At 55.4% G+C, this 114833-nt stretch carries 112 protein-coding genes, 1 rRNA gene and 1 riboswitch (1 of these 114 running past the window's edge); of the genes, 91 read left to right on the top strand and 22 right to left on the bottom strand.

What is annotated here, in order from left to right; all coding sequences use genetic code 11:
- Positions 1 to 1272: the 3' portion of a nicotinate phosphoribosyltransferase gene (locus RB620_RS15790; protein ID WP_308095853.1), read on the top strand. 192 nt of this gene lie to the left of the window's left edge; 1272 of the gene's 1464 nt are visible here — the last part of the coding sequence; its start codon lies off the left edge, out of view; it ends in the stop codon at positions 1270 to 1272.
- 39 nt (positions 1273 to 1311) lie between these two features.
- Positions 1312 to 1545, top strand: coding sequence for a hypothetical protein (locus RB620_RS15785; protein WP_308095852.1), 234 nt, complete (start codon positions 1312 to 1314; stop codon positions 1543 to 1545).
- 43 nt (positions 1546 to 1588) lie between these two features.
- Here RB620_RS15785 and RB620_RS15780 read toward each other — a convergent pair whose 3' ends face one another.
- Positions 1589 to 1777, bottom strand: coding sequence for a DUF2524 domain-containing protein (locus tag RB620_RS15780; RefSeq protein WP_308095851.1), 189 nt, complete (start codon positions 1775 to 1777; stop codon positions 1589 to 1591).
- Between the two features lie 149 nt (positions 1778 to 1926).
- On the opposite strand from RB620_RS15780, the gene RB620_RS15775 reads away from it, so the two are divergent.
- Positions 1927 to 2076: a hypothetical protein gene (locus tag RB620_RS15775; RefSeq protein WP_308095849.1), complete on the top strand. Its 150-nt coding sequence runs from the start codon at positions 1927 to 1929 to the stop codon at positions 2074 to 2076.
- Between the two features lie 66 nt (positions 2077 to 2142).
- On the top strand, positions 2143 to 2394 hold the full coding sequence (locus RB620_RS15770; RefSeq protein WP_308095847.1) for a DUF3892 domain-containing protein: 252 nt from the start codon (positions 2143 to 2145) through the stop codon (positions 2392 to 2394).
- A 134-nt stretch (positions 2395 to 2528) separates the two neighbouring features.
- Here RB620_RS15770 and RB620_RS15765 read toward each other — a convergent pair whose 3' ends face one another.
- Positions 2529 to 3254, bottom strand: a complete 726-nt coding sequence (locus RB620_RS15765) for an MBL fold metallo-hydrolase (protein ID WP_308095845.1) — start codon at positions 3252 to 3254, stop codon at positions 2529 to 2531.
- A 152-nt stretch (positions 3255 to 3406) separates the two neighbouring features.
- On the opposite strand from RB620_RS15765, the gene RB620_RS15760 reads away from it, so the two are divergent.
- The 3 genes from RB620_RS15760 (at position 3407) to RB620_RS15750 (ending at position 4780) form a co-directional block, all read left to right on the top strand.
- Positions 3407 to 3625 (top strand): hypothetical protein, encoded by a 219-nt coding sequence (locus tag RB620_RS15760; RefSeq protein WP_308095844.1) that lies wholly within the window; start codon positions 3407 to 3409, stop codon positions 3623 to 3625.
- Positions 3626 to 3788: 163 nt separating this feature from the next.
- Complete coding sequence (locus RB620_RS15755; RefSeq protein WP_308095843.1) at positions 3789 to 4358, top strand: stalk domain-containing protein; 570 nt, start codon at positions 3789 to 3791, stop codon at positions 4356 to 4358.
- Positions 4359 to 4465: 107 nt separating this feature from the next.
- Positions 4466 to 4780 carry a DUF1292 domain-containing protein gene (locus RB620_RS15750; RefSeq protein WP_308095841.1) on the top strand — a complete coding sequence of 105 codons (315 nt, stop codon included), beginning with the start codon at positions 4466 to 4468 and terminating at the stop codon, positions 4778 to 4780.
- 104 nt (positions 4781 to 4884) lie between these two features.
- On the opposite strand, the gene RB620_RS15745 is transcribed toward RB620_RS15750, so the two are convergent.
- Positions 4885 to 5301 carry a DUF1885 family protein gene (locus RB620_RS15745; protein WP_308095840.1) on the bottom strand — a complete coding sequence of 139 codons (417 nt, stop codon included), beginning with the start codon at positions 5299 to 5301 and terminating at the stop codon, positions 4885 to 4887.
- A gap of 63 nt (positions 5302 to 5364) precedes the next feature.
- On the bottom strand, positions 5365 to 6834 hold the full coding sequence (locus RB620_RS15740) for an aminotransferase class I/II-fold pyridoxal phosphate-dependent enzyme (protein ID WP_308095838.1): 1470 nt from the start codon (positions 6832 to 6834) through the stop codon (positions 5365 to 5367).
- A 187-nt stretch (positions 6835 to 7021) separates the two neighbouring features.
- On the opposite strand from RB620_RS15740, the gene RB620_RS15735 reads away from it, so the two are divergent.
- On the top strand, positions 7022 to 8215 hold the full coding sequence (locus RB620_RS15735) for an MFS transporter (RefSeq protein ID WP_308095837.1): 1194 nt from the start codon (positions 7022 to 7024) through the stop codon (positions 8213 to 8215).
- 219 nt (positions 8216 to 8434) lie between these two features.
- The gene (locus RB620_RS15730) at positions 8435 to 11461 is read left to right on the top strand and encodes an efflux RND transporter permease subunit (protein WP_308095835.1); all 3027 of its coding nucleotides are present in this window, start codon (positions 8435 to 8437) and stop codon (positions 11459 to 11461) included.
- A gap of 110 nt (positions 11462 to 11571) precedes the next feature.
- Here the strand turns inward: RB620_RS15730 and RB620_RS15725 are convergent, their stop codons facing one another.
- Positions 11572 to 12234 (bottom strand): DUF1054 domain-containing protein, encoded by a 663-nt coding sequence (locus tag RB620_RS15725; RefSeq protein WP_308095833.1) that lies wholly within the window; start codon positions 12232 to 12234, stop codon positions 11572 to 11574.
- A gap of 316 nt (positions 12235 to 12550) precedes the next feature.
- On the opposite strand from RB620_RS15725, the gene RB620_RS15720 reads away from it, so the two are divergent.
- A complete protein-coding gene (locus RB620_RS15720) occupies positions 12551 to 13147 on the top strand; it encodes a hypothetical protein (RefSeq protein WP_308095832.1) in 597 nt (198 codons plus the stop codon).
- Between the two features lie 214 nt (positions 13148 to 13361).
- A complete protein-coding gene (gene gndA, locus RB620_RS15715; protein ID WP_308095831.1) occupies positions 13362 to 14774 on the top strand; it encodes an NADP-dependent phosphogluconate dehydrogenase in 1413 nt (470 codons plus the stop codon).
- A 3-nt stretch (positions 14775 to 14777) separates the two neighbouring features.
- Here the strand turns inward: gndA and RB620_RS15710 are convergent, their stop codons facing one another.
- Entirely contained in the window at positions 14778 to 15077 is a 300-nt protein-coding gene (locus RB620_RS15710; RefSeq protein ID WP_308095829.1) for a hypothetical protein, read from the bottom strand.
- Between the two features lie 144 nt (positions 15078 to 15221).
- Here RB620_RS15710 and RB620_RS15705 point away from each other — a divergent pair, with 144 nt between their 5' ends.
- The 5 genes from RB620_RS15705 (at position 15222) to ptsP (ending at position 21505) form a co-directional block, all read left to right on the top strand.
- Positions 15222 to 15767 carry a shikimate kinase gene (locus RB620_RS15705; RefSeq protein WP_308095828.1) on the top strand — a complete coding sequence of 182 codons (546 nt, stop codon included), beginning with the start codon at positions 15222 to 15224 and terminating at the stop codon, positions 15765 to 15767.
- A 27-nt stretch (positions 15768 to 15794) separates the two neighbouring features.
- Positions 15795 to 17084: a 3-phosphoshikimate 1-carboxyvinyltransferase gene (gene aroA / locus RB620_RS15700; RefSeq protein WP_308095826.1), complete on the top strand. Its 1290-nt coding sequence runs from the start codon at positions 15795 to 15797 to the stop codon at positions 17082 to 17084.
- Between the two features lie 58 nt (positions 17085 to 17142).
- Positions 17143 to 17580, top strand: coding sequence for a CoA-binding protein (locus tag RB620_RS15695; RefSeq protein WP_308095825.1), 438 nt, complete (start codon positions 17143 to 17145; stop codon positions 17578 to 17580).
- A 299-nt stretch (positions 17581 to 17879) separates the two neighbouring features.
- Complete coding sequence (locus RB620_RS15690; RefSeq protein WP_308095824.1) at positions 17880 to 19766, top strand: glucose PTS transporter subunit IIA; 1887 nt, start codon at positions 17880 to 17882, stop codon at positions 19764 to 19766.
- On the top strand, positions 19763 to 21505 hold the full coding sequence (ptsP, locus tag RB620_RS15685) for a phosphoenolpyruvate--protein phosphotransferase (protein ID WP_308095823.1): 1743 nt from the start codon (positions 19763 to 19765) through the stop codon (positions 21503 to 21505). The genes RB620_RS15690 and ptsP overlap by 4 nt, the downstream gene beginning before the upstream one ends.
- Here the strand turns inward: ptsP and RB620_RS15680 are convergent.
- Positions 21502 to 22032 (bottom strand): type 1 glutamine amidotransferase domain-containing protein, encoded by a 531-nt coding sequence (locus RB620_RS15680; RefSeq protein WP_308095822.1) that lies wholly within the window; start codon positions 22030 to 22032, stop codon positions 21502 to 21504. The two genes, ptsP and RB620_RS15680, sit on opposite strands and share 4 nt — an antisense overlap.
- Before the next feature lie 66 nt (positions 22033 to 22098).
- Here RB620_RS15680 and RB620_RS15675 point away from each other — a divergent pair, with 66 nt between their 5' ends.
- The 4 genes from RB620_RS15675 (at position 22099) to RB620_RS15660 (ending at position 25013) form a co-directional block, all read left to right on the top strand.
- A complete protein-coding gene (locus RB620_RS15675) occupies positions 22099 to 22536 on the top strand; it encodes a VanZ family protein (RefSeq protein ID WP_308095821.1) in 438 nt (145 codons plus the stop codon).
- Between the two features lie 126 nt (positions 22537 to 22662).
- Complete coding sequence (locus RB620_RS15670; RefSeq protein ID WP_308095819.1) at positions 22663 to 23076, top strand: hypothetical protein; 414 nt, start codon at positions 22663 to 22665, stop codon at positions 23074 to 23076.
- Between the two features lie 228 nt (positions 23077 to 23304).
- The gene (ccpA, locus tag RB620_RS15665) at positions 23305 to 24309 is read left to right on the top strand and encodes a catabolite control protein A (RefSeq protein ID WP_308095818.1); all 1005 of its coding nucleotides are present in this window, start codon (positions 23305 to 23307) and stop codon (positions 24307 to 24309) included.
- Between the two features lie 5 nt (positions 24310 to 24314).
- Positions 24315 to 25013, top strand: coding sequence for a 5'-methylthioadenosine/adenosylhomocysteine nucleosidase (locus tag RB620_RS15660; protein ID WP_308095817.1), 699 nt, complete (start codon positions 24315 to 24317; stop codon positions 25011 to 25013).
- A gap of 73 nt (positions 25014 to 25086) precedes the next feature.
- Here RB620_RS15660 and RB620_RS15655 read toward each other — a convergent pair whose 3' ends face one another.
- Together RB620_RS15655 and RB620_RS15650 are read right to left on the bottom strand one after the other, a co-directional pair.
- Complete coding sequence (locus tag RB620_RS15655) at positions 25087 to 26265, bottom strand: acetoin utilization protein AcuC (protein WP_308095816.1); 1179 nt, start codon at positions 26263 to 26265, stop codon at positions 25087 to 25089.
- Positions 26266 to 26319: 54 nt separating this feature from the next.
- The gene (locus RB620_RS15650) at positions 26320 to 26955 is read right to left on the bottom strand and encodes a GNAT family N-acetyltransferase (protein WP_308095814.1); all 636 of its coding nucleotides are present in this window, start codon (positions 26953 to 26955) and stop codon (positions 26320 to 26322) included.
- Between the two features lie 203 nt (positions 26956 to 27158).
- On the opposite strand from RB620_RS15650, the gene acsA reads away from it, so the two are divergent.
- Entirely contained in the window at positions 27159 to 28883 is a 1725-nt protein-coding gene (gene acsA, locus RB620_RS15645) for an acetate--CoA ligase (protein ID WP_308095813.1), read from the top strand.
- Between the two features lie 127 nt (positions 28884 to 29010).
- On the opposite strand, the gene RB620_RS15640 is transcribed toward acsA, so the two are convergent.
- Positions 29011 to 32088, bottom strand: a complete 3078-nt coding sequence (locus RB620_RS15640) for a transglycosylase domain-containing protein (RefSeq protein ID WP_308095812.1) — start codon at positions 32086 to 32088, stop codon at positions 29011 to 29013.
- Positions 32089 to 32413: 325 nt separating this feature from the next.
- Between RB620_RS15640 and RB620_RS15635 the strand changes: the two genes are divergently transcribed.
- Together RB620_RS15635 and RB620_RS15630 are read left to right on the top strand one after the other, a co-directional pair.
- Positions 32414 to 32947 carry an NfeD family membrane protein gene (locus RB620_RS15635; RefSeq protein WP_308095810.1) on the top strand — a complete coding sequence of 178 codons (534 nt, stop codon included), beginning with the start codon at positions 32414 to 32416 and terminating at the stop codon, positions 32945 to 32947.
- Between the two features lie 24 nt (positions 32948 to 32971).
- Positions 32972 to 34540 (top strand): flotillin lipid rafts scaffold protein FloT, encoded by a 1569-nt coding sequence (locus tag RB620_RS15630; protein ID WP_308095809.1) that lies wholly within the window; start codon positions 32972 to 32974, stop codon positions 34538 to 34540.
- A 57-nt stretch (positions 34541 to 34597) separates the two neighbouring features.
- Here RB620_RS15630 and rpsD read toward each other — a convergent pair whose 3' ends face one another.
- Positions 34598 to 35197, bottom strand: coding sequence for a 30S ribosomal protein S4 (rpsD, locus tag RB620_RS15625; RefSeq protein ID WP_308095807.1), 600 nt, complete (start codon positions 35195 to 35197; stop codon positions 34598 to 34600).
- A 369-nt stretch (positions 35198 to 35566) separates the two neighbouring features.
- Here rpsD and RB620_RS15620 point away from each other — a divergent pair, with 369 nt between their 5' ends.
- The 6 genes from RB620_RS15620 (at position 35567) to RB620_RS15595 (ending at position 40832) form a co-directional block, all read left to right on the top strand.
- Complete coding sequence (locus RB620_RS15620) at positions 35567 to 37468, top strand: sensor domain-containing diguanylate cyclase (protein ID WP_308095805.1); 1902 nt, start codon at positions 35567 to 35569, stop codon at positions 37466 to 37468.
- Between the two features lie 133 nt (positions 37469 to 37601).
- On the top strand, positions 37602 to 38339 hold the full coding sequence (locus RB620_RS15615) for a hypothetical protein (protein WP_308095804.1): 738 nt from the start codon (positions 37602 to 37604) through the stop codon (positions 38337 to 38339).
- An 82-nt stretch (positions 38340 to 38421) separates the two neighbouring features.
- A complete protein-coding gene (locus RB620_RS15610; protein ID WP_308095802.1) occupies positions 38422 to 39537 on the top strand; it encodes an aminopeptidase in 1116 nt (371 codons plus the stop codon).
- Positions 39538 to 39642: 105 nt separating this feature from the next.
- Positions 39643 to 39885, top strand: a complete 243-nt coding sequence (locus RB620_RS15605; protein WP_308095800.1) for an HPr family phosphocarrier protein — start codon at positions 39643 to 39645, stop codon at positions 39883 to 39885.
- 135 nt (positions 39886 to 40020) lie between these two features.
- The gene (locus tag RB620_RS15600) at positions 40021 to 40314 is read left to right on the top strand and encodes an Fpa/YlaN family protein (protein ID WP_308095798.1); all 294 of its coding nucleotides are present in this window, start codon (positions 40021 to 40023) and stop codon (positions 40312 to 40314) included.
- Between the two features lie 137 nt (positions 40315 to 40451).
- The gene (locus RB620_RS15595; RefSeq protein WP_308095796.1) at positions 40452 to 40832 is read left to right on the top strand and encodes an Asp23/Gls24 family envelope stress response protein; all 381 of its coding nucleotides are present in this window, start codon (positions 40452 to 40454) and stop codon (positions 40830 to 40832) included.
- Between the two features lie 94 nt (positions 40833 to 40926).
- On the opposite strand, the gene ftsW is transcribed toward RB620_RS15595, so the two are convergent.
- Together ftsW and RB620_RS15585 are read right to left on the bottom strand one after the other, a co-directional pair.
- Positions 40927 to 42096, bottom strand: coding sequence for a putative lipid II flippase FtsW (gene ftsW / locus RB620_RS15590; protein WP_308095795.1), 1170 nt, complete (start codon positions 42094 to 42096; stop codon positions 40927 to 40929).
- Between the two features lie 14 nt (positions 42097 to 42110).
- On the bottom strand, positions 42111 to 42455 hold the full coding sequence (locus RB620_RS15585; RefSeq protein WP_308095794.1) for a YugN family protein: 345 nt from the start codon (positions 42453 to 42455) through the stop codon (positions 42111 to 42113).
- Between the two features lie 223 nt (positions 42456 to 42678).
- Between RB620_RS15585 and RB620_RS15580 the strand changes: the two genes are divergently transcribed.
- Positions 42679 to 43875 carry a M20 family metallopeptidase gene (locus tag RB620_RS15580; protein ID WP_308095793.1) on the top strand — a complete coding sequence of 399 codons (1197 nt, stop codon included), beginning with the start codon at positions 42679 to 42681 and terminating at the stop codon, positions 43873 to 43875.
- A 24-nt stretch (positions 43876 to 43899) separates the two neighbouring features.
- Here the strand turns inward: RB620_RS15580 and RB620_RS15575 are convergent, their stop codons facing one another.
- Positions 43900 to 44751, bottom strand: a complete 852-nt coding sequence (locus RB620_RS15575) for a thermonuclease family protein (protein WP_308095790.1) — start codon at positions 44749 to 44751, stop codon at positions 43900 to 43902.
- A 164-nt stretch (positions 44752 to 44915) separates the two neighbouring features.
- On the opposite strand from RB620_RS15575, the gene RB620_RS15570 reads away from it, so the two are divergent.
- The 7 genes from RB620_RS15570 to RB620_RS15540 all read left to right on the top strand — a co-directional run bounded on the left by RB620_RS15570 (position 44916) and on the right by RB620_RS15540 (position 52108).
- Complete coding sequence (locus tag RB620_RS15570; RefSeq protein ID WP_308095789.1) at positions 44916 to 46619, top strand: DNA repair helicase XPB; 1704 nt, start codon at positions 44916 to 44918, stop codon at positions 46617 to 46619.
- On the top strand, positions 46613 to 48673 hold the full coding sequence (locus RB620_RS15565) for a helicase-associated domain-containing protein (protein WP_308095787.1): 2061 nt from the start codon (positions 46613 to 46615) through the stop codon (positions 48671 to 48673). Before RB620_RS15570 ends, RB620_RS15565 begins: the two co-directional genes overlap by 7 nt.
- Before the next feature lie 104 nt (positions 48674 to 48777).
- Positions 48778 to 49239 (top strand): YlbF/YmcA family competence regulator, encoded by a 462-nt coding sequence (locus tag RB620_RS15560; RefSeq protein WP_374121414.1) that lies wholly within the window; start codon positions 48778 to 48780, stop codon positions 49237 to 49239.
- A gap of 45 nt (positions 49240 to 49284) precedes the next feature.
- Positions 49285 to 49548 (top strand): YlbG family protein, encoded by a 264-nt coding sequence (locus RB620_RS15555; protein ID WP_308095785.1) that lies wholly within the window; start codon positions 49285 to 49287, stop codon positions 49546 to 49548.
- 191 nt (positions 49549 to 49739) lie between these two features.
- On the top strand, positions 49740 to 50177 hold the full coding sequence (locus RB620_RS15550; protein WP_308095783.1) for a hypothetical protein: 438 nt from the start codon (positions 49740 to 49742) through the stop codon (positions 50175 to 50177).
- 156 nt (positions 50178 to 50333) lie between these two features.
- Entirely contained in the window at positions 50334 to 51245 is a 912-nt protein-coding gene (locus RB620_RS15545; RefSeq protein WP_308095781.1) for a selenium metabolism-associated LysR family transcriptional regulator, read from the top strand.
- Positions 51236 to 52108 (top strand): PHP domain-containing protein, encoded by an 873-nt coding sequence (locus RB620_RS15540; RefSeq protein ID WP_308095779.1) that lies wholly within the window; start codon positions 51236 to 51238, stop codon positions 52106 to 52108. Before RB620_RS15545 ends, RB620_RS15540 begins: the two co-directional genes overlap by 10 nt.
- A gap of 12 nt (positions 52109 to 52120) precedes the next feature.
- Here RB620_RS15540 and RB620_RS15535 read toward each other — a convergent pair whose 3' ends face one another.
- Positions 52121 to 53887, bottom strand: coding sequence for an Rqc2 family fibronectin-binding protein (locus RB620_RS15535; protein ID WP_308095777.1), 1767 nt, complete (start codon positions 53885 to 53887; stop codon positions 52121 to 52123).
- Positions 53888 to 54079: 192 nt separating this feature from the next.
- Here RB620_RS15535 and RB620_RS15530 point away from each other — a divergent pair, with 192 nt between their 5' ends.
- The 20 genes from RB620_RS15530 (at position 54080) to spoVM (ending at position 75469) form a co-directional block, all read left to right on the top strand.
- Positions 54080 to 56860, top strand: a complete 2781-nt coding sequence (locus RB620_RS15530; RefSeq protein WP_308095776.1) for a calcium-translocating P-type ATPase, SERCA-type — start codon at positions 54080 to 54082, stop codon at positions 56858 to 56860.
- Positions 56861 to 56981: 121 nt separating this feature from the next.
- Positions 56982 to 57815 carry a diaminopimelate epimerase gene (dapF, locus tag RB620_RS15525; protein ID WP_308095774.1) on the top strand — a complete coding sequence of 278 codons (834 nt, stop codon included), beginning with the start codon at positions 56982 to 56984 and terminating at the stop codon, positions 57813 to 57815.
- A 10-nt stretch (positions 57816 to 57825) separates the two neighbouring features.
- Positions 57826 to 59739 carry a bifunctional homocysteine S-methyltransferase/methylenetetrahydrofolate reductase gene (locus tag RB620_RS15520; RefSeq protein WP_308095772.1) on the top strand — a complete coding sequence of 638 codons (1914 nt, stop codon included), beginning with the start codon at positions 57826 to 57828 and terminating at the stop codon, positions 59737 to 59739.
- A 290-nt stretch (positions 59740 to 60029) separates the two neighbouring features.
- The gene (gene remA / locus RB620_RS15515; RefSeq protein ID WP_005548256.1) at positions 60030 to 60290 is read left to right on the top strand and encodes an extracellular matrix/biofilm regulator RemA; all 261 of its coding nucleotides are present in this window, start codon (positions 60030 to 60032) and stop codon (positions 60288 to 60290) included.
- Positions 60291 to 60310: 20 nt separating this feature from the next.
- Complete coding sequence (gene gmk / locus RB620_RS15510; RefSeq protein WP_308095735.1) at positions 60311 to 60922, top strand: guanylate kinase; 612 nt, start codon at positions 60311 to 60313, stop codon at positions 60920 to 60922.
- A 16-nt stretch (positions 60923 to 60938) separates the two neighbouring features.
- Positions 60939 to 61148: a DNA-directed RNA polymerase subunit omega gene (gene rpoZ / locus RB620_RS15505; protein ID WP_308095733.1), complete on the top strand. Its 210-nt coding sequence runs from the start codon at positions 60939 to 60941 to the stop codon at positions 61146 to 61148.
- Between the two features lie 101 nt (positions 61149 to 61249).
- The gene (locus RB620_RS15500; protein WP_308095731.1) at positions 61250 to 61708 is read left to right on the top strand and encodes a DUF6157 family protein; all 459 of its coding nucleotides are present in this window, start codon (positions 61250 to 61252) and stop codon (positions 61706 to 61708) included.
- Between the two features lie 134 nt (positions 61709 to 61842).
- A complete protein-coding gene (locus RB620_RS15495; RefSeq protein ID WP_308095729.1) occupies positions 61843 to 62367 on the top strand; it encodes a YfiT family bacillithiol transferase in 525 nt (174 codons plus the stop codon).
- Between the two features lie 57 nt (positions 62368 to 62424).
- The gene (gene coaBC / locus RB620_RS15490; protein WP_308095727.1) at positions 62425 to 63636 is read left to right on the top strand and encodes a bifunctional phosphopantothenoylcysteine decarboxylase/phosphopantothenate--cysteine ligase CoaBC; all 1212 of its coding nucleotides are present in this window, start codon (positions 62425 to 62427) and stop codon (positions 63634 to 63636) included.
- Complete coding sequence (gene priA, locus RB620_RS15485) at positions 63636 to 66143, top strand: primosomal protein N' (RefSeq protein WP_308095726.1); 2508 nt, start codon at positions 63636 to 63638, stop codon at positions 66141 to 66143. The genes coaBC and priA overlap by 1 nt, the downstream gene beginning before the upstream one ends.
- A gap of 53 nt (positions 66144 to 66196) precedes the next feature.
- Positions 66197 to 66682 (top strand): peptide deformylase, encoded by a 486-nt coding sequence (def, locus tag RB620_RS15480; RefSeq protein ID WP_308095725.1) that lies wholly within the window; start codon positions 66197 to 66199, stop codon positions 66680 to 66682.
- A 3-nt stretch (positions 66683 to 66685) separates the two neighbouring features.
- Positions 66686 to 67648 carry a methionyl-tRNA formyltransferase gene (fmt, locus tag RB620_RS15475; protein WP_308095724.1) on the top strand — a complete coding sequence of 321 codons (963 nt, stop codon included), beginning with the start codon at positions 66686 to 66688 and terminating at the stop codon, positions 67646 to 67648.
- Positions 67645 to 69189 carry a 16S rRNA (cytosine(967)-C(5))-methyltransferase RsmB gene (gene rsmB / locus RB620_RS15470; RefSeq protein WP_308095723.1) on the top strand — a complete coding sequence of 515 codons (1545 nt, stop codon included), beginning with the start codon at positions 67645 to 67647 and terminating at the stop codon, positions 69187 to 69189. Before fmt ends, rsmB begins: the two co-directional genes overlap by 4 nt.
- Positions 69190 to 69312: 123 nt before the next feature.
- The gene (gene rlmN, locus RB620_RS15465) at positions 69313 to 70359 is read left to right on the top strand and encodes a dual-specificity RNA methyltransferase RlmN (protein ID WP_308095721.1); all 1047 of its coding nucleotides are present in this window, start codon (positions 69313 to 69315) and stop codon (positions 70357 to 70359) included.
- 6 nt (positions 70360 to 70365) lie between these two features.
- The gene (locus RB620_RS15460; RefSeq protein ID WP_308095719.1) at positions 70366 to 71136 is read left to right on the top strand and encodes a Stp1/IreP family PP2C-type Ser/Thr phosphatase; all 771 of its coding nucleotides are present in this window, start codon (positions 70366 to 70368) and stop codon (positions 71134 to 71136) included.
- Positions 71133 to 73262 carry a Stk1 family PASTA domain-containing Ser/Thr kinase gene (gene pknB, locus RB620_RS15455; protein WP_308095717.1) on the top strand — a complete coding sequence of 710 codons (2130 nt, stop codon included), beginning with the start codon at positions 71133 to 71135 and terminating at the stop codon, positions 73260 to 73262. Before RB620_RS15460 ends, pknB begins: the two co-directional genes overlap by 4 nt.
- A gap of 37 nt (positions 73263 to 73299) precedes the next feature.
- Positions 73300 to 74196 (top strand): ribosome small subunit-dependent GTPase A, encoded by an 897-nt coding sequence (gene rsgA / locus RB620_RS15450; RefSeq protein WP_308095885.1) that lies wholly within the window; start codon positions 73300 to 73302, stop codon positions 74194 to 74196.
- A 5-nt stretch (positions 74197 to 74201) separates the two neighbouring features.
- Positions 74202 to 74846 (top strand): ribulose-phosphate 3-epimerase, encoded by a 645-nt coding sequence (gene rpe, locus RB620_RS15445; RefSeq protein WP_308095715.1) that lies wholly within the window; start codon positions 74202 to 74204, stop codon positions 74844 to 74846.
- Positions 74847 to 74859: 13 nt separating this feature from the next.
- Positions 74860 to 75126 (top strand): hypothetical protein, encoded by a 267-nt coding sequence (locus RB620_RS15440; protein WP_308095714.1) that lies wholly within the window; start codon positions 74860 to 74862, stop codon positions 75124 to 75126.
- A gap of 262 nt (positions 75127 to 75388) precedes the next feature.
- Positions 75389 to 75469 (top strand): stage V sporulation protein SpoVM, encoded by an 81-nt coding sequence (gene spoVM / locus RB620_RS15435; RefSeq protein WP_010345573.1) that lies wholly within the window; start codon positions 75389 to 75391, stop codon positions 75467 to 75469.
- 122 nt (positions 75470 to 75591) lie between these two features.
- Here spoVM and rpmB read toward each other — a convergent pair whose 3' ends face one another.
- Entirely contained in the window at positions 75592 to 75780 is a 189-nt protein-coding gene (gene rpmB / locus RB620_RS15430; RefSeq protein ID WP_068683988.1) for a 50S ribosomal protein L28, read from the bottom strand.
- A 224-nt stretch (positions 75781 to 76004) separates the two neighbouring features.
- Here rpmB and RB620_RS15425 point away from each other — a divergent pair, with 224 nt between their 5' ends.
- From RB620_RS15425 to RB620_RS15400, 6 genes are all read left to right on the top strand, one after another.
- Positions 76005 to 76364, top strand: a complete 360-nt coding sequence (locus tag RB620_RS15425; protein WP_308095709.1) for an Asp23/Gls24 family envelope stress response protein — start codon at positions 76005 to 76007, stop codon at positions 76362 to 76364.
- 57 nt (positions 76365 to 76421) lie between these two features.
- Entirely contained in the window at positions 76422 to 78155 is a 1734-nt protein-coding gene (locus RB620_RS15420) for a DAK2 domain-containing protein (protein WP_308095875.1), read from the top strand.
- 31 nt (positions 78156 to 78186) lie between these two features.
- Positions 78187 to 79041, top strand: coding sequence for a DegV family protein (locus tag RB620_RS15415; RefSeq protein ID WP_308095707.1), 855 nt, complete (start codon positions 78187 to 78189; stop codon positions 79039 to 79041).
- A gap of 7 nt (positions 79042 to 79048) precedes the next feature.
- Positions 79049 to 81103, top strand: a complete 2055-nt coding sequence (gene recG / locus RB620_RS15410; protein WP_308095705.1) for an ATP-dependent DNA helicase RecG — start codon at positions 79049 to 79051, stop codon at positions 81101 to 81103.
- Between the two features lie 71 nt (positions 81104 to 81174).
- On the top strand, positions 81175 to 81462 hold the full coding sequence (locus RB620_RS15405; RefSeq protein WP_308095703.1) for a stage VI sporulation protein F: 288 nt from the start codon (positions 81175 to 81177) through the stop codon (positions 81460 to 81462).
- Positions 81463 to 81977: 515 nt separating this feature from the next.
- Positions 81978 to 83393 carry a stalk domain-containing protein gene (locus RB620_RS15400; protein ID WP_308095701.1) on the top strand — a complete coding sequence of 472 codons (1416 nt, stop codon included), beginning with the start codon at positions 81978 to 81980 and terminating at the stop codon, positions 83391 to 83393.
- Positions 83394 to 83442: 49 nt separating this feature from the next.
- On the opposite strand, the gene RB620_RS15395 is transcribed toward RB620_RS15400, so the two are convergent.
- A complete protein-coding gene (locus RB620_RS15395; RefSeq protein ID WP_308095699.1) occupies positions 83443 to 84144 on the bottom strand; it encodes an SOS response-associated peptidase in 702 nt (233 codons plus the stop codon).
- Between the two features lie 230 nt (positions 84145 to 84374).
- On the opposite strand from RB620_RS15395, the gene RB620_RS15390 reads away from it, so the two are divergent.
- On the top strand, positions 84375 to 85676 hold the full coding sequence (locus tag RB620_RS15390; RefSeq protein WP_308095697.1) for a DUF2515 domain-containing protein: 1302 nt from the start codon (positions 84375 to 84377) through the stop codon (positions 85674 to 85676).
- A gap of 158 nt (positions 85677 to 85834) precedes the next feature.
- Here RB620_RS15390 and RB620_RS15385 read toward each other — a convergent pair whose 3' ends face one another.
- Positions 85835 to 86164, bottom strand: coding sequence for a YolD-like family protein (locus RB620_RS15385; RefSeq protein ID WP_308095695.1), 330 nt, complete (start codon positions 86162 to 86164; stop codon positions 85835 to 85837).
- Positions 86161 to 87426, bottom strand: coding sequence for a DNA polymerase IV (locus RB620_RS15380; protein WP_308095693.1), 1266 nt, complete (start codon positions 87424 to 87426; stop codon positions 86161 to 86163). The genes RB620_RS15385 and RB620_RS15380 overlap by 4 nt, the downstream gene beginning before the upstream one ends.
- Before the next feature lie 273 nt (positions 87427 to 87699).
- On the opposite strand from RB620_RS15380, the gene RB620_RS15375 reads away from it, so the two are divergent.
- Positions 87700 to 88452: an endonuclease/exonuclease/phosphatase family protein gene (locus RB620_RS15375; RefSeq protein WP_308095691.1), complete on the top strand. Its 753-nt coding sequence runs from the start codon at positions 87700 to 87702 to the stop codon at positions 88450 to 88452.
- Between the two features lie 4 nt (positions 88453 to 88456).
- Positions 88457 to 90070, top strand: coding sequence for an alkaline phosphatase family protein (locus RB620_RS15370; RefSeq protein WP_308095689.1), 1614 nt, complete (start codon positions 88457 to 88459; stop codon positions 90068 to 90070).
- Between the two features lie 75 nt (positions 90071 to 90145).
- Here RB620_RS15370 and RB620_RS15365 read toward each other — a convergent pair whose 3' ends face one another.
- Positions 90146 to 91222 (bottom strand): glycosyltransferase, encoded by a 1077-nt coding sequence (locus tag RB620_RS15365; RefSeq protein WP_308095687.1) that lies wholly within the window; start codon positions 91220 to 91222, stop codon positions 90146 to 90148.
- A 130-nt stretch (positions 91223 to 91352) separates the two neighbouring features.
- Between RB620_RS15365 and RB620_RS15360 the strand changes: the two genes are divergently transcribed.
- The 12 genes from RB620_RS15360 (at position 91353) to RB620_RS15305 (ending at position 102543) form a co-directional block, all read left to right on the top strand.
- Positions 91353 to 92903 carry a spore germination protein gene (locus RB620_RS15360; RefSeq protein ID WP_308095685.1) on the top strand — a complete coding sequence of 517 codons (1551 nt, stop codon included), beginning with the start codon at positions 91353 to 91355 and terminating at the stop codon, positions 92901 to 92903.
- A 17-nt stretch (positions 92904 to 92920) separates the two neighbouring features.
- The gene (locus tag RB620_RS15355) at positions 92921 to 94132 is read left to right on the top strand and encodes a Ger(x)C family spore germination protein (RefSeq protein WP_308095683.1); all 1212 of its coding nucleotides are present in this window, start codon (positions 92921 to 92923) and stop codon (positions 94130 to 94132) included.
- Positions 94133 to 94179: 47 nt separating this feature from the next.
- Positions 94180 to 95295, top strand: a complete 1116-nt coding sequence (locus RB620_RS15350; protein ID WP_308095682.1) for a GerAB/ArcD/ProY family transporter — start codon at positions 94180 to 94182, stop codon at positions 95293 to 95295.
- 53 nt (positions 95296 to 95348) lie between these two features.
- A riboswitch (TPP riboswitch) is annotated at positions 95349 to 95456 on the top strand.
- A gap of 230 nt (positions 95457 to 95686) precedes the next feature.
- Positions 95687 to 96676: an ABC transporter substrate-binding protein gene (locus RB620_RS15345; protein ID WP_374121413.1), complete on the top strand. Its 990-nt coding sequence runs from the start codon at positions 95687 to 95689 to the stop codon at positions 96674 to 96676.
- A 30-nt stretch (positions 96677 to 96706) separates the two neighbouring features.
- The gene (locus RB620_RS15340) at positions 96707 to 97009 is read left to right on the top strand and encodes a thiamine-binding protein (RefSeq protein ID WP_308095678.1); all 303 of its coding nucleotides are present in this window, start codon (positions 96707 to 96709) and stop codon (positions 97007 to 97009) included.
- Positions 96999 to 97790: an ABC transporter permease gene (locus tag RB620_RS15335; protein ID WP_308095677.1), complete on the top strand. Its 792-nt coding sequence runs from the start codon at positions 96999 to 97001 to the stop codon at positions 97788 to 97790. The genes RB620_RS15340 and RB620_RS15335 overlap by 11 nt, the downstream gene beginning before the upstream one ends.
- Complete coding sequence (locus RB620_RS15330; RefSeq protein ID WP_308095675.1) at positions 97780 to 98556, top strand: ABC transporter ATP-binding protein; 777 nt, start codon at positions 97780 to 97782, stop codon at positions 98554 to 98556. Before RB620_RS15335 ends, RB620_RS15330 begins: the two co-directional genes overlap by 11 nt.
- Complete coding sequence (locus RB620_RS15325) at positions 98537 to 99439, top strand: TatD family hydrolase (protein ID WP_308095673.1); 903 nt, start codon at positions 98537 to 98539, stop codon at positions 99437 to 99439. Before RB620_RS15330 ends, RB620_RS15325 begins: the two co-directional genes overlap by 20 nt.
- Positions 99440 to 99549: 110 nt before the next feature.
- Positions 99550 to 100320: a glucosaminidase domain-containing protein gene (locus RB620_RS15320; RefSeq protein ID WP_308095671.1), complete on the top strand. Its 771-nt coding sequence runs from the start codon at positions 99550 to 99552 to the stop codon at positions 100318 to 100320.
- A 70-nt stretch (positions 100321 to 100390) separates the two neighbouring features.
- A complete protein-coding gene (locus tag RB620_RS15315; RefSeq protein ID WP_308095669.1) occupies positions 100391 to 101047 on the top strand; it encodes a peptidoglycan recognition protein family protein in 657 nt (218 codons plus the stop codon).
- Between the two features lie 443 nt (positions 101048 to 101490).
- Positions 101491 to 101898, top strand: coding sequence for a zinc ribbon domain-containing protein (locus RB620_RS15310; protein ID WP_308095668.1), 408 nt, complete (start codon positions 101491 to 101493; stop codon positions 101896 to 101898).
- An 84-nt stretch (positions 101899 to 101982) separates the two neighbouring features.
- Entirely contained in the window at positions 101983 to 102543 is a 561-nt protein-coding gene (locus RB620_RS15305; RefSeq protein WP_308095666.1) for a hypothetical protein, read from the top strand.
- 20 nt (positions 102544 to 102563) lie between these two features.
- Here the strand turns inward: RB620_RS15305 and RB620_RS15300 are convergent, their stop codons facing one another.
- Complete coding sequence (locus RB620_RS15300) at positions 102564 to 102974, bottom strand: hypothetical protein (protein ID WP_308095664.1); 411 nt, start codon at positions 102972 to 102974, stop codon at positions 102564 to 102566.
- Between the two features lie 174 nt (positions 102975 to 103148).
- On the opposite strand from RB620_RS15300, the gene RB620_RS15295 reads away from it, so the two are divergent.
- The 12 genes from RB620_RS15295 to RB620_RS15235 all read left to right on the top strand — a co-directional run bounded on the left by RB620_RS15295 (position 103149) and on the right by RB620_RS15235 (position 113755).
- On the top strand, positions 103149 to 103628 hold the full coding sequence (locus RB620_RS15295; RefSeq protein WP_308095662.1) for a hypothetical protein: 480 nt from the start codon (positions 103149 to 103151) through the stop codon (positions 103626 to 103628).
- A 404-nt stretch (positions 103629 to 104032) separates the two neighbouring features.
- Positions 104033 to 105187, top strand: a complete 1155-nt coding sequence (locus RB620_RS15290) for a serine hydrolase domain-containing protein (protein WP_308095661.1) — start codon at positions 104033 to 104035, stop codon at positions 105185 to 105187.
- Between the two features lie 49 nt (positions 105188 to 105236).
- Positions 105237 to 106427, top strand: coding sequence for a serine hydrolase domain-containing protein (locus tag RB620_RS15285; RefSeq protein ID WP_308095659.1), 1191 nt, complete (start codon positions 105237 to 105239; stop codon positions 106425 to 106427).
- Complete coding sequence (locus RB620_RS15280) at positions 106418 to 107233, top strand: ABC transporter permease (RefSeq protein ID WP_308095658.1); 816 nt, start codon at positions 106418 to 106420, stop codon at positions 107231 to 107233. The genes RB620_RS15285 and RB620_RS15280 overlap by 10 nt, the downstream gene beginning before the upstream one ends.
- Positions 107230 to 108012 (top strand): ABC transporter permease, encoded by a 783-nt coding sequence (locus tag RB620_RS15275; protein WP_308095656.1) that lies wholly within the window; start codon positions 107230 to 107232, stop codon positions 108010 to 108012. Before RB620_RS15280 ends, RB620_RS15275 begins: the two co-directional genes overlap by 4 nt.
- A 17-nt stretch (positions 108013 to 108029) precedes the next feature.
- A complete protein-coding gene (locus RB620_RS15270; protein ID WP_308095654.1) occupies positions 108030 to 109049 on the top strand; it encodes an ABC transporter ATP-binding protein in 1020 nt (339 codons plus the stop codon).
- Positions 109050 to 109261: 212 nt separating this feature from the next.
- Positions 109262 to 109834, top strand: coding sequence for a hypothetical protein (locus tag RB620_RS15265; RefSeq protein ID WP_308095653.1), 573 nt, complete (start codon positions 109262 to 109264; stop codon positions 109832 to 109834).
- 152 nt (positions 109835 to 109986) lie between these two features.
- The gene (locus tag RB620_RS15260; protein ID WP_308095651.1) at positions 109987 to 110376 is read left to right on the top strand and encodes a VOC family protein; all 390 of its coding nucleotides are present in this window, start codon (positions 109987 to 109989) and stop codon (positions 110374 to 110376) included.
- Positions 110377 to 110509: 133 nt separating this feature from the next.
- A complete protein-coding gene (locus RB620_RS15255; protein ID WP_308095650.1) occupies positions 110510 to 111037 on the top strand; it encodes a DinB family protein in 528 nt (175 codons plus the stop codon).
- 220 nt (positions 111038 to 111257) lie between these two features.
- Positions 111258 to 112109: a nucleotidyltransferase domain-containing protein gene (locus RB620_RS15245; RefSeq protein ID WP_308095648.1), complete on the top strand. Its 852-nt coding sequence runs from the start codon at positions 111258 to 111260 to the stop codon at positions 112107 to 112109.
- A 14-nt stretch (positions 112110 to 112123) separates the two neighbouring features.
- Entirely contained in the window at positions 112124 to 112594 is a 471-nt protein-coding gene (locus RB620_RS15240; RefSeq protein ID WP_308095647.1) for a DinB family protein, read from the top strand.
- A gap of 228 nt (positions 112595 to 112822) precedes the next feature.
- Positions 112823 to 113755 (top strand): acetamidase/formamidase family protein, encoded by a 933-nt coding sequence (locus RB620_RS15235; protein WP_308095646.1) that lies wholly within the window; start codon positions 112823 to 112825, stop codon positions 113753 to 113755.
- Between the two features lie 103 nt (positions 113756 to 113858).
- On the opposite strand, the gene RB620_RS15230 is transcribed toward RB620_RS15235, so the two are convergent.
- Entirely contained in the window at positions 113859 to 114152 is a 294-nt protein-coding gene (locus RB620_RS15230) for a Dabb family protein (RefSeq protein WP_308095644.1), read from the bottom strand.
- Between the two features lie 466 nt (positions 114153 to 114618).
- Here RB620_RS15230 and RB620_RS15225 point away from each other — a divergent pair.
- Positions 114619 to 114833, top strand: a 16S ribosomal RNA gene (locus tag RB620_RS15225); the annotation flags it as partial.

Raw genomic sequence — 114833 nt, 5'->3', positions numbered from 1 at the left:
GGCGACGAGGAGCTTGCCTATTTGGCGCAGCAGGAGGAAGGTTACGAGCAATCATTCCTGGACGAGCTCCGGCAATTCCGCTTCACCGGGAATCTCTATGCGATGCCGGAAGGGACGCTGGCGTTCGGAGGCGAGCCGTTGCTGCGCGTAGAAGCCGCGATATTCGAAGCGCAATTCATCGAGACGGCAATGCTTAACTTCATTAATTATCAGACGCTAATCGCGACGAAAGCGGCCAGAATCAAAGCGGTCGCGCCGGAGGACGGCCTTCTTGAGTTCGGCACGAGGCGCGCTCAAGAGGCGGATGCCGCGGTATGGGGCGCGAGGGCCGCATACGTTGCGGGCTTCGACGCGACATCGAACATGCGGGCAGGAATGTTGTTCGGCATTCCGACGAAAGGCACGCATGCACACGCTTGGGTGCAATTCCACGACACCGAAGCGCAGGCGTTCGAGCGGTTCGCGGATGCGCTTCCCGACTTCGTGACGTTGCTCGTGGATACTTATGATACGCTTAGAAGCGGCTTGCCGAACGCGATTCGGATAGCGAAGCGGCTCGAACAACGCGGGAAGACGCTAAGAGGCATCCGGTTGGACAGCGGAGATCTTGCTTACCTGTCGAAGGAAGCGCGGCGAATGCTGGACGAAGCGGGATTTCCGCATGTGAAAATAACCGCTTCGAACGACTTGGACGAACATCTCATTTTTAATTTGAAGGCTCAGGGCGCTCGGATCGATATTTGGGGAGTTGGGACTCAGCTTATCACGGCTGCCGATCAACCGGCGCTCGGCGGAGTTTATAAGCTGGCGGCGCGCGAGAAGGACGGCATGATGGAGCCCGTCATCAAGCTCTCCGGCAATCCCGAGAAGGTGACGACGCCAGGCGTGAAGGCTGTTTATCGGATCGTGAATGACGAGACGGGCAAAGCGGAAGCCGATTACATCGCGCTCGCTGAAGAGGATGATGTGACGAGGAAGCAGCCCATCAAGCTGTTCGATCCGCTCCATCCCTATTTGCAGAAGACGGTGAGCCGCTATACGGCGATCCCGTTGCTTCGCCCTATTTTCGAGCATGGTGAACTGGTCTATACGCTTCCGGACTTGGAGGCGATCCGGCATTATCATCAAGAGCAGCTGAGGCAGTTCTGGCCGGAATACCTGCGCAAGCTGAACCCCGAGAAGTACCCCGTGGACTTGAGCGTGAAGCTGTGGGAGCTGAAGAAAACGATGATGGAGAAATTCCGCCCATACCATATCGGCCCAGCTGAATAGACTGCTATCATAACCACGCGATGGGCGGGATCGAATGGCATGTCCAATCCAAAAAAGGGAAGGGAAGTCTCCAAGGATGCCAAAAGCTCAAAAAGCTCCTCAACGCTGTCATCGGATGATGTGGCGATCATTGCGGCCGTAGTCACTGTCATAGGCGATTTGCTTACGTTATGGGCACTAATTTTGGCCAAACAAGAGGACGACGATGAAGCGGTAGAAGAAGGACTTCTGGCTTTAATTTCGGGCAGAAAAAAACCGAGGAAGAGATCGTAACGCTCTCCATCCTCGGCTTTTTGTCGTGCATGATTCGGTTTGGCTATGATCCTTTTGGAATATCGCATTTGTTTTGGATGAACCGGATTTGATTTTCCAAATGGTTCATTTGCTCTTGCCAATCCGCTTGGCGATCATCCGTGTTCTCCAGCTGCCGAAGCTGCTCCATGAGCTGGGGTAGGTCGGAAGAGGCATTGGCGCAGTCGTAGTTGCTGTCGATAGATCCCGTCATCGCATTGTCCCCTTTGTTAGGCGTCAGAAGCCTTTGTTTGCTAAGCCGACCATTAGTTTACGCCTATCCTTGCCGAATATGCGTGGACAAACATACTATTCCCGGTCCGCTCCGCATAGGGTAATAAAAAGGCGCAGGGAGGGACGGCGATGGCTTCGGGATATGCGATTTTGTCTATATGGCTCATTGGCATGTTCGGCATCATAGGAACGTTGATCGCATTATTGGTCAATTTCATGAAGCAGGATTCGTGGTCGTACGATGAACGATTCATCTGGTTTCGGAAAATAAGGGAATAATCGGCAGCGCGCCGAGGCATGCTAGTTCCGTAACGGATTCCAACCATTCGGGAGGAGCGAGCAGCTATGGATCAAAGCAATGGAACCCAAGCATCAAGCGAGACGATCGTTGCAGTTCAGAAAAACGGCGACGGCGATTTGACCGCCTTCAGAACATCTTCCGGCAGAGACTTGGACTACGCGACGGCGCTTCAAGAAGTACAAGCCGGCCGTATAGCCGGCGTGAACGCGTTCAAAGGCAGGGACGGAGAGACTTATATCCGGGGCGATGCCGACGGCGATCCATCCAACAACCTGGATCAGCTCCCGCTGTTCTAAGCCGCAAACCCAATCGTCGTGCACGGAAAAACCCCCGGTTAATCGATAAGGACGCCTGATAGGAATCCGATTCCTAGGCCGACCCTATGGCGATTCTTCGGGGGTTTTCTTGTTTGTTTCGCATGCCGAAAGGTTTATACTTCGTATCTCTTGCCTTGCTGAACGATCCGCATCGCTCCCGTACGCCCCAGGTAATCCTCGATCGCATCGCCATAATGCATAAGCCAAACCTTCTCTTGCAGTTCTTGCGGAAGCGTCAGCAGCTCATCCAGGCAAGCGTGTACCGCGCCCGGTGCTTCCAGCTGGCAATCGTGGTAGATCGTCTCCACGCCAACATGAACCAGCGAACGCAACAGCTCGCCGTTAAACCTCATGTCCGCCGAATAGAAGAACCGTTCGTTGAAGAGGAAGGAGAAGCTGTCCTTGCCCGGAATATGATCAGTTTGGATCAGCTCGGCCGTAATGCCCGGCAGCAGCTCGTGCCGTTTGCCGGCTGTCAATGGTCTCACCTCGAAGAAGTCCTCCAATCGGTTCAACTCCCCTTGGATGAGCCCGCCTTTCAGCGTATGCTCCCATAACGGCGTCACCAGCTGTTCGGCGATATAGAGCACGGGTTTGCGCCCAAACTTAAACATCATTTGGAACGCCAGTTCCTCCAGCCCGCCGACATGATCCCCGTGGATATGGCTTATCAATACGGCATCCAGCTCCGAGAAGGAAATATTCTGGTCATGCAGCGCCTTCGGCAGCGTGATGCCGCAATCGACGAGAAGCCTGCTCTCGCCCGACTCGATCAAAGCATTGTTATTATTAAACCGTTTGGCGAACGCGCTTCCTGTTCCAAGCATGATGATGAACATGGCAGATCCCACTCCTTTGACGAAAATACGGCAGTTCGCCGCTCTATCCCCACTGTAACAAAATTTGCGGAGGCTTGCCATTTCTGGGCGCACATTACGTTCCGGCGACATACGATGTGGAAGCTGGATCACGAGCGAAGGGGATGGGCAGGATGAGCAAAGGCGGCAGCAAAAGCGGCAAAGGGAAAAACGCGAAGAAAAAACAAACGGTCAGCGACCGCAAGCAAGTCAACTACAAGCTGGTGCTCTCGGAAACCTGCAGGGTATGCAAGACGCCTTGCGCCAGAGGGATGAACTACTTGGCGCGCATGCAAGAGCCGGGTGCCGTCGGGAAAGGCGTGCCCTGCATCCTGACCAAAACCTACGGGTAATAAGGATTTTGATATTTCCCAGGCAAGCGCAGGTTTCAACAGCATTTGACAAATCGATCTATTTATGATTTATATTAAAAAATGATATAAAAGAGCGCAACTTTGCCGATTAACCGGAGTATAACCTTACATCCAGAATATGCGGATGGAGGTTTAGGCATCGATGAAATTCAGGAAAATCGCGATTATGCTGCTGCTGCTTTCCTTATGGGGCGGTTCGATGATTTTCGCGGACGCCGCTTCACAGAAGGTACGCGTCATGATTAACGGCATTGAACAGGACGAAGGGGGCGTGCTGCTCGACGGCAAAACTTATTTGCCGCTGCGCCAGCTTGCCGAAGCGATGGGGGCCGTCATTCGTTGGGATGACAACAATAAGAGGGCCGTTATTTACAAACCCAATGTCCATATGTTCCTTTACAAGGGCAATACGCCTTTCGGCGTCGTCGACAAGGGCTACCAGGGCAAGATCAAGGTGTTCTCCCAAATCGATAATTTGAAAACGGATATATCCGGCGTGAAGGTAACGATCTCCGATCCCTACGGGAAAGAACGGTTCATTCAAAGCGAATCCGTCACGAACAACAGCGATACGTTCTGGTTCGTGACCGACGAGTTCGACTACAAGTTTGACGCGAGCGGCAAATATACGGTGCGGTTCTACTTGCGCCTCGCAGGCTCAGACGAGTGGGTGCCCGTGTCGGAGAAGCTCATTACATCTCGCAACGCATGAGTCGCCAAAACCCCTCTACGGAGGGGTTTTCTTGCGTTTGACCCGACATGGCATGTCATGATACGATGGGCAGGTATGACTAAAATCATTGAAATGGGGTAACAATCATGAGCGAGCATCAGCATGGGCCAGATTGCGGCTGCGGACATGATCACGATCACGAACACGAAGAGCATGTGTTTATCGTGACCAACGACGAAGGCGAAGAGCGCGAGATGGTCATGGTATATACGTTCGAATCCGAGAACAACGCCTATGCGGTATTGCTGGATCGTCAAGATCCGGAACAAGACGGAGTCATCTTCCGCATCGAAGAAGAGAACGAAGAAGCATACCTGGTCGGCATCGAAGACGATGCGGAGTGGGAGCGCGTAACGGCGATCTACGAAGAAATCGCGCGTACAGAGAACGAAGAGCAATAATAACCGCGCGAGCATGATAACGGGCTGCGCGGCCGGGTGAAGAACCCTGGCTGCGCAGCCCGTTATCGTTTTACTGCAATAGAAATGACTTCAATTGAAGTTTCTCATTTGCGCGGGTTGTAATAGATCGTTCGTCCGTTGAACATCGTCAGTTCCGCCTTCAGCTTCTTAGCTAAGTACTTGCACAGCTCGTTGCCCTTAGACTTGTCGCCATGGGTCGATTCGTCCGGCAAGACGACCTGTATGCACTTCACGGACTGTCCGGCGACGCTCTTCGATTCCGAAGGTCCCACGATAATGTGCTTATAATGGCCGGTGATGCCTTTCAAGTAGAACCACCGGTCGTCTCCCGCCGATTCCACCGTGTAGGGGAAGGCGGCGCTCGCGTAATCCCAGCCGAGCTGCTCGCCGGTCAAGGCGGTCTGACTACGGTATTGCAATAACGTGTCTTGTATCTCTTGAAGCGTTATTTCCTGAGCGGTAGAGCCTTCCACCAGCTTAATGTAAGCACTCTGACTCATCGACAATCACCTCTACGCCCATCATAGCATGGGCTGGAAACCTTTACAAGAAGCCGGCATCCCCTAAGAGATGGCGGTTTCTTCGACGATGACTTTCACAAACTCGATGCTTCTGTCCTCCGGTCCTTTGACGGGCAATCCGACCTCGACATGCTCAACGATATAATCGATGTTCGTCTGCGAGATGACTTCGCCAGGCAGCAGGATCGGAATGCCGGGCGGGTAAACGTAGATAAACTCGGCAATAATCCGTCCGGCGGATTCCTTGAACGGAATGACTTCCGTCTCGGCGTAGAATGCGTCGCGAGGCGTTAGAGAAAGCTGCGGGATATCCGGAATTTTTACGACAAGCTCTCGCGCTTCCGCACCTTCGTGGAAGGCATTCGAAAGGCCTTGGAGCGCCTCGATTAATTTCGCTACGGTCTCGGAGGTATCTCCCGGCGTAACTAAGCAAAGAATGTTATACATATCGCTTAGCTCGATCTCGAGATTATAGTTATCGCGCAGCCAGTTCTCGACATCGTAGCCCGTAATGCCAAGATGGCGGACATGAACCGAAACTTTGGTCGGATCGTAGTCGTAAGTTGCTTCGCCGCCGAGAATTTCTTCGCCGAAACAATACAATCCCGGAATTTCGTTAATTTGCTTACGTGCGTCCTGCGCAAGCGCGATCGCGCGTTCCGCGATGCCGCGGCCGTTCAGCGCGAGATTGCGTCTCGACGTGTCCAGCGATGCCAGCAGGATGTAGGACGTCGACGTCGTCGTCAGCATGCTGATGATCGTTTGGACGCGCTGCGGGTTGACCCGGCCCTTCCTGATGTTGAGCACGGAGCTTTGCGTCATCGATCCGCCAAGCTTATGCACGCTCGTCGCCGCCATATCGGCGCCGGCTTGCATCGCGGACATCGGCAGCTTGTCGTGGAAGTGGATGAGCACGCCATGCGCTTCGTCCACGAGCACCGGAATATCGTAACTATGTACGAGATCGACGATCTCCTTCAAGTTCGCGCAGATGCCGAAGTACGTCGGGTTGATAACCAGCACGGCCTTCGCGTCGGGATGGCGCTCAAGCGCGCGACGGACGGAGCGGGTCGTGATGCCGTGATCGATGCCGAGGTTATTGTCGCGAGCCGGCGAGATGAAGACCGGCCTTGCGCCCGCGAAGATGATCGCGGCCATGATCGACTTGTGGACGTTGCGCGGCACGATGATTTTGTCGCCGGGCGCGCAGACGGACAGGATCATCGTGATGATGGCTCCGCTCGTGCCCTGCACGGAGAAATACGTATAATCGGAGCCGAAGGCGTCCGCGGCGAGTTTCTGCGCTTCTTCGATGACGCCGGTCGGTTGGTGCAGGTCGTCCAGCGGCGCTATATTGATAAGATCAATCGACAACGCGTTGTCGCCGATGAATTCGCGAAATTCCGAGTCGCTTCCGACGCCTTTCTTGTGCCCGGGAATATGAAACTGAACGGGATTATGCTCCGCATGCTCGCGAAGCGCAGTGAAGAGCGGGGTTTTATTATGATCCATCGCCGTATCCCTGCCTTTCATCAGATGTGCAAACAAAATAGAGTATAACAAAAACAAGAGGTTTTGCAACCTGCAAGTTGGACTTGTGTCCGCTCCCAGAGCGGCATTCGCGACATTTGTTCCTTAATTGTTCATACTTACCCCGTTCATAGTTATGGTACGATAGTTTAGTGGAGGGATTAACGGCATGAAAGATAAACGTCTTATCATCGTAATGGCAATACTAATGATCACATTTATCGGCTTCGGCATTATCATCCCGGTTATGCCGGAAATTATACAGGAAGCGGATCCGGAAGGGGCAGAGCTGCATACCGGGAGAATGCTGGCGCTTTATTCAGCCGTATCGTTTCTTTTGTCGCCGTTGTGGGGCAACTGGTCGGATCGGATCGGACGCAGGCCGATCATTCTGACGGGTCTCGTCGGCTTCGCGGCGAGCTTCCTGCTGTTCGGGCTTGCTTCCGGCAATCTGGCGCTTATGTACGCTTCTCGCGCGCTCGGCGGCCTGTTCTCGGGCGCCGTCGCGTCCGTCATCGTCGCGTACGTGGCGGATATTACGCCGCCGGAGCAGCGGACCAAAGGGATGGGTCTCGTCGGGATGTCCATCGGTCTCGGCTTCACGATCGGTCCGGGCTTCGGCGGCCTGCTCAGCACCGTCTCGCTCGAGACGCCGTTCTACGCGGCGGCCGCTTTGTCTTTGATCACGTTTGTGCTCGCTCTGCTGAAGCTGAACGAATCGCTTTCGCCGGAGCAGCGCAAGAATCCCGCAGAGAAACGTGCTTCCCGCTGGTCGGCTTTCCAAGGCCCGCTCAAGCATCTGTACATATTGGCCTTCTTCGTGACGTTCACGCTCGCGGGGATGGAAGCGACGCTGCAGTTTTTCGGGATGAGCCGGTTCGACGTTACGCCGCTCGAGGTCGGGCTGCTGTTCTTCGTCTGCGGCATCGTCGGCGCGCTCGTGCAGGGAGGCATCGTGCGGCGAAGAATCAAGAAAGGCGAGGAGCCGAAATACATCGTGATCGGCTTAATCGTATCCGCGATCGGATTTTTCCTGCTTCTGTTCGCGCATTCGCTCGCTTGGGCCATCTTGTCGCTGGCGGTATTCGGCGTCGGCAACGCCTTGATCCGCCCATGCGTGACTTCGCTCATCACGCAGAAGACCCAAGTCGGACAAGGCGTAGCGTCTGGCCTCAGCTCGTCCATGGACAGCCTGGGACGCATTGCCGGCCCGTTGCTGGGATCGCTGCTGTTCACGATGGGCGAAGGCTTGCCGTATTTGTTTGGCGGCATCCTGTGCATTGCGGCGCTGGTATTCGTATTCCGGTTCCGCCAGCTTGACAGCCGGATCACGCGACCGAACATCTCCGCGGAACAAGCTTAATTTCATCGGTATCAAACGCGTCGGGTTTCCTCGAAGAGGGGAGCCCGGTTTTTTTGTGTCCGGAGGACCGTTCCCCCGACTTAGGTCTTGGATTCCGTCAGACCTTTGGAGTGGTTTGAATACCGCCTCCAGACGTTTTTTTGCTTTTTTCCTTCCCGTTATGATGGTAATGACAAAATAAACATTTCCGAGCACGGAGAAGGAGTAGGAACAAAAAGGATGAATAGAATCACGGGTTGGTCATTCCGCAATAAAGCGGCAATCGGATTGCTGGTGGTCATGGCGCTGGCGATGGGGATCATCAGCTATTTCAGATTGCCGATGGAGTTTCTGCCTGCGGCGGATAATCCGCAGGTCATGATTACATCGATCGGGCAAGGCATTAATGCGAAAACCATGGAACAGAACGTCACGAAGCCGCTCGAGGAAGCGGTGTTGTACACGAAAGGCAAAACTTCGGCGTTCTCAACATCGGGGGACGGGTATTCGCAGATTAACCTAAACTTCGATGCGTCTACCGATATGAAGGAAGCGAAGGCAGAAGTGGAGCGGGCGGTCGCAAGCGTTCAGCTGCCCGAGAACGTCATGAAGCCGTTCGTCGTCCAGTTTCATACGTCAATGATTCCGATCGCCTGGGTCACGTTCACGTTCGACGACAGTCTGAGCGACCATGAACGCGAAGAGCGGTTGACGGAGCTGAAGAACGAGCTCCAGGGCATCGAAGGAACGGGCCAAATTTCGGTATCCGGCGGAGCGCAGCCGGCCATTCACATCATCCCTTCGGCCGAGAAGCTTGCCGACGCGGGAATCCCCGTTCAATCTTTGATGGGCGTTTTGCAGGGCAGAGGCGTTCATTCCTCCATCGGCGACCGGAGCATTGACGGCCAGGCGGCAAGCCTGAACGTTTATGACGAAATTTCGTCACTGGATTCGTTGAAAAAGCTGCCGGTCGCGCCGGGCAAGACACTTGCCGATGTCGCAACCGTTGAGCTGGCGAAGGAGCAAGAGAGCATCAGCCGGATGAACGGCCGGGATGCGGTCATGATGACGATCTCGAAAGCCGCCGACGCGAACGCCGTTACGGTTGGAAAACAGATCGAGAAGACAATTGAGGAAATGAACGATGCGGATAACGGCGTCAATGCTTCCATGTTGCTAAGCAGCGCTGAGTCCGTCGAGCATTCCGTGAACAGCATGCTTCGTGAAGTGCTGCTAGGCGCCTTGTTCGCCACGATCGTCATCCTGCTGTTCATGCGGAATTTCAAGGCGACGATCGTCACGATCGTGTCCATTCCGCTGTCGCTAGGCATTACGCTTTATTTGCTGCAATTGTCCGGCGTTACGCTGAATATTATTACGCTCGGCGGCGTCGCGGTCGCCGTCGGCCGGCTTGTTGACGACAGCATCGTCGTCATCGAAAATATTTATCGCAGGCTGCAGAAGGAAACGTTCTCCGTCTCCTTGATTACGGATGCGACTAAAGAAGTCGCTTCGGCGATCACTTCGTCTACGATTGTGACGGTCGCCGTGTTCTTGCCGATGGGCTTGCTGCGCGGTTCACTGCAGGCATTCCTGCTGCCGTTCGCGCTGACGGTGACATATTCGCTGCTTGCTTCGCTAATCGTCGCGCTGACCGTCGTGCCGCTTCTGAGCGCTTGGCTTCTTCGCGGCACCAAGGAGAAAGAGCATGCCGGTTCGCCTCGGTTCGCGTCGTTCCTGGCCTGGAACCTTCGCCATAAGTGGATCGCGTTGACATTGTCGGTGATCTTGCTTGCCGGTTCGGTCAGCGCATACGTGTTGATGCCGAAAGCCGCGCTCGACTCTTCAAGTGCAGAGAACCTGAACGTAACGCTGGAATACCCTAGCGATACGCCGGAAGCCGATGTGCTCACAGGCGGAACGAAGCTGGAGAGTTACTTGATCGGGCATGAAGGCGTCGAATGGACGTTAATGTCGCTTGGCAACAGCTCGGATGCCGCGCAATACGGCGGCGTGTCGTCGCCGACGCTAGTCAGTTTTATCGTCGATATGAAGGAAGGCGCGGACGCAGAGGCAGTTATGGAAGAAGTGCGCGCTCAGTCGGGGCAGTACCCGGAAGCGGAATTGCTCGCCAGCGCTTCGGATCTCATGATGGGCGGCGGTTCCACGACCGTGTTCATCGACGTAACGGGAGAAGAGTCTAAGCTCGCCGATGCCGCAGGCGAACTGGAGAAGAGCATTGCCGGCATCGACGGCGTGCTGAAGGTAGAGAGCAGCCAGGAAGAGTTAAAGCCTGTCTATGCATTCCGCGTTAATCCGGAGCTGGCGAAAGGCGGAGAGATTGCCCAGCAGCTTCAAGGCACGCTCAATCCGCTGCCGATCGGTACCGTCGGGCTGTCGGATGGCGAGACGCCCGTCTGGCTTCAGCCGGTCGTGAATCCCGCATCGGAGAACGAACTTAACGCGCTTACCGTTATGACGGAAGCGGGTCCTGTCCCGATCTCGACGGTCGCCGAGCTGGTTCGTACGGAAGAACCGACATTGTATTATCACAAGGAAGGCAAACCTTACTTGCGGGTAACCGCAAGCGTCGCTCCCGACAAGCTGTCGGTCGTCGGCAAAGAAATCCAAACGAAGACGGGAGAGCTTGTCCTGCCGGAAGGCGTGGAAGCGACCGTGGGCGGCGCATCCACCGAACAATCCAGCGACTTCGCGGATCTCGGCATTACGGCGTTAATCTCGATCGGCCTGGTATACTTGATCATGGTGTTAACATTCAAGACGCTAAGAGCTCCGCTGGCGATCATGATCTCCTTGCCGCTTGCCGCGATCGGAGCGGTCACGGGCTTGCTCGTATCTGGCGTAACGCCTGATTTCACGGCGATGTTCGGTGCGCTGATGCTGATCGGCATCGTCGTCACGAACGCGATCGTCCTGATTGACCGCGTGAAGCAGAACGAAGAAACGATGACAATTCGCGATTCGCTCATCGAAGCGGCTACGACGCGAATGAGGCCGATCATCATGACGGCGCTCGCGACGATCTGCGCGATGCTGCCGCTCGTGTTCGGATCGCATGAATCCGGAAGCATCGTCTCCCAGAGTTTGGCGATCGTCGTCATCGGCGGTCTGGCCGCAGCTACGCTGCTTACGCTCGTCATCGTACCTTGCGTCTACGAGCTTCTATTCTTCCGCAAATCGCGGAAGCAGCGTAAGGCGGCAAGCGGCGCACTTCGGACGGAAGCAGCAGCGGGCGCGGAAGCCTAGATCGGCGCTGTATCGAGTACGTGATCGCTAGCGTATCACGCAAAGCGCAATAAAGCCGGTAAAGGAAGCAAATTCGCTCCTTTACCGGCTTTTTGTTTTCTATCGCGGAACTAGGAACGGGAGCAGGCCAGCTTGTAGAGCGGCATCAACGCATCATACGTCTCAAGCGCGAAGTCCAGCAGCCGCTCGCCGTCCCGCAGCATCAGATCGTCCGCAGCAATATGCCGTCCGATCAGCAGCTCGGCTTTCTGTACATCCCTGAACCGGATAAGCGCCGTCTTCCAAGCTTCGTCGTCCATCAACCCGGTATCGGCGGCGTCTTTCTTCATATGATCGAGCGACAGCTTGTAGCCGGTCGGAACGGCTCCGATCACTTCGTCCATCTGGTCAAGGTAAGCTGCGGCGATAGCCTTCTTATTCGGCACTTCATAAATAAGCGCAAGCCAGATGAAGACGTGATCGTCGAACAGTCCGAGCTGGAAGTGGGGGTGGGCCTTGTAGCCGCGTTTGTTCCCGCAAATCGACAACCAGGTATCCTTCGGCGCGTTCACTGTTCTTCTGGCGTGTTTGGCGATATGGAGAAACATCTCGTGTCCGGAACGTTCGGCGAGCTCCTCCGCCAGCTTTTCTCCTATCATGCGGAATTTGGGTTGAATCAGCGACTGTATGCCTTTCATTCGTTCGTCGAGTCCTTCCAATCGGAAAACGCCGAAGTCGGCGTGCGTAAATCCATCGAGATGGGACCTCTGAAGTTCGGTTTGTGTCGTAGTCATGGGCAAGCTCCTTTGATGGCATGGATAATAGTGTGAGAAGGTTTATTAATTTAGAATGATTATAACATAACGCGGGAGACATGCCTATCGAATGCCACGAATTGTTGACGGACCTCAGAGTCTAAAAGAAGGAGGGCCTCTTTACTGCCGCCCCTGTTTTTTTGCGCCGGACTCCAAAACGCAGATTAGGCTCCGGAACCTTAAAAATTAGTCAATAATCCAAGTTGCCAGAACATAAGATGAAGTATAAGATAGTGGTAAGAACAAATTGTCAGAACATTTCGTCAACTACTACTTGGTTAAGGGAGGGATTGCCGTGAATAAGAGCTACGAAGTCGAATACTGTAATCTGGAGCTGCGATTCGAACGCCGGCAAATCCAAAATCTCATCCGCGATCTCATTCAGGAAGGATATTCCTTATACTGGAGCGAGACGGAGGGGCAGTTCCTCGTATCCATCCGGACCGGTCGCAAGCTTGTGAAGCTTCAATTCCATCGGATGAACACCCGGTACAAAATTGTAGGCGATTATGTAATCAAGGACGAGAAGCTGTCGGAGCTATTGGAAAAGCTTATTAATGACACACGTGGACATGCGGTCGTCAAGCGGATTAAAGATCGGCAAATCGTGATCGAGAGCATCATGTTCGGCGAAATTATACGACTTGTGGAGGTGTCTGGCATGGAACATCGGATTATTTATCAGAAGAAACCATTCGTTACGATAGAAGAAATGATCAAGGCATTCCAATCGAAGAGAGCGGAAGAGCGGGCTGCTGTCCTTCGGTATGAGCTTGATTACGAATTGTCGGTGCTTCACGAAGCGCTACAAGCCCAAAATGAGGAAGCGGTTACAGAATCGAAGGAAAGGTTAGTTGCGCTCCGTTCGGAGATGCTGCAGCTGGAGTTGTGAACGAATGGCGAAGCCCTTGAATAGCGAGTTTTAGAAAAACGATCAAGCAACTGCGCTTGTAGGCGCGGCTTGCGGGGTCGTTTTTTTGCGCTCAATAAATCTGATGCGGCGGGAGCGACATTTTTCGCGGCAAACGGTTTTCATCTGGTTGCAAAAAGAGTAGAATAAAGCTATTGTGACTTAAAAATATAATAAAAAAGGATGGAAGAAACTCATGTCTAAGCAACAAATCGGCGTTATCGGCATGGCCGTCATGGGCAGAAACCTGGCCCTCAACATCGAAAGCAGAGGGTTCACCGTCTCCGTGTTCAACCGCTCCCGGGAGAAAACGGACGAGCTCATGAGCGAATCCGCAGGCAAGAATCTGGTACCTACTTATACGATCGAAGAGTTCGTGGCTTCGCTTGAAGTACCTCGCAAAATCCTGATCATGGTACAAGCCGGAGCGGGTACGGACGCAACAATCGACTCCCTTGTGCCATTCCTGGATCAAGGCGACATCATCATCGACGGCGGCAACGCATACTTCCCCGACACGCAGCGCCGCAGCAAGGATTTGGAGGCCAAAGGATTCCGCTTCATCGGCACGGGCGTATCGGGCGGCGAAGAAGGCGCGCTGAAAGGCCCTTCCATTATGCCGGGCGGCCAGAAATCCGCGTACGAGCTCGTGGAGCCGATCCTGACGGCTATCTCCGCGAAAGTCGGCGAAGACGCGTGCTGCACGTACATCGGTCCGGACGGCGCCGGTCATTACGTGAAGATGGTTCACAACGGCATCGAATACGGCGACATGCAGCTGATCTGCGAAGCGTACGATTTGCTGCAGAACGTGCTGGGCCTCGGCACGGAAGAACTGCATGAAATATTCACGGAGTGGAACAAAGGCGAGCTCGACAGCTACCTGATCGAGATCACTCGCGACATCTTCTCCAAATACGATCCGGAAACGGGCAAACCGATGGTCGACGTCATTCTGGACTCCGCGGGTCAGAAGGGCACGGGCAAATGGACAAGCCAAAGCTCCCTGGATCTCGGCGTGCCTTTGTCCATCATCACGGAATCGGTATTCACGCGTTTCCTCTCCGCTATGAAGGAAGAACGCGTTGCGGCCAGCAAAGTGCTGAGCGGCCCCGCGAAGGCGCCGTTCCAAGGCGATAAAGCGGCGTTCATCGAAGCCGTGCGCAAAGCGCTGTTCGCGAGCAAAATCTGCTCCTACGCGCAAGGCTTCGCACAAATGCGCGCGGCTTCCGAAGAGTATGGCTGGGATCTGCGTTACGGCGACATCGCGATGATCTTCCGCGGCGGCTGCATTATCCGTGCCCGTTTCCTGCAGAACATCAAGGACGCGTACGACCGCGATCCAGCGCTTCGCAACCTGCTGCTAGACCCTTACTTCAAAGAAATCGTAGAGTCGTACCAAGGCGCATGGCGCGAAGTAATCGCGTCGGCCGTTACGAACGGCGTGCCTGTTCCGGCGTTCTCCAGCGCGCTGGCTTACTTCGACAGCTACCGGACGGAACGCCTGCCGGCAAACCTGCTGCAAGCGCAGCGCGACTACTTCGGCGCCCACACGTTCAAGCGCGTGGACAAAGAAGGCACGTTCCACTTCAACTGGCTGCAATCCTAATCGCTAGCGCTCAGGGACCAATCCGTGGGAAGCCTCGCGAAGCCATTCGCGCAGCCGGTCCGCTTCTTGGTCGCTGCAATGCCTGCGCTGGATAAGCGCCATCGCCGCTTCGGCGAAGTACAGAAAGTTTTTCATGAGGCGTGGCTGCGACAGATCCATGAATGCGGGATCTTCGTCAGCCACCTTTTTTTTGATATAGCCGAGCATCCAGATGACGTCGTCGCGGCAGAGCGGGTGTTCCGGATCGAGAATAGTGCGGATTCTTTGATCGGTAGGATGAAGCGGACGGACCGGGCTTTTCATTTTGGGGTCACACCCTTTGCATAAAGTTTGCATCATTAACATGGATACGGCTATTGCAACTTTTTTATACACCGGAACTGCAAAAAAATGATATGATATGGAAGAATTCGTTTACGCAGAACATGAAAAAGGATGAATGCACACATGGATAGCCGTGCCGTTAATAAGCTCGTGCTGATCGGTTTCATGGGTACGGGCAAATCGAGCGTCAGCCGAGAACTGTCGGAACAGCTTGGCTGGGCGCGGATGGATAGCGACGACGAAATCGTCCTGAGGGAGCAACGGACGATTGCCGATATTTTCTCCTCGGACGGCGAACAACGGTTTCGCGACATCGAATCGGAAGCCATCAGCGACATCTTGCATCGAGAAGAACCCGCGGTCGTTGCCACGGGCGGCGGCGCCGTGCTAAGGGAGCGCAATCGTGCGCTCATGCTGGAGAAGAGCTTCGTCGTCGCGCTAGCCGCGGATGCCGATAGCATCATCGCCCGCGTCTCGCAAGACGAAGAGAGGCCGCTCCTGCAAGGGGATGCCGGCGCCAGGGTTCATGCGCTTCTCGAACAGCGCAGGGGGGCATACGACTTCGCCCACGCGACGATCGATACGACGGGCATGTCCGTGAAGGACGTCGCGCGCGACATTTTGCAGCGTTTGCATGATGCATTCGAAACTGGGAAATCAATCGAATAATGGACTGTTAAAGGAGACCTACCAACAATGGACGTTATCGTAACACCGACTCCCCGGCTCGCGGGAGAAATTCAAGCATTATCTTCCAAAAACTATACGACGCGCTACCTGCTCGTCGCCGCGCTCGCCGAAGGGACAAGCACGATCTATTATCCGGCCCATAGCGAAGACAGCGACGCCATGCGCCGCTGCATCCGCGATCTCGGCGCCGTCGTCGAAGAGGACGAGGAGAAAATCGTCATTACAGGCTTCGGACGCCATCCGAAACCGGCGAGTCAACTGGACGTAGGCAATGCCGGCGCGGTATTGCGTTTCCTGATGGCGATCGCTTCGCTCTGCCCTGACGTGACGTTCATTAACCGTTATCCGGATTCGCTCGGCAAACGACCGCATGACGACCTGATCGAATCGCTAAGCTCCATGGGTGTGAAAATCGAGCATCGCGAGGGCAAGTTGCCGATCCGCATTCAGGGCGGGCAGCCAAAGGGCGGTCATATTCAAGTGTCCGGAAATATCAGCTCCCAATTTCTTAGCGCGCTGTTGTTCCTGACGCCGCTTCTCGACGAAGACAGCGAGATCGAGGTGCTGCATGATCTGAAGTCGAAGGTCGTCGTCGGACAGACGCTGGAAGTGTTGGAGCAAGCGGGCATCGTCATCCACGCGGACGAAGATTACATGCGCTTCCGCGTGCCGGGCCGTCAGCAATACGAAGCGAAGACGTACGCTGTGCAAGGGGATTACCCGGGATCTGCCGCGATTCTCGCCGCCGCTGCGGTTACCGAATCGGATGTGATCGTGCACCGTCTCGCCGAGAATAGCAAGCAGGGCGAGCGCGCGGTCGTCGACGTGCTTCGCATGATGCAAACGCCGCTTACACACGAGAACGGCATCGTCCATGTCAAAGGCAACGGCAAGCTGAAGGCGGTCGAGTTCGACGGCGACCACGCGACGGATGCCGTGCTCGCGATGGTAGCCGCCGCTGTTTTCGCGGAGGGAACCTCCCGATTCTATAACGTCGAGAATTTGAGGTACAAGGAATGCGACCGCATTACCGACTACTTGAACGAGCTTCGCAAGGCGGGAGCGAACGTCGAGGAGCGTCAAGCCGAAATTATCGTGCATGGCAGGCCGGAAGGCGTGGAAGGCGGCGTCGAAATTAACGCGCATTACGATCATCGCGTCATTATGGCGCTAACCGTCGTTGGCTTGCGCGCCAAGGCTCCGCTTCGGATTCGCGATGCCCATCACGTAGCCAAATCGTATCCGATTTACTTCGATCACCTGAAGGCGCTTGGCGCGAACGTGGAATGGGTATAACAAGTTAAAGGCAACATAAACAACGTATGATCGAATCCGAAGAACGGAGGTGCAGGCAATGGCGTTTAGCAATCCATCTCGTGACCGTATCAAAGAAATGTTGAGCAGCAGCCAGACCATTGCGGTTGTCGGCTTGTCCGACAAGCCGGACCGCGTGTCGTACATGGTATCGGAGGCGATGCAAGCGAAGGGATATACGATCATTCCGGTCAATCCGGCCGTCTCGGGGCCTATTCTCGGGCAGCAAAGCTACGCTTCGCTTCGCGACGTTCCCGTGCCCGTCGATATCGTAAACGTGTTCCGCCGGAGCGAACATACGCCGGAGGTCGCGGAGGAAGCGGTCGCGATCGGCGCGAAGATCTTATGGCTGCAGCTCGGCATCTCGAATGACGAAGCCGCATCGATTGCGGAATCAGGCGGGCTGGAAGTCGTTATGGACCGCTGCATCAAGGTAGAGGATTCGATTCTGCTTCCGCAGGGCAAATCCAAAAACTGATGGAATAAGCGCAGGGCTTAGCCTACACAATAAATGAGGGGCTGAGGAGTGGTGGTCAACCATTTCTCCTTCGTGGAATAGAATCATCAACGGGCGGGCCATCGCGGCCCGTTTTTTCTTTCCCTTTCGAGCTTGACGGGATTCGACGGAATCCGCTTTGACAAATAGTTGACGAGCGCTTAACATCAGAATAGACAGGCGGCGATAAAGCGCTTGCCGCGTGTGAGCATGAATGCGATCAACTCGATTTTTGGCGTTTACATAATGAAAGTAACGAATAAATGGAGGTTAAGGACTAGATGACGTTTATAGGGAGCCTGCAGCAATTGGGCAGAGCGTTCATGCTGCCGATGATTGTGCTTCCTGCCGCAGCGGTGTTTCTAAGCTTGAGCCAATTGCCGTGGGAGTGGATCGGCTTGCCTGGCATGGCGGATCATTTGCGCGCGGCCAGCGATATTATTTTTGCTTATTTGCCTTTCATTTTCGCGCTGGGCATTGCGCTTGGCCTGACCGGCAACGCGTTGTCGGCGGGAATCGCTTCGCTTGTGGGGATGGCGATTTACGTCGGCATAACCGGTCAAGCGAGCGCAGAGATCGAGCCGACCGTTCTGATCGGCGCGATCGTGGGTATTTTTTCGGGATTGAGTTACGAACGGTTTAAGGACTTGCGGCTGCCGGAATATATCCAGTTTTTCGGCGGGCCGCGGTTCGTCCCGCTCTTTGTCAGCTTCTTAGCGCTGCTGTTCGCGATCGGAATGGTCAACTTGGCGCCGGTGCTTCAGAATCTATTGGTGGAGCTCGGCGATGTCGTCGCTTCGGGCGGCGGCTTCGGCGTTTTCCTGTACGGCTTTATTCATCGCATCCTCGTCGTGTTTGGGCTGCATCATCTGGTCAGCCACGTGTTCTGGTTCCAGATAGGAGGATATGAGACGGACGCGGGCACGATGGTGTACGGAGACCTTCCGCGATTCTTCGCCGGCGATCCGACCGCGGGCGCTTTCATGGCAGGGCTGTATCCGACGATGATGTTCGCGCTGCCGGCCATCGCATTTGCCATTATTCACGAGGCCAGGGAGGATCTGAAGCCGAAGATTCGCAAAACGTTCCTGTACGCGGCGCTCGCGTCGTTCCTGACCGGCGTAACGGAGCCGGTGGAATTCGCGTTTCTGTTCGTCGCGCCTTACTTGTACGTCGTTCATGCCATCTTGTCAGGCGTCATCATGTGGGTGACGTACGAGCTCGGCATACGCCACGGATTTTCGTTCTCGGCCGGCGCCATCGACTTTTTGATTAACGAGCATTTGGCGACGAAAGGTTGGTTGATCCTTCCGATCGGAATAGTCGTCTTCGCTATTTATTACGTCTTGTTCCGCTGGGCCATCAACCGGTTCCAGATTCCGACGCCCGGCCGCGAGGAAGGCTCGCAGCTGGACGAATGGGCGGGCGATATTCCTTACCGCGCGCCGCTCATTCTGCAAGCGATCGGCGGCAAACAAAACATCGTGCAGATGGAATCCTGCATTACCCGGCTTCGGCTCAAAGTGTCGAACGAGAAGGTCATCGACGTCAACGCGCTTCGCAACCTGGGCGCCGCGGGCGTCATCCGTCTCGGCGGCGGGCATGTGCAAGTCGTGTTCGGCACGTATTCGGAGCTCATTCGCGAAGAGATGCTGAAAGCGATTAGAAGAGACCAGGCGCAAGTGCTGTTCCATTCGCCGCTGCAGGGCCGGATGATCCCGCTCGACGAAGTGCCCGATCCGATCTTCGCCGGCAAGCTGGTCGGAAACGGCGTCGCGTTCCTGCCGGACAAGGGCGAGCTTGTGTCTCCCGTGAAGGGAGAGGTCATCCATATTTACCCGACGATGCATGCGATCGGCATCCGTACGCCGGAAGGGCTGGAGGTTCTGCTTCACATCGGCATCGATACGTCGAAGCTGGCCGGCAAATCGTATTTCCAAGCGGTCGTGAAGGAAGGAGACGCCGTCGTTCCCGGCATGCTGCTTATCCGCTTTAACTTGCAGCGGGTCCGCAAGGAGAGCAAGTCTTTAGCTACACCAATGGTCATAACCAACTCCGACATTGTCCATTCATGGCGCTACGCCCCGTTCAAAGCGGTGAAGAAGGGACAATCATCGGTCATGTCAGTCGTACTTAAAGAGAGCAATGGTGGAGGGGAAGAGGTATGATTCAAGGGATTGGCGCATCAATGGGCATCGCGATCGGCAAAGCGTTCGTGCTTCCCAACTGGGAGTGGGAAGTGCCGGAAAACAAAATCGACGTCGCGGATTTCGCCAGGGAGTTCGAGAGGGTATACGAGGGAATTCGAACGTCCAAGCACGAGATTCAACAAATCAAGGATGAGCTTCGCGAGGTCGTAGGTTCGGACGAAAGCCAAATTTTCGACGCGCATCTGGCCATTCTGGACGATCCCGTGTTCATGAACGAAATCCAAGGCATCATTCAGCGGCAATACAAAGCTGCGGAGGTTGCGGTGAAGGAAGCGATCGATCACTTCGTCACGATGTTCGACTTGCTGGATGACGATTATATGAAGGAACGCGCGCTCGACATCAAAGACGTCGGCAATCGGCTGCTCAAACATTTGTTAGGCGTTCCCGAGGTCACGCTTCCTTCGGATACCCAGCCTTTTATTCTCATTGCCAAGGAGCTCTCCCCTTCGCAGCTGGCCCATATCAACCCCGACCATGTGCTCGGGATCGTGACGCTTGCGGGAAGCACGACTTCCCACTCTTCCATCATGGCGCGAGCGCTCGGCATCCCGCTGGTCGTAGGCGTGGAGCCGAATCTCGTCGAACCGATCGCAACCGGCCAGACGATCGTCATCGACGGCGGAGACGGCACCGTTTATATCGATCCCGACCAAAGCATCGTCGATCTCTATAACGAGCTGCACGATCGGCACGCGGAAGCGAAGCGCAAACTGCAGCATTTCGCTGAATGCAGCTCGGTTACGCCGGATGGCAAGTCGCTCAGGCTGGAAGCGAATATCAGCTCGCTCAAGGAGCTCGAGATCGCGATGGCCGGAGGCGCCGCTGGTGTAGGCCTGTTCCGGACGGAATTTTTGTACATGGATCGGAATCGTTTCCCTAAGGAAGAGGAGCAATACGAAGTTTACCGCAGCGTTGCGGAACGGTTGGGCGGCGAACCACTCGTGATCCGCACGCTCGATATCGGCGGAGACAAGCAACTGGATTATTTCGACATCCCAGAGGAAGACAATCCGTTCCTCGGCTACCGTGCCATCCGGATCTCGCTGGACCGGAAGGATTTGTTCAAGACGCAGCTGCGAGCCATTCTCCGCGCGAGCGTCTACGGCGCTGTCAAAGTGATGTATCCGCTCATCGCTTCCGTCGACGAAGTAAGGGCGGCGAACGAAGTGCTTGCGGAGGCGATGCGAGAGCTGGAATCCGAGGGGATTCCGTATGACCGGAGCATCCCGGTCGGCGTTATGATCGAGGTACCGGCAGCCGTCATGATCGCGGATCTGCTTGCGCAGGAAGTCGACTTCTTCAGCATCGGGACGAACGACCTCGTTCAGTTCACGCTCGCCGTAGATCGGATGAACGAAGAAATCTCCCATTTGTACGAACCGTTCCACCCCGCGCTGCTGCGCATGATCAAACAGACGGTCGAAGCGGCCAAAGAACGGGGCATTACGGTAGGGGTATGCGGGGAGCTTGCAGGAGACATGCGCGCGCTTCCGCTCTGGCTCAGCCTGGATGTGGACGAGCTTAGCATGTCGGCGCATTCCATCCTGCCGGTGAAGGAACGGCTGCTCTTCACGAGGCAGGACGAATGCAGAGAAGTGCTGCGCGATTTGCAGCATTGCCGTACGAGCGGTGAGATCATCGGCAAGCTGGAAGCTTTCATGGAGGTCATGGACGAACAAACAGCGAACGGTTAACCCGTTCGCTGTTCCAATGCATCGACGAAAGCTTTGGCATAAGGAGGCAGATCGGGCGGACGCCTTGCGGAGATCAAGTTGCCGTCGACGACGACGGCTTCGTCGAACCACGTCGCGCCGGCGTTCTCCATATCGTCGCGGATGCCCGGCGTCGAAGTGACCTTGCGACCTTCCAATATTTTCGCTGAGATTAATACCCAGCCGGCATGACAGATCTGTCCGATCGGCTTGTTCGCCGCGTTAAGCTCTTGAACGAGCTTCAGCACCTTCGGATAGCGGCGAAGCTTGTCCGGCGCCCAGCCTCCGGGTACGAGAAGGCCAGCGATATCGTCGGCATTCATCTCGTCGAAGGATAAGTCGGCAACCGCAGGCACGCCGTATTTGCCGATATGCGTTTTGCCTTTCTCCGGTCCTGCGTACAGGACGGTAGCACCGGCTTCGCGCACGCGATAGACCGGATACCATAATTCCAAATCCTCGAATTCATCATCCAGCAGGCAGATGACAGTTTGGTTATGCAAGGACATTCTTTTTCCTCCATTTCAAGCATGAGTGCAGTGCAAATATATTCCTATTGTAGCGAAGGAGCAACCATGAATCAAATTCAACCCAATATCGCCAGACCTTCTGCGCTGCGGTTATTCCGGTTCGTGCCTGCCGTCGCCTGGATGACCGTCATCTTCATCCTATCGTCTCGCACGGGCGACGAAATCAATACGATGCTCCCGTTCTTCCAGCGTTTTTTCCCCGGCATGACGGACTTCAATTGGGGGCATTTCGTCTCGTACTTCCTGCTGGCCGCCGCATTCGACTACGGCTTCGGCGCTAGGTCGGAGCGATGGGGGATGAAGGTGTTCATTGTCGTCTTGTGCGGGCTTTATGGCATTACGGACGAGCTGCATCAGTCTATGGTCGGAGGGCGGATGATGGACGCTGCCGACGTTCGGAACGACTGCATCGGAGCTGCGGTTTGGACGATTCTGGTCGCGATTCCTCCCATTAAACGGTTATGGAGGAAAGGATCGAAGTAGCAAAAATTTCATGAAAGAACGAAGCAGGAGTTTTGGCAAAAAAGGTCGAATTGTTTACTCACTCCCGCCTGCGAGCGTGCAAGGGGACTAGCGGTATCATTCGCTATGATAAGGAGTTGACCTATTTTGCGTAAAACATGCCATTGCGGCGAGATGATGACGATGAAACTTCGAACGGTCATCTATTCGGGCAAAGTCGAAATCGATAACGTACCGATCTTCTCCTGCGCTGCCTGCAGCAGAAGCGAAGTCATACCGGAAGTAAAACCCGATCTGACCGGACTGATCGCTAGGTTAGGCGCAGAACCGGATAAACAGACATTCCTGTTTAACGAATGCAACGAATGGGCAGATTTGTTGGTAGAAGCCAAAGTAAACAAGAAGCCGCCGGAACCGCAAGACGTGGAAGCGTTGATCCAGCAACGGATCAATACGCTGCTGGACTTGTATCTTCTCGCGCAGACACTTGGAGACGAGGCTTGGATAACCGAACTGAACAAGCGGCTGCAGCAGCTTAGCAAACGTTCTCTGCTTGCTTAAGCGCGAACGATTCGTCAAGAATGGCTGCCATTTTGCGTGATCTCGCCTATGCCAATTTGTTGCCGCTTATTCGCGCACATTGCGAAAAGTAATATTTTGTCGTATGATTACGTTAATAATCGGCGAACTGTACATATGAGCAAACCTTACGACCAATGGACGATCCGAGGAAGGCAAGGTTGAACCATACTGTTGTAGACAAAATCTGAGCAAATGGAGAGAGAATCCGTGACGGTAACCATTTATGATGTAGCAAGAGAAGCAGGAGTATCCATGGCTACGGTATCCAGGGTCGTGAACAACAACCCGAACGTGAAGCCGGCAACGAGGAAGAAAGTGTATGAAGCAATCGAACGTCTGGGCTATCGTCCAAATGCGGTTGCACGCGGACTCGCGAGCAAGAAAACAACAACGGTCGGCGTGGTCATTCCGGATATCTCGAATGCGATTTTCGCGGAGGTCGCGCGCGGCATTGAAGATATTGCCAATATGTATCATTATAATATTATCCTTTGCAACGCGGACAAAAAGAAGGATAAGGAAATTCGCGTTATCAATACGCTGCTGGAGAAGCAAGTCGACGGCCTGTTGTTCATGGGCGGAGCGGTGACGGACGAGCATTTGCAGGCGTTCAAGACGGCGAACGTGCCGATCGTGCTTTGCGCGACGAGCGATGACCATAACCAAATTCCTTCGGTTGACATTAACCATGAAGAAGCGGCTTATGACGCGGTCATGAAGCTGACCAGCCAGGGCCATAAACGGATTGCGATGATTAGCGGAACGCTTCAGGATCCTTCTAACGGGTATGCCAGATTCCAAGGCTACAAACGTGCGCTTGAAGCGTCGGGGATTCCATACGATGACACGTTAGTTCGTATCGGCAATTACAGGTACGAATCGGGCGCGGAAGCGATGAAATATTTTATCGAGCTGGACGAGCGTCCGACGGCCGTATTCTCCGCAACCGACGAGATGGCGATCGGCGCAATCCACTGTATTCAAGATTCCGGGCTGCAAGTTCCCGGCGACATCTCCGTTATTAGCGTCGACAACAGCCGAATGGCGTCCATGGTTCGTCCGCAGCTTACTGCGGTCGCGCAGCCGATGTACGATATCGGAGCGGTGTCGATGCGTTTGCTGACCAAATTAATGAAAAAAGAAAACGTAGAGCATGCCAAGGTCGTATTGCCTCATGAAATCGTTATACGGCAATCGGTCGGAGGAATTTAATTGATATGACAGCACAGAAGATAGGCATCATCGGCGCGATGGCCGAAGAAATCGAACGTCTCCATGAGCATGTAGACGTGACGAACACGTTCGCGAAAGCAGGAATTACGTATTACGAAGGAAAGCTTCACGGCAAGCCGGTCATCTATTGCAAGTCGGGCGTAGGCAAAGTGAACGCCGCCGTATGTACCCAATTGCTGATCGATGCCGGTGCCGATTATGTATTGTTCACGGGCGTGGCGGGAGCTTTGGATCCAAGCTTGAACATCGGAGATATCGTCGTATCCAGTGCTTGCATCCAGCACGATATGGATTGCAGTCCGCTCGGCTATAAGCAAGGCGAAATTCCGTTCCACCCGAATTCGGAGTTTCAGGCGGATCCCCGCCTGATCGAGTTGGCCGCCAGCGCGAGCGAAAGATTGTTTCCCGGTCGCTGCTTGACCGGCAAAGTGTTGTCCGGCGACCAATTCATCGCCAGCAGGGAGAAGGTCGAGCAGCTTCATCAGGCGCTGCAAGGCGCTTGCGCAGAGATGGAAGGCGCTTCAGTCGCGCAAGTTTGCGAGATGAACGAGGTACCCTTCGTGGTTATCCGTTCGATGTCGGACAAAGCCGATGGTTCCGCGCATGTGAACTTTGCCGACTTTACCGTACAGGCTTCGAATCATTCCTATCAAATTATCGACGACATGTTGAAGCATATCTAAAATAAGAAGAGCAACCGGAGGCCGATTGGCCTTGTCTGGTTGCTCTTGTTTTTTTAATCGAAGTAGGACACGTCTATAGATCTTGAATGACGATAGCCTGAGTGATGCGGTTGCTCTGTGAGATCTGTTCCCTTCGAGGAGCAGGCGGTATATCCTCCGTTTCGTCCAACCAGCGTCGCGGCAGAGGTACGGAGCTGAGGGACGTCCAACGCGTGATCCACGACGCCGGCAAAGCAGGCGCTTCCGACCCTCGGATTTCGCCGGCTAGCGGATGATCCGTCATTTCAAGCCAAATCATTGCCCAAGCGCGAGGTACGACCCGCCAAATGTCATAGCCGCCGCCCCCAATCGCGATCCACTTGCCATTCGCATACGTATGTGCGAGTTCATGAATAATGGCAGGTATCTCCTTGTAAATGTTCATGCTGCAATGAATGTGTGAAAGCGGATCGAAGGCGTGGGCATCGCAGCCGTGCTGGCTAATAATGACGTCGGGCTTAAACGTTTTTATGACTTTGCGCAGCGTGACATTAAAGCTCTCCAGCCATGATTCATCTTCGGTGAACGGCTCGAGGGGCATGTTGAAGCAGGTTCCGTAGCCGCTGTCCGCTCCTTTCTCATGGGCGAATCCCGTTCCCGGGAACAAATATTTGCCCGTTTCGTGGATCGAATAGGTGCAGATGTCCGGCTCGGCGTAAAATACCCATTGGACACCGTCGCCGTGATGCACGTCGGTATCGATGTAAAGCACGCGCGCCTGATAGCGCTCCCGAATATATTGAATCGCGATGGCCGCATCGTTGTATACGCAGAAGCCCGAAGCTTTGTCGGGGAAAGCATGATGCAATCCGCCGGCCAAGTGGAAGGCATGGAGCGCCTGGCCGCTCATCACGGCTTCAGCCGCGGAAACCGAACCGGATACGATTGCGGAAGCCGCTTCGTGCATCCCTGGGAAGAACGGGGTATCTTCCGTCATCAAACCGTATTGCTCGGCTGTAACGGATCTGCTGCGCGGATCCGCATCGTCGTTTAGCGTTTTGACGGCGTGCACATAATCTGGGCGATGGACAAGCTGGAGCAGTTCATCCGTGCAATGGATGGATGGAGGCATAAGCTCGGCATCCGTCAGCGCCCCGGCTTCCTTCAGCAGATCGATCGTCAAGGTCTGACGGATAGGATCGAAAGGGTGATCATCATTGAACTTGTAGCGGGATGAATCGGAATGATGAATGAAAATGGCGTTGGATGACATTCGGAATTCCATTCCTTTCTCGCGAAAGTATCGGTAGTTTTATGTGCGATAGTGTTAATACATATATCGATTGCGGAATCGGACCCGATCGAATTGCTCGATTGAAGCTAATGGGACTTCTTTGCCGATTCGGACCATGAGACAGTTCGCGGGGTGGGAACATATTTCCGGGTCGTCGGTCGCAAACCAGATCATGCCTGCGGATTTCATCAATCGTTCCATCATATTTCGGTAATCCCATACATTCAGCTTGGTGCCTTCCAAATCCCAGTGCCAGTAATATTCCGTCGTGAACACGATCATGTTCTCAAGCTGATTCTCCGCGAATGCCATGGCGATTAACCGTTTGCCGAGTCCGTAGGAGCGATATTCGTCCGCGACTTCGATCGCGCCGAGCTCGACAAGATCGGCCATTCCGCCTTCGGACCATCGTTCCAGTTCGTCTGGGTAATGAAACGTCACGTAACCGACGATCAAGTCGCCTTCGCGGGCAAGCACGATTCGCCCTTCGTCCAGCCCGGATATCTCGACGAGCGCCTCATGCTGCTCTGCCGGCCTCCGGAAGGCATCTAGCGAAGCATGCATCTTGTAACCCGCAAGTCTGGAAGGCGGAACCGGACCTTCGATGATGAGCTCACGGTTGTCGTTAATCACGATTTTGTCGGTCTGAAGCCGTTTGCGGTGTTCCAAGGGATCAGCACCTTTCGTCCGATATGATGAGAATTATGATCGTTTCTTCCGAATTTTTGATTGTTATCTACTTCTCTTTATAACAAACAATCAAGAAAATGAAAAGCGTAGTCGAATCGAGTAGAGTTGTGGTATAATGAAAGCGTCGTTATGTAAGCGCCTTCCTTGGCGATGATTGACAGATTTGATGGGAGAGTGATAGTATGATCAACTTGCATCAAGAGCGTATACCCGCATCGGCACCAAACCCTAACTTAAAGAACTATGAAGAAGCGGCGGCTTCCTTCCAATGGGAACAGATCGAGAAACAATTCAGCTGGTACGAGACCGGGAAGGTCAACATGGCGTATGAAGCGATCGATCGCCACCTAGAGACCGGCAAGGGAGACAAGATCGCCCTCCATTACAGCGACAACGATCGAGACGAATCATATACGTTCCGTCAGCTAAGCGAGCAGTCGAACCGGTTCGCGAACGTATTGCGCAAGCTGGGCATCACGAAAGGCGAGCGCGTATTCATCTTCATGCCGCGGACGCCAGAGCTGTACTTCAGCGTACTGGGCGCGATGAAAGTTGGAGCCGTCGTAGGCCCGTTGTTCGAAGCGTTCATGGAGACGGCCGTGAAGGACCGGCTGCAGGACAGCGAAGCGGTTGCCATCGTTACGACGCCGTCGCTGCTGCATCGGATTAAGAGAGACGAGCTTCCGGCACTCCAGCATATCATCGTGTATGGAGACGACATTCCGTCCGAGGACGGAATCGTAAACTTCAAGAGTGAGATGGAAGCGGCTTCGGATTCAGCCGAAATCGAGTGGCTGGAACGCGAAGACGGTCTTATTCTCCATTATACATCAGGTTCCACAGGTAAACCAAAGGGCGTGTTCCATGCCCAAAACGCGATGATTCAGCACAAGTACACGGGACAAATCGTGCTTGACCTGAAAGAAGACGACATTTATTGGTGCACGGCCGACCCGGGATGGGTAACCGGCACTTCGTACGGAATTTTCGGGCCATGGCTCAACGGGGCGACGAACGTCATTCGCGGCGGACGTTTCAGTCCGAGCGATTGGTACGGCGTCATACAGAAATACGGCGTTACGGTATGGTACAGCGCGCCTACGGCGTTCCGCATGCTGATGGGCGCCGGTGACGACCTGTCCAAGCAATTCGATCTGTCGAGCCTCCGCCATGTTCTAAGCGTCGGAGAACCGCTTAACCCGGAGGTCGTACGTTGGGGAATGAAAGTATACAGCCAGCGCATTCATGATACGTGGTGGATGACCGAGACGGGCGGACAGCTCATCTGCAACTACCCGAGCATGGATATTAAACCCGGCTCCATGGGCAAGCCGTTGCCAGGTGTACGCGCAGCAATCATAGACGACAGCGGCAATGAAGTGCCGCCGTACCGCATGGGCAATCTGGCCATCCAAGTACCATGGCCGTCCATGATGCGCAAGATTTGGAACAACCCTTCGAAGTACGAGGAATATTTCCGCCTCGAAGGCTGGTATGTCTCCGGCGACTCCGCGTATATGGACGAGGACGGATACTTCTGGTTCCAGGGCCGAATCGACGATGTCATCAATACGGCGGGCGAGCGCGTGGGTCCGTTCGAGGTTGAGAGCAAGCTCGTCGAGCATCCGGCGGTCGCGGAAGCTGGCGTCATCGGCAAGCCGGACATGGTTCGCGGCGAGATCATCAAAGCGTTTATCGCGCTTCGCGAAGGGTATGAGCCGTCCGAAGAGCTGAAGAAGGAAATTTCCCAGTTCGTCAAGATCGGTCTTTCGGCGCATGCCGCACCTCGGGAAATCGAATTCAAAGATAAGCTGCCGAAGACGCGCAGCGGCAAGATCATGCGCCGCGTGCTCAAGGCTTGGGAGTTGAACCTTCCGACGGGCGATTTGTCCACCATCGAAGATTAATCGGAACGAGCGCGATTGCTCATCAACACAAATGTATTAGAAAAGGGCTATTCCTTGGTCGTTGACCTTCGGAATAGCCCTTCTTTTGTTGCATGGTTGTTATCCGCCAAGCGGTCGACCGAACGCGTTACCCTACGATTTTGATCTTCGAGGAAGGCGGGGAAGTTCCCGCCGCATTCTCGGCAACGACATAATAAGTTCCGGTTGCGAAAGGAGCGACATGCTCGTAGCTCGTCTGCGCGGTCGAACCGAGAAGCGCGTAGTTGCCGTCGTTGCCGGAGCTGTAATACACGTAATACTTCGTCACTTGATCAGAGACCGGATTTGCTGCCCAGCTGACCGTAACGCTAAGCGCAGAGCTTTCGGCTTGAAGGCCGGACGGGGCAGAAGGCGCGCCTTCGCCTCCGGATCCGCCTTCATTGCCGTCGCCAGGCATTCCGGGAAGCTCGGGTAGCTCCGGATTGATCGGGAGCTGGCCGTTCGACAGAACGGGGCTTGGCACCGATTCTTTGCCTACGACGTCGACGGCAACAACGTAATACGATGTGCTCTCCGTGTTCGAAGGCTTGAACGTTGCCGTATAGGCCTCGCCGAACAAGAGGGAATTGCCGAACTTCTCGTATGGCCCCATATTGACGGAACGGTAGATCCGGTAACCGACGACATCGGTAGACTTGCTGTCCGTGAAGGCGATCGTCAGATTGCCGTCGGCGCCCGGGGTCAGCTTTACGCCATTCGGCGGAGCGGGCGCCGCGCCGTCATCGACGCGCGGGTCCGTCTTCGAAGGCGCGTCGTTCGCCGCGTCCGCAGGGATGTAGATCTCCATCGGCCTGCGGTTATCCGCAGAAAGCTTGGCTTGCGCCGCTTTGATTTCATCCATTAGCGCGTCCAGCGGTTTCTTGCGTTTGACGACAATTTTCTCCTTCAGCATATCCGGTGGCGTCAGCTCGTTCGGCACGTAGTTGATTCCCTCGTACGTCACGATCTTCATGTTTACGAGCGCGTCATCTTGTTTCTTGGGCACGAACTTCTTATTGAACCAGTCCGTTACGATCATGCCGGCTTCCTGGGTAAGCGCACTTGGCAGCAAGCCGCTTGCTGTCGATACGGATGCCTTCACGATGCCTTCGGGTTTCGGGAAAGCCTCGGTCGTGAAGAGCCCCGGTTTTTGCGCCGTTACTTCGTTCATGATCATCGTCCAGATGGAACGCGCTCGCGTGCGTCCGTTGTTGGACAACGAATTGATTTGCTCCTCGTAGCCCGCCCAGACGCCAAGCGTGACGTCAGGGGAGAAACCCATGAACCAGACGTCGCCGTAGCTTTGCGTGGAACCGGTTTTGCCGGCAATCGGCACCTTGCCGTATTGTTTGAACTGCTTCGTGATTGCGTTGCCGGAACCCGACTTGCTCGAAATAACGGTTTTGAGCATATCCGTCATCAGGAACGCCGTCTGCTCGGAGAATACCTGCTTCGGCTGCGCCTGATGCTCGTAAACGACTTTGCCGTTCGCGTCTGTAATTCGATCGATCATGTACGCGTCGTTGAACACGCCTTGGTTCGGGATGGCGCCGTAGGCGTTCGTCATCTCCTCGACGGACACGCCTAGGCGGAGACCGCCGATTACGCCCGTCTGCGAATACGCATCTTCCGGCTGCAGCGTCGTGATGCCTAGCTGCTTGACGAATTCCCATGCCTTTTCGATCGTAACCTCTTCATTAAAGATTTTCAGCGCCGGCAAGTTCAGCGAGCGGTTAAGCGCGTCGCGGGCCGTAACGAGACCGGCGAACTTCCGGTTGACGTTCATCGGGATATGATATCCCTTCTGACCGTCCCTCAGGACGAGCGGCGCGTCGTCGATAATGCTGGCCGGCTGAATGATGCCTTCTTCGATCGCCGGCAAATATGCGGCGAGCGTCTTCATCGTAGAGCCCGGCTGACGAATCATCTGAGTGGCGAAGTTCATCTGCTCCTCGTAGAAGTCGCGACCTTCCAGCATGCCGATGATGGCGCCGGTTTTATGATCCAGCATAATTGCCGCGGTCTGCTCGAGGCCTTTCTCTTCGCTGTAAGGCGTAAAGTTTTCCTCGTTGCTTCCGATCTGGCGCATGATGTCGTACACTTGTTTGTCGATCGTCGTATAGACATGATAACCGCCACGGAGCAGCTGTTCCCTAGCTTGCTCGATAAGATCAGCGTTCTCCTTCTTGCGTAGATCTTCCTTCGTTAAGGTCGGATCCTCCTGCATGAGCAGCGCTTCCGCCGCCTGGCGCTCGGCTTCCAGCATGAGATAAGGATACGTCGTATACGCCTTCTCGCTTGGCGGGGCGACGGAGGCGCGAATATCGAACTTGATCGCCTCATCGTATTGCGTCTGATCTATTCTTCCCGTTTCGAGCATGCGCGTCAGCACGAGCTGCTGGCGTTTGACCGCGCGTTCGAAGCCGGCTTCGTTGAATTTGCCCGTTCCGGTGAAGGCGTTATACAACGATGGCAGCTGCGGCAAACCTGCAAGGTATGCCGATTGGGCGATATTGAGCTTGTCGAGATCGGTTACGCCGAAAATACCTTTGGCCGCGGCTTGGATGCCGAACACTTGATAGCCGTTGGATCCGTTGCCGAACGGCATTTTGTTCAAATAGGCGGCAAGTATTTCTTCTTTCGTTAAGTATCGTTCCATCCGCAGCGACAAGAAAATTTCCTTAATCTTGCGGCTGTCGGTTTTGTCCAGGCTCAGGAATACCCTGCGTGCCAGCTGCTGTGTCAGCGTACTTCCGCCCGTCTGCGTATCTTCATTGAACAGCTTCTGCTTGACGGCGCGGCCGAGACCGTTAATGCTCACGCCTTTATGTTCGAAAAATTCGTTGTCTTCCGTCGCCAGCAGCGCGTCGATGACCGTCTGCGGAATATCGTCGTATTCGACGACGATCCGGTCTTCATCCGTGCGGAGCTGTCCGACCAGCGAATCGTCGTTGAAATACACGTAGCCGGTCATCGAATATTCGCCGACTTTGTCCTGGATGACGGATTGCGGGCGAACCTCCTCGTCTTTGACGAGCGCAGCAACGTAACCAGTTACGGCGCCTCCCGCCAGAAGTCCGAAGAAAATCCCGAAGTAAACGATCCATTTTACCGTTATAAATGATACCAGTCCGAACATTCGCCATTTGCTGTATTTGGCTTGCGATGGCTTTTGATCCTCTTGCATGTTTATAACTCCTCCTCCAAAATAGCATTTCCATTATAGCACAAAACCCTTTTCGGTACATGTTTGAGCCCTTTCGCCGACTCGGCGGCATTCTTTGCGGGCGGATCACAAGGCAGAGCATTTTGTATTTATAATTCTTTAACGCATCCTAGGGAGGAAAAGTTTTGTATACAATAAGAAGGGATAGCCAAGGGATAATCAATTCCCGTGCATATCGCAAAAAAAATGATGGATTCCGTGTATTTTTAGCAACTTTTGGTTCTCATACACCGTATTAATTACGGTAAAGATGACAGGTTCTGGAGATACAGAATGGAGGTGGAAGATGGAAACGTTGTTTTTAACCTGTCTTGCGATCGGTATTCTGTTCGCGGTCGTCAGCGTTATTTTCGGAGATTGGCTGAGCCAGGCGATGGAAGGCGCTCTTGATTTCTTGTCGCTGGACGGTCCCGCGTTCCTAAGTCCAATGACGTTGTTCGGCGGCATTACGACATTCGGAGGAGCAGGGCTGCTTCTGGCCAGATATACCGCGCTTGGCGCGTGGGCCGTCGTGCTGCTCGCCTTGCTGATTGCGATCGCGCTCGGGACAGCGGTTTTCTTCCTGTACGTGAGGCCGATGGAGAACAGCGAAAACTCCATTGCGTTCACGCTTCAGTCGCTTTCCGGAGCGCTTGGCGAGGTCATTGTCCCTATTCCCGCGACGGGTTACGGCGAAGTGCTCGTTCGCGCGGGAGCGGGCGTGACGAATCAAATCGCGGCGAGCTTCGACCGGCAGCCGATTCCGGAAGCCGCAAGGGTCGTCGTCGTGGAAGTGAAGGACAGCGTGCTTTATGTCTCCGAGGTAAACCTGACTATTTAAGACGAGAGAGGAGAAATGCGGAAGATGCCAGATTTTTTGATCATTCCAGCAATCGTAGTAGGGGTGCTTGTCGTGCTCGGGCTTGCGTTCTGGGCGAGGTACAAGACGGTGAGCCCGGATGAAGCGATGCTCGTAACCGGTTCGTTCCTCGGCAGTCGCAACGCGTTAGTCGACGAATCGGGCCGCAAGGTCAAAATCATTCGAGGCGGAGGCGCCTTTATCCTCCCGGTGTTTCAGAAAGCAGAGTACTTATCCCTCTTGTCCCACAAGCTGGATGTTTCTACGCCCGAGGTGTACACGGAGCAAGGCGTTCCGGTTATGGCCGACGGCGTGGCGATCATCAAGATCGGCGGAGCCGTCGAAGACGTGGCGACCGCCGCGGAGCAATTCCTCGGCAAGCCGACCGAAGCGCTTAAGGGAGAGGCGCAGGAGGTGCTGGAAGGGCATCTGCGCGCGATTCTAGGTTCGATGACCGTCGAGGAAGTGTACCGCAACCGCGACAAGTTCGCGCAAGAAGTCCAAGGCGTTGCGGCGAAGGACCTGAAGAAGATGGGACTGCAGATCGTTTCCTTCACGATCAAGGATCTGCGCGACAAACACGGCTACCTGGACGCGCTCGGCAAGCCGCGTATCGCAGCGGTAAAGCGGGATGCCGATATCGCCGAAGCCGAAGCGGTACGAGACGCCAGAATTCAGAAGGCGCTTGCCGCAGAGGCCGGCCAGAAGGCGGAACTGCTGCGCGATACGAACATCGCGGAAGCGGAGAAGGATAAAGAGATGAAGGTGGCGTCCTTTAAGCGCGACCAAGACACGGCGAAGGCGGAAGCCGACCAAGCTTATTCTATTCAGGAAGCGCGTGCGAAACAAAGCGTCGTCGAGGAGCAGATGAAGGTGGAGCTCGTCCGCAAGGAGCGCGAGATCGACCTGGAAGCCAAAGAGATATTGCGTCGCGAGAAACAATACGATGCCGAAGTGAAGAAAAAAGCGGATGCTGACCGTTACGCCGTCGAACAAGCGGCGGAAGCGGATAAGGCAAAGCGGATTCGCGAAGCCGACGCGCTGCAGTATAGAATCGAAGCGGAAGCGAAGGCGCAGGCTGCGCAGAAACGGCTGGATGGTCTTGCCGTGGCGGAAGCCGAGAGAGCCAAAGGTACGGCGGAGGCGGAAGTCATCCGGCTGCGCGGTCTCGCGGAAGCGGAAGCGAAAGAGAAGCTGGCGGAGGCGTTCGCGAAGTTCGGCGAAGCGGCGGTGCTCGATATTATCGTGAAAATGCTGCCTGAACTCGCCGGCAAAGTCGCGGAGCCGATCGGCTCGATCGATAAGCTTACTGTAGTCGATACGGGGAACGGCGAAGGCGCGGCGCGGCTGAGCAATTACGTCACGTCGCTGATGTCGACGGCTCCGGAAATGCTGAAGAGCGTGTCCGGCATCGACGTGAACGCGCTGATCAAAGGGCTGACGTCCAAAGCGATCGCTCCTGCGCCGGGCTCCTCGGCGCTTGGCAAGAACCCGCTCGAGTCGGCGCCGACGAAGCAAAAGCCGTCGGTTACGCTGCATCAAGTGCCGAACACGCCACCGCCGGTTGAGGGATGATCCTCAGCAAAAAAACCTTGAACCGAAAACGGTTCAAGGTTTTTTTCGTTAAGAAGATTAACGGCTGTAGAATTCGACGATTTGTTTCTCGTCGATCTCTTGCGACAGCTCGCCGCGGTCAGGAAGACGAACGTATTTGCCTTCCATGCCTTGCTCGCTGAATTCCAGGTAGTTCGGAAGGTGATGACGGCCTTCCAGCGCTTCCTTGATGGATTTCAGGCCGCGGCTGCGCTCGCGCAGGCCGATAACGTCGCCGACAGATACCGTGTAGGAAGCAATGTCGACTTTCTTGCCGTTTACGGTAACGTGACCGTGAGCGACCAGCTGACGAGCTCCAGCACGGGAGTTCGCGAACGCTAGGCGGTAAACCAGGTTGTCCAGGCGGCTTTCCAGAAGCGCCATGAAGTTTTCGCCGGCTTTACCTTTTTGTTTCGCAGCTTTGTCGAACAAGTTGCGGAATTGTTTCTCGTTCATGCCGTACATGTGGCGAAGCTTTTGTTTCTCTTGCAATTGAACGCCGTAACCACTCAGTTTCTTGCGTTGGTTAGGGCCGTGCTGACCTGGAGGGAAAGGGCGTTTCAAGTCTTTGCCAGTACCGCTCAGGGAAATGCCGAGACGGCGGCTCAATTTAAATTTAGGTCCTGTATAACGTGCCATGCGTCGTGTTAACTCCTTCATCAAAGTAAATTTTGAGAATGGGGTTGTGTTTCGCGGTATAACGTTCATCGGACAAGACGTTGCTCGTCCCTGATAAGCACTTCAGCCGCTGGCCTACCAGTGAACCTTATTCCTGAGGGTGACACAAAACCGTACGCCCATGTTTTCAACAATTAATATTATATGATGTATAGCGGAAAAGTCAAGAAAGATTGTGTGCCGAGATTCTTTTTCCGGGAATTCGCAAAAAGCGGCTAAAGTCCTATAAAAAATGGAATGGTTAGTGCAAAAATCATAAAAATAAAGTATGATGTTGATAGAATTAGAAAGCTCATTTCCCTGCTAGACAGAGGAAGGGTAAGGTGCTGCATGGACAATAACCGGAAGGGAAACCATTCGATCTGGTTTGCCAATGAAGATATTCACGATGCGGACGAGCCTTATCTTCCTGCTTTATTAAAGGAGAGCTTCCTTGAATGGAGCGCCGAGGCCGCAGGTTTGCCGGCTTTCCGTAACGGTTTGTACGGAATTTACGGCAAGGATGCGATATGCCATGACACGGCAGGCGTAGATGATTTTGCAACCAAACAAGTGATCGGGGAAGCCGCCTTGCATGCGGTACGGAACGCGATGGCCGATGAAGCGCCTTATTACGCGCGGACGGGTTCCTTGCTAATCGCCGCGATTCCGATCTTCCGGCGCAAGAGCAAGACGCTGCTCGCTGTGTTCGCCTACGTTGCGCCCGAGGGTGCAACGACTTCGGAAGGCGAGCTTCAGGCGCATACCTTGCATTATCGGAGCTGCTTCTATAGGAGCTTCGAGCAGGTGTACGTGAAGGATATTCTGCTTGAGCAGCAGCGGAACGACCGCGAAGCGAACAGGCGGGATGCCTTATTCCTTGCCGCCAAGCGGCTGTACGACCAGATTGACGTGACTTCGGTATTAAACGAGCTGCTGCGCAGTTTGGAAACCTTGTATCCTCATTCGGAGGTACATCTCTATCTTTCTCAAGACTATGTGGACGGCGATGCGAGAGTGAGGCCGCTCGTCTTCAAAAATACGGCACACGACATCGTCGCGAAGGCTTTTCTCGACGGCAACCCCGCGACGGAGAAAGACCGGGACGGGAATACGCGCATCGCAATCCCGCTGTCCGGCAAACAAGCCGCATACGGGGTATTATGCATTTCCATGGGCTCCGGCAAGCAGAGCGACGACCTGGATCTGCCGGCGTTCCTGCTGCTCGCGGACACGGCGGGGTCGGCATTCGAGAACGCGAAGCTTTACGAGCAATCCAATCTGCTCATTAACGAGCTCCGCCTTATTAACGAGATGACGAAGCGGCTGAACCAATCGCTTCGGCTCAAGGAAATTTTCCAGTTCGCGACGAGCGAGCTGCTGACGATTTTTGACGCCGACTATTGCTGCGTGCTTCAATTGAATGCCGAGAAGGGACTATTCGAAGTGAAGTCCAGCAACATCCCTTCGATGGCGAGCGAGACGTTTTCGCCGGAATACGGTTTTTGCGGCATGATCTATCGAACGAAGGAACCGCTTATTATATCCGATTATTGGAACACAAGAGTCGTCTCTTCGAAGCTCATGGACAATACGGGCTCGCGCTCCTTGATTGCCGCGCCCATCTTCGTGGACGGTGAAGTCGTCGGCGTCATTCTGGTCACGCACAAGCTTCAGAACTTCTTCTCGTACGAGAATTATAAACTGCTGCAAGTGATGAGCACCCACATCGGTCTCGCGGTTACGAACGCATCCCTGCATGCCGAGGTGAGAAGAATGGTCATCACCGACAATCTGACAGGGCTGCACGCGCGGCACTATTTGGACGAGCAGATCCAGCGCCGTCAGCGCAAAGATCCGTTCGGGTCGCTTATTCTCGTTGATATCGATTATTTCAAACGGGTGAACGATACGTACGGCCATCAAGTGGGCGACCGAATCCTCGTTCAAGTGAGCCGCATCGTCTCGGGTGCGATTCGGCAAGACGATATCGCGGCCAGATGGGGCGGAGAGGAGCTCGCGATTTATTTGCCCGGCGTGCGTACGGAGCTTGCGCTTCGCATTGCGGAACGTATCCGCAAACAAGTCGCCGAGGAGACGGAGCCGACCGTGACGGTCTCCTGCGGCGTCTCCGAGTGGACGTTCGATCAAGATAAGGTCAGCGTCGAATCGTTGTTCTATAGGGCGGATATGGCGTTGTATGAAGCGAAGAACAAAGGTAGGAACTGCATTATCGTCGGCAGTCATTCTTAAATCATCATTTAAAGAAAAAAGAACGCCTCGTGGGCGTTCTTTTTTGTCTTGGCACTGGCAATCGTTTTTGGAATAACGGCTCTTCGAAATTGGGACGCTAGAGGCAAGAGCGGAAAATGTGGGAGGAATGACCATGAGGCTGAAGGGAAGACGCAAATTATTGCCGGTTTCGTTCCTGGCGTGGATTCTAGCGCTGTATACGATATCCGGCTGCGCGGCAGGTGCAGATACAAGGACGCCGAAGGAATGGCTGTCGTTATCCTACTCCGGACTTGCGGCGATGGATCAATATCATTTTACAGGATCGCTGAGCATGGGCATGGACGAAGGCGTCATGTTCAAACCGCAAATGTTCGAAGGCAAAGTCGTCAATCATCATCAATTAACGATCCAGTCAGATGAGAAGGATCCGATTAGCTGGAATCCGGTCGAGGTATTATCCAAGCTGAATCAATCGAATGCCGGCGTCAAGATCGTCCGCGAGGGAGTAATGGAATCGGAGACTGGCTCAGACAAGACGTTGACGATCCGAGTCGACGAGCTGCCGAAAGTAACGACCGAACGTTGGGACGGTCTGCTAAGGCAGCAATTCAATGACGTCGCGGGCGGTCCTATCGAGTCGTCGAACGCGTCAGCGGGCAAGAGGCGGATCGTAGAACAATCGAAGGCGGAGCTGGAGGAGATGCTGTCCCGGCTTCAAGCGACGGCCCATTACGAGATCGTCATCGATAAACAACGGTTGCTCCCTCTCAAAATGGAGGAAACGACGAGCTTCGCCTATACGCGAAACGGCAGGCCGGTCAAGGAGTCGCGTCAAACATCCGTGCGCTTCCAGAAGTTCGAAGGTTCCGTGGACGGTTCTGTGCAATAGAAAGGAATCATGTTAGGATGAAGAAGAGAGGCCGCGGCGCGATCCGCCCGGCGAACCCAATCATGAAGGAGCAGATATACGAATGCGAGACCCCAGATTGCAGAAGCTGGCCCAAAATTTAGTCCAGTATTCGGTAGACGTTCAGCCCGGCGAGAACGTCCTTATTGATATGATCGGCAGCGAGCGCGAGTTGACCAAATGTTTGATCGAAGAAGTCGCCAAACGAGGCGGAAGACCGTTCGTGGAGTCCAGCGACCGTTCCGTCCTGAGGACGATGCTAATGCACGTGACACAAGAGCAGCTTGAGCTGTGGGCGAAGCTTGACCTCGAACGAATGAAAAACATGCAGGCCTACATAGGCGTCCGCTCCGGCGACAATGCAAACGATCTCTCCGACGTGCCCGACGCGAACATGAAGCTGTATGAAAAGATTCATCGCAACCCCGTACATATGGAGCAGCGCGTGAAAAAAACGAAATGGGTGGTCCTTCGTTACCCGAATCCATCCATGGCTCAGCTAGCCAAAATGAGCACGGAAGCGTTCGAGGACTTCTACTTCGACGTCTGCAACCTGGATTACTCCAAGATGGAGGAGGCCATGGATCCGCTTCAGAAGCTGATGAACCGTACGGATCGGGTGCGCATCGTCTCGCCAGGCACCGATTTGACGTTCTCGATTAAAGGCATTGGCTCGAAGAAATGCTCCGGTCATCGCAACATTCCGGACGGGGAGGTGTTCTCCGCGCCGGTACGCGATTCCGTGAACGGCACGATTACGTACAACTCGCCGAGCGTTTATTCCGGCACAACGTTCCAGAACATTTCGTTCACGTTCGAGAACGGCCGAATCGTCAAGGCGGAGAGCAACGATACCGCGCGTCTGAACGAGATATTGGATACGGATGAAGGATCCCGTTATATCGGCGAATTCGCTATCGGTTTTAATCCGTACATTCTTCACCCGATGAACGACATTCTCTTCGACGAGAAGATTGCCGGCAGCCTTCATTTTACGCCGGGCCAGGCGTACGAAGAGACGGACAACGGGAATCGTTCCTCCGTCCACTGGGATCTCGTGCTCATTCAGCGCCCGGAATACGGTGGCGGAGAGATCTATTTCGACGACGTACTCATTCGCAAGGACGGATTGTTTGTCGTACCGGAGCTGGAAGGATTAAACCCGGATCATTTGAAATAATTGCAAATGAAGCGTTTTTTTCTCCAGCCCTCTTGATGGATGTTACGTTTCAGAGTATCATTGTGACAAAGGAAAGCTTTACTAATCCAACTGGAGGGATCGCCCATGTCCAACAACGCAGCAATTGTAGAAATTTCCCAAACGGCTAGCCAATTCACTTCTTCGATCGTATTACAAGCCGAAAGCAAATATATCGATGTGAAAAGTATCCTGGGTCTGTTCACGACTTTGGTCGGCGGTCATTCCTACGAACTACACGTTCACGGTCCAGACGCCGAGGAAGCGAAGAAAGCAATGGCAGACGTGTTCGCGAAACATAACCTTAACGTAACGGTTATTTCGGATTAAGATCCGATACATGCAAGCCCGGCGCTTCTTCCGCGAGGAAGGGGCGCTTTTCTGTTTTGTCCTTGTGTATTCCAGTGATTTCGTCTAATATAAAAGGTATAGAAGCTGGAGGCAAGACGCACAGGGGGGAGAAGCATGTCCGCACCGGAAGTTGCTGATAAGTTGCAGGAGAGAGCGTTGCGTCTTCTTCAGGAAGATGCAAGTAAGATAGAGAAGTTAATCGAAGTGCAAATGGAGAACCTGACGACTCGTCAGTGCCCGTTGTACGAGGAAGTACTGGATACGCAGATGTACGGATTCTCGCGAGAGGTCGACTTCGCCACGCGGGCAGGCTTGATCGCAGAGCAGACCGGCAAAGACATTATCAGCAGGTTGGAGCGCAACCTGGCTGTGTTATATGAAGCTTTGGATCGGAAGGGCAGCCTCTAGGGGCTGCTTTTTTGCGTTGAATGATGCGAATAGAAGATATTCGGCCAATAGCTGATTGGTTGTTGAAGGCGTGCCTTGCTTCGGAACGGCCGTTCCATTACAATAAAAGATATATGGTAAATTGAGGAGTGATAGACATGACGGAGGATCTTCAAACAGGCATCATCCGAATTTCTGACGACGTAGTAGCTACTATAGCAGGACTTGCAGCACTTGAAACGCCAGGCATTGCCGCCATGTCCGGCGGGATCTCCGAAGGACTTGCGAAGCGGCTCAGCGGCAAAAACGCGCAGAAAGGCGTATCGGTCGAAGTAGGTCAGCTTGAAGCGGCAATCGATCTCCGGATTATTGTCCACTATGGAATCCCGATTCAAGAGGTATGCCGGCAGCTTCAGCTGAACGTTCGTGAATCGGTCGAAAACATGACCGGCTTGCAGGTCGTAGAGGTTAACGTGAAGGTAGAAGGCGTTGCTTTCAAGGAAGAAGAACCGGATGAACCTCAGCAACGATTGAAATAACGAATGATTTGCCAATAAAGAAGGCACTTCCCGTTTAGCGGAGAGTGCCTTTTTGTTTAAAATAAAACTTCTGAAGCGCACTGATAGAGTTCCCTCAGCGTTTTGGTTTGTCGGTTTTGTCCGCTATCCGGTTGGACTCGCGGGAGATGCTCAGCAGGACGCCCATGCACATGAGACAGACAAGCATCGAAGAGCCGCCGTAGCTGATGAACGGCAACGTGACGCCCGTTATCGGGATCGTCGCGGTAACACCGCCGATATTGATGAAGGCTTGGATCGCGAATAGGCCTACGATGCCGACGCCCACCACCGTCCCGTACAAATCCGGGCATCGCAGCGCGACGATCAACCCCCGCCACAGGAACAGCAGGAAGAATAACAAAAACAGCGCGCTGCCGATGAAGCCGAACTCTTCGGCAATGACGGCGAAGATAAAATCGTTGTACGCGTACGACAAGTAATGGAGCTTCTGGACGCTCTCGCCGAATCCGGCTCCCGTCAATCCCCCATGACCGAGCGCTTGCAGCGACGAGATCAACTGGAACGCGCCGTCCTGCGCGTTGCCCATCGGATCCATAAAAGCGGTGAACCGTTCGATCCGATAGTTCCACGGATCCGGATCGATGGCCATCGATAAGCTGACCATGACGGTAATTGCCAACGCCGCGACGGTTCCAGTCAACATAATCTGTTTCAGATTGGCGCCGCCCGCAAGAATCATGACCGTCGCGCAGGCTGCAAGCACCATGCAAGAGCCTAGATCCGGCTGCAGCATGATGAGACCGCAGAAGAAACAAACGATAAGGATGACGGGCAACAAGCCGCGTTTGAACTCCCTGAACTTCTCCTCTTTTTTGGTGATCAGGGAGCCGAGGTACAGAATAAGCGTCAGCTTAGCGAATTCCGTTGGCTGAACGCCAAGCGAACCAATGCCGAACCAACTACGAGCGCCGTTGATTTCTTCGCTGACGAAAGGAACGACCAGCAGCATAAACAGGACGGGTCCGAGAAGCAGAATAAACCCGCGCTTGAACAGCTGATAACGCAGGTTCATGATAAACAGCATAATCATAATGCCTAGGCCAGCAAAAGCGAGCTGGCGTTTCGTGAAATATAACGCGTCGTTCCCGAACTTCGGCGATACTACCGCGATTCCGGAGCTGGCGCTGAACACCATCACAAGTCCAAAGCCGACGAGCAGCAGCGTCATGATGAGCAGCAGAAAGTCCGGCCTGCCTCGACTACCGTTCCCCGTTGCTTTCATGCTGATCCCTCTTCTTACAGAAGTTGTTTCTTAAGTTGGTCTAAACGCTGCGTGGCGGATTCCATGATATGTTTCGGAATCGGCGACTCGTATTCCATGCCATGCGGGAATGTAGCCCGTCCGATGTAAACCGCTTCGATATTCAGAACCGTGTGAGGATTCTCGAGCTTGCCTTCCACGGCGCGCGTATTGATGCGCAGGAAGTATTCGGAGCCGCTCGTGCGATCCGTCAGTTTCAAATCGTATGTAGCGCGATAATATTCCCATTGCCAACGAACGAACCCGACTTTGTCAGCCGCATCGTCCAGATGGTGCAATTCGCTCTGAACACCGTTTAATCCGGAGTTTTCAATAATCATTTCTGTTCCTCCCAAATTCACAAGACATAGTTGTACATTCTTTTCTCATGATAGTATGTTTCCCCAGTGAGCGCAACCCTTACTCCGGCGGGATGAACCGTTGTTCGTGACATTTTTGAGAATTATGGCGGCGCGCCGAATCGCGATGCAAGTCTTCCTTATTTCCGGCGATCTTGCTACACTAGAGTGAGAAGAACCGTTGAACAGGGAGGGGGATATCAGGATGGCGATTGAACGACGGCATACGGAGCAGATGCTTCATGGCCAGTATGCGAAGATGGTCGCTTGGCGCAGACATATGCACCAATATCCCGAGCTGTCATTCCGCGAGAAAGAAACCTCGTCGTGGATCGCCTCCCAATTGCAGGAGATGGGTTGCGAGACGAAGCTAGGGGTAGGCGGGCATGGCATCGTGGCATCCATCAGGGGGATGGGCGACGGTCCCTCGATCGCGCTGCGAGCCGATATGGACGGGCTGCCGATCCAGGACGAGAAGAGCTGCGATTATGCCTCGAAGGTGCCCGGCATCATGCATGCATGCGGTCATGACGGACACACTTCGGCGCTGCTTGCGGTAGCCGATTATTACTTAAATAACAGAGACAAGTTCCGCGGCGAGAGGAGACTGCTCTTCCAGCCAGCGGAGGAAGTGACGCCGGGCGGCGCGATCGAGATGGTAAAGGACGGGGCTATCGATGGAATTGACGCCATCTATGGGGTCCATCTATGGGCGCCGCTGCCTTACGGCACGGTTGCGTCAAGGCCCGGTCCGTTCATGAGCGCCGCGGACGAATTCGTCATCGATATCGAAGGGAAAGGCGGACACGGCGGCATGCCTCATCATACCGTCGATACGATTATCGCAGGCTCGGCGATCGTACAAGCCGTACAGACGATCGTCAGCCGCAACGTCAATCCGCTGCATCCGGCCGTCGTCACGATCGGATCCTTCCAGGCAGGGAGCACGAATAACGTCATCGCGGAGAAATGCCAGATGAAGGGCACGGTTCGCTCCTTCGATGAACGGACAAGGAAGTTGATCCATGACCGCTTAGAAGCCGTCGTCCGGCAGACGAGCGAGATGTACGGCGCGGCATGTCGTTACGACATCCGCATAGGATACCCGCCCGTCGTGAACGACGAAGCGGAAGCGGGACGGTTCTTCCGTGTCGCCGCGGAGCTGTTCGGCGCTGAAAGCGTCGAGCAAGCCGAACCGCTCACCGTCGCGGAAGATTTTTCGTATTATTTGGAGAAAGTGCCCGGCTGCTTTATGTTCGTAGGAGCGGGCAATCCAGAGGCTGGCGCAACGTATCCCCACCACCATCCGCGCTTCGACTTCGACGAGAGGGCTATGCTGTATTCCGCGAGGCTGTTGATCGGGATGGCCGAGGATTATGCGGGCACCAGCGCAAAACAATGAGCTTGCCGCGGACGCATGGGAGGATTATTCATCCTCCCATACCGCGACAAGCTCATTGTTTTCATTATACAATTCGGCGGGATCCGGTTCATTGTTGTTCCAGACGTTGTCGACCTCCCATACGAGGACGGAATCCGGGTCCGTCTTCGTCCCTTGCTGGCTCGACGTGATCCGAAGGGTGCCTTGCGCGGGTAATTGGATGGGCTCGAACGTATACGTCTGATTGCCCCTGACGCTGACGAGCTTCCAGCCGTCGAGATCGATGCTGTCGTAAGACGAATTTGTAATCGTCACAAGCTCCGATTGTTTATTGACTTCCAGTTTAATGCCTATTTGCTCCGCTTTTTTTACGGGAACGACGTCAGACTGACTAGTTTCTTCGCCGGACCTCCACAACCCGAGCATGTCGTGTTGGGCTTGCTGCTCCAGCCCCTTGTAGACGTTCTCCATCTTGACGTTCGGTTCGACGATAAGCACCTTGGCAAGACCTTCTTGCAGGAGGAGCTCGTTTAAGATCCGGCCATCCTTTAACTCCACGATCGCCAGCGTTCGACCGTATCGATCCTTGGCCTCTTGATCGTACGTCAGCCGTACCTCTCCCGATTCTTCAAGCAGCTTCTTCGAGAAAGCCGACGCTTCATTGCCATACGGCTCCGAGCCCTTGTCGTCGTTCGCGACCTCGGGCGTATCGATATAAAGCAGGCGTATCGTTTCGGCTTCTTTGCCATTCTTGATTCGGAACGTATCGCCATCGATGTAATCGGTTACTTCATGCCATTCTCCGGCCTTGATCGTACGCTCCGACAGTTTATCGACTGCGGTGCAGCCCGCCAGCGCGGAGAACACGATAAGAAAGAGAAGATAAAGTCGCTTCATGCGCGGCCTCCAATGCTTCGGATATCGACGTTCGCAACACCGTTCTTCCTACTATAACATATATTCTCCCTATAATCGAAGGATTGTACAGCATTCGACGGATAAAATCGCCTCGATCCATTCATACTGATGAAATGAGACGAGATCTGGAGGTAAATGCTGGAATGGAGCGAGCGATAATCGTGCAATCGGATTTGACGGTATTGCTCGATGAGAGAAGCAAGAATGCCGATAACGCGAGGGAGCTATTACATGGTTTCGCAGAGCTGGTAAAGCGTACCGGAGAAATGCATGCCTACAGGATTACGCCGATCACGATTTGGAACGCGCTGAGCGCGGGGGGCGATGCGGATACGATCGTACAAGACTTAGAGCAGCATGCCCGGTACGGGCTGCCTCTGCAAGCATCGGCTTCCATCCGCCTATGGGCCGGCAGATACGGCAAGCTGCAAATGTTTGAGGAATCGGGCCGTTTGATTCTATCGGGCAACAAGGCGATTCTAGGACAATTGGAAAGGTTTACTGCAGTGACGACGCGGATAAAGGAACGGATCAGCGCCGAGCGGTGGGAATTGATCCCCGAAAGCAGGGGCGATTTCAAGCAGGAACTCACCCGGCTGGGTTTCCCCGTGCTCGACCACGCCGGTTATCGCGATGGCGAAGCGTTATCCGTTCAGCTTCGGGCGGAGTCGACAAGAGGACGGGTTTTTGCGATGCGAAGCTACCAGATGGAGGCGCTCGACCGGTTCTTGCGAAACGGGAGCGTCCAAGGGGGCAGCGGCGTCGTCGTTCTGCCCTGCGGAACCGGGAAAACCGTCGTCGGGCTTGCGGCATTGACCCGCCTCGGAGCGGAGACGTTGATTCTGACGTCCAGCGTCACATCGGCACAGCAGTGGATGGACGAGCTGCTGGACAAAACAACGCTAACCGAAGCGCAGATCGGCTTGTATTGCGGTTCGTTCAAGCAGGTTAGACCGGTGACGATCAGCACCTATACGCTGCTTACCCACCGCAAGTCGAAAAACGATGGTTTCGCCAACATGAATCTGTTCTCGGAGCGGGATTGGGGGCTCATTATCTACGACGAGGTGCACTTGCTGCCGGCTCCGGTATTTCGAATGACCGCGTCGCTCCAAGCGACGAGAAGACTTGGACTGACGGCGACGCTCGTGAGGGAGGACGGCTGCGCAGAGGATGTTTATTCGTTGATCGGACCGAAGCTGTTTGACATGGAATGGAAAAAAGCAGAAGCAGGCGCCTTTATCTCTGTCGTTAATTGCGCCGAGATTCGCGTTCGCCTGCATGACTCCCAAACGGCGGACTATGCCGAATCAGGAGCAAGTGGAAAGCTTAGAATCGCGGCCGAGAATCGCAATAAGCTGCCCGTCGTCCGCGAGCTGCTGGGACGTCACGAGGGGAAGCCGACGCTCATTATCGGCCAATATTTGAATCAGCTTCATCAAGTCGCGCAAGAGCTTGATGCCCCGCTGCTCACGGGCGAAGTATCGCAAGAGGAGCGCTCCGTCTTGTACGATCGATTTAAACAAGGCGATATTCAGGTGCTCGTCGTTTCGAAAATAGCGAATTTAGCTGTCGACTTGCCGGATGCGGCAGTTGCCATCCAATTGTCGGGGAGCTTCGGTTCCCGGCAGGAGGAAGCGCAGCGGATCGGCAGATTGCTGAGGCCCAAACAAGGGAATAATGAGGCTTGGTTCTACACGCTCGTCACCGATGGGACCAAAGAGACGGAATTTGCCTTGAAGCGCCAGTTGTTCATGATGGAGCAAGGGTATATGTACGAGCGGCAAAAGCTGTCGGACGAAGAAAGGTCTGTCGCGGATTTAGAGGGAGGTGCCCTTCGATGTTAGTCAAGCAGTTGGCGGCCAAAATGTCACCCGAACAAAGACGGGATGTCTCTGCTTCCCCGATATGGGAGCATGTCGCAAATCTTTCCCTTCCTTGGGAGGAGGCGATCGTTGAAGGCGATGCCGAAGCCATTCCAATCGCCTATGACCGCTTGCCCAAATACGCGGCAGATGTGTTGCGAACCCTCCTCCTCATCAGCGGGCCTGCACCGATAGAAGAAGAGAAACTTATCGCCGTGCTGCGCGCGCGCACGCGTCTTTCGGGATCGGAATGCAGAATCGGCCTGGCCAGGCTGGGCGAAGCAGGCGTAGCGTTCGCGGTTCGTAAAGCCTGGGGGGAACGATTATGGGTCATCCCATCCGATCTATATGTCATGTGGATGCACCACATTTATCCGTGCGCTACGCATGTGGAAGGATTGGTACTGTCGCAAGTGGTTCCGCTCATGAACGACGATGGGCAATTCGAGGCATCGCCCACGCCATTCGACAGGAGCTTCCTATATGGCCTTTCTCTGATCGCCCGATCGGAAGCCGGACTTACGTCGAAGGGGCTGCTGCCCAAAAAGACGATCGAACGGCTGGCATCGTTATTCGAGGGTATCGAAAAACCTCTTGACCGTTTTGGGCTCCAATGGGCAAGCAGCGGCCACTATCCGATCGGCGTCGCGATGTTCTTGGAAGCAGCCCATGTTTTCGGGTTGCTGGAATCTCGGGATAATCGGCTGGCGCTGCGGACGCCGCGTCTTGAACGATGGCTTGAGGATCCCCGGCGCGAGCGGGAGCTGCAGGACTGGCTCAGCAGCAGGCTCATGGAAGCAGCGGGCTCCGACTCGGTAGCGGGGGCCGCAATTCTAAGCCTTCGGCGGGAATCGTCCGAAGGGCATTGGCATTCTTCGGCTGCGTTATCGCATGCCGAGAAGCTGCGGAGCAGCGAGGGAAGCGCAGGCATGGAGGCGGCGGATTGGACGATGCCGAGCAGCTGGACGGCAATATGGTTGGATGTATACTACGCTTTCGGGTGGCTGGAATTAGGCCAGTCTTTTGAAAATGACGAGGCGGGCTCCCGTTTGTTCCGCTGGAAGAATCGTCCTTCCGATCATCGGGCGGAATTGGTCATTCAGCCGAACGGCGAATTGATTGCGGGACCTGGCTGCGGGAATGCTTGCAGGTGGGAACTGGAGCTTATTACGGAGCGAAAGGCCGATGAGGAGCTGACGCTATACGCGATTACGCCCGCAACGATCGCGGCTGCTCTGGAGCTTGGAAGGACAAAAGCTTCGATCACCCGATTTCTTCGGGCTGCGAGCGACGCTGAGAACTTGCCTCCCTCCGTGGAGGCGATTCTCGAGCAATGGACAAGCCGGGCATGCCAATACGAATTCGCCCAAGTGACGCTGCTGCGATGCAGCTCGCCCGATCGTGCCGATTGGCTTGCCGAACAGCCGGGGGCGGTCACTTATTTGCTTCAGCGAATAGGTCCGCTGGATTTCCTTGTCTCGGCTGAGCATGTATCTCCAATGCGGAAGCTGCTTCAGCAAGAGGGGTTCCCGCCGCGCAAGGGCATCGCGGTATCGCTGCAAGCCCAAGAAAACGAAAGTTTCGCCTATCCTTCCTTCGTCATCGCAGGACTGGAGAGCGAAGGACGGTCTTCGAGTAGCGGAGCCGCCGACGGCGGCCTTGACGGAACAGAAGGACAGTTCGTCTACGATCCATTCTCGCTGCGGCATTATGCATTGGCGGACGCGCCTGCCTCGTTGCGGTATCCTATCGCGGATTGGGAGGCAGTGCCGCAAATGTGGTCCAGACAGCTGCGCAATTACCATCTCTCCACGCGCAAAGAGCTGCTTCAGAAGGCGATCTCGCTCGAAACTTCCGTGCGGCTTCGAATGAAAGGAGAGCTGCGCACGTTCATCCCCGAGCGGCTGGATCAGCGGGGCAACGACTGGTGGGTGACCGGACTTTGGGAGGATCAGGATGCCGGCGACCGAAGCCGCCTTACGCCTGATATGTGGGACGAGATGGGGCTCGCGTTGCCGGACGGACTGCCAACCTAACGACTCTATCTATTGGCTAACGGCTTGTGATATGATAATGTAGTAGCAAGCATGAGGAAAGAGGTGGATCGATGCCAATTGCCGAGCCTGATATGATTTCGGCTATGGATGGGCAGGGGGACGCCGCCGGTGCAACGCTTGACATGGCGTCGTTGCTGCTCAGCGCTTACGAATTGGGTGACTGGATTAATCAATCGGCGGAAGTTGCCGAATATGCATATTGGAAGACGGTAGTGAGCGGGGATACGGAAGCGGCCCAGCGCAAACGGGAATTCGCGAAAGCGAAGGAGTTGTTCGCCGAATGCGAGCGCTTCGGTCGGTTTCATCCCGACTATCACGAAGCCAAGGATAAAATGAAATCCGCGGAGAAGCGGCTGGACGAGATCGAAAGCGTCAAGCGCTTCAAACTTGCGGAGCAAGCGGTAGACGAGATGCTGCACGAGGTTGCCCTCTTGATCGCGGAATCGGTCTCGGACACGATCAAGGTGCCGAGCAACGAGAAGGGATCGGGCGGCGGCTGCGGAAGCGGCGGTTCGTGCGGCTGCGGAAGCGGCGGCTGCGGATAGCCGAGCGAACGAAGTTTCACCGCGATTGTTGAGGGGGCGGAAGAGATGTTGCCGGATCGAACGGGTTTTATCGTGTGGGTAAGCGACTTGAAGGCGGCCAGGGCATTGGAGCGTTTCGGGAGCGTCCATTATATGTCCAGGAGGCTGCATTATGTCGTCTTGTATATGAACGCCGATCGCGCGGAGGAATCCGTGAGACAGATGACTCGCCTGTCTTACGTCCGTAAAGTCGAGCGGTCTTACCGCAACGAAATTAAGACCGAATACAGCAAGGATAACGAAGATAAGACTCGCTTCTACAGTTTGTAAGCTACTGGAAACGAACAGCGCTTATGCTCATGGGCACATGAGCATAAGCGCTTTTTTTATTTGGAAAATAACTTATTTTTACAAAAATGGCCCGTCTTTATTTTATTGTTGAAATATCGGACGGCCATGGTAAAATGGTTGTATATACATAGGATAAAAGCCCTGGTTCCTTGGGAGGAGTAGGTTGCGAGATGAAGGATAAAATGACGAGAAGATGGAGCACATATGAGTCGTTTTATGTTGAGCTTGGCGACAAAAAGGTGGTTGACATCATCATTACCAACCACGCGAAGAGTCGGTGGCTCGACCGCATCGAGACGGAGAAAACCGGTTACGACGATATTGCCGAATACTTATGGGAATGTTTGAAGAAGGGCCGCATCGAACCTTACTATCGCAATGAGCAGGACGTTTATTTGATTGATGACGATCTCGTATTCGTAGCCGAATTCTCGGAATCGTTGACGGAGCGGGATTTGCTGGGCATGCCGCTGCATAAGATGATCGTGGTTACATTCCTCGGCCGCATGTCGGAGACGATCGAGCTTCGGGACTTGAAGTCCTATTACTCGTGGCTTAGGCATTCCAGACGAATGACTTTAATCAAAAATAGCCGAAAACGCAAATAAAATCTTAAATCTGCAATATTACATTTATTGGATTGACGCGCGAGCCGCAAGGGTGCGCGTTTTTTTTTGTTTCATTGTTTAGAATAAATAAGTGGGAAGTTATAACTTTCATGCGCTCATGTTGTATAATAAGGAACAAAGAAAGGACGGTCCTTCATGGCGCTAAATTTCCATCAGTTGCATATTTTTTATACGGTTGCGGATCGAGGCAGCTTCTCGGCAGCCGCGCAATCGCTGCATATGACTCAGCCCGCGGTGACGATGCAGGTCCAGTCGCTCGAGGATTATTTCGGCACGAAGCTGCTGCACCGCTCGACGAAGCGGATCGAACTGACCGAAGCGGGGAAGGCGCTCATGCCTTACGCGAAGAGCAGCATCGACCTCATCCGTGACACGGACCAGGCCATGTCGGCGTTTACCAAGCAGCTCAAAGGAAGGCTGCAGCTCGGCTCCAGCCTGACGATCGGCGAATATATTTTGCCGCGCCTGCTCGGGCCGTTCGGGCAAGAGTATCCTCATATTTCCATCAGCATGAAAGTGATGAACACCGCACAGATCATGGAAGATATTTTGAATCATCAGCTTAACTTCGGACTCATCGAAGCGCCGATCAATCATCCTGACATGCATATGGAAGCCGTCATGAACGACGAGCTGGTGCTGGTCGTACGCCGGGACCATCCGCTGGCGGAGGCGGAAGAGGTGTCGCTTGAGGATGCGCTTCAATTTGCCTTCGTGCTTAGGGAGCAAGGTTCTGGGACGAGGCTGGTCATGGAAGAACAGCTGCGGAACAAACAAATCGATCCGGCTTCGATGAAGATCGTCATGGAACTGGGCAGCACCGGAGCCGTCAAGTCGGCCGTGGAAGCGGGTCTTGGCATCTCGATTCTATCTTCGTCCTCGGTGAAACACGAGATCGCACTTGGGCTTGTCAAAACGGTGAATCTGACCGACGCGAAATTTCACCGCCAGTTTTATTCGATCTATCTGAAGTCGGCGCTGCTGCCAATCTCCGCGGTTACGTTCTTGACCTTCCTAAGAGAGAGGGATCTGAAACAATGGCTCTAGCAACGGACGGACGAGCGGATTTGCACGCGCACACGACCGCTTCGGACGGCATGTATGCCCCCGCAGAAGTCGTGCGCAAGGCGTTTGCCGCAGGGCTTCAAGCTGTCGCGATAACGGATCACGATACGGTAACGGGCGTCGAAGAGGCGTTGCGGGAAGGCGAACGAATCGGCATGACCGTCGTGCCGGGCGTTGAGATCAGCTCCTATGCCGATGGCACGGATATACATGTGCTCGGTTACTACACCGACAACGCCGACGGGTTATGGCAGCAGCGGCTCGAGAGCCTGCGCGGCGTAAGGGCGAATCGCAACACACTCATCGTGCACAAGCTGCAGTCGCTCGGCATCCCTATCGAATGGGAGGATGTGCTGGCTGTGGCATCGGCGAAGCAAACGGAAGCGGGGGGCAAAGGAAAAAGCATCGGCCGCCCCCACATTGCGGAAGCGTTGATCCGGCAAGGCGTCGTCACCACGATGGCCGAAGCCTTCGACAAGTATTTGGCTTCGGGCGCCGCGGCCTACGTCGAACTGCCGAGGGTTCACCCGGCCGAGGCGATCGGCTGGATCAAAGATGCTGGAGGCGTCAGCGTCATCGCGCATCCCGGCTTATATGGGAAGGACGGGCTGGTCGAGGAGCTTATTCGCTCGGGCGCGGACGGCATCGAGGTCTATCATCCCGATCACGGCTTTGCCGAGGAGGAGCGTTATAACGAAATCGCCCGCCGGCACGGAATCGTGGCGACGGGCGGTTCGGATTATCATGGAGAGAGGCAAGGAGTCGGCTATCATGGTGAGCTTGGAAGCCGTACCGTGCCGGCGTCTGCCGTGCTTGACCTCATGAGGTCAAGAAGAAACGCGTAATTCGTACGTTTCTTATGATTTGACTTCCGAAGCAAGCGACTTCATCCGCTGCTCGTCCGGCGTAATGAACAACGTCTTCTGGTTGTCGTAGATGACGAAGCCCGGTTTGGCGCCGCTAGGCTTGCGGACATGCCGGATATACGTATAATCGACCGGTACCATGCTGGATTGTTTCGCTTGGCTATAATGAGCCGCCAGCATGGCGGCTTCCTCCAGCGTCGCGTCGCCGAAATCGCCTCCGCGAATGACGACATGCGATCCGGGTATGTCCTTCGTATGGAGCCAAGTATCGGACGGAGCCGCCAAGCGGTTCGTCAAATATTCGTTTTGCGTATTGTTTTTGCCCACATAAACCTGGACGCCTTCCGAAGATGTGTAACAGAGCAAGGAAGGGCGGGCAGGTTTTTTCCGCTTCGGACCTCTTTTGTTGCGTTCCCTCATATAACCCTGCTGCACGAGCTCATCCCGAATTTCCTCGATATCCGCCAAGGACGCATTGTCCAGTTGCTGCAAGAGCGATTCGAAATAACGGATTTCCTCCGCCGCGATGTCCATCTGCTCCCCCACGATCGACAAGCTGTTGCGATGTTTCGTGTACCGACGGAAGTACCGCTGCGCGTTCTCGGAAGGATTCAGCTGCGGATCCAGCTCGATCGTCACTTCTGCTGCTTCCTCATCGTAGAAATTAACCAACGCGACCGAAGTATCCCCGCGTTTAATTTGATGCATGTAGGCTGTGAGCAATTCGCCCAGCACCCTGTACTTCTCCGCGTCTTTCGCGACCTGAAGCGTTTCTTCGAGCTTTTTGATTTTGACTGCGTTCTTCGCCTTCTCGTTCTGCACGAACCGGATGAGGTCCGCCGCGCGCTGCTTCACCGTGTCGCGCTCCGCTTTATCGCCGTAGAATGCTTCCAGGCAGTCGCTTGCGTTCTCGAAGCTAGCCATCGCTCCATGGATATGGGTGAGCGGCAGGATGGAGAAGCTGGCTTTGCCCGTCTCCGCGTCGGTCGAGATCACCGGTTCGTAACGATGGTCGCGAACCTGATCCATCACCTCGCGGAAGCTGTCCCATAACGCGCTGCCGCTTGTATCCGAAGCCGAAGCCTGTCCCTGCCTGGAACGAAAAACGATCTCTTTGGCGAGCAGGGGGCTGAGCCCGCTAAACGCGGCGACCAACGTTTTGGCGTCGTTAGCGATCGTATCTTCCTCTCCGGCCGCGGCGGACATCAACGATTCGAAACGGCTTTCGTCCCGAACCTCGAGCGGATCTTCTTTGTTCTGGTCCGGAGGCGACGTATAGGCGCTCCCCGGCATGACGATCCGATACGCGCTGATGGCGGGCGTTACATGATGGATGCCGTCATGGATGAGACCCGTCGATGGGTCCATTAGAATGATGTTGCTGTGCCGCCCCATGATTTCGATAATGATTCGTTTGCTGGACAGGTCGCCGAGTTCGTCCCGGTGCCTGACGTCGATATGAATGATGCGCTCGTTGCCAACCTGGCGCACGGCCTCGATGACGCCGCTTTCGCAATGCTTGCGGAGCAGCATGCAGAACATCGGCGCTTCCAGCGGATTAAGATAGCTCGCGGTTGTCCAATGGACGCGCGGGTAAGTCGGGTTCGCGGAGAGCAGCAGCTTGCCGCCGAATCCGCCTCCACGGATCGCGATGACGAGCTCATGCTCCGTCGGTTGGTGGATTTTATGAATGCGTGCGCCTACGCAGCGCTGCAGATCGTGCACGAGCGCGCGAGTTACGATACCGTCCAATGCCATTGTGCTTATGTACCTCTCTTCCAGCAGTATGACTCTATCATGCCATATTCGGAACAAAAACTTAAGTGCCCGCGATATATTTCGTGGGATAATTTATAACCTGTCCGAATACATTTACCCTAGAAGTGCTTGTTCAAGATGTTCTGAAAAGGCTGTCCGCTGGACCGGCAACATACGGGAGGGAGTCGTACAATGGAACAAATGAAATGGCATCAATATGGCGCGGGCGAATTGGCCGAGAAGCTGAACAGCTCGCTGCAGGAGGGCCTCAGGCCGTCCGCCGTTGCCGAGCGGCTGGAGGAGCTCGGCTACAACGAGCTGACCGAGGGGAAGCGGGTACCGCCGATTTTGTTGTTTTTGAACCAATTCAAAGATTTTATGGTGCTGATCTTGATGGGGGCTACGCTCATATCCGGACTGCTTGGCGAATATTTGGACGCCATCACGATTATCGCCATTATCGTCATTAATGCGGTGCTCGGCTTCGTGCAGGAATTCCGCGCCGAACGTTCGCTTCGCGCGCTTAAGGAGCTTTCGGCCCCTTCTGCCAAAGTATTGCGCAGCGGGGAGCTCGTAACGGTGGCCGCAAGGGAGCTTGTAGCCGGCGATGTCGTCTATCTGGAAAGCGGCGACCGCATTCCCGCCGATCTGCGCCTCATCGAAACGAACAGCTGTTACGCGGAAGAATCCGCGCTCACGGGGGAATCGGTGCCCGTCGGCAAGTATGCCGCGCCTATTGCGGACGCCGATCTGCCGCTGGGGGATCAGCGGAACATCGGCTTCATGGGGACGATGCTGACGCGCGGGACCGCGAAGGGCATCGTCGTCCGGACGGGCATGGGAACGGAGATGGGCAAGATCGCAGGCCTCATCCAGTCGACCGAATCGATGGAGACGCCGCTTCAGCACCGTCTGGAGCAGCTCGGCAAGCTGCTGATCATTGTCGCGATCGGCCTCACGATTATGGTCGTCGTCGCGGGCATTCTGCACGGCCAGCCTGCATACGGCATGTTCCTCGCCGGCGTCAGCCTGGCGGTAGCCGCCATTCCGGAAGGACTGCCCGCCATCGTGACGATCGCGCTCTCGCTCGGCGTGCAGCGCATGATCAAGCGGAAGGCGATCGTCCGGAAGCTTCCTTCCGTCGAGACGCTCGGCTGCGCTTCGGTCATTTGTTCCGACAAGACCGGTACGCTGACGCAGAACAAAATGACGGTAACCCACGTATGGCTCAGCGACCGAAGGCTGGAAGTAAGCGGCGAAGGGTACGACCCGACTGGCGCGATCTATGAGAACGGCAACGCGGTCGACCCGAAACACGATCTGCATTTGAAGCGGCTGCTGCAAGTCGGCGCCTTGTGCAACAACGCCCAAGTGGAGCGGGTGGAAGAGCAGCAGGCGAAGCGGCGAAAAGGAGCGGAGCCGGTTGCCGAATGGCGGCTCAAGGGCGATCCGACCGAAGGGGCGCTCGCGGTGCTCGCGACGAAGCTCGGTTCCTCGGCGAAGTCGCTCGAAATGCTCTACAAACGTGAGAAGGAATTCCCGTTCGATTCCGAGCGGAAGCGGATGTCCGTCATTGTCTCCCATCAAGGGGGGCGGCTCATCTGCACGAAAGGCGCCCCGGATCTCCTCATGGAGCATTGCTCCTACGTGTTATGGGATGGCAAGGTCGTGCCGTTCACGGCGACGCTGAAGCGGAAATGCGCCGAAGCGGGCGAAGCGATGGCTCAGTCCGCGCTGAGGGTTCTAGGCCTCGCTTACAGGGACATGCGCGCCGCCGACAAAAGTGAGAGCGAGTCCGACGTGGAGAACGGCCTCGTCTTCATCGGCCTGACCGGCATGATCGACCCGCCTCGCCGCGAAGTGAAGGACGCGATCGCGACTTGCCGCAGGGCGGGTATCAAGACGGTCATGATTACCGGCGACCACCAGTTGACCGCGGAAGCGATCGCGGGCCAGCTAGGCATCATGACCAGAGGCGCGATCTCCGTGACCGGCAAGCAGCTGGAAGAGATGAGCGACGAGCAGCTGGAGAAGCAAGCCGATCAGATCAGCGTGTACGCCCGCGTCTCGCCCGAACACAAGCTGAGAATCGTGAAGGCGCTGCAGCGCAGGGGGCATACCGTGGCGATGACCGGTGACGGCGTAAATGACGCGCCCGCGATCAAAGCGGCGGATATCGGCATCGCGATGGGGATCACCGGCACGGATGTGTCGAAGGAAGCATCCGCGCTCGTGCTCAGCGACGACAACTTCTCTACGATCGTCGCCGCCATCGAGGAGGGCCGGGGCATCTACGAGAATATCCGCAAATTCATCCGCTATCTTCTCGCTTCTAATGTAGGCGAAATCTTGGTCATGTTCCTCGCGATGATGGCGGGTCTTCCGCTGCCGCTCGTCCCGATCCAGATCCTATGGGTCAACCTGGTCACGGACGGCTTGCCGGCGATGGCGCTTGGGGTCGACCAGGCGGAGAAAGATTTGATGCAGCAGAAGCCGAGGCCGGCCAAAGAAAATATTTTCGCCCGCAGGCTGGGGTGGAAAATCATTAGCCGGGGCATCCTGATCGGCATCTGCACGTTAGGCGCGTTCTGGATCACGCTGGTGGAAGAAGGGAACGACGCGCAAGGTCTGATGACCGCGCAGACGGTCGCTTTCGCGACGCTCGTCATGGCGCAGCTGATCCATGTGTTCGACTGCCGGAGCTCAAGATCGATCTTCCACCGCAACCCGTTCCAGAACAAATATTTGGTGCTCGCCGTGTTATCGTCCTTGCTCCTCATGGTAGGCGTCCTGTATATCGAAGCTCTGCAGCCGATCTTCAAAACCGTGCCGATCGGCCTCCGCGAATGGTGTCTCGTCTTCGTCGCCGCCGGCATTCCTACCTTCGTGATGGGTATCGGCAGCGTGCTCGGCAAGTCGAAGCGCAAGTCGAACAGCAAGTGGCCGCTAGGTCCGCAAACGGCGTCAAGATAAGGAATTAGTGCAAATGTTGATGCAAAATGTGAATAGCGTTTCTCCTTATATTGCGGTATGCTAGTATGAATGATAATAGATTTCACGCATACTAGGTTGCGGTATAAGGAGAGAGCGATAGATGAACTTTACGAAGATGCATGGCTTGGGGAACGACTTTATTGTAGTGGAAGGCGAGCGTCAGCTGCCGGACAACGCGTCCGAGCTGGCGCTTGATCTGTGCAACCGGTTCTTCGGCATCGGAGCCGACGGCCTTGTTTATATTTTGCCGTCCGAAAAGGCGGACTTCCGCATGCGAATCATCAATTCCGACGGCTCGGAAGCGGAGCAATGCGGCAACGCGATTCGCTGCGTCGCGAAGTACGTCTACGATAACGGTCTCACGAACCAAGAGGAAATTACGATCGAGACACTCGGAGCGGGCGTGCAGAAAGTGCAGCTGACCATCGGGGAAGGCAACAAAGTGCAAACCGTGCGCGTCGACATGGGCGAGCCGATTCTGCAAGGGTTGCAGGTTCCGACGACGGTGGACGCGGAACGCGTCATCGAACATCCGATCGAAGTGGACGGCAGGACGTTCGCGTTCACGGCCGTATCGATGGGCAATCCGCACTGCGTCATCTACGTGGACGATGCCGTGAATTTCGACCTCGACACATGGGGGCCGAAGCTGGAGACGCATCCGATGTTCCCGCGCAAGATCAACGTCGAATTCGTCACGGTCAATTCCCGTTCGCAAGCCGATATGCGCGTATGGGAACGTGGAGCGGGCCCGACGCTCGCTTGCGGCACCGGCGCCTGCGCGACGCTCGTCGCTTCCGTGCTGACGGGCGCGACGGACCGTGCCGCCACGGTCTCGCTCAAAGGCGGGGATCTGCTGATCGAGTGGAACGAAGCCGATAATCACGTTTACATGACCGGGCCTGCCGCGGAAGTATTCCGCGGGGCCTTGTAGGTGTCGCCTGATGGGCGGCGCGCTTACTCATAAGCCGAATTTGCGGGATGCGCTGGCCGAGCGCATCTTGCCCGGCGACGGAGCGATGGGAACCTATCTGTATCAGATGGGGTTCCCCGTTGGCGTTTCATACGAAGAATTTAACGTGCTGAAACCGGACGTCATCGAGAACGTCCACCGCAAGTATTACGAAGCGGGCGCCCGCGTCATCGAGACGAACACGTTCTCGGCGAATCTGGTCAAGCTGTCGAAGTACGGCCTTGAGGGCGAGATGGAGGCGATCAACCGGGCGGGCGTCCGAATCGCGCGTTCGGCGGTCGGGGCAGACGCCTACGTCGTAGGCGCCGTCGGTTCGATCCGCGACGGCAAGCTCAAGAACCTGCGCACGGCGCTGGTGGCCGACGCGTACGAGCTTCAGATGAAAGCTTTATTGGAAGAAGGCGTGGACGGCTTGCTCTTGGAGACGTTCTACGACCTGGAGGAGATGAAGCTGGCGCTGTCGATCGCGCGCAGCCTGTCGGACGTTGCGGTCATCTGCCAGTTCGCGGTGGAAGACGTAGGCCGAACGCTGGACGGCGTCGCCCTCGCGGATGCCTTCCGCGAATTGACGGAGCTCGGCGCCGACGTCGTCGGCTTCAACTGCCGCAGCGGTCCGAACGGGATCATGCGGGCGATCGATTCCATCGACAACATGCCGGATTCGATTCCGATGTCCGTCTATCCGAACGCGGGTATTCCCGATTATGTCGATGGCAAATACACGTATTCCGCGGGACCGGAATACTTCGCGGAAAGCGCAAAGCGGTTCGCGGACCGCGGCGTTCGCATTATCGGCGGCTGCTGCGGCACGACGCCCGAGCATGTAGCCGCGATGGCTGCCGCGCTTGCAGGCTATGAGCCGAATAAGGATAACATCGCGCAGGCGCTGTCAAGCGCTGCCGAACATAAGCCTTCTGGCCGAGCCGAGGAACCGGCGATCGCCGTCATCGAGCCGCCTACCGGCGGAATCGGCGACACGGCGCCGAATATCGTCGAGCTGGTGAAGCAGCGTCACACGGTCATTGTCGAGCTGGATCCGCCGCGCGATCTTGACATCGGCAAGTTTATGGCCGGCGCCGCCGCGCTGAAGGAAGCGCACGCGGACGCGATAACAATGGCGGACAACTCGCTGGCCGTCACCCGGATGAGCAATTTGGCGCTAGCGGCGCTGCTCAAGGAACGCGTCGACATCCGTCCGCTCGTTCACATTGCCTGCCGGGACCGCAACCTGATCGGCACGCAGTCCCATATGATGGGGCTTGACGCGCTCGGCATCGACCATGTGCTTGCCGTGACGGGCGATCCGGCGCGCTTCGGCGACTTGCCGGATTCGAGCTCCGTCTACGACCTCACTTCGTTCGAGATGATCCGCATGATCAAGCAGCTGAACGACGGCATCGCGTTCTCGGGCAAGCCGCTCAAGCAGCGCGCGAAGTTCGTAGTAGGAGCGGCGTTTAATCCGAACGTCAAACATCTCGACAAGGCTGTGCAGAGGCTGGAGCGCAAGATCGCTTCCGGCGCCGATTACATCATGACCCAGCCGGTCTACGATCCTCTGCTGATCGAGCGAATCGCGGAGTCGACCAAACATTTGGACGTGCCCGTGTTCATCGGAATCATGCCGCTCGCCAACGGACGGAACGCCGAGTATCTTCATAACGAGGTGCCGGGCATCCAGCTTTCGGACGAGGTGCGCAGCCGCATGTCGGGACTCGAGGGCGAAGCGGGCCGGGCGGAAGGCGTGCGCATCGCGCAGGAACTGCTGGACGCCGCGCTTCCTCACTTTAACGGAATCTACCTGATTACGCCGTTTATGTTCTATGACATGGCGGTGCAACTGACCGAATATGTGTGGCAGAATACGAAACAATTACGCTCAAAATAGAGCCAAAACCGCCTCGTATCTAATTTTTGCTTGTTCATGCGGCCAAAATCAATTAAAATAGGGCGTACAGTTGGAGCGAGGCAACGTGAAACGGCTGTCGCCGTCCTTTGGCGGAGCGTTTCATTCCGAGAAATATAGAGAAAGTATGGCGAATGATATACTTTCTCTGTATTTGTGGAAACGTATGCTCCATCCTTTTCTTGTCAACAATAGTGCAATGGTTCTGTCATGTGGAGAATGAATGGGAAAGTGCGCATAGGTATGACCGTAGGCGCGGAGGGGGACCTGGCTTGGCTATTAAGCTCATTAATATCGGATTCGGCAATATCGTATCGGCGAATCGTATCATTTCTATCGTTAGTCCGGAATCGGCTCCTATCAAACGGATCATTCAGGAGGCACGCGACCGGCATATGTTAATCGACGCCACATACGGTCGTAGGACGCGCGCGGTCATTATTACGGACAGCGATCATGTTATTTTATCTGCGGTGCAGCCGGAGACGGTTGCCCACCGGTTATCCACCAAGGATGACGATAACGACGAATAGTACGGGGAGCTATGGAACAAATGGGATTGTTAATTGTTTTGTCCGGTCCTGCCGGAGTGGGGAAAGGCACGGTATGCACCGCGCTGCGCGGCAGAATGCCGGAGATCGTGTATTCCGTGTCGGCAACGACGAGGCAGCCGAGGCAGGGCGAGATAGACGGCGTCAATTATTTTTTTAAGAGCCGGGAGCAGTTCCAGGCTATGATCGCGAACGACGCGCTTCTGGAGCATGCCGAGTACGTGGGCAATTATTACGGGACGCCGCGGGACTTCGTGGACAAGACGCTGGCAAGCGGCAAGGACGTCATTCTCGAAATCGAAGTGCAGGGAGCGCTGAAGGTTAAGGAAAAATTTCCGGAAGCGATCTTCATTTTCCTGCTGCCTCCGTCTCTGGACGAGCTCAAGCAACGAATTACGGGCAGGGGCACGGAATCGCAGGATACGATCAATACGCGGATGAACGTTGCCGTGGAAGAGATGAACCTGCTGCAGCACTATGACTATGCCGTTATGAATGACGAGATCGACGCGGCCTGCGACCGCATCCGGAGCATTATCGTGGCGGAGCATTGCCGCAGGGAACGGTTCGTTCCTTACGTATCCGGATTAAAGACCGCAATCGAGAAAGCTTGAGTGAGGAGAATTAGCCATGTTATATCCATCCATTGACGAAATGGTGAAGAAAGTAGACAGCAAGTATACGCTTGTCGTCGCTGCTTCCAGAAGAGCTCGCATGCTGCGCAACGGCGAGAAGTCGGAGCTCGCGAATCCGCGTTCGCACAAGTTCGTAGGCGTCGCCCTCGAAGAAATTTACGGCGATATCATTCAAGTAGAGAAAGTCGAAATCAAAGAAGACTAATTGAATACGATTCGCAAAAAGGAGATGCTTGCAACTGGGGCGCTCCTTTTTTTGTACAAGCGGTTCGCCGCCATGCCTATATCCGAAGAGGAGTGAGAGACTTGCAGCGTCACTGGTGCAATATGTTCGTTCGCGTGGCCTCGGATTGTCCTGTCGAACTCGGCGTCATTCCGGTGCAGAAACGTCAGGACAAGCCGTCGCATGTGATCCAGTACGAGCTTTTGTCGGAGCATCCGTATCGTTATACGTTTGAAGAGCAGCTGTTCGAGGTATATATTCGGCACAAGGGATTGCTGGACACGCTTGACGAGGAAGAGCTCGCGGCTGCGCGCAAGGAGCTGCTTGACAGGAATCATCCGTGCATGAGGGCATCCCAACTGACGAAGAAGTTCGGCTGGGGCTTCCATTTCAACGAGGAAGGCAGAATCGCCCTCTACGGGATGGAAACCGAGCAATACGGCGCCTTCGTCGAAGCGGGCGAGGCGTCGGAGCTGGAGCTTCAGAACGCGATCCGAAGCAGCCGGATTAAGCAGGCGACGATAGGGAAAGGCAAGGAATAGAGCTAGTTTTTGACCCGCGTTATGGTATGATATGGAGAGAGTAGAATGCTTCCGAAGACAGAAAAGCCGAAACGTAACGTGAGCTTTTGCCGCCGAAGGACGGCGCCAGTCGTTTACACTTGGGAGGGTTTCTAATGGAGCAATTGCGTTATCCGATTGGACGGTATCAATTCGAGGGCATGAACCCCGCGCAGCGGGAGAAATGGATGACCCAAATCGAGCAGTTGCCTGCTCAGCTTAGAGCCGCGCTCGACGGGCTTACCGAGGAACAGCTGGATACGCCGTACCGGACGGGGGGATGGACGATCAGGCAGGTGACGCATCACCTCGCGGACGCGGGCATGAACTGCTTTACGCGATTCAAGCTGGCGCTAACGGAATCGAACCCGACCATCAAGCCGTTCGACGAAAGCCTCTGGGCCGAGACGCCGGATAGTTTGAAAGCGTCACCCGAAATCAGCCTCGCCATGATCGAAGCGTTGTACGCGCGTTGGTCGCTGTTGCTGCGATCCATGGAGCGTTCCCAGTTCGACCGGGAATTTTACCATCCCGAGCGGGGCAGCCAGTTGAAGCTATCCTATTTCCTGGGTTTTGTCGCTTGGCACGGCAGGCATCATCTTTCTCATATCACGAATTTGCGCGAACGCATGGATTGGTGAGAAAAGCGTCGCAAAATCCAAAGCAGCGCGGAAAACGCATCGAATAGGAGTGGCATCATGATTCAGGGGAAAAGAATAGTGCTCGGCATTACCGGCGGCATCGCCGCCTACAAAGGCGCTGCGTTATGCAGCAAGCTGGTGCAAGCGGGCGCGGATGTCCATGTCATCATGACGGAATCCGCGACCCGGTTCATCACGCCGCTCACGCTGCAGACGTTGTCGCGAAACGCCGTGCATATCGATACGTTCGACGAACGCGACCCGTCCGTCGTCTCCCATATCCATCTGGCCGATCACGCCGATCTGATCGTCGTCGCTCCCGCGACGGCGAACAGCATCGCCAAGCTGGCGAACGGCATTGCGGACGACATGTTGAGCACGACTTTGCTGGCCGCGACATGTCCGCTGTTGATCGCGCCAGCCATGAACGTACATATGTATGAACATCCCGCCGTCGTGCATAACATGGAATTGCTCGCATCGCGCGGAGCGATGTTCGTGGAGCCCGGCACGGGACAGCTCGCCTGCGGTTACGTGGCGAAGGGGAGGCTCGCGGAGCCGGAAGACATAGCGGCGGCCATCGGCGCCTGGTTTGCGCGAAGCGGCATTTTGAGCGGGAAGAAAGTGCTCGTGACGGCAGGCGGGACGATCGAGAGGCTCGATCCCGTCCGGTACTTGACGAACGATTCCTCCGGCAAAATGGGATTCGCGATCGCGGAGGCGGCGCGGCTCATGGGGGCTGAAGTGACGGTCGTAGCCGGCCGGACGACGGCGCAGGCGCCGGCGGGCGTACAGGTCATTCGGGCGGATTCGGCGCAAGGGATGCTGGAAGCCGTGCTGTCTCTGTACCCGGAGACGGATGTCGTCGTTAAAGCTGCGGCGGTCGCCGACTATCGTCCCGTCCAGACGTACGACCAGAAGCTGAAAAAAACCGGCGAGCGGCTCGTGCTGGAGCTGGAGCGGACGACCGATATTTTGCAGACGCTCGGGGAACGGAAGACGCATCAGCTGCTCGTCGGCTTCGCTGCGGAGACGCAGGATGTCGAGCGGTACGCGCTGGACAAGCTGAAGCGCAAAAACTGCGATCTGATCGTCGCGAACGACGTCAGCGCCGAAGGCTCCGGCTTCAACGTGGACACGAACGCGGTGCAGGTGTACGGGCCGGAAGGTCTTGTGGAAGCTCTGCCTCTCTTGTCCAAGCGCGAGACCGCCGTTCGGATCATGGACGTAATCGCCCGTCGGCTGCGCGCCGCCGGAGGTCTTGCCTAATGATTGCGAGAGTCATTGTCGACTTGCCGAGCCGCCAGACGGATCGGCCTTTTGATTATAGCGTCCCAAATGAAATGAAGAATTGGATTGAAGTCGGCAGCCGGGTAGGAGTGCCGTTCGGCGGCAGAGTGCTCCAAGGGTTCGTGATCGCGCTGGCCGAAGAAGCCGAGGTCGACAGTTCGCGCCTGAAGCCGGTATCCGAGCTGCTGGACGCTCTTCCGCCGCTTCTGCCGGACATGATCGAACTGTCGAGATGGCTTAGCGAAAAGTACTGCTGCTCCTGGACGCAGGCGCTTCAAGCGATGATTCCCGCCGCGCTCAAAGGCAAGGAAGAACGTTATGTCGGCTGGTCGAATGACGACGACGCCGGAACGGAATTGCCGGAGGAGTTGGCCGGATGGTTGAACGCCGCCGGAGGCCGCACGAAGCTTGAAACGCTGCTGCAGAAATTCCCCGAGCATACGCGCGCGGTCAAGGCGGCGCTTCGCGACGGTACGCTCGTGCAGCAATCGACGATTAAGGATCGGCTTTCCGTGCGCCGGGTGCTGACGGTATTCCTCGCGGCCAGCCCGGAAGCGGCCGCCGCAGCGCTCGAAGAAATTCCGCCGCGCGCGGCCAAGCAGCGCGAAGCGCTCGCGTTTATGCTGGAGCACGGCGGACCGATCGCGATGCAGGCGCTGGCCGCTGAAGCGGGCGTTGCGCCCGCGAGCGTCAAGTCGCTCGCGGAGAAAGGCCTGCTTGCGCTGCGCGAGGTCGAACGGGAACGCGACCCTTACGCCCACCGCGATTTCGGGCGGACGCAGCCGCTGCCGCTGACGGAAGGGCAGCAGGCGGTGTTCGAGCAAATTTCGGGCGCGCTTTCGGGCTGGCAGCCGCGCACGATGCTGCTGCATGGCGTGACGGGCAGCGGCAAAACGGAGGTTTACCTGCAGTCGATCCAACAATGTTTGGATCAGGAACGGCAGGCGATCGTGCTCGTGCCGGAAATTTCCCTTACGCCGCAGATGGTCGAGCGCTTCAAGGGGCGGTTCGGCAATGCGGTCGCCGTGCTACATAGCCGCTTGTCCAGCGGAGAGCGGTTCGACGAATGGCGAAAGATCCGGAGTGGTCGGGCCCAGGTTGCCATCGGAGCGCGTTCCGCGATCTTCGCCCCGTTCGAGCGGATCGGACTGATTATTATCGACGAGGAACACGAATCGTCCTATAAGCAAGAAGAGAGCCCGAAGTACCATGCGAGAGACGTCGCGGTCCGCCGCGCCAAGCAGCACGGCGCGGCCGTCGTATTAGGCTCCGCGACGCCTTCGCTGGAATCGTACGCGGCCGCTAGCAGAGGGGCGGCCACGCCGCAGGGAGGGAAGCCGGGCGAAAAAGCTCCTCCCTCGCTGCTCCCCATGCCCGATCGGGTGGGCGGCCGGCCGCTGCCCGAGGTGGAGGTCGTCGATATGCGGGAGGAGCTGCGGGAAGGCAACCGGTCCATGTTCAGCCGAGCGCTGCATTCGGCGCTCTTGGAGAGGCTGGAGCGGGGCGAGCAATCGGTTCTGCTGCTTAACCGGAGGGGGTATTCGACCTTCGTCATGTGCCGTTCCTGCGGCTTCACCTCGACTTGCCCGCACTGCGACATCTCGCTGACGTACCATCAGAAGTCGAGAGTGCTTCGCTGCCATTATTGCGGGCATGCGGAGGGCGCCCCGACGAAGTGCCCGTCCTGCGAGAGCGAGCATATCCGATACTTCGGCACGGGCACTCAGCGCGTCGAGGAAGAGCTCGCCAAGCTGTTCCCGGGCATTCGGGTCATCCGCATGGACGTGGACACGACCTCGGAGAAACACGCGCACGAGAAGCTGCTGAAGCAGTTCGGCGAGCGTAAGGCCGACGTGCTGCTCGGCACGCAGATGGTTGCCAAAGGGCTCGATTTTCCATTCGTAACGTTAGTAGGCGTCATCGCGGCGGACACGTCGCTTCATCTGCCGGACTTCCGGGCGGCCGAGCGCACGTTCCAGCTGCTGACGCAGGTGGCCGGAAGGGCGGGCAGGCACGAACTGAAGGGCGAGGTCATCGTCCAGAGCTACGCGCCGGAGCATTACGCGATCACGACGGCGCAGAAACACGATTACGCCGCATTCCTGCACGAAGAGCTGCGCCATCGTTCCGTCATGGGTTATCCGCCTTATTGCAGACTCGTGCTGGTGACGATGTCCCACGAGCAGCTGGCGCTGCTTTCCTCCGTGAGCGAAGCGTTCGCAGCGGAGCTGCGCGGTCTTGCCGAGCATGAAGGGCTGCTCGTGCCTCTCGCGACCGGCATGGCGAGGGCGCTCGAGGTGCTGGGTCCCGTCGCTTCGCCGATTCCGAGAATGAAAGATCGCTACCGTTTTCAATGTGTGGTAAAATATCGGGGAAGCATCGACGTATCCGCGATGATCAGGCGGGCGCTCGTTCCTTTCGAGGAAGCGCCGCAGCAGCGGAGAATTCTGTTCAGCGTGGATGTGGATCCGCAAGTCATTTTATAATTGCTTCGCAAGTAATGAAAGAAACAATAGGATTAGAAAAGAGAGGTATACGCATGAGCATCAGATTAATCGTGAAGGAACCGGATCCGGTATTGCGCGAAATCGCGATGGAAGTCACGAAGTTTAACCCGAACCTCAAGAAGCTGCTGAAAGATATGGCCGAAACGATGTACGACGCGGAAGGCGTCGGTCTCGCGGCGCCTCAGATCGGCATCTCCAAACGCGTCATCGTCGTGGACGTGGGCGACGAGAACGGTCTCGTCGAGATGGTTAATCCCGTTATCGTCGAGCAGGACGGGGAGCAGCTCGGACCGGAAGGCTGCCTGAGCATTCCGAACCTGAACGGCGAGGTGCGCCGCGCGGACCGGATCGTCGTGCAGGGGCAGAACAGCGACGGGGAACCGATTACGGTGAACGCGAGCGGCTATTTCGCGCGCGCTTTCCAGCATGAGATTGACCACTTGAACGGCATTCTGTTCACGGATCTCGCCGAAAGCGTCTACGATATTTCCGACAGACCGAGAAAAGGCGGCGAATAAGATATGCGTATCGTATTTATGGGGACGCCGGACTTCGCCGTCCCTTCTCTGCGTTTGCTCGCCGAAAGCGGCTTCGAGATCGCCGCGGTCGTCACGCAGCCGGATCGTCCGAAGGGCCGCAAAAAAACGTTGACGCCGCCCCCTGTGAAGGAAGCGGCGTTGTCGCTTGGCCTGCCGGTGCTCCAGCCGGAGCGGATGCGAAGCCCTGAGGCGGTCGAATCGATCCGGGAACTCGGGCCGGAGCTGATCGTGACGGCGGCATACGGGCAAATTTTGCCGAAGGCGGTGCTGGATATTCCGCGTCTCGGCTGCATTAACGTTCATGGCTCGCTTCTGCCGAAATACCGCGGCGGAGCGCCGATCCAGCGCTCCATTATGAACGGGGAACGCTCTACGGGCGTGACGATCATGTACATGGCGGAGGGACTCGACACCGGCGACATGATCAGCGTCGTGGAGCTGCCGATCGGGGACGACGATACGTCCGGGACGATGTTCGAGAAGCTGAGCGCGGCCGGAGCGAAGCTGCTCGGCGAGACGCTGCCGTCGATCGTGGACGGTACGGCGAAGGCGGTTCCGCAGAACGACGACGAAGCGACCTACGCCCCGAATTTGACGCGGGACGACGAACGTATGGATTGGAGCAGATCGGCCAGGGAGCTGTTCAATCAAGTCAGAGGTTTGTCTCCGATGGCGGGGGCATTCACTTTCCTAAGCGGCGAAGTGTTCAAAGTGAGGGCATGCGAACCCGTTGCGGGCAAGACGGAGGCAGCGAACGCCGCTAGCGTTCGGCCGGGGACGGTTATCGACGCGGGAACGAACGGGATCCTCGTGCAAGCCGGAGCCGGACGGCTCCTGCTAACGGAAATTCAGCCGGCTGGCAAACGCGCCATGAGCGCGGCCGAATGGCTGAAAGGCGCGAGACTCGAGCCGGGCACGGTCTTCGGCGAAGGCGGCGCGATATGAGCGGCGGACAAGGCACGAAAGACTCGGGCCAACGCGGTGGCGGCAGCAGCAGCGGCGGGCGGCGCGCGAAAGGCGCGGCTGTGAACGGGGCCAAACAACAGAGAGCCAAAGGAAATGCAGGCCATGCTGGCGCAAGCTCATCACGCAGGGCGGCTACGCCTAGGGAAATCGCATTGGATATTTTGACGAAGGTAGCGGGCAGCGGCGCCTACAGCAATTTGCAGCTGAACCGCGCGCTTCAGGACGAGGGACTGTCCAGGCCGGATGCGGCGCTCGCAACGGAGCTTGTCTATGGTACGATCGGCAGGCAGGCGACGCTGGACCACTGGCTGGATAAGTTCGTCGCTAAGGGCGTCAAGAAGCTGCAGCCTTGGGTGCACCAGCTGCTTCGCCTCAGCGCGTACCAGCTTCTCTATCTGGACCGCATCCCGGCCCACGCGGCGGTGAACGAAGCGGTGGTCATCGCGAAGCGCCGAGGACATGCCGGCATCTCCGGCATGGTGAACGGCGTTCTGCGCAACGTCGACCGCAATCGGGCGGAGCTCGTGCCATCGGCCATTCAACTGGCAGATCCCATCGCGACGATCGCACTTCGCCACTCGTATCCGGAGTGGCTCGTCAGGCGCTGGGCGGATACGTACGGCGCCGAACAGGCCGAAGCGATCTGCGAAGCGGGCAACCGGTCTCCGCATGCCAGCATCCGGGCCAATACGCTGCAAGGGAACCGCGACGAGCTCCTCGCTCAGCTAAGGGCCGAAGGATTGCAAGCGGAGCCGTCGGAGCTTGCCCCTGCCGGAATCGTCGTGGCATCCGGCGGCAACTTGGCCGACATGGACGGATTTCGGACGGGCCGCTGGTCGCTGCAGGACGAAAGCTCCATGCTCGTGGCGGAGGTCCTCGCGCCGAAGGCGGGCATGAAAGTGCTCGACTGCTGCGCGGCGCCCGGCGGCAAGAGCGCCCACATGGCGGAGCTCATGGAAGGCAAGGGCAAGGTGTGGGCGAACGACCTGCACGCGCATAAGCGCGAGCTGATCGTCCAGCAGACGGAGCGGCTCAAGCTGCGCAACGTCGAAGCGGTGACGGGGGATGCGGCGGCGCTCTCCGAACGTTTCGCGCCTGTATCGATGGATGCCGTTCTCCTCGACGCGCCGTGCTCGGGTTTCGGCGTCATTCGCCGCAAGCCGGAGATCAAGTGGACGAAGACCGAAGGCGATATCGCGGAGATCGGCGCCGTGCAGCGCAAGCTGCTGGACGCCGTCTGCGGACTCGTGAAGCCCGGGGGCACACTCGTCTACAGTACGTGCACGATCGAGCCGGAGGAGAACGAACGCCAAATCGCGGCGTTCCTGCAGGCTCATCCCGAATTCGAGCTGGACGCCGATTGGCCGGATGCGGTAACCAAGCCGCTCGAGCAGGCGGGGTTGATCGGTCTCGGGTTCGACGGCCAGCTGCAGCTGCTTCCGCAGCATTTCGGCAGCGACGGCTTCTATATCGCCAGAATGATTAGACGCCCACAAGAGGTAGTTGAACAGACACTATAGGGCCGTTTATGGCTTGACATGGGCGTTTGTGGTAAAATGAATCGACGATGGCGATGAAGCGCCGGCAATAAGCTCGGCACGGCAACGCCGTCTACTTTGCAGATACAGGTGTGATATGAAGAGATGAAACCTATTATTTATGACTATACGCTCGAACAGCTGAAGGACTGGATGAAGGAAAACGGCGAACCCGAGTTCCGCGGAGACCAGCTGTTCGATTGGATTTACGTGAAGCGCGTCAAGAGCTTCGAGGACATGTCGAACCTGCCCAAAGGGCTGCGCGACAAGCTGGAGAACGAATTCCAATTCATCACGCTCACGGAAATCACGAAGTTCGAATCCAAAGACGGCACGGTCAAGTTCCTCTTCGGCCTTCATGACAACCACGCGATCGAGACGGTCATTATGCGGCACAATTACGGCAATAGCATTTGCGTCACGACGCAAGTCGGCTGCCGGATCGGCTGCACATTCTGCGCGTCCACGCTTGGCGGGTTGAAGCGGAATTTGACAGCTGGCGAGATCGTGGCCCAGGTCGTGACGGCCCAGCAGATGCTGGACGCGACGGGCGAACGCGTATCCAGCATCGTGATCATGGGTTCGGGAGAGCCGTTCGAGAATTACGACGCGACGATGACGTTCCTGCGTCTCATGATCCATGAGAAAGGCCTTAATATCGGCCAGCGCCACATTACGGTATCGACTAGCGGCATCGTGCCGAGCATGTACAAGTTCGCGGACGAGAATACGCAGATTAATCTGGCGCTCTCGATCCATGCCCCGAACGACAAGCTGCGTTCCAAGCTGATGCCGGTCAACCGTCGCTTCCCGTTCGAGGATGTCATGGAGGCATGCCGCTATTACATCGCGAAGACGGGCAGAAGGATTACGTTCGAATACGCCTTGATCGGCGGCGTGAACGACCAGGCGGAGCATGCTCAGGAGCTTGCGGACGTATTAAAAGACTTGCTCTGCCACGTCAACCTCATCCCGGTCAACCATGTGCCCGAGCGGAACTACGTCCGTACGCCGCGGGAAGACATTTTCGAGTTTCAACGCATACTGGACCGCAATGGGATCAACGTGACCATTCGCCGGGAGCAGGGTCACGACATTGCTGCCGCTTGCGGCCAGCTTCGCGCCAAACATATGGAGTCTACGACGAGGTGATGAGCGTTGTTAACGGCAAACCGAAGCAATATCGGGCGAGTTCGTCAAGTTAACGAAGATCAATGCTGGGTAGGTTCGCTCGGCGGAGGCATTGCGATTGCCGTGGTCGCTGACGGAATGGGCGGCCACCAGGCGGGCGACGTCGCGAGCCAGACGGCCGTCGATACGTTCCGCGGCGCGTTCGAGCAGCATGCCGACAAGCAGTCGCTCACGGAGCAGGAAGGCAAGATGCTGATCCGTCAGGCGATCGCGGAAGCGAACGAGACGATTTACGCTATGGCATCCCGCAACGAGCGATACCATAACATGGGGACAACGGTCGTCGCCGCCCTGATGCTGCCGGGCACGGCCGTCATCGGGCATGTCGGAGACAGCCGCGCGTACCGCGTGGGCGACGGCGGCATCCAGCTCCTGACCATGGATCATTCCCTGGTGAACGAGCTTGTAAAATCGGGGCAGCTGAGCGCCGAAGAAGCTGCTCACCATCCTCGCCGCAACGTGTTGACAAGAGCGATCGGCACGGACCCCGTGGTCGAGATCGACGTTCAATCGGTCGATTGGTCTACGGATGACGTACTTCTGCTTTGCAGCGATGGACTTACGAACATGGTGAACGAGGAGCAGATCGTGGGCGTCGTGGCGGATCGTTCGCAAGAGCTGGAAGCCAAGGCGGATCATCTCATTCAGCTGGCGCTGGAGGGCGGGGGCGACGATAACATTACGGTCGTGCTTCTGCAAGAGCAGCCTACTGGCGAAGCGAGGGGAGCGAGTGCATGATCGGACATGATTTGGCAGGACGTTACGAAATATTGACCCGCGTCGGCGGAGGCGGCATGGCACTGGTGTACAAGGCGCATGACGTGCTGTTGAACCGCAAGGTCGCGGTAAAGGTGCTTCGCCAGCAATTCGTGGGCGACGAAGAATTTATTCGCAGATTCCGCCGCGAAGCGCAATCTGCCGCGGCGTTGTCCCATCCGAACGTCGTCAGCATCTATGACGTCGGACAAGAGGACGATATTCATTATATCGTGATGGAATACGTGGAAGGCAACAATCTCAACGAAATCATCCAAGAGAGAGCGCCGCTTCAGACGGACGAAGCGATCCGCATCGCCGTGCAAATCTGCGACGCGCTCGACCACGCCCATCAGAATCATATTATCCATAGGGACATTAAGCCTCATAACATACTTATCGGCAACAACGGAAGAGTGAAGGTGACGGACTTCGGCATCGCCCGCGCGGTTACCTCGTCGACGATTACACAGACGGGCTCCGTCGTCGGGTCGGTCCATTATTTCTCTCCCGAACACGCCAAAGGCATCAACACCGGAGAGAAATCCGACTTGTATTCCTTGGGTATCGTGTTGTACCAAATGCTGACGGCCAAGCTGCCGTTCCTCGGCGAAAGCCCGATCAGCGTCGCATTAAAACATCTGCAGGAGCCGTTCGAGGAGCCACGCGTGGTCAACCCTCATATTCCGCAGAGCGTGGAGAACGTCATCCTGAAAGCCATGCGCAAAAACCCTGCCGAGCGTTACGGCTCTGCGCACGAGATGCTGCTCGACCTGGATACTTGCCTTCGTCCGGACCGTCTGAACGAACCGCGAATCCAGTTCATCGCGAATCATGACATGGATGAAACGCGGATCATGCCGGCCATTCGCGGAGGAGCGGTCGCCGCGTCTTCCGACGGGCCTTCGCGGACGGAACCGAAAGCGGTCGTCAGCGATACGACCAGCGTGAACTTGCAGGACGCCGAGCAGGAGAAAAAGCCGAAGGGCTGGAAGAAACCCGTGCTCGTAGTCAGCATAACGTTAGCGCTGCTTGTTCTGCTTCTCTTCGGCTTCAAATGGGTTCTCGCGCAGCTCGATCCCGGCGAAGTCAACGTGCCGTACGTCATCGGCATGACCGAGACGGATGCCAGGACGACCCTGACGGAGGCCGGACTTCGCGTCAAGGATCCCGTCACGCGCGAATTCCATAAGGATATTCCGAAGGACGTGGTATTCGACCAGTCGAAGGACAACATCCGCGTCAAAAAAGGTTCATTCATCGAGCTGTCCGTCAGCGACGGCCCCGAGATGAAGGAATTAAAAAATTACGTCGGCCAGAAGCTTCAATCCGCGAAGGAAGAGCTGATCGCCATGGGCGTGGCAGAAGAGCGGATCCTCGTGACCGAAGAGCATAGCGAGGAAGAAGCGGGAACGATTCTGGAGCAGACGCCGAAGGACGGCGAGATGTTCGATCCGGAAACGGCCGAGGTGTCGTTCGTGGTCAGCATGGGCCGAGAGACGGTGGATATGCCGGACCTCACCGACATGAGGCTAAAGGACGCGAGAAGCCTGCTGAAGTCGCTTGAACTCGTGCTCGAGGAAGATGACATTCTCTATGAAGCGAGTTACTTGCACGAGAAGGACCATGTCATCAGACAAGATAACTTTAATCCGAACGACAAGGTGCCCAAGGGCTCGAAGGTGAGCATTACCGTCAGCAAAGGCCCGCCAGAGGACTCGAAAACGTATACGTTCAACATTCGTATCTCTCCGGCGACGGCAGGCAAGGCAAGCGAAGTGAAAATCATTTATTCCGATGCGACGGGCGAAAATATTGAAGGAGTCAAACGAACGATCGACAGCACGGTCGACATTCCGGTGACGGTCATCCTGGCTCCCGATACGGTCGCGCGCGTCACGGTTCTCCGGGACAATCAGTTTATGGATACAAAAGAAATCCGGTATGACCAAATCGGGGCGGGCGGAGACTCGCCGAACCTGACGATTCCGGGCGACGGCGAGACTACGCCGCCGCCGGACACGCCGGACGGGGATCAACAAGCGCAAGCGGAGGTAGACGAAAGCAATGGCGAAAATGGGGCAGAAGGCCAAGAAGCAGGTACCTGACATACAGGAGAACGAAGCCGGCGAAAGCCGGCAGGGCATGATCGTGAAGGCGCTGAGCGGCTACTATTACGTGAAGGACGAGAGCGAGACGTCGTCCGGCACGGTGCAATGCCGGGCCAGGGGCGTATTTAAGAAACGCGGCCTGACGCCACTAGTGGGCGATCGCGTCGCCTATAGCTTGACGGAGAACGGCGAAGGCACGGTTACGGAATTGCATGAGCGCAGCTCCGAGCTTATACGGCCGCCCGTCGCCAATATCGATATGGCCATGCTCGTGTTCTCCGTAACCGAACCTGTGCTGAACCTTCAGCTGTTGGATAAGTTTCTTGTCCATATCGAGCATGCCGGCATTCCGGCTGTCCTATGCTTAAGCAAACGGGATTTGGAATCCGAAGGCGAAATGACGGAGGAGGCCGCGGAAGCGGCTTCTTCCGTGGGTCGCATTTACCGGAAGCTCGGATACGAGGTATTCGGGACAAGCTCCCGCAAAAACGAGGGCATCGAAGAGCTCCGCGCGCGGCTGAGGGGCCATCTCGCTGTTTTCGCCGGACAGTCCGGCGTCGGGAAGTCGTCGCTGCTGAACGCGATCGTGCCCGGCCTAACGCTGGAGACCAACGAGATCAGCAACCGGCTCGGCAGGGGCAAACATACGACCCGCCACGTGGAGCTTATCGATATCGGAGGCGGTTACGTCGCCGATACTCCGGGCTTCAGCCAATTGGACTTCGGCGAGCTTGGCATCGAGGACCTCGGCTACTGCTTCGTGGAGATGAGGGAGTTGTCGCCTTCCTGCAAGTTCAGAGGCTGCACCCATGTCCACGAGCCGGGCTGCGCGGTTACCGAAGCGGTGAAGTCGGGAGAGATCGAACAGAGCCGCTACGACCACTATTTGTTGTTCCTTGAAGAAATGAAAGACATCAAACGGAGGTACTGACCAACATGACGATTATCGCTCCATCTATTCTTTCGGCGAACTTCGCGAAGCTCGGCGAAGAGATCGCGGCGGCGGAAGCGGCAGGCGGGGACTGGATCCACGTGGACGTGATGGACGGGCATTTCGTGCCGAACCTGACGTTCGGGCCGCCCGTCATCGCCGCCGTCCGTTCGGCGACCTCTTTGCCGTTCGACGTTCATCTCATGATCGAACGGCCGGAGCTGTCGCTTGCCGATTACATCGCGGCAGGCGCCGACCGCATTACGGTTCACGCGGAAGCCTGTGCGCACCTGCACCGTACGGTCCATTTCATTAAAGAAAAGGACTTGCCGGCTGGCGTTGCCATCAATCCTGCGACGCCCGTATCCGTGCTGGAGCCGATCATCCAAGATCTCGATCTTGTGTTGATCATGACGGTGAATCCAGGATTCGGCGGGCAGTCGTTTATCCCGTATTCGCTGGTCAAGCTGCGCCAGGTACAAGCGATGCTGAACGATCGCGGGCTTCAGGGTGTGCACGTGCAAGTCGACGGCGGCGTCAATGCGGAGACCGCGCCGCTCATCCGGGAAGCGGGAGCGAACGTTCTTGTCGCTGGCAATGCGGTATTCGCCCAACAAGACCGCGCGGCCGCCATCGCGGCGCTGCGGTAGGGGGCCGACGGGCATGAGGGATTCGGTCCGAACCAGCTTCTGGGTCATGTTGTACGCGTTTTTGGCGGGCATCTCGCTGGCCTTGTTCGCGCACATCGGCGATTTGATCAAATACATTTTCTCCTTGCTTGCCATTTATATCGGCATCCGTTTTTTCCGCCGGTTCGAGACGATCGGCTTGCGCGTGACATTCATCGTGCTCGCCATCGTATTTTATTTCCTCGCGGCGATCTGCTTCGCCGTATACACGTACGTAAAGGAAAATCCGGTTCCGGCATAGGACCATGGACATACGCGAAGAGCCGATTCCCGGTACGGGGATCGGCTTTTCGCGAAATATAGGAAAGTATATCATTTCGCCATACTTTCTCTATATTTCTCGGAATGAAATGCACTGCGCCGCCAAAGGACGGCGACAGCCAATTCACCTTGCTTGGCGAGCTTTCATGGAATAGGACATTGATCGCCAGCATAGGATGGTTACATGAGCGCGGGATAGGTCACGGATCAATTTCATGAGCGTGTCTGAGGAGGGATGAGGCATGAAATTTTATACGATCAAACTGCCTAAATTTCTGGGCGGGTTTGTTAAGGCGATTTTGAATACGTTCCAAAAAAATTAATGCCGACGCAGCGCGCAGCCTTCGCCTTACAGCCATGATACCGAGGGAAGAAGAATTTAGGGAAGAACAAAAATAAAAGCACCTGAGCGCTCAGGTGCTTTTGTCTATGGCATCAGCCATGATTATACGCGAGTGACTTTACCGGATTTCAGCGCGCGTGCGCTGACATAAACACGCTTCGGTTTGCCGTCGACAAGGATGCGAACCTTCTGCACGTTAACGCCCCAAGAACGACGTGTTTTGTTGTTCGCGTGGGAAACGTTGTTGCCTTGACGCGGCGACTTGCCAGTTAGATAACATTTGCGGGACATGACTACACCTCCTTAACGTTTTGCCGGGGGCAAAACCGACTTCGAGAGCTCACGCTATGATGAGTTGCAATAAACACACTTGAATATCGTATCACAAACTTCCAATTGGTTCAAGCCAATTCTGCATGTCCATGGGCTAATTTCTTGTACGGACTTCAATATCACGTTTGTTTATAGTACAATGGTACATAGTCCATAATAGATACAGTAAGGAGTGAATTTCCATGTCACTGCAGTTAAGCACTGAACTTGGCTCCATTCATGTTACCGATCATTGCATTGCCGTTCTAGCCGGCTCGGCGGCTATGGATTGTTATGGACTTGTCGGAATGGCTTCGCGCAAAGGATTAAAGGATGGGATCGCGGAGCTGCTCGGCCGGGATAACATGTCCCGCGGCGTGGAAGTGCGGCGCGAGAACGAAAGGCTGCATATCGACCTCCATATTATCGTAAGCTACGGAACCAAAATTTCCGAGGTGGCGCACAACATTCAGTCCAAGGTTACTTATGTCCTGAATAACGTCATCGGCTTGCAGGTGGATGAAGTCCATATATTTGTACAAGACGTAAGGGTATCCAGGTAGCGGGAAGGGGAATTTTCATTGGGTAAGCGCTCTATTAACGGATCGGATTTTGCCGGCATGGCATTGCTCGGTGCGGAGCTATTGCAACAAAACGCGGAACGCGTCAACGCGCTAAACGTCTTTCCGGTGCCTGACGGCGATACCGGCACGAACATGAATTTAACGATGAGCTCGGGGGTAAGGGAACTCCGGGCGAAACCGTCCGAACATATCGGCAAAGCCGCCGAAGCGCTGTCGAAAGGTCTGCTGATGGGCGCGCGCGGCAATTCCGGCGTCATTCTGTCGCAGCTCTTCCGCGGCTTCGCGAAATCGCTTGCATCACTCCAGGAAGCAACCGCGTCCGATCTTGCGGCTGCCATCCAACATGGCGTCGACCTGGCGTACAAAGCCGTGGTCAAACCCGTCGAAGGCACGATTCTGACGGTGGCCAGGGAAGCGGCCAAACACGCCGTTCAATACGCAAGACGCAATGCGGACGTGTTCGACCTGATCGGGGAGCTGCACCGCAAGGCGCATGAAGCGCTTCAGCGCACGCCCGACCAATTGCCGGTTCTGAAGCAGGTAGGCGTCGTCGATTCCGGCGGTCAAGGCCTCGTGTTCATCTACGAAGGTTTCGTGCGTTATTTGGCCGAGCTGGAGTCCGGACAATACCAGGATACGCTGTTTGTTGCGACCGAAGCGGCTATGCCCGAGGAAGTACTCATGCCGGCGCCTAGGCGGGACGAACGCAGAGCGGAGCCAATCTCGGCGCAAGCGCGTTTGGCGACCGAGGATATCGAATTCCTGTACGACATGGAATTTTTTATCAACCGTTCCCGTTCCGGCAAATCAGCGATGTTTTTTGATGAATCCGCTTACAAAAAGGCGCTCGAGAAGGACGGGGATTCCATTCTCGTCATCGTCGACGACGACGTGATCAAAGTGCACGTGCATTCGCGCCGTCCGGGCGACGTATTCAACCTTTCGCTCCCTTATGGCGAGCTTACCGATATTCATATTTTGAACATGCGCGAGCAGCATCGCGACATCGTCGAGCACGATGCGATGTCCGTCAGCGCCGCGGATCTGTCCTCGGCCGAGCTGCTTTCCGGACAAGCGGTTAGCGGCGTCGCGCCGGTGCAGATGTTCGAACGCGCGCCTTACGGCGTCATTGCCGTTGCCATGGGCGACGGCATCGCGGAGATGTTCTTGTCCAGCGACGTCGATACCGTGTTGTCCGGCGGACAAACGATGAATCCAAGCACGGAGGACTTCCTGAAGGCGATCGACGCGCTGGCGGCCGACCACATCTTCCTGCTGCCGAACAACGGCAACATCATTCTGGCGGCGGAGCAAGCGGCGGAGCTGTCCGAAAGCAACGTCACCGTTATCCCGACGAGGACGATTCCGCAAGGGCTCGCGGCCGTGCTGGCGTTCAAGGAAGACGAATCGCCCGAGCGCAACCGGGATTGGATGAAGGGTGCGGCCGAAGCGGTCGTCTCCGGTCAGGTGACGAAGTCGGTCCGCGATACGTCGATCGACGGCGTCGACATTCGCGAAGGCGATTATATCGGCATCAAAGAGAAGGCGATCGTCGTCTCCCACGCCGATCTGCTTGCCGCATGCCAGCAACTGCTCGGCAGCATGCTGGAGGGCGGCGGGGACTTGCTGACCGTCATCTCCGGCGAGGAAGCGGATTCCGAGCTGACCGCATCCATCTGCGAGTGGGCGGAAGAGCAGTATCCGGATTTGGAGATTGAGGTCCAGCGCGGCGGGCAACCTCTCTACCCTTACTTGTTCGCGGTAGAATAGCAATTATTTTGGATCATATGGAGGGGTTGTCATGGGCAATGTACGGATCGTAACCGACAGCACGGCCGATATTCCGGCGGAGCTTCGGGAGAAGCTCGGAATATCCATGGTGCCGCTGAAGGTGCTGTTCGGAGAAGAGACCTATGTGGACGCCGTGACGATCACGGCCGAGCAATTTTACGAAAAGCTGAAAGGGGTCCCTACGCTCCCGACGACGTCGCAGCCTTCACCGCTCGAATTTTCCGAGATGTACGAGCGGCTGCTCGGGGAGGATCCGGAAGCGCCGATCATTTCGATCCACTTGGCCGCGTGCCTGAGCGGGACGTATCAATCGGCGACGATCGCGCAGTCCATGCTCGAGCAGGAAGCGGACATCACGGTCGTGGATTCCAGATCCGCTTCCTATGGCATCGGAACGCTTGTCGTTCGTGCAGCAGAGATGGCGCTTGCTGGTCGCGGCAAGGAAGAGATTTTGGCCGAGATTCAGCGTCTGCGAAATGACATCACCATTTATTTTCTGGTGGACAGCCTCGAGCATCTGCACAAGGGAGGCCGCATCGGGCGCGCTTCTGCGCTCATCGGATCCATCCTGAACATCAAGCCGATCTTGTCGCTCGACGTGGACGGCGGCGTTCACGCGGTCGACAAGGTGCGAGGCACGAAGAAGGCGATGGCGAGAATTTCCGAGATGTTGAAGGAGAGCTACGGCTCGGATCCCGTCTCGCTGACGATCTTCAAGACCGACGACGAAGCGGCGGCCCAAGAGCTTGGCGAGCGGGTGAAGGCCGATCTGAACGTCCAGCGTGTCGGATACGCTGCGATAGGTCCCGTCATCGGCACCCATGCGGGTCCGGGCACGTCGGCCGTACTTATTCATAGGGTGTGAGCCAAACATGTTAAAGCTTGACGAAATATCCGTAAGACAGCTCAAAGGCGTGAGCGCCCTCAAGGAGGGGGAGCTTCACGCCTTTGGCATACACACCGTCTCCGATCTGCTGAATTACTTCCCGTTCCGCTACGAGGATTACCGCGTGCGCGAGCTGTCTTCCGTGAAGAGCGGAGAGAAGGCTACGATCATGGGCATCGTACGGGGCGCGGCATTGCTGCAACGGTACGGACGCTCCAAATCCAGACTTACTTGCAAGATCGAAGCGGGCGGATTGCTCATTACGGCCGTCTGGTTTAACCGCACGTATTTGCAGGACCAGCTCCGGATTGGACGGGAAGTGATGCTGACGGGCAAGTGGGAGCAGTCCCGCCTGCAGCTCACGGTATCGGACTCGGAATTTCCCGATGCGGCGAAGTCGTCCAAGTCCGATTCGCTGCAGCCCGTCTATCATGTAGGCGGCAACATTACGCAGTCGTGGATTCGCAAGCAGATCGGCACGGCACTCGCGCAATACGGACCGCTGATCGAGGAAGTGCTGCCATACGAGCTGGTGGAGCGCTATCGGCTGATGCCGCGCTCCGAAGCGGTGGAGCGCATTCATCTGCCGGGCGATGCCATGCAATGCCAAGAGGCGCGAAAGCGGATGGTCTACGAGGAGCTGTTCCTCTTCCAGCTCAAGCTTCAAGCCTATCGCGCCTTGAATCGCGGCCGCGGCGACGGCGTTGCGCAGCCGATCGGCAGCGAGACGATCCGCGATTTCGCGGCTACGCTACCTTTTGCGCTGACGGATGCGCAGAAGAAGGTCGTCAACGAAATTTTGACGGATATGCGCCGAGGGTATGCGATGAACCGGCTGCTGCTGGGCGACGTCGGCTCCGGTAAAACCGTCGTGGCCGCCATCGCGTTATACGGCGCCGTTCGGGTGGGGCATCAAGGGGCGCTTATGGTGCCGACCGAAATATTGGCGGAGCAGCATGCGAAGTCGCTAGCGCGTCTGTATGAAGGAACGGGGCTACAAGTTGGCCTGCTCACGGGCAGCTTAACCGAGCGGAAGCGAAGAGACTTGCTCGCGGGGCTGCAGATGGGGCTCATCGACGTCGTCGTCGGCACGCATGCGCTCATCCAGGACGATGTATTTTTTCGCAGCCTCTCGCTAGTGGTGACGGATGAGCAGCATCGATTCGGCGTAAACCAACGAAGCATTCTTAGGCGCAAGGGAATCAATCCCGACGTGCTGACGATGACGGCGACGCCGATCCCGCGAACGCTCGCCATTACCGCGTTCGGGGATATGGACGTCTCCACGATCAAGGAAATGCCGAAGGGCAGGAAGCCGATCAAGACGTATTGGGTGAAACACGACTCGTTCGACCGGGTGCTCGGTTTTATTCGGAAGGAAGTGTCCGAGGGACGCCAAGCGTACGTCATCTGTCCGCTGATCGAGGAGTCCGAGAAGCTGGATGTCCAGAATGCCATCGATACGTATATGCAAATCCAGCAGGCATGTCCCGATATGCAGGTCGGGCTTCTGCACGGCAGGCTGCCCGCCGCGGAGAAGGACGAAGTGATGGCCCGGTTCGCCGCGAACGATAGCCAGGTGCTGGTCGCCACTACCGTCGTCGAAGTGGGCGTCGACGTTCCGAACGTGACGCTCATCGTCATTATGGACGCGGAACGGTTCGGCTTGTCCCAGCTCCATCAGCTTCGCGGCCGGGTCGGGCGCGGCGAGCATCAGTCCCATTGCATCCTGATCGCGGATCCGAAGTCCGAGACGGGACGCGAGCGGATGAAGGTCATGACGGAGACGAACGACGGCTTCGAGGTGGCGCGGCGCGATCTGGAGCTTCGCGGGCCCGGCGATTTCTTCGGGACGAAACAGAGCGGCCTGCCGGAATTCCGGATCGCCGACATGGTGAGCGACTACGAGACGCTCGAACAAGCGCGCGAGGATGCCGGAGAGCTGACGGAGCGGGGCGACTTCTGGACGAACGAATCCTATGCCCGCTTATGGACGATTCTGCGCAAGGAAGGATTATTTCAAGGGGAGCAGCTGGACTAGGCAACTATTCGCTTCATTCGGCATATAGTTAAGCGATTAGACTGGATTGCCGGATGGAGGTGTCTGACGCTGTGAGTTATCAGAATTACGGCATTCGGCCGCAATTGGTTGAACGCGTAAAGCTCAAACTGAAAAACCCCGTCGTGAAGGACAAGATACGGCAGCTGCTCGGCCATTTGACCAAATACGATCTGCAGGACCGGTCGAAGGTACGCAAGCTGGTGAAGTCGGCTGCCGTCATCTTGCAGGAGAAGCTTACCGAAGCGCAAGAGGAGCAGATCGTCGCGTTCGTGCTGGCGCAGAAGATCGATCCGAACAACACCTTCCATTTGTTGAAGCTGTGGGGGATGTTTCGCTGACCGCAAGGTCGGCGATTTTTTTTATTGTCGGACAAATCGCGTACAGCAGGAAGAATAGGCCGCAAGGCGCTCGTCTATTTCTAACCTCATGCATGGATAGGGTGGAGCCGTCAGGCGCCAGACGGTTAGGCGAAACAACGATCCTATGGCTGCCGCTAACGGACTCCTGCGACTCTATTTGACCCAAATGAGACCATTTTGAATTCTAACGGACCCAGCCGCCGTTATTCCATGATTTTTTAGGTTTCGAGCCTCATAACAGGCGAATAACGTCGCTAGAGTCCGTTAGGTTTTAAAATGCTCGATTTTACTCCAAATAACGGCGCTACGGTCCGTTAGAGGTTGAAGGCGGTCGGCGCGGTTTGATCGTTAGTCGGGACGGAGCTTTGATGCGGTTATCTTGGGGAAATAAAGCATTAGACTATTATGTTACTGATGCAGGAAATTACGGATATCCGCAACCTTTACTTTTAAATGGACGTTACATTTATATCCATTTGAAAGGAGGCAGAGCGATGCGAAAGTATATCATTGCCTTTCTGTGCGGGATTGGGCTGACTACGGTGACTGCCGTCTATGCAGGCGATGCCATCAGAGCAACGTTGTTTCCCGTAAAGTACGAGGTGAACGGCAATTCCGTAGAGCTTCCGGAAGGCTTTGAAACGTTGAATTACAACTCCCGCGCCTATGTGCCCATTCGATTCGTTGCGGAAAGCTTGGATGCGGTCGTCGTCTACGACGAAGATGAGCGGACGATTCGGCTGGATAATGAATTTCATTTGCGCAGCATTGCCAGCGAATTAAGGGCGGGGCACGTGAAGACCGAAAAACAAGGAAAGGTTACGAAGGTGACGGCCCAGCTGTATGCGGGGCAAGCGTATTGGTCGTCACTCTATACAAGCAAAACGAATATCGAACCCGGGAATTACATAACGGTGTCGGCCGACCTGGCTTTTTATGATGAAGAAGGCGCTTTTCTCGCACGAGTACCGGTTAACGCCTCGTGTACGGCTGAAGGGGATCAGCTTATGGATGTGGCGGCGGAGACATCCGTCGATTTATCGGAGTATGCTTTTGTCACGCTGGAAGAGGTCCGCCCGGAACCCATTTACTCCTTTATGCCACCCAATCTGGCTATCGTAGATCCGACCGGCATGCTTGCCATAGGGCAACCGGATATGCTGCCAAGCGGAGACTTCACTAAAATCCGTGTCCAATTCTCCTTCCTTCAGCAGGGTTATTTTCAAGTTGATGCTACGATTGCGTTTTACGGCGACGACGGTCGGCTCCTAGGGACGGCAGACTTAAAGTCGGAAGGAACTGGGACCGGGATTGCCTTCGATGAACCTGGCGAGCTTCACATTTATACGATCGAAACGGTCGGGAAAGGCGATTTCTCCAATGCATCGGGCGTTAAGCTGACCGTAAATAAAATCATGAAACGTTCAGAGGTATTAACCAAGCAAGAGATGTATGATTTTCAATTTTTGCGAGCGGATTGGACCAAAGAGCGGTTCGAGAAGCTGGGTTCGTTCGAGAAGGTCGTCAATGAGCCGGGAGCCGAGACGACTTATCGAGATGAGGATATCCGTTACATTTTTATGGACAGATTTTCAGCGATAACGACTCCTTCAGTCATTGAAGTGTATGGCGATGTGCCGGGACCAAGAGGGATTCGCGTCGGAGATTCTTTTGACGAGGTGCTTGCGCTCTTCACTCAAGATGATGTTTGGAAAAGCAACGAATTGGGCCTGTTCTTCGGGCAATTCGATTCGAAAGAAAGTCCGATTGGCGGAACGGGATACGTTAGCGTATTCGAAAACGGACAGAAAGAGATCACCTTAATTTCGGAAGACATCATTCCGTTTTTCAGAATTTTTATGAAAGATGATGTTGTCACGCATTATACATTCTTTATGGTCGGAGATTAGCAGCGAGCCTAACACGACAAATCCATGAATAACGCTGGCATCGGCGGCCTCACCACAACTCCATCTGTCCGTCGGATTGGCGGGGGAGGATGAGCGAAGGTTCGTCGTTGCGCACGTTGCCGACCGCAGCGCCTACGGGATAGGCCTCGATCTCCCGATCCGGGTACGGGACGAATAAAGCGGCTAGCTTGTCCGGATCCTGCATGCCGCGATTCAGCCATAACGCTTCGTCTTCCGGCCGAAGGATAACCGGCATCCGGTCATGGATCGGCGCGACGACTTCGTTCGGCTCCGTGGTCAGGATGGTACAGCTGCTAATCTTCTCGCCGGCGGGAGACTGCCAGATTTCGTATAAGCCGGCCATGCTGAATACGGAGCGGTCCCGCTTCACGATGCGCATCGGCTGCTTGTTCTTGCCGCCGGCGTCCTTCTTCCATTCGTAGAAGCCGTCCGCCGGAATGATGCAGCGCTTCCTCCGAAGCGGCTCGCGGAACGCGGGTTTGGACGCGGCCGTCTCCGCTCTCGCGTTAATCATCATGAAGCCGATCTTCGGATCATCCGCCCAAGGCGGCACCAATCCCCATTTTAACTCCCCCAGCCGGTTACGCTGGCCGTCGTGGATGACGGCAAAGACGAGCTGGCTGGGCGCCACGTTGTATTTCGGCCGGTGGTAAGGCACCATCGTCTCATCGATCATGTATCTTACCATAAGCTCTTCGAGCGATATCGTAATCGTATACCTTCCGCACATGGGATTGCCTCCTGCCGGTTTCATTCTTTTATCCCCATTATACCTCTCCCTCCCTTTGCAGAGAAGGCGATGGGATTGGGTTCTATGGGATTGCGTTCTTGCCGAGGGACGCCCGGTAGCCGTATGAGGATCGAATGCTACGCGGATACTGGTAATAGAAGGATGTTCGCCTGCCGAGGATAGTTGATTGGCTAAAGTCCATCGAAAAAGGGTTGAGGGGAGAGGGGAGCGTGCGCACGGGGAAACAAAAGGATCGCGGAAGCGGGGGAATTCGAAGCTGGCTTGGCCACCTGCTCGCCTTGTCCGGCGCGGCTTTCGCCTATGCGGTCGGGAAATGGCATGCGATGAAGGAGTCGCAGTCCATGCTCGATACCGCGGAGCCGCTTGTTTTGTCTCCATCCTCGGCAGCCAAGCTGATGGAGGCGTGGGGGAAGCTTCCTCCGCTGCAAAGCGGGTCAGTCCATCTCCCGTCTTGGTCGCCGGATGAGCTGGCGTTGATCGGACGGATTCAGTCGGAAACAAAGGCGCTCAACCGCAATAACGTGACGCGCACGGAAGCGTATCGAAACCTGTATTTCCGCTCACCTGAGCTGCACTGGGCGCTGATCGCGCATATGGTGTCGCGCAACGGCGGATGGAATATGACGGATCTGCAGGGGGAATGGCTTACCCGGCTGCTGAACGATCGCCAGCGCAAGGATGTGTTCATGTTCTTGGAGCGGGGAAACTCGCTGATCTTCGGCGATGCTTATCCGCAGATGCTATTGTACGAATGGAGCCGCCGCTTAGGACGCAGCTTCTTCCACCTGCTTCCGGCGTTCGGCGTGTCGGCGTTCATGGAGCCTGTGTGGCGGCAGTTCTGGAAGGACGGGGATTCCGTTATGCTGTCGACCGCTCTGATCGTGAACGAGCAGCATTATATCGACCGGCGGGTTGCGCGCAACCCGTATTACGAGGAGCGGGTGCTCCATACGATGTTCTTCGGCTTGCAGTCCTTGCTGCAGATGAACGCGGTATTTTTCCCTTACCGGTGCGAGATGGAGGATCAAGGAGAGGACCTGCAGCTTGCCGGACTTATTCTGGAGCAATTCCAGCAGCTGGGCGAGCGTATCGAATTCGGCAAGCGGCTATATGCGATGCTCTTCGGCATTCCGCGCGTCTTGGACGGGGTTCGGCATTTCGCCGCTGCCGTGAAGCATACCGGCTCTAGAGCGGATTATGCCCCGGGCCTGTTCCAGCCAATCCGCCACCAGCCACCCGAGCGCATCTACGCGGAGAAGCTGCTCGGCGGCAAGCTGAAGCCGGGAGCGGCTCCGCTCTACAGCCCGCCGCTGCATGCCGCGTGGGGCGATCATGAGGTGGAGCCGCCCGAGCCCGGAGACTGGTTCGAGGGGCCGGCGCAGGTAGGCGCGTATTTCCGCCGCTTGCCGTTCCCGCAAAACTTCGAAATGACAAACGAATACGGGCTCCTGCTGAACAAGCTGGAGCTGGCCGTGCTCGCGGCGCAGCGGGGTATGAGTCCGTTGGCGTAGAGAACGCGGAGGGAGCTTACGGCTAGTCGAATCCTGTATTTGTCCGCGCGCCGCGGTAGGAGCGGGGGCAAGGACAACGACCGCGCCGGATGCCGCGCATCAGAAAACGGCAGCCGCCATGGGCCGCCGTTTCCGTTCGACCGACGGTCGCCAAACCGTCACTCCGCTTCCAGCGTCGCCCCTTCGATGTCGCCGATGGGGAACCATTCGCCGTCCACCATGAACCGCCGCTTCAGCTCGTCGACGCGATCTACGATGCCGATGACGGTGAGCAGCTCCGCAGGATGGTACAGCCGGATGGCGACCTGCCGCCTGCGCAGCAGCGATTCCGAGACGGCGCGGGACACATGCTCCCACTCCTGCTCGTCGAGCTGGATCCGTTCGCGGCGCCTCGCGGCATCCGCCAAGCCGTTGATCGCGGACTTATGCTCCGGCAGCATCATGCGGCTCGATTCCCACAAGCCGTTGCCTTCAAGCTTCTTCCTCATTTGTAGTGGCCTCCTATCTTCTTGGAACGATCCATCGCCTGGCCGGCCGGCGTCGCCGATACCGCCCGCAGGATGCTTGCGTCCCCGTATTTCTCCTTGATGGCGTCCGTCGCCCGCTCCAGCGCCATCCACTTCTCCCGTCCCTGGTCGAACAACGACATCTGGTAATCGCCGTCCGGCGACAGCTGCGACAGGCTGACGCCCACCTTGCGCACCGGCAGGCCGTCCCAATGCTGCCGCACCAGACGCAGCGCTTGGCGGTATACCTGGTTGGTCACGTTGGTCGGGTCGTCCATCTTCATCTGGCGGTTGAAGCCGCTCGGCCGGTCGTAATCCGCGCCCATGCAGCCCACCGATACGACATGGCCCATGTAGCCCTTGCCGCGGCAGCGCTGGCAAACAAGCTCCGTCAGCTCCAGCAGTACGGTCCCGATTTCTTCCAGCGTACCGTAATCGCGCGGCAGCGTCATCATATGCCCGACGGATTGCGGGGCGACGCTGTGCGTGCCCGGCCTCACGGGACTGTCGTCGATGCCGTTCGCGATGCGCCAATACAGCTCGGCGTTAATGTCGGAGTTGCGGCCGAACTTGCGCCGCATGAGCGTCTTCAGCTTATCCAGCGGCGTCGCCGCGATCTGCCCGATCGTCTCGAGACCCATGGCGTTAAAATGACGCGTCATGCGGCTGCCGACCATGAACATTTTGGCGACCGGCAGCTTCCACAGCGTGTCCTCCAGCTTGTCGGGCGTTAAGGTAAACATGCCGGAATCGTTTTTCTTGGCGTAATTGTCGCACGCCGTCTTGGCGAGGATCTTGGTCGGTCCGATGCCGAACCGCGTATAAATGCCCGTCTCCGCCTGTATGCGTTTCTGGATCAGCGAGGCCAGCTCTTCCGGAGAGCCGTACAAATGCAGCGAGCCGGTCACGTCCAGAAACTGTTCATCGATGGAGTAGGGTTCCACCAGATCGGTATAAGCTTCGTAGATGCGCGTAATCATGAGCGAAACGTCGATGTAGAGCTTCATGCGCGGCTTGATGATGACGAGCTCCGGACATTTGGCGAGCGAATCGCCGAGCCGTTCCGCCGTCGTGACGCCGCGTTCCTTGGCGATGGGACAAGCGGCCAGGATAATGCCTGAGCGGCGTTCGGGGTCGCCCGCCACGGCGAGCGGCAAATTCTTGTATTCCGGGCGTTCCACCTTCTCCACGGAGGCGTAGAACGATTGGCAGTCGGCCAGCATGATGGTTCGTTCATGCGCCATGTTGCCACCCCCTCCTAATGCGAATATATGTTCTTATGATATGCTTATTATATACAGAACGTACGATCGTATACCATCTTTTTTTGGTGGGTATTATTGACAATGCCGATAGGCGGCTTTCGCCGCGAATAAAGAGGGAAGCGCCAAAAAGCGCCGCACGGCGAACTGGATTTACTCCGAAATTCCGGAATATGAAAGCCGTATAGAGGGAGACTAGACGTAACGACTTTGTCACAAAACTTATCAAACCTTATCTTCATGAGTGCTATGTTTATGTCGGTAAACGATTCAGCGAAGGCCGGCCGTTACATAAATCGGAAAGCGGTGAATGCGATGGATGCCAGCATATTTATGAGAGTGATGACCTACGGCATGCACCACGGAAAAGGCATGGATGGAAAAAAAAGTTTGCACCGCATAGCGGAAGAGATTGCAAAAGCGCATCCGGATATTGTCGCCTTGCAAGGGATGGACCGTTTTTTGCCCCGCAGCGGCTTTCAGGATCAGTTGAAGAGGCTGGCTAATCTGCTCGGAATGTATGCCTGCTTTTCGCCTAGCGTGAACCTCCTTATCATCCAATATGGAAACGCCATTCTGAGCCGCTATCCGATCATTTCAAAAGAAATTCAGTATATTGGCGGGTCTAAAGAACGAAGGAGCATCTTAATCGCAAGACTGCAATTCAATGAAAGTAATACGGTTACCGTTATAAATACCCATCTAGGGGTTCATGCGAAGGAACGGATCAAACAATTTCCTATTCTTTGGGATGCTTTAGTTAAGCTGGAACAGCCGGCGATCTTAGCCGGGGACTTTAATATGGAGATGGATGATCCTCTCATGAAACAATTGAACTCCCGATGGCAAAAAATTGCGTTACAGAACAAGCTGCCTACCCTGGATAAAGGCGGAGAGATCGATCATATCTTTGTAAACATGCCGACAGAACAGGCCTTCGCCAAGGTAGCTCCATCCGACGCATCGGATCATGAACCGGTCATTGCAGAGCTTCGCTGGAGGCTTTAAAAAAATGTGTTTTAAAGTGGGGAGCAGACCTGTGAAAATAAATTATAAAGCCGCCGTTTTACTCGTGCTAAGTTTAAGTTTGCCGATCATCGGCTGCGGGGCGGACTCCAAAGGGCGGATCACTCAGCAAAACGTCAAGTCCCATGGCGCGGCAAATCAAAAAGCCAAACCCGTCATCATGATCTTGATCGATTCTTTAATGGACAAGCCTTTGCAAGATGCGATCCAAGAAGGCCGTGCGCCCGCGCTGAAATATCTCCTGCAAAACGGGCAATACTTCCCGCAGGTCGTGAGTTCGTTCCCCACCATGTCCGTAACCATCGACAGCACATTATTAACGGGGACGTATGCGGACCGGCACCATGTGCCTGGGCTTGTATGGTACTGCGGCAAGGAGAAGCGCATGATTTTTTACGGAAACGGCGTCAAAGAAGCGCTCAAGATCGATCAGCTGCAAGTATTTGTGGATGCCGTCCATCAGTTGAACCAAGTTCATTTGAACAAAGAAACAAAAACGATTCATGAAGAGCTGGCCGACAAAGGAAAAGAATCCGCGTCGATCAATGGCATTATTTTCAGGGGAAAAACGGAACATGTCTTAGACGTGCCCGGATTCATCGCGTCCGGCAGCCGGGTGCCGAAAACCATGAACATAACGGGACCCAAATGGTTTTCCTATGCGGCTCTCGCGCAGCTGGATCCGAAGAATAGATGGAATACGCTAGTGTGGAAAAAATACGGGTTGAACAACAAGTTTTCCGCCCAAGACGCCGCGTTTCTAATTCGCCAAAATAAACTTCCAAGCGTAACGATCGCCTATTTTCCGGAGAATGATAGTTCAGCGCACAAAAAGGGCCCCAGTCAGTTGGATGGAGTCGAAAAGGCGGATGAAGCGCTGCAAGTGGCGCTTAATGCATACGGTTCGTGGGAGCAGGCCGTAAAAAACGCGATATGGATCGTCGTAGGCGACAGCGCGCAAAGCGCCGTTTACGACGATCGGCAGAAAGCCACCGTCGAGATCAGGCCGCTCTTGAACCGTTACCGCATAGCCAAATTAAATCGACGCGTAAGAGCGGAAGACCAAATCGTGATTGCCACGAATGAACGGATGGCTTATATCTATGCGATCGATGCTAACGTGCAGTTATCGGATGTCGTGAAGCTTCTGCAAAAAGAGGACAAGCTCGACATCATCGCCATGAAAGACGGCAAAAACGTTCGGGTCGCGGCGGGGAAAACCGGGAGCACGTTTTCTTATCGGCCCGGCGGAACCATCACCGACGAGTATGGACAATCGTGGACCATTACGGGCGAGCCGGAATTCGCGGATATTACGGTAAAAAAGAACCGGATCAACTATGGCAAGTATCCCGACGTTTTGGCAAGGTTGTACGGGGCTATGTTTTCCCATGAAGGGAGATACGTTATCGTCACGGCCGAGCCCGGATACGAGCTCGTCGCCGAAAGCTCCCCTACGCACATCGGAGGAGGGTCGCACGGTTCGCTGCATGAAAAAGATTCCATTGTCCCGTTAATTATTACCGGAACGAATACGCGGCCCAAAACGCTGCGAATCGTCGATATCAAAGACTGGATTTTGCAATTGGCGAACGAATGAAAGCTCCCTGTCCGGATTCATGCGCGGCAGGAAGCTTCTTTGTTTTCGCTCGCGCCGCAGGCGCATCGCGAGGCACTATTTTTTCGCCTTGTTGAAGAAGTTCTCGTTGTACTGGATGCTCGGATGGCCCGGGTTGCAGTCCATCGCCTGCCTGTGATGCTCGAGCGCCTTGGCGCGGTTCCCGATGCGGTCGTAGCAAACCGTCAGCTGCAGATGGGGCAGCCAGGTGGAGGAGGCATGGTCCGTTGAGCCCATGTAGTCGGCCGGACGCTCCGCCGCAATGGCTTGCTTGAACCAATGGATCGCTTGCTCGAACCGTTTCTGCAAGGTGAAGACGCTGCCGAGCTCGCAGCAAATTTCCGGACGAGGCGCATCGTAGCTGAAGGATCGGAACAAGGAGGCAAGCTGGCTTGCGGTGTTCTTCAGCTTGCCGTAACAATCCGCTTGCTTCATGCAGGCACCGATCTCGTCCTCGACCCAGCCGCGCCCCGAGTCCAGGAACCGTCCGTACCAGTCCACGGCCTCCTCGAACCTCTTGTTGTCGCGGAGCTCATTGGCAAAATAATATTGATCGCGCGGCGAGAACGTCTCGCCGGACTCCAAGCGCTTCAGGTAGATGCGCAAATTGCGGTCGGTGTGGAGCCGTTCCTTGCGGTGGGTGACGGCGATGTCGCTATGATAGGTGCGGCCGGAAACGGCCAAATATTCGTGGACGGGACCGATCCAGCGGAAGCCGCGGCTGCGCCTGACCAGCCGGTTCCTGCGCAAGCTGAATATCGGATTCCCCTTCTGGTCGAAGGTCAAGTGGTAGTTCATGGAGACGCTGTCGTAAGGGAAATCGTCTCCGTTCTCCTCCTTCAGCGCTTTCAACCGCGCCCGGTCGTCCGGCTCGATGACGTCGTCGGCGTCGAGCCATAGAATGAACGCCTTCGTCGAGCGGTCGAAGGCGTAGTTGCGCGCGGCGGCGAAATGATCGATCCATTCGAAGTCGTAAACGACCGCCCCGAACGAAGCTGCGATTTCCTTGGTCCGGTCTTTGGAGCCGGTGTCCACGATGACGATTTCGTCGACGACTTCGCGCACGGAGGACAGGCAGCGGCCGAGGCTCTCTTCCTCGTCCCTGACAATCATGCACAAGCTAATGCCGAGCATCCCTCAACATCCTTTCTTCCTGACGGTTCATCGTACCATTGTATTAGCGGGCGATAGGGAAGGTGCCATACATAATCGGAGCAAGAAAGTGCCAAAATAACGGCAATATGGAAAAAATAGAAGGTGTGCCATGAAAGAGTCCAACTCGCAGGCGACGGCGCCGCTCAGCCCGTCGCTGCAAGCGAACGTACGCGCCATTAACGAGCGCTTCGGCGGGAGCAGCGATTTCGTCATCCGATCGTTCCGAAGCGACGCCGCGCCGGAGCGGGAGCTGGCTCTGTTCTATCTCAAAGGAATCGTCGACGAAGGGATCATCAACGAAAGCGTGCTGGCGCCGCTCATGTCCATGAAGCTGCCGGACGAGCGGGCCGGCAAGGAAGGAAGCTGGCTGCTAAGGGCGCTCCGGGCAAGCGTCGTGTCGGTCGGCTCGGTCAAAGAAATCCGCGCGATGGAGGAAGCGCTGCAGCTGCTCGCCGACGGGATGTGCCTCATCCTCTCCGACGGCAGCGATACGGCGCTGGCGGCGGAAGCGGGCGGCGGCGAAACGAGGGGCGTGGACATCGCGCAGACGCAGACTGTCATCCGCGGCCCGCAGCGGGGATTCGTAGAGGAGCTGTCCACGAACATCAGCTTGATCCGCCGGATTATCCGCTCGCCCGACCTGCGCGTGCAGACGCACAAGATCGGCACGCAGACGCATACCGACGTGGCGGTGGTCTTCATGAACGGCATCGCGGACGAAGCGACGGTCAAGGAAGTCTACCGGAGATTGGCGGACATCGAGGTCGACGGGGTGCTCGACAGCGGATATATCGAGGAGTTCATTCAGGACGAGACGTTCACGCTGTTCCCGACGCTCATGAATACGGAGCGTCCCGATTCCATCGCGGCGGCCTTGCTGGAAGGACGGATCGCGATCATGGTCGACGGGACGCCGATCGCCTTGACTGCGCCGATCACCTTCTTCAGCTTCTTTCAATCGCCGGAGGACTACTACCAGCGCTTCGACATCGCTTCGTTCGTACGGATGATCCGGTACGCCGCCTATGTCGTGTCCATGGTGCTGCCGGCCTTGTACATCGCGGTCACCACGTTCCACCAGGAGATGCTGCCCACGACGCTGCTCATCAGTCTGGCCGCGCAGCGCGAAGGCGTTCCGCTCCCCGGCCTTGTCGAAGCGCTGCTCATGGAGATGACCTTCGAGGTGCTCCGGGAAGCCGGCCTTCGCATGCCAAGAGCGATCGGGCCGGCGATCTCCATTGTCGGCGCGCTCGTGCTGGGGCAGTCGGCCGTGCAGGCGGGCATCGTCTCGGCGGGCATGGTCATCGTCGTATCGTTCACGGCTATCTCCAACTTCGTCATACCCGAATTCAGCATGGCGGCCACCTCCAGGATCATACGGTTCGGTTTCATGCTCATGGCCGGTTTTCTCGGATTTTTCGGCATTTTTATCGCCATGTTGTTTATTCTGGTTCACTTGGTTTCGCTGCGCTCCTTCGGCGTTCCCTATATGTCTCCGTTCGCTCCGGGCGCCAGCAGCAGCGGGAAGTGGCGCGACGTGTTCCTGCGCGTCCCGTGGTGGGCCATCGTGCTTCGGCCGCAGGAGCTCGGGCTTCACAATCCGAAGCGGAAAAGCGGCAAACGAAGGCCGCTTGATCAAAGGCAGCGAAAGAAGACATGACGACAGGGGGGAAGTCGATGAGGACGGCGAAGACGCTGCTGTTATTCATCGCATCTGGGCTGCTGCTCGCCGGCTGCTGGAACCGGGTGGAGCTCAACGAAATCGCGATCATAACCGCGACCGGCGTGGACTTGCGCGACGGCAAGTGGGTGATTTCCTACCAAACCGTCATCCCGAGAGCGATCTCGAGCCAGGGGGGGGGCAGCGGCGCTGCCGCGGTCAACGTTTTCTCCTCGGAAGCGGACAGCTACCGGTCGGCCATCAGCAAAGCAAGCCAGGAAACGTCCAGGCGCCTGTACTTCTCGCATAACCAGATCGTCATTATCGGGCAGGAGGCCGCGCGCAAGGGGCTGGGCCAGCTGCTGGAAGTGTATCTCCGCAACCACGATTCCAGGGAGACGGTCAGCGTCTTTCTGTCCAAGGGCAACGCGCGGCGAATGCTGGAGCAGTTGACGCCGCTGGAGCAAATTCCCGGGGCGGCGATCCACCGCATGATCGAGAACGAAGACAAAAACAACGCGTCGTTCCGGCAAATGACGATCAACAACGTGCTGATGGATCTGCTCAGCAGCACGAAGACGACGGGCATTCCCGGCTTGACGATGGCGGGAACGGGCGGCAGCGCGGACAACGTGAGAACGCTCGGCCAGACGAGCACGCCGACGAAAGTCCGGCTAAGCAATCTGGGACTGATCGTAGAAGACAAGCTGGTAGGCTGGGTAAGCGACGAGGAGAGCGGCGGCATTAATTGGATCGGCGATTATATCGACAGAACGACGATCGGGTTCGCGTGCTCCGATCGGAAGGAAGGAAAAAAAGACTCCTCCGTGCGGGTCATCCGGACGGCGACGGATCGGAAGCCGGTCTACGCGGACGGCAAGTGGCGCTTCGACGTCGTCATCGACGCGGAGGGACGCCTTATGGAATACAATTGCAAAGGCGATTTAAGCAAGCCGGACGAAGTGAAGCGAATCGAGCTTAGAATCGGAGAAGAAATCCATGCGATCGCCGTCGAGGGCTGGAAAGCGATGATCAAACATAAGGCGGATGTCGCCGGCTTCGGCAATTTGATCCACAAAAACCATCCGAAGATGTGGAAGAAGGAGCAAGTGAACTGGCGGGAACATTTCTCCGAGTCGGAATTGAACGTGAAGGTGAACTTCAGCCTGTCCGACACGGGTTCCAGCGGCAATAACTTCAAGCAGCTGCAGGAGGACGCGGCAAAATAATCCTCCGCGGATAACGCGATCGCAATCGAGAGGAAGGAGGCGACGCCATGCGTCAGCAGATCGGCAAAAGCCAGCTCGCGCTGCTCATTGTATTGTTCGTGATCGGCAGCACGCCGCTGTTCGAGCTAGGTATCAAAGCCAAACAGAATTCCTGGATCGCGATGACGATGGCCGCCGCCGCCGGCCTGCTTCTGACGGCCATGTATTTGTTCATCCAGCGAAGGGCTCCGGACGCGGAGCTCGCCAAGCTGTACAAAATCCACTTCGGCAAATGGATCGGCAGCGCCGTCGGCATGCTGCACGCGGTATGGTTCGCGTACGAGAGCATGAGGAACGTGCGCGACGTGGGCGAGCTGACGTCGGCGGCGCTGCTTAATATTACGCCAAAGTGGCTCATCATGCTGTTTATCGTGCTCGTCGCCGTTTACACCGTCTCCAAAGGGGTGGAGGTGTTCGTCCGCGTCGTGCAGCTGCTGTTTCCGATTGCGGCCGTCAGTTATTTGCTTCTGATCATTCTGCTGTTCTTCAGCGGACTCGTAAAGTTCGACCAGCTGCTTCCCGTCATGGAAGACGGTCCGATGCCCGTCATTCAGGCGGCTTTCCCGGATCTGGTGTCGTTTCCGTTCGCGCAGCTCGTCGTCATGTTCATGTTCTGGAACCTCGTGAAGGAGCGGAAATCGATTGCCAAAGTGACCCTCCTGTCGCAATGTGCCGTGTCGGGGTTTCTGATCTTCATGAACGCGTTGATCCTGTGCGTGCTCGGACCGGCGCTCGCGGGGGCAACCGGGCTGCCGCTGCTGCAGGCGGTGCAATTAATCCGGCTTTTCAACTTTCTGGAGCGTCTGGATATCATCGTCACGTTACTGCTGTTCATCGGGTTATACGTGAAAATTACGGCGCTGTACTTGGCCTCCCTGCTAGTCACCGAATCCGTTACGGGCGTCGCGCAGCGCAATTTGGTGTTTCCGATCGGAGCGGCCATCTACGGCGCCTCCTTCCTCGAACCGAACAACACGTTCCACATCTGGCTCGGTCTGGACGTGACGCTGAAGATCGTGCCTCTCTTCCAGGTCGCGCTGCCGCTCATGATGCTCATTGTGGGGGTAAGAAAGCGGTATAAGAAAGGGCTGGCGGGAGGAGGAAGTCCCCAAGCGGCAAAATAAAGCTGGCAATACCCGCGGAGTCTGTTATAATTGGTTACGTAATTGACGTAACCGAATATGCTCCGGGGAGCTGGTTAGGCCGGCTGAGAGGGAATGACAACATTCCGACCCGTATACCTGATCCGGATAATGCCGGCGTAGGAACAGAAGCCAGCGCTTCTTCATGTTTAGTGTACAGCCGTTTGCGGCTGCGCGCGGACGAAGGAAGCCGCTGAACAAGCCGATGGCAACTCGTCCTCCTGATCAGGGGGGCGATTTTTTTGTTTCAAGAAGGGAAATAGAGGAGCGTGCGGGGAGCGTCAATCGCGGAGACTTACATATCGGGAGAGGGGAACACATCATGCTGCACAAGAAGAACAAAAACGTATGGGGACGGGGGCTTACGGCGGCCATGCTCGCCTTGATGCTAACGCTCGCCGGCTGCGGAGGGAACGGCAACGAGCCGAGCGGAGGAGACGTAAACGGAGAGGGAGCGGAGAAGGAGCTCCGGAAGGTGAAGGTCGTGCTCGACTGGACGCCGAACACGAATCATACGGGACTTTACGTCGCGCGGGATAACGGCTTCTTCAAGAAACAGGGCCTGGACGTGGAGATCGTCCAGCCGGGGCAGGACGGGGCGGACGCCATGGTCGCCTCCGGCGACGCGGATTTCGGCGTCAGCTATCAAGAATCCGTGACGATGGCTCGCATCGCCGATGTGCCGATCGTCTCGATCGCCGCGGTCATCCAGCATAACACGTCGGGCTTCGCTTCGCCGAAGGCGAAGGGCATCGATTCGCCGAAGAAATTCGAAGGCCAGCGATACGGCGGCTGGGGCGCGCCGCTGGAGGAGTCGGTCATCGACTCCCTCATGCAGACGGACGGCGGCGACATCGGCAAGGTGGACATTCTCAGCATCGGCGACAGCGACTTCTTCTCCGCGGTGGAGCGGGATATCGACTTCGCATGGATCTACTATGCGTGGACGGGAATCGAAGCGGAGCTGCGCGGCGAGGAGCTGAACATGGTTTACTTGACCGACTACAGCGATAAGCTGGACTACTACACGCCCGTGCTGGTGACGAGCGAGAAAAACATCGAGTCCGATCCGGAGCTGGTGAAGGCGTTCACGGCGGGCGCAGCGGAAGGGTATCAATTCGCGATCGAACATCCGGAGGATGCGGCGGACGTGCTGATCAAAGCGGAGCCGGATCTGAACGCGGAGCTTGTAAAAGCGAGCCAGAAGTGGCTCAGTCCGAAATACCAGGACGACGCGGCGCGGTGGGGCGAGCAGAAGCTGAGCGTGTGGGAAAACTACGCGACGTGGATGCTTGACCACGGACTGCTTGAAGGCAAGTTGGACGCGGAGCAGGCGTTCACGAACGAATTTCTGCCGGAATAAACGAAAGACATCGGAGAGGAGAGCAACAGCATGGCTAACGCATTAGTAAGCATCCAAATCCTGCCGAGCACGCCGGGCGGGGCAAGCGTCCTCCCTTACGTGGACCGCGCGATTGATATCATCAAGGCATCCGGCGTGCCGTACCGCGTCGCTCCGCTGGAGACGACGATGGAAGGCGAGCTTCCGGAGCTGCTGGACGTCGTGCAGCGGATGAACGAGGCGATGACCGAGATGGGCTGCGCGTCGGTCATCAGCCAGATCAAGATCTATTACAATCCGGAGAGCGGCGCTTCCATGGGCCGCTTGCTGGAGAAATACCCCGATGGCCAGTAAATCGGCGAGGTGGGCGAAGTTGTGGCCGCCCGCCGTCGTGCTCGGCGCGCTTCTCGCGCTCTGGCAGGCTGCCGCTTCGCTCGGCCTCGTGGATGCGTGGCGGATTCCATCGCCGATCGCGGTAACGCGGGAGGCGATCGACATCTGGCCGCGCCTCATGGCGCATACGTGGGCGACGCTGAAGCTGACCTTGATCGGCTTCGCGGGCGGTTCGGCGGCGGGCTTCGCGCTCGCCGCTTTGCTGCATCTGCTGCCGGGGGTGCGCAGAGGCGTCTATCCGCTGTTGATCCTGTCGCAGAACGTGCCGATCGTCGTGCTCGGCCCCATCCTGACGATGCTGTTCGGTTACGGGCTGCTGCCCAAGGTGATGCTGGTCATGCTGGTCTGCTTCTTCCCCGTGTCGATCGCGATGATGGCCGGTTTGTCGAACACGGATGCCGGACTGCGCCATTACATGCGGATGATCGGGGCCGGGAAGCGGGAGCTGTTCTGGCGGCTGGAGCTGCCGAACGCGGTCGTGCATCTGTTCTCCGGCCTGAAGATCGCCGCCTCCTATAGCGTGCTCAGCGCCGTCTTCGCGGAGCTGCTGTCGCCGAAGCTGGGGCTTGGCGGTTTCATGGCGTTGTCGTCTCGGGGATTTATGCCGGAGCGGGCTTTCGCGGCCGTTATTTTGATCATCATCGTAAGTCTAACGTTATTCGGACTGGTGGCGTGGGCGGAGCGGATCGTTATCCGCTGGCGCCCGTCCGCCAAGGAAGGGGGAAAGCGGCATGATGCTTGAAGTGAAGGGCGTGAGCAAAAGCTTCGGCGAAAAGGCCGTACTTCGCGACTTCTCCTTGACCGTGGCGGACGGCGAGTTCGTCTCGCTGATCGGTCCTTCGGGCAGCGGGAAGACGACGTTGTTCAGCGTTATTGGCGGACTCGAGGCTCCGAGCGCGGGCGAGGTTCGCATCGGAGGGCGCGAGACGACGGGAGAGCGCGGCCATGTCGCCTATATGCCGCAGCAGGCGTCGTTATTACCTTGGCGCACCGTCGCCGGCAATATCGAGACGGCGCTCGCGATCGCCGGAATCGAGAAGAAGAAGGCGAGAGAGCTCGGGCTAGAGTGGCTCGCGCGCGTCGGACTCGCGGAATACGCGGATGCGTACCCGCATGTGCTGTCCGGAGGCATGCAGCAGCGCGTCTCGTTCCTGAGAGCGCTGCTGTCGCCGCGAACGTTAATGCTGCTGGATGAGCCGTTCGGGGCGCTCGACGCGCTGACGCGGCTGCAGATGCAGAAGTGGCTGCTGTCGATCTGGGAGGCGCATCGCAGGTCGGTGCTGCTCGTCACGCACAGCATCGAAGAGGCGCTTTATCTCTCGGACCGCGTCATCGTGTTATCGTCGGCGCCGGCTGCGGTGGTGGATGAGGTGTTCGTCCCTTTCGAGCGGCCTCGCCGGGAAGACTTATGGACCGATCCGCGGTTTAACGAGCTGAAGACCCGGATTTACGGGCATCTGCAAGGTGGAGCGAAGGAGGCGATCGTTCATGCCCATGCCGGAAGCTAAACCAGACGCTGGGAAAGTCGACTTGAGCGGGGAGATTCCGGTGTCCGGCGGTGAACCCGGCGACACGCTTGGCCCCATCGCTCCATCGCGGTTGCCGTGCATCGACGCGCATATCCACGTTGATCTGTATCCCGAGGAAGAACAAGATGCGCTGCTGCGGCAGGCATTCGAGCATGGCGTAGAGGCGGTCATCGCCGTATCGATGGATCTTGCTTCCTCGGTCCGGACGCGCGAGCTGGCGCTTCGATACCTGGGACGCGTCCATCCTGCCTACGGCTTCCATCCGGAGCAGGAGCCTCCCTCCGAGGGAGAGCGGGAGGAGCTGTTCGATTGGATCCGGGAACGGCATCGCGCGGGCGAGGCGTTCGCCATCGGCGAGGTCGGCTTGCCGTATTATAAGCGGACGGAAGTCGAGGCAGGAGGCGGCAGCTTCGACGAGACGCCTTATTTGACGCTGCTAGAGTCGTTTGTTGCGCTCGCGGCGGAGCTGGACCGCCCGATCGTGCTGCACGCCGTCTACGAGGATGCGGACAAAGCCTGCGAATTGTTGGCCATTCACGGCGTCAAGAAGGCGCATTTCCATTGGTTTAAGGGAAGCACCCGGACGCTGGATCGGATGGCGGAAGCGGGTTATTCCATCTCCGTGACGCCGGATATCGCTTACGAGCACGAGATTGTCGAAGTGGTCAAACGGTATCCGCTCCGGCTGATCATGGCGGAGACGGATGGACCATGGCCCTTCGACGGACCGTATAAGGGACAGCCGACCGTGCCTGCGATGGCCAGGGAATCGGCAATCGGCATCGCCAGCGTCAAGGGATTGGATGTATCCGAGACCGCCGAAACGCTGCTTCGCCAAACGAGGACTTTTTACAACCTATAGCTGCTCGATCATGACGGCCCTTCGTCCATTCCGGATGTAGGGCCGTTTCCTTTTGCCAAGCTGTTGCATACATCGTAATAAGGAATGTGATGGCGAAGGGGGGCATAGGTATGGCGAAATTGACAAGGGAACAGTTTTTTGAGGCCATTGCGCCAGCGGTGCTGCTGGTCCGATCGGAGGGGTCCAAGCTGTTCACGTCGGTGCGGATGGCGCAGAGCCTGCTGGAGTCCGGCGGGGAAATCCACTCGTGGAACAATCTTGGCGGAATCAAAGTCGGCAACGGCTTTCCGAATGATTATTGGCAAGGCGAAGCGGTCGTCAAAGGCACCTGGGAGTATATCGACGGTAGAATTGTCTCTGCGAAGGCGGCATTCCGGGCGTACAAAAGCATCTATCATTTTTACAAAGACATGGATCTGCTCATGGAGACGGCGCGATACGAGCGGGTGCGCTCGGCCGGGACGCCGGAGCGCCAAGCCGCGATGCTGCACGCTTGCGGCTACGCAACGGATCCGGCTTATCCGAACAAGCTGATGGCGATCATCCAGCAATACGGACTTCGGAAATACGACCAGCTAGCGGCGCCTGTGACGCCTACGCGCGGATTTGAAGGAACGTCTATCGTTCCCGTTGCGTTGCTGGGGCGAGTCGTCGCCACGGGGTATTTGGCGAACGGCGCAACATGGGTACCGGCGAGAAAAATCGGGGAGATGCTTGGCGCCAAGATCGGCTGGACGGGCAAGCAAGTGACCGTGAACGGGGCGGAGCTGGAATCGAAGCTATCGATGTCGGTCGGTTATGTCAAAATAAGAGAGTTGGCCGAGCATTTGGGAGTCCCGATCGAGTGGGATGCGAGGGCGAGAGTCGTGCTGCTGGGGTAGGAATGCCCTCTCCAACCCTTGTTATGCGACATATGCTGTAAGAAGACGAATGAGAGAGGAGGTTACCCTGTTGTACACGTATATCGTAGACCACATCCCGAAGTCGACGCCGAACAACAGGCGTCCAGGCCTTGCGCTCAGCGCGGATACGATCACGATCCACAATACGGCCAATCCTACCAGCACCGCGCGGAACGAGCGGAATTGGCTATCGAGTCCCTCCAATACGGCTACGGCCTCTTATCATATTGTCATCGACCAGAAGGAAGCGATCGAATGCATCCCGCTGAACGAAGTGGCATGGCATGCGGGAGACGGGAGTTCCATGGACAGCGGCAACCGGACATCGATTGCCATTGAAATTTGCGAGAGCGGCCACTATGATGCGGCGCAGGACAACGCCACGGATTTGACCGCTTCCATGCTGAAGGAACGCGGCTGGGGAACGGACCGCCTGCGGCGCCATTACGATTGGAGCGGCAAAAATTGTCCGAGACGCATGAACGAGGACGGCGATTGGAGCGGCTGGGATGCTTTCGTCGCCCAGGTGGAAGCCAAACTGGAAGAAGGGAATGAGCCTATGCTGGATCCGAAGGACGCAAACAACATCATCCTATTCCTAAGCGCCGCCTATATGGCGACGACCGACCCCGAAGCGAGGAAGGAATTTAACCGTCTGGCGAACGAGCTGCGCCGCGTGAGCGGCCAGGACCCGAAGCCGGGTTAAGGAGCGAAAAGGCGTTACGAAAGGGAGTAAGCGATGAAACGCGGCAAGCCGAGGGGGCTTGCCGCGTTTCTTTTGGTGGTGTTCGTGTTTGGATACAGCCATGCTAACGGATGCAGCCGACGCTATTTGGCCTATTTTGTTCGATTTGAATAGCTAACGGATGCAGGGGACCTTATTATGCGTTTCTACCTGAAATCGTGCTATTTTTAATCGAATAAGCGCAGTGGGCTCCGTTAGATTTCTAATTGGGCTCATAATCGCAAAATAAGAGCGCTGGGCTCCGTTAGATTAACGGTAGCGGGGAGCGTCAGTCGGCAGGTTTATTCGGAGTATGATTTAAGTGGAAGCCGGTATTTATTTTGGTATTCGCAGCAACTTTAGAGTGGAAATATACGTAAATTTGGATAGAACAATGACGGAATACTTCGAGGAGGGAAAGAAAGATGGATGTGATCTGTCCATGGTGCGGCAGCGAGGTAAGGCTCAGCGGAGACATATGCCCGGAATGCAAACACGAAGTGCTCCCTGAGCATTTGGAAGGGAAAGAAAGTGGACAGCCGGATGAGGATGGCGCACAATCGGTCTCGGAGCGAATCGTCGAAGCGGACGACTTGAACGAGAGGTACCGCATCGAGAGCGAATACGTTTGTCCGAAATGCGGCAACGACACATGCAGGGCGGCCGAAGTCGCGATGACGGGAACGGGTCTTAGCAAGCTGATGGATGTTCAGCATCATCACTATTTGTTCGTCTCCTGCCTGCGCTGCGGCGCGGTCGAGATCTACGATCCCAGCGTGCTGAGAGGGCGCCAGGCCGGGACGTTCGGGTCGATGCTGGATTTGTTTCTTTAAGAGGTTGTTTTGAACACGTACTTTAAGGTAAGCGGGAAACGATGAATTTAAAACGGATCGACAGCCGTAAAGGGGAAGAACAATATGAACAAATGGAAGCGTATCTGCTGCTCCATGTTGGCGAGTGTCGCGATCCTGAGCGGCTGCGGTCAATCAGATGGTATGCTGGAATCTTCGGATGGAGCGGATATTCCGCTGACGGCGGCCAACGTGCGCTGGGTCTATATGACAAGGCCAATACCGTCGAGCGACGTTAGCAGTCCGCTCATCGGCAGCCGGGACGAGGACCGGATCGCCGAGCTTTTGCAATGGGTGAAAGAGGCAAAGCGAGTAGATGGAACAGGACTGACTTCACCGGTGCACGGCCGTAGCATGGCGGTAAACGTGGAATTTAACGATGAACGGCTCCTGCAAATACGGCCGGCTTGGACTTGCGACAGCCACAAGGATGAACAAGGCAACATACAAACATCGAGTAAAGGTGTAGCTAATCGGGTTCAGATTTGGGAGAAGCAGGTCAAGGTTAAAGATGCGGAATGGGTAGTAAAAGGAATCGTTCCCGATAACTTGGAAGCGGGCAATTACGATTGGAAAATCAACACGGGAACGGCCACCTACGGGGTGTCCGTACTGATTACGAATTAACCAAAAATGAAGTAGTAAACTCATTTTTCAAACCTAACTAAGGTTTTTTCAGATATTTCAATCTGGTCAATGTCAAATTCATTGATTCGAAGGATGATCTTACCTTCTCGCTTTTCCATTTCTTCGCCTACCCAACAACTATACAACTCAAAAAAATCACCTTTTTTAAGGTGAGAGTCCATCGTTTTACATAGTTCTAACAGCTTCTTTTTTGATTCAGCACGTGTTTGGGGATTCATATGTTTTGCAATTTCAATTCCCCAGTGACTTGATACCTCATAAACATATGGTGTAGTGAACTGATATTTCTTTACATTATGCAGGTTGTCCTCGCCTGAGAAACAACTGCCAATATAGAAAAAGTCGTCTGTATACTCATCGTCATTAGCTGGTAGTTCTATATTACAGCCAACGTAGGAAGCTAAACTCAATACTACTCCCCCTTACTATTCGACTACTTCTCTCTTTTCAAAAAATGGCTTCAATCTCATTGTCGCCTTATTTTCAAACTTCGCATACGGGATGCTCCAAGATGGCATTGCCGAGCTGAAAGCCGAGTGGGATATTATTTCGGAAAGACAAATAACTTAGGAGCGGGATTTATTTTGAAGTATTTTAGAAAAGATTTATGGGAAGCCATTAATTCATTAGATTTTGAAGAAAGTGAGCGTGCGGAAAATGAGTGGAGACTAAATGATCGATATTATTGGAGTGAATATCAAAAGCTAAATACGAGACTGCAGAAAGAAATTTTCGAGTTTTTTCAAACAACTGATTTCCATGATTGTAAAGTGAATGAATGTAAAATAACACAAGGACAATTAAGAAGCGCTTATCCAACGAATCTTTATATTGAAGTAGAACGCGAGGGAGAAGAATGGATCATTGAGTACAGGAAGATTGTTCATTTAAATATCAATTTTCCCGAAGTTACTAGCAGTGCTCATAATGGATTTGAAGAGTGGGGGTACGATGAGCTGCTACCTGTAAATGATCATCTACTATCTCATGAAATTCTCTTCTCTTCAGGTTCAACAATATTGGTTCATTTCTTTGACAAGGAGATTTCGATTACGAAAAAGTAACCATAAAATAAAATAATTTTGCGGAATAAAATACCGTTCAGAGTGCTCGAAGAATTTAAGTTCTTAAACAGCCACAGGTGAGTGTAAAACTCTCTGTGGTTTTTTTGTTGTTGACACGTGCCATGTTGCAGTGCGCCGTTCTCGGATACAAGGGATTTCGTTTCGAAATAGCATACTGAGGACGTGGCGACGGAGGAACTGCAATGGCTGAACGTACATGATCCGGACTTGCTGCGGCAATCTCAGCAAATAGAAATCGTTTAATTAAAAGTTTACCAATCCTATGCGTAGACGCCTAAGTAATTTCCAATTAGAATGGTAATTGTTGTGGGATTCTCATGATTCTCCAGTTGCGCCAATGTATAAGTTTTGGGAAACAAAACGTTTGGGAGGGGAATACGAGTATGCGTGATACAGTATCGATTCATGAGGGTTGGACGGATACGAGACCGGAGGACGTAGATTACGACCCGCAAGCGATTCGCAGATTGGACGACCATTACGCGGATCTGATCGACAAGGGTACGATTCAAGGCGCAGGCTACCTGATCTCGCGGGGAGGCAAAGTGTTCGCTCATCGTTCGATGGGCAAGCTGCGGCCGGGCGAGGACGGCGCGGACCTGAAGCCGGATTCCATCCGCAAGGTTTACTCGATTACGAAAGCGATTACAACGGTTGCGATTCATCAGCTCATCGACCGCGGCGAGCTGTACTTGAAGCAGTCAGCGAGCAGCATTTTGACGGAAATGGACACGGGTAAACATCGCGATATTACCATTTTTCATTTGTTAACGCATACGTCCGGATTGCGAGGCGATCCGGGCTTCTACACAGAACCGTACGGACTTCCTTGGTTCGAGTGGGCCGTTCGGGAATTGAAGGAGAAAGGCCATGATATCGGCTGGAAGAAGGCCGTGCTTTCGGGGCCGCTGCAGAACATGCCGGGCAAAGAATGGATCTATTCGACCAGCTCCTACGCGCTGCTGGGAGAGATCATCGCGAAGGTGTCTGGCAAGCCGTACGACCGATATGTGCAAGAGGAAATACTTGAACCGCTTGGGATGACGAAGTCATTTTTCGATGTGCCGGAATCGCTCTGCGACGAGGTCTGCTGCACGAATGATTGGGAACGGGACAACGTTTACAAACCGCGGATGAGAGAGGAGGATGCGCCGCCTCGGGCGGGCAACGGCCTGTTCTCGACGATGGACGACCTATGGAAATTTGGCCAAATGATGCTAAACGGCGGGCAATTCGGCGGTGCGCGCATTCTATCCAAACGCGCCGTGGAGCTGCAAACAACCAATCATCTCAGCGGCGTCGCCCATTACGGCTGGGGCAATAAGCAGACCGATTATCCCTTTGGTCTCGGCTGGTCGCTCGAGCATTACGATCTATGCAGCAAAGGAACGTTCTCCCATGAAGGATTCGGGCATTGCGGATTATTCGTCGATCCGGCAGAGGAGTTGGTCTTTGTTTTCTTCGCTCCAAGCGTTAAAGGGTATACGAATGAATCCGTTATCCTTCCGCGCGCGATCGCATGGTCAGGGCTGCTGTAACCGAGCCGAGCGTTGCCTAAATCACAATCGAATATCGGAGGGAAGATCCATGACCATGACGAGAGAGTTCAACGTAATAACCGCGCTGGACGCGGGTTTTGATCCGGCGGTTCAGAGCAGGCTGGAGCGACATTTCGAGAAGCTGATCGAAGCGGGCAAGATCGAGTGCGCCTCTTATCTGCTGGCTCAAGGCGGTTCGGTATTCGCGGAGGGCGCCTTCGGTCCTTTGACTCGTGACAATCCGGCCTCCATGCTGCAAAAGGATTCGATCCGCCGCATCGCCTCAATCACGAAGCTGTTTACGGCGGTTGCGATTTTCCAGCTTGTCGAGCAGGGGAAGCTGTTTTTGCGCCAATCGGTTGCCGAATGGATCGAAGAGTTCAAGCATCCGATGTACGAGCGCGTCCAAATTCGGCATTTGCTCACGCATACGTCCGGTATACAGGCGGACCCGTTCTATTACCAGGAGCCGTATCCGATGGGCTGGTGGGATGTTCTGTTCGCTTACGAGCCGGATAAAGAAGGAGCTTCCGACGAGACGGATCCGGAGAAGCTGGAGGAGCTTGAGAAGCAGGGACGGACTGCCTGGATCCGTGCCGTTCTGTCAGGCAAGCCGCTGGCCGGGCCCGGTGAGCAGTGGAGTTACTCTTCCGCCGGATACGCCATTCTCGGGGAGGTCGTTACCCGGGCTAGCGGAGTGCGATTCGAGGAATACGTAATGGAGAAGATCGTGCGTCCGCTTGGCATGAGTCGAACGTTCTTCTCCGTGCCGGAGGAGCTGCACGCGGAAGTATGCGTCATTAATCAGCACGAAGCATCGCGGTTAACGAACAAGGAATCGGGACATGCGCCACGGGCGGGAGGCGGCATATATTCGACGCTGGAAGATCTGTTCCGTTTTGGCCAAATGCTGCTGAACGGAGGATCGCTGGACGGCGTTCGCATCCTGTCCCGCAAATCGGTGGAGAAGCTGACTGCCAATGCGCTGGATGACGGCATTCCCGGCTTCTGCTGGGGCGGCAAAGTCGCCTCGATGACCTATGGATTAGGCGCATCGTTGACGGGGCCCGGCGAGTGGAACACGGAGGGCTCCTACGGCCATGAAGGAGCGGGACGTTGCAAGCTGCACATCGAGCCGGAGCGGAAAGCGGTTATCGTATTTTTTGTCCCATCCAATACAGACTGGAGTCCGGAGTCGATTACCGGCACGCAAAACATCATCGGGTCCGGATGGCTATAGGCACGCTGATCGCGGTCATACGCGCCGTCGGCTTCGCCACCTACAAGGAATGGGCGGCGTTCCGATCGCATATGGCGGCCTCCTTGCTCGTGGGACCGGTGCTGTTTCTAGTACAAATGTTCATATGGCAGGCGTTGTACGAAAACCGCGAGACGATGAACGGATTGACCTATGATCAAATGTTGTCTTACTTCGGCGTGGCGATGCTGATCCATTACATTTCATTCGACTTCGCCGATTGGAATTTGCAAATGCTTGTCCGGACCGGGAAGTTCGTGACATTCGCCCTGCGCCCGCTGCCGCATTGGCTGTTCGCGCTGGCGCAGAAGCTGGGGCATCGATCGCTGGCGCTCGCGATCGAGGTGCTTCCGGTTATGGCGCTGTTCATCTTCGTCTTCGGGGTGAACATGAGACCGGCCGAGCCTGCCTTAGCCGCCGTATCGATCGCGCTGAGCTTCCTGATGCATTTTATCGTGAACTATTGCGTCGGACTGACCGCGTTCTGGCTGGTGAGGGCGGATGGCGTCAGGCGCGTCTTTCTGTTGTTGAAGGACGTAAGCGCGGGGGTGTTTATTCCGCTGACTTTCTTCCCCGACGTTCTGCAAAAAATATTGTTTTTCCTGCCGTTTCAATTTATTACGTATTTGCCGGCACAAGTGTACATCGGACATTACGAGCTCGCCGGCATTTCGCTGTCGCTCGCTCAGGCGGTCGGCTTGCAGGCGGCGGCCGTCGCGGCCGCGGGCGCTGTCATGCTACTCCTGTATAACGCCGCGCTAAGGCGATTCACGGGGGTAGGCGTATGAGCGGGATCATGCAATGCCTAGCCGCAGTCGTTCGCGCCAAAGCGGCGGAGCAAATGGCGTATCGGGGCCACTTCGCTTTAAGCGTGCTGCTGCTCATGATCGGGGATCTGGTCATTCCGTTCGTGACGCTGCTGATTTATAACGCCGGAGCATCGTTCCCGGGCTGGACCTTGCACGAGGCGCTGCTGGTCCAATCGGTGTTCACGCTTGCGAAAGGGATCGCGTTCCCGTTCTTCTTCGGGATGGTAGGGACGACGCTGTCCCAAGTGCGCGAGGGCACGTTCGATCTGCTGCTGCTTCGTCCGCGCCCCGTCATGTTCATGGCGATGCTAACCGGCTTCGACTTTGACGACTTCGGGCGATTGATCAGCGGCTCCGTCCTGTTCGGCTTCGCGCTCAGCGGGCTGCCTGCGGCATCGGGGCAAGCCTGGCTGCAATTCGGTCTCCTGTTCGGCGCGTCGATCGCTATTTTATGCGCCGTATCGGTGTTTCTGTCGGGGATGCTCTTCCGCTGGGTTGGAAGCAGCCGCGTGTTTGACATTTTCGACGCGGTGACGCAGTTCGGAATGTATCCGGGCACGATCTTCTCCAAGTCGCTCCAGAATCTATTGACGTACGTGCTGCCGATCGGCCTGATCGCATTTGTGCCGGCAACGGCGCTGCTCGGGCGCAGCGGGTGGGGAGCGCTGTGGGCGCTTGCGCCGGCTTGCGCTTTCCTCGCGCTAGGCATATGGTTCTGGCATCGGATGCTGAAGGGCTACACGAGCGCGGGGGGCTGACAGACGGAGAGAAAGGAATGGGGGGCGGAGAACAGACGATGATTGAAGTGAAGCACTTGACCAAAACCTATATGACCCATGAACGGGGACATACGCTGCGCGAGGTCGCGAAAAATTTGATCCGGCGTCCGATGAAGGAAGTGATAGCGGTGAATGATCTGTCGTTTACCGTAAAGCAGGGAGAGATGCTTGCTTTCCTGGGTCCGAACGGCGCCGGGAAATCGACGACGCTCAAAATGTTGACCGGCGTCCTGCATCCGACTTCAGGGGAAGTCCGGGCGCTCGGGATGAATCCGTCGAAGCAGCGCAGGCAGTATGTCGGAAGGATCGGCGCCGTATTCGGCCAGAAGTCGCAGCTGATGTGGGACATTCCGCCGGCTGACGCCTTCTATATGAATAAAGCGATTTATGGCGTCGGAGACCGCGAATACGAATCGACGCTGGATGAGCTGGTCACGCTGCTCGAGGCGGGTGACATTATCCGCAAGCCGACACGGCAGCTGTCGCTCGGCGAACGGATGAAATGCGAGTTTATTATGGCGATGCTGCACCGGCCCGAGCTTGTGTTCCTCGACGAGCCGACGATCGGCCTCGACATGATTGCCAAGGAGAACATCCGTTCGTTTATTCGCGGCATGAATCGCCAGGGCGTAACGTTTATTCTGACGACGCATGATCTAGGCGATGTAGAATTGCTGGCAGAGCGCGTTATCGTGATTAACCATGGCGAGATCGTCGTAGATGATTCGTTGAGCGGCTTAAGAAATCGGCTTGGGGACAAGAAATCCGTTCGCCTGACGACGGAAACGGCCGTCCCGGACCTTCGGTTGCCGGGGCTTGCGGTGACCGAGCGGATCGGTCCGCTGGAAATTGCCGTCGAGGTCGATATGGCGCTGCTTCCTTTGAAGCATTTTATTAGCGATTTCAACGAGAAGTACAGCATTATCGATATGTCGATCGAGCCGCTGCCGATCGAGGCGATTATGAAGGAGTTGTATACCGAAGGGGCAAAGGCTGAGATTGCGACGACGAGTTGAGAAACCTTCCAGCTATGAACGAGCAATCCGATCATCTGCTTATTTACGTTCTAAAGCGCGCTGTCAGCCAGCGTGCTTTTTTATTTTTCGATCAGCGGCAGGAAAGTTGTAATTATTAATATTGGGATTTTTGGGAATGCTACTTTTGGCTATTTTTACCGTTCTTCGATTCGAACTTTAAATGAATTAATTAAGAAAAAGGGGATTGAGAAGTGAATTTTCGAATGATTGTTTTACTCCTTGTACTTATGATTGTTACGCTAGGTTGCACAAACGAGAAAGATGATAGTAAAAGATTGAAAACAGGAGTTGAAAAAGTGATTCGATTACGAGATGTAGAAAGTTATTTTAAAAAATCACTTGAAGTCGAGCTTGGTGCGGGTTCTAGTGATATAGCAAAGTTTTGGGATGTGTTTAAAACTTTTTCTAAAGAAGAGGTTGGCGATGATGGGCGTAATGTTGAATCGGGTTTACTGTATGAATGTGGATTTACGGACATGACTGGCTTCAAACTTGGTAAAGAACGGTTTTTTGTTAATTTTGTTCGTCAATTCTCCGTTTATGAGGACAATGGCGAGTACTCGCATATGGAACAACTTGTAAGCCATTTCGTCTTTGAACCAACAGATGAGATAAGTGAACTTGAAAGTGATGCGTTATGGTTCTTTTTTGACGAAGGCGGCGAATTAGAGGAATATTTTGCTGAAATAGAAAATCAAGAATCGTTTAAAGCAGCTTTGAAAAATAAACCTATACAATTTGAGATTTATCAAACGGAAATTTGAAATAGGCGGCAATCCAGTTCCGGCTGCCCTCTGCTCGCAAATGGTTGGTCACCCAGCTGGAGAGTCCTAAAAAACTGCTTTACAAACGAACATACATTCGCTATTATCTTTGTGGATGGAATTACCATGAAGCGTAAGGAGCGATCGATAAGATGGATATGACGAAGGCGAGGATCGAGAATTCACTTACAGTCTTATTGGTTTCAAATTTAGAACAGTCCCGAACTTATTACGAAAAAGCATTGGGATGTGAAGTGAATGATTACTGGGCCATTCGAGATGATTTTGGGTTAGGATTTAAATTAATTCAAGCGGCAGCCATTGAGGATGTTAGGCCTAACAAAGGCACTTGGAATACATATGCTTATGTACGGACACACCAGGAGCTTGATCTTTTATATGAGGAATTAAAATCCAATGGGGCAATCATTGTTTCCGAACCGTTGGTAACCGAGCACGATTGGGGGACTTGGAAAGAATTTTCGGTAAAAGATCTGGATGGGTATGTAATCGGTATCGGTTCGGGGAACAAAACCGACTAATACGCTCAAATCTTACGTCCGGTTCCCTGAGGAGGCGGACGCCAAAGAATTGACAGCCATGTACAAATGCAATCGGGAGTTCTTCGAGAAGTTTGTGTCAGCGACGTCTTATATTGCGGGAGGAATAGCTCGGATGCTTTACGATTTACAAGGCGAAGCCAATATGTCGCCTATTGTGGGGATTTTATATTCAGCGGTGGTAGAGAATAGCCAAAGATTAAAATTAATCACTGAAGGCATGTCGCAAGAAGAAATAGATTACAAGGGTCCAACAAACAACTTTAATAGTACCGCTCAGCTACTAAAACATATCCTGTATGTTGATCTTAATTGGGTTTATAGAATGAAAGGACAACCGCTGCCTCTTTCTTTAAAAGAGCTATATGGCCCCATGATCGATGCAAATAATAGGCTTCCGATGGTCAAAGGAAAGTCTTTGAACACTCTTATGTCTGAATACGATGGTGTAATTAAAATACTGAAAGAGACATGTACGCAATTAACAGACGCCGACCTTGACATCGTTGTCACTTTTGGACATGAAAATGAAAAGCAAGCAACGATACGCTGGGGCCTATGGCATATGGCAGACCATAGCCGCTATCATCAGGCTCATATTAATCAGCTCAGAAAGTGGTATAACGAACATAACAGAATATGAATCGAAAGGATGTTGGCATGAACGCAATTGAAGCTATTGTAGGGAACTTGGAAGAGGTTCGGCGCTGAAGCATAAAGATATGGGATAGCATTCCGGGTGAATAATTGGACTGGAAGCCGGATTCAGATGCCATGAGCATAAAAGAGATGATCCGTCATGTGCTGGATAGTGAACGCTACTACCACCTTGTAGGGAATCTACTGATAACGGAGTGAGCGGCATGAATGCGCAAGCTATTATCGCAAGGATTGTGGAACATCTGAAACAAATCGACGGCGTGCAAGCTTTAGTTCTTGGCGGTTCAAGAGCTAAGGGGACGGAGCATGCTGGCTCCGATATTGATATTGGCATTTATTATAGCGCCGACTACGGGTTGGACATCACCGGGCTTCGCCGAATAGCCTCCTCCCTGGATGACGATCTTCGTGACGACCTCGTCACGGAAATCGGCGGTTGGGGACCTTGGATTAACGGAGGCGGTTGGCTCAAAGTGAATCAGACACCGGTCGATTTTATCTATCGCGATCTTCACAAGGTTTCGAACGTAATGGACCAAAGCTTGAGCGGTAAAATCACCATCGATTATCAACCCGGGCATCCGCATGGATTTATCAACTCCATTTATGTAGCGGAGATAGCGTTGTGCAAGGTGTTATGGGATCCGTCAGGCCTTGTCGGAGAATTAAAATCCAGAACGGCGCCGTACCCCAGAGCCATGCAGAATTCGATCGTTCAACAATTTTTATGGGAAGCGAACTTCTCTATGGAGATTGGCAAAAAAGGAATTTACAAAAAAGATTTATCTTACATTGCCGGATGTAGTTTTCGGGCTATCGCCTGCTTGAATCAAGTGTTGTTCGCGCTGAACGAGACGTATTGCATGAACGAAAAAGGAGCCACGGCCATCGCCGATGCCTTCAGAATGGTTCCTAGCCAATATGCCGACAGAATCAATCGCATCTTGGCCTTGGTCGGGGAAGAAGAGGCCGGTATGGAGAATGCTCTTAACGTTTTGCGGGACCTGATACGAGAAACGGAAGAGATAGTGGAGCGGCAATCTGACAAAACGTAAGGAGGCCAATACAAGTGCAGAAGTTATTCGAGTATAACTGGCAAGTGAGGCAGGACTGGTTCGCTTGGTGCCAAGACGTTTCCGAAGAAGAACTGCTCAAGAAACGAACTGGCGGCATCGGAGGCATTCTGCATACGTTGTTTCATATTGCGGATGTGGAATTCAGTTGGATAGCCGGCTTGCAAGGGAAACCGGAATTCACTGAGCCGTTCGAGTCCTATGCTAGCTTGCAAAAAGTAGTGGATTTGTCCGCCAGGTTTCACGAAGAGGTTCGACCTTTCGTTCTGTCGTGGACCAATGAAATGGAATTAAAGGAGTTATCGGAAGTAACCCCGCAGGGGGATCCTGTTACCTTCAAGCATGGTGAAATCATGCGACATGTAATCGCCCATGAAATCCATCATATCGGCCAATTGTCCGTATGGTCGAGGGAAGTGGGCAAAACCCCCGTAACGGCTAATCTCATTCGCCGGGGATTATTTTAAGCGCAAGAGGGCTGTCAGAATAAATAAGTTGGCAACCCTCTTATTCTTTTATGAAAAAGACAATTTTGTCGGACCCATTCCTTCCGGGAACGTTTCTTCGAAGAGCAGGGAGAACATTGATTCCTCAACGTATCAAATTGTTATTAAAGTGACATATATAGTCAAATCTTCAACCAATTAATTCAATTATAATAGTCGTGTAAGTGATTACATTTCTGGAGGGATACGATGACAAACTATTCGATTCATCCTGAGAGATCAACACTTCATGGCTCATTTTCAAGGGATTTGGAACCAGTAATAACGATTAATTCTGGAGATTCGGTTTGTTTTAGTACCCTAGATGCTGGTTGGGGACTGGAACCATTTTCACCTTCTGGTGGACGGAAGAGATTTGAGCCTAGGGAAAGCCCGCGAGACGGGGGGCATGCCTTGTGTGGACCCGTTTTCATACGCGGCGCGAAACCAGGGATGACGCTCGAAATTAAAATTAACGAAATACGTCCAGGCTCGTGGGGATGGAATAGTGCTGGAGGATTCCCTCATCCGATAAATAAAAGTTTAGGAGTCGCCGATGGAGAAGAATACCATCTTAATTGGAATCTAAACAGTAACTTGATGCTTGGCACAAGCGATAAAGGGCATAAGGTTACCCTACGTCCTTTTATGGGAGTAATGGGCATGCCTCCTGATGAACCTGGTATACATTCCACGTTTCCTCCACGTTATTGTGGCGGAAACATCGACTGCAAAGAATTGATTGCGGGGAGCACGTTATTTTTGCCAATTCCGGTATCAGGAGGCTTATTTTCAGTAGGTGATGGTCATGCCGTACAAGGGGATGGTGAGGTTGGTTGTCCCGCATTAGAGTGTCCGATGGATGCCGTAAACCTCGAATTTAGAGTGCATGAAAATATAAATATTAGTATGCCTCGAGCAAAAACGCCGACTTCATGGATCACTATGGGTTTCCACGAAGATTTAGATGAGGCGTCGATTATTGCGTTAGATGGAATGTTGAATTTAATGAATGAATTATATGGATTTGATCGTAAAGAAGCGTTAGCTCTTGCGAGCCTGGTTGTTGATTTGCGTATTACGCAAATGGTAAATGGAGTTCGTGGGGTCCATGCCATGCTGGCACATGGTTCCATTAGATAAGAAATACAATTAGGCTGGAAGAGAACGATACGCTATACAAGTTGATTTCCAACCTGCAATCAAAAAAACAGCGATTGCCTCGAAAAGCGCATCGCTGTTATTTTTACACTTCGATATTGGCCGCGATGCTATCTTCCCGGCCATATTCGCGGATTAGCGCTGCTACCGCTTGGTGATGCGGATTCGGGCCGTATGCCTCTAACGCGGCACTGTCTTCGAATCTGACGCGAAGCACGAGCTGGTAGCCCTTGTTGTTGTCCGAGAAATTAATTCCTGCGTTCACTTCAACGACACCAGACAAGTGCTGCTTCAGCGCCTTAAATTGCTCCACGATTTCCTGCAGCTGTGCATGGGTCGTTTGCTCGCCGAATTTCACGAGAATCATGCGATCGATCATGTAAAGATCCCCCTTTTTCCTCAACATCTATAACTATCAGCACTATAGCATGAAACGTTCAAGCTTTTCCAGTACGTTTTGACATCTTGCCACGTCACCAATGAGCTTATTTCGCTGGAAATGTCCAACAAGGAGAAGAATGATCTCTCTATGAAGATGAAAATAGAGGTTGACTCTGAAAAAAGGTATGTGCTATGATATGAGTCCGCCGCAAATGATGCGCGATAAGTAAAGAATGAACACCATCGATTTGGAAAAGTAAAAAAAGTTTTTTGAAATTAGTTGTTGCTTTTCTAAAATAGAATGTGTTATGATACTTCTCGCCGCTAAAAACGGCACAAGAAATAATAGAGTTTGTTCCTTGAAAACTGAACATTGAGCGATATGTCAAATTTGAAGATTTTCGCATTGGCTCGGCCAAGTACGAAAACTTCTAGCTAGTTAAGTAATGAGCAAGTCAAACACCTTTATGGAGAGTTTGATCCTGGCTCAGGACGAACGCTGGCGGCGTGCCTAATACATGCAAGTCGAGCGGATCTGATGGAGTGCTTGCACTCCTGATGGTTAGCGGCGGACGGGTGAGTAACACGTAGGTAACCTGCCTATAAGACTGGGATAACATTCGGAAACGAATGCTAATACCGGATACGCGGATTGGTCGCATGGCCGATTCGGGAAAGA

The organism is Paenibacillus sp. LHD-117, assembly GCF_030929555.1.
GTDB lineage: Bacteria > Bacillota > Bacilli > Paenibacillales > Paenibacillaceae > Pristimantibacillus.
The sequence above is the reverse complement of the archived record's forward strand: the minus strand, read 5'-3'. Positions and strand labels throughout refer to the sequence as shown.

What these genes read in the sequence shown, in the direction of transcription:
- RB620_RS15370 (WP_308095689.1), top strand. Translation starts at nt 88,457, where the DNA reads ATGTGTTTTAAAGTGGGGAGCAGACCTGTGAAAATAAATTATAAAGCC.
- def (WP_308095725.1), top strand. Translation starts at nt 66,197, where the DNA reads ATGAGCATCAGATTAATCGTGAAGGAACCGGATCCGGTATTGCGCGAA.
- RB620_RS15585 (WP_308095794.1), bottom strand. Translation starts at nt 42,455, where the DNA reads ATGATTATTGAAAACTCCGGATTAAACGGTGTTCAGAGCGAATTGCAC.
- RB620_RS15555 (WP_308095785.1), top strand. Translation starts at nt 49,285, where the DNA reads ATGTTGCCGGATCGAACGGGTTTTATCGTGTGGGTAAGCGACTTGAAG.
- gmk (WP_308095735.1), top strand. Translation starts at nt 60,311, where the DNA reads ATGGGATTGTTAATTGTTTTGTCCGGTCCTGCCGGAGTGGGGAAAGGC.
- RB620_RS15260 (WP_308095651.1), top strand. Translation starts at nt 109,987, where the DNA reads ATGGATATGACGAAGGCGAGGATCGAGAATTCACTTACAGTCTTATTG.
- RB620_RS15765 (WP_308095845.1), bottom strand. Translation starts at nt 3,254, where the DNA reads ATGTTCATCATCATGCTTGGAACAGGAAGCGCGTTCGCCAAACGGTTT.
- RB620_RS15725 (WP_308095833.1), bottom strand. Translation starts at nt 12,234, where the DNA reads ATGACTACGACACAAACCGAACTTCAGAGGTCCCATCTCGATGGATTT.
- RB620_RS15350 (WP_308095682.1), top strand. Translation starts at nt 94,180, where the DNA reads ATGCGTCAGCAGATCGGCAAAAGCCAGCTCGCGCTGCTCATTGTATTG.
- RB620_RS15385 (WP_308095695.1), bottom strand. Translation starts at nt 86,164, where the DNA reads ATGAGGAAGAAGCTTGAAGGCAACGGCTTGTGGGAATCGAGCCGCATG.
- ftsW (WP_308095795.1), bottom strand. Translation starts at nt 42,096, where the DNA reads ATGAAAGCAACGGGGAACGGTAGTCGAGGCAGGCCGGACTTTCTGCTG.
- pknB (WP_308095717.1), top strand. Translation starts at nt 71,133, where the DNA reads ATGATCGGACATGATTTGGCAGGACGTTACGAAATATTGACCCGCGTC.
- RB620_RS15535 (WP_308095777.1), bottom strand. Translation starts at nt 53,887, where the DNA reads ATGGCATTGGACGGTATCGTAACTCGCGCGCTCGTGCACGATCTGCAG.
- acsA (WP_308095813.1), top strand. Translation starts at nt 27,159, where the DNA reads ATGATCAACTTGCATCAAGAGCGTATACCCGCATCGGCACCAAACCCT.
- dapF (WP_308095774.1), top strand. Translation starts at nt 56,982, where the DNA reads ATGAACTTTACGAAGATGCATGGCTTGGGGAACGACTTTATTGTAGTG.
- RB620_RS15380 (WP_308095693.1), bottom strand. Translation starts at nt 87,426, where the DNA reads ATGGCGCATGAACGAACCATCATGCTGGCCGACTGCCAATCGTTCTAC.
- RB620_RS15345 (WP_374121413.1), top strand. Translation starts at nt 95,687, where the DNA reads ATGCTCGCCTTGATGCTAACGCTCGCCGGCTGCGGAGGGAACGGCAAC.
- RB620_RS15330 (WP_308095675.1), top strand. Translation starts at nt 97,780, where the DNA reads ATGATGCTTGAAGTGAAGGGCGTGAGCAAAAGCTTCGGCGAAAAGGCC.
- gndA (WP_308095831.1), top strand. Translation starts at nt 13,362, where the DNA reads ATGTCTAAGCAACAAATCGGCGTTATCGGCATGGCCGTCATGGGCAGA.
- rpoZ (WP_308095733.1), top strand. Translation starts at nt 60,939, where the DNA reads ATGTTATATCCATCCATTGACGAAATGGTGAAGAAAGTAGACAGCAAG.
- RB620_RS15255 (WP_308095650.1), top strand. Translation starts at nt 110,510, where the DNA reads ATGCTTTACGATTTACAAGGCGAAGCCAATATGTCGCCTATTGTGGGG.
- RB620_RS15325 (WP_308095673.1), top strand. Translation starts at nt 98,537, where the DNA reads ATGCCCATGCCGGAAGCTAAACCAGACGCTGGGAAAGTCGACTTGAGC.
- ptsP (WP_308095823.1), top strand. Translation starts at nt 19,763, where the DNA reads ATGATTCAAGGGATTGGCGCATCAATGGGCATCGCGATCGGCAAAGCG.
- rpe (WP_308095715.1), top strand. Translation starts at nt 74,202, where the DNA reads ATGACGATTATCGCTCCATCTATTCTTTCGGCGAACTTCGCGAAGCTC.
- RB620_RS15360 (WP_308095685.1), top strand. Translation starts at nt 91,353, where the DNA reads ATGAAAGAGTCCAACTCGCAGGCGACGGCGCCGCTCAGCCCGTCGCTG.
- RB620_RS15355 (WP_308095683.1), top strand. Translation starts at nt 92,921, where the DNA reads ATGAGGACGGCGAAGACGCTGCTGTTATTCATCGCATCTGGGCTGCTG.
- RB620_RS15680 (WP_308095822.1), bottom strand. Translation starts at nt 22,032, where the DNA reads ATGTCCTTGCATAACCAAACTGTCATCTGCCTGCTGGATGATGAATTC.
- rpsD (WP_308095807.1), bottom strand. Translation starts at nt 35,197, where the DNA reads ATGGCACGTTATACAGGACCTAAATTTAAATTGAGCCGCCGTCTCGGC.
- RB620_RS15400 (WP_308095701.1), top strand. Translation starts at nt 81,978, where the DNA reads ATGCGAAAGTATATCATTGCCTTTCTGTGCGGGATTGGGCTGACTACG.
- RB620_RS15280 (WP_308095658.1), top strand. Translation starts at nt 106,418, where the DNA reads ATGGCTATAGGCACGCTGATCGCGGTCATACGCGCCGTCGGCTTCGCC.
- RB620_RS15610 (WP_308095802.1), top strand. Translation starts at nt 38,422, where the DNA reads ATGCGAGACCCCAGATTGCAGAAGCTGGCCCAAAATTTAGTCCAGTAT.
- RB620_RS15705 (WP_308095828.1), top strand. Translation starts at nt 15,222, where the DNA reads ATGGATAGCCGTGCCGTTAATAAGCTCGTGCTGATCGGTTTCATGGGT.
- RB620_RS15690 (WP_308095824.1), top strand. Translation starts at nt 17,880, where the DNA reads ATGACGTTTATAGGGAGCCTGCAGCAATTGGGCAGAGCGTTCATGCTG.
- RB620_RS15595 (WP_308095796.1), top strand. Translation starts at nt 40,452, where the DNA reads ATGACGGAGGATCTTCAAACAGGCATCATCCGAATTTCTGACGACGTA.
- RB620_RS15710 (WP_308095829.1), bottom strand. Translation starts at nt 15,077, where the DNA reads ATGAAAAGCCCGGTCCGTCCGCTTCATCCTACCGATCAAAGAATCCGC.
- RB620_RS15740 (WP_308095838.1), bottom strand. Translation starts at nt 6,834, where the DNA reads ATGGATCATAATAAAACCCCGCTCTTCACTGCGCTTCGCGAGCATGCG.
- priA (WP_308095726.1), top strand. Translation starts at nt 63,636, where the DNA reads ATGATTGCGAGAGTCATTGTCGACTTGCCGAGCCGCCAGACGGATCGG.
- RB620_RS15495 (WP_308095729.1), top strand. Translation starts at nt 61,843, where the DNA reads ATGGAGCAATTGCGTTATCCGATTGGACGGTATCAATTCGAGGGCATG.
- RB620_RS15335 (WP_308095677.1), top strand. Translation starts at nt 96,999, where the DNA reads ATGGCCAGTAAATCGGCGAGGTGGGCGAAGTTGTGGCCGCCCGCCGTC.
- aroA (WP_308095826.1), top strand. Translation starts at nt 15,795, where the DNA reads ATGGACGTTATCGTAACACCGACTCCCCGGCTCGCGGGAGAAATTCAA.
- RB620_RS15780 (WP_308095851.1), bottom strand. Translation starts at nt 1,777, where the DNA reads ATGACGGGATCTATCGACAGCAACTACGACTGCGCCAATGCCTCTTCC.
- RB620_RS15600 (WP_308095798.1), top strand. Translation starts at nt 40,021, where the DNA reads ATGTCCGCACCGGAAGTTGCTGATAAGTTGCAGGAGAGAGCGTTGCGT.
- RB620_RS15520 (WP_308095772.1), top strand. Translation starts at nt 57,826, where the DNA reads ATGGGCGGCGCGCTTACTCATAAGCCGAATTTGCGGGATGCGCTGGCC.
- rlmN (WP_308095721.1), top strand. Translation starts at nt 69,313, where the DNA reads ATGAAACCTATTATTTATGACTATACGCTCGAACAGCTGAAGGACTGG.
- RB620_RS15235 (WP_308095646.1), top strand. Translation starts at nt 112,823, where the DNA reads ATGACAAACTATTCGATTCATCCTGAGAGATCAACACTTCATGGCTCA.
- RB620_RS15640 (WP_308095812.1), bottom strand. Translation starts at nt 32,088, where the DNA reads ATGCAAGAGGATCAAAAGCCATCGCAAGCCAAATACAGCAAATGGCGA.
- RB620_RS15570 (WP_308095789.1), top strand. Translation starts at nt 44,916, where the DNA reads ATGGAGCGAGCGATAATCGTGCAATCGGATTTGACGGTATTGCTCGAT.
- RB620_RS15775 (WP_308095849.1), top strand. Translation starts at nt 1,927, where the DNA reads ATGGCTTCGGGATATGCGATTTTGTCTATATGGCTCATTGGCATGTTC.
- RB620_RS15270 (WP_308095654.1), top strand. Translation starts at nt 108,030, where the DNA reads ATGGGGGGCGGAGAACAGACGATGATTGAAGTGAAGCACTTGACCAAA.
- RB620_RS15655 (WP_308095816.1), bottom strand. Translation starts at nt 26,265, where the DNA reads ATGTCATCCAACGCCATTTTCATTCATCATTCCGATTCATCCCGCTAC.
- RB620_RS15365 (WP_308095687.1), bottom strand. Translation starts at nt 91,222, where the DNA reads ATGCTCGGCATTAGCTTGTGCATGATTGTCAGGGACGAGGAAGAGAGC.
- RB620_RS15245 (WP_308095648.1), top strand. Translation starts at nt 111,258, where the DNA reads ATGAATGCGCAAGCTATTATCGCAAGGATTGTGGAACATCTGAAACAA.
- RB620_RS15620 (WP_308095805.1), top strand. Translation starts at nt 35,567, where the DNA reads ATGGACAATAACCGGAAGGGAAACCATTCGATCTGGTTTGCCAATGAA.
- RB620_RS15540 (WP_308095779.1), top strand. Translation starts at nt 51,236, where the DNA reads ATGGCTCTAGCAACGGACGGACGAGCGGATTTGCACGCGCACACGACC.
- RB620_RS15755 (WP_308095843.1), top strand. Translation starts at nt 3,789, where the DNA reads ATGAAATTCAGGAAAATCGCGATTATGCTGCTGCTGCTTTCCTTATGG.
- coaBC (WP_308095727.1), top strand. Translation starts at nt 62,425, where the DNA reads ATGATTCAGGGGAAAAGAATAGTGCTCGGCATTACCGGCGGCATCGCC.
- RB620_RS15730 (WP_308095835.1), top strand. Translation starts at nt 8,435, where the DNA reads ATGAATAGAATCACGGGTTGGTCATTCCGCAATAAAGCGGCAATCGGA.
- RB620_RS15745 (WP_308095840.1), bottom strand. Translation starts at nt 5,301, where the DNA reads ATGAGTCAGAGTGCTTACATTAAGCTGGTGGAAGGCTCTACCGCTCAG.
- RB620_RS15735 (WP_308095837.1), top strand. Translation starts at nt 7,022, where the DNA reads ATGAAAGATAAACGTCTTATCATCGTAATGGCAATACTAATGATCACA.
- RB620_RS15275 (WP_308095656.1), top strand. Translation starts at nt 107,230, where the DNA reads ATGAGCGGGATCATGCAATGCCTAGCCGCAGTCGTTCGCGCCAAAGCG.
- RB620_RS15395 (WP_308095699.1), bottom strand. Translation starts at nt 84,144, where the DNA reads ATGTGCGGAAGGTATACGATTACGATATCGCTCGAAGAGCTTATGGTA.
- rsmB (WP_308095723.1), top strand. Translation starts at nt 67,645, where the DNA reads ATGAGCGGCGGACAAGGCACGAAAGACTCGGGCCAACGCGGTGGCGGC.
- RB620_RS15695 (WP_308095825.1), top strand. Translation starts at nt 17,143, where the DNA reads ATGGCGTTTAGCAATCCATCTCGTGACCGTATCAAAGAAATGTTGAGC.
- RB620_RS15760 (WP_308095844.1), top strand. Translation starts at nt 3,407, where the DNA reads ATGAGCAAAGGCGGCAGCAAAAGCGGCAAAGGGAAAAACGCGAAGAAA.
- RB620_RS15565 (WP_308095787.1), top strand. Translation starts at nt 46,613, where the DNA reads ATGTTAGTCAAGCAGTTGGCGGCCAAAATGTCACCCGAACAAAGACGG.
- RB620_RS15545 (WP_308095781.1), top strand. Translation starts at nt 50,334, where the DNA reads ATGGCGCTAAATTTCCATCAGTTGCATATTTTTTATACGGTTGCGGAT.
- RB620_RS15290 (WP_308095661.1), top strand. Translation starts at nt 104,033, where the DNA reads ATGCGTGATACAGTATCGATTCATGAGGGTTGGACGGATACGAGACCG.
- RB620_RS15560 (WP_374121414.1), top strand. Translation starts at nt 48,778, where the DNA reads ATGGATGGGCAGGGGGACGCCGCCGGTGCAACGCTTGACATGGCGTCG.
- recG (WP_308095705.1), top strand. Translation starts at nt 79,049, where the DNA reads ATGTTAAAGCTTGACGAAATATCCGTAAGACAGCTCAAAGGCGTGAGC.
- RB620_RS15605 (WP_308095800.1), top strand. Translation starts at nt 39,643, where the DNA reads ATGTCCAACAACGCAGCAATTGTAGAAATTTCCCAAACGGCTAGCCAA.
- RB620_RS15440 (WP_308095714.1), top strand. Translation starts at nt 74,860, where the DNA reads ATGAGGGATTCGGTCCGAACCAGCTTCTGGGTCATGTTGTACGCGTTT.
- RB620_RS15375 (WP_308095691.1), top strand. Translation starts at nt 87,700, where the DNA reads ATGTCGGTAAACGATTCAGCGAAGGCCGGCCGTTACATAAATCGGAAA.
- RB620_RS15415 (WP_308095707.1), top strand. Translation starts at nt 78,187, where the DNA reads ATGGGCAATGTACGGATCGTAACCGACAGCACGGCCGATATTCCGGCG.
- RB620_RS15580 (WP_308095793.1), top strand. Translation starts at nt 42,679, where the DNA reads ATGGCGATTGAACGACGGCATACGGAGCAGATGCTTCATGGCCAGTAT.
- RB620_RS15750 (WP_308095841.1), top strand. Translation starts at nt 4,466, where the DNA reads ATGAGCGAGCATCAGCATGGGCCAGATTGCGGCTGCGGACATGATCAC.
- RB620_RS15770 (WP_308095847.1), top strand. Translation starts at nt 2,143, where the DNA reads ATGGATCAAAGCAATGGAACCCAAGCATCAAGCGAGACGATCGTTGCA.
- RB620_RS15305 (WP_308095666.1), top strand. Translation starts at nt 101,983, where the DNA reads ATGAACAAATGGAAGCGTATCTGCTGCTCCATGTTGGCGAGTGTCGCG.
- RB620_RS15635 (WP_308095810.1), top strand. Translation starts at nt 32,414, where the DNA reads ATGGAAACGTTGTTTTTAACCTGTCTTGCGATCGGTATTCTGTTCGCG.
- RB620_RS15785 (WP_308095852.1), top strand. Translation starts at nt 1,312, where the DNA reads ATGTCCAATCCAAAAAAGGGAAGGGAAGTCTCCAAGGATGCCAAAAGC.
- RB620_RS15630 (WP_308095809.1), top strand. Translation starts at nt 32,972, where the DNA reads ATGCCAGATTTTTTGATCATTCCAGCAATCGTAGTAGGGGTGCTTGTC.
- RB620_RS15615 (WP_308095804.1), top strand. Translation starts at nt 37,602, where the DNA reads ATGAGGCTGAAGGGAAGACGCAAATTATTGCCGGTTTCGTTCCTGGCG.
- fmt (WP_308095724.1), top strand. Translation starts at nt 66,686, where the DNA reads ATGCGTATCGTATTTATGGGGACGCCGGACTTCGCCGTCCCTTCTCTG.
- RB620_RS15575 (WP_308095790.1), bottom strand. Translation starts at nt 44,751, where the DNA reads ATGAAGCGACTTTATCTTCTCTTTCTTATCGTGTTCTCCGCGCTGGCG.
- RB620_RS15420 (WP_308095875.1), top strand. Translation starts at nt 76,422, where the DNA reads ATGGCATTGCTCGGTGCGGAGCTATTGCAACAAAACGCGGAACGCGTC.
- rpmB (WP_068683988.1), bottom strand. Translation starts at nt 75,780, where the DNA reads ATGTCCCGCAAATGTTATCTAACTGGCAAGTCGCCGCGTCAAGGCAAC.
- RB620_RS15340 (WP_308095678.1), top strand. Translation starts at nt 96,707, where the DNA reads ATGGCTAACGCATTAGTAAGCATCCAAATCCTGCCGAGCACGCCGGGC.
- RB620_RS15320 (WP_308095671.1), top strand. Translation starts at nt 99,550, where the DNA reads ATGGCGAAATTGACAAGGGAACAGTTTTTTGAGGCCATTGCGCCAGCG.
- RB620_RS15550 (WP_308095783.1), top strand. Translation starts at nt 49,740, where the DNA reads ATGAAGGATAAAATGACGAGAAGATGGAGCACATATGAGTCGTTTTAT.
- RB620_RS15230 (WP_308095644.1), bottom strand. Translation starts at nt 114,152, where the DNA reads ATGATCGATCGCATGATTCTCGTGAAATTCGGCGAGCAAACGACCCAT.
- rsgA (WP_308095885.1), top strand. Translation starts at nt 73,300, where the DNA reads ATGATCGTGAAGGCGCTGAGCGGCTACTATTACGTGAAGGACGAGAGC.
- RB620_RS15660 (WP_308095817.1), top strand. Translation starts at nt 24,315, where the DNA reads ATGACAGCACAGAAGATAGGCATCATCGGCGCGATGGCCGAAGAAATC.
- RB620_RS15285 (WP_308095659.1), top strand. Translation starts at nt 105,237, where the DNA reads ATGACCATGACGAGAGAGTTCAACGTAATAACCGCGCTGGACGCGGGT.
- RB620_RS15425 (WP_308095709.1), top strand. Translation starts at nt 76,005, where the DNA reads ATGTCACTGCAGTTAAGCACTGAACTTGGCTCCATTCATGTTACCGAT.
- RB620_RS15675 (WP_308095821.1), top strand. Translation starts at nt 22,099, where the DNA reads ATGAATCAAATTCAACCCAATATCGCCAGACCTTCTGCGCTGCGGTTA.
- RB620_RS15310 (WP_308095668.1), top strand. Translation starts at nt 101,491, where the DNA reads ATGGATGTGATCTGTCCATGGTGCGGCAGCGAGGTAAGGCTCAGCGGA.
- RB620_RS15530 (WP_308095776.1), top strand. Translation starts at nt 54,080, where the DNA reads ATGGAACAAATGAAATGGCATCAATATGGCGCGGGCGAATTGGCCGAG.
- spoVM (WP_010345573.1), top strand. Translation starts at nt 75,389, where the DNA reads ATGAAATTTTATACGATCAAACTGCCTAAATTTCTGGGCGGGTTTGTT.